This is a genomic window from Acidovorax sp. YS12, assembly GCA_021496925.1.
Classification (GTDB): Bacteria; Pseudomonadota; Gammaproteobacteria; order Burkholderiales; family Burkholderiaceae_C; genus Paenacidovorax.
In genome coordinates, this window is sequence record CP053915.1 from 2,931,915 (window position 1) to 3,046,432 (window position 114,518).

At 68.2% G+C, this 114,518-nt stretch carries 96 protein-coding genes and 1 tRNA gene (2 of these 97 cut by a window edge); 39 read left to right on the forward strand and 58 right to left on the reverse strand.

The features are described 5' to 3' along the window. The 11 genes from mgtA to kdpF all read right to left on the reverse strand — a co-directional run. Positions 1 to 1,298, reverse strand: partial view of a magnesium-translocating P-type ATPase gene (gene mgtA / locus YS110_13320; GenBank protein ID UJB65661.1) — the start only. 1,486 nt of this gene lie to the left of the window's left edge; only the first 1,298 of its 2,784 coding nucleotides appear in the window; its start codon is at positions 1,296 to 1,298; the stop codon falls past the left edge of the window. A gap of 34 nt (positions 1,299 to 1,332) precedes the next feature. Then, positions 1,333 to 2,709 (reverse strand): TolC family protein, encoded by a 1,377-nt coding sequence (locus tag YS110_13325; GenBank protein UJB65662.1) that lies wholly within the window; start codon positions 2,707 to 2,709, stop codon positions 1,333 to 1,335. Positions 2,710 to 2,726: 17 nt separating this feature from the next. Continuing rightward, positions 2,727 to 5,915 carry an efflux RND transporter permease subunit gene (locus YS110_13330; protein ID UJB65663.1) on the reverse strand — a complete coding sequence of 1,063 codons (3,189 nt, stop codon included), beginning with the start codon at positions 5,913 to 5,915 and terminating at the stop codon, positions 2,727 to 2,729. After that, entirely contained in the window at positions 5,908 to 7,059 is a 1,152-nt protein-coding gene (locus YS110_13335; protein UJB65664.1) for an efflux RND transporter periplasmic adaptor subunit, read from the reverse strand. The genes YS110_13330 and YS110_13335 overlap by 8 nt, the downstream gene beginning before the upstream one ends. Positions 7,060 to 7,130: 71 nt before the next feature. Then, a complete protein-coding gene (locus YS110_13340) occupies positions 7,131 to 7,436 on the reverse strand; it encodes a hypothetical protein (GenBank protein ID UJB65665.1) in 306 nt (101 codons plus the stop codon). Between the two features lie 306 nt (positions 7,437 to 7,742). Continuing rightward, on the reverse strand, positions 7,743 to 8,453 hold the full coding sequence (kdpE, locus tag YS110_13345) for a two-component system response regulator KdpE (GenBank protein ID UJB65666.1): 711 nt from the start codon (positions 8,451 to 8,453) through the stop codon (positions 7,743 to 7,745). Between the two features lie 6 nt (positions 8,454 to 8,459). Continuing rightward, a complete protein-coding gene (locus YS110_13350; GenBank protein ID UJB65667.1) occupies positions 8,460 to 11,207 on the reverse strand; it encodes a DUF4118 domain-containing protein in 2,748 nt (915 codons plus the stop codon). Positions 11,208 to 11,241: 34 nt separating this feature from the next. After that, positions 11,242 to 11,835, reverse strand: a complete 594-nt coding sequence (gene kdpC, locus YS110_13355) for a potassium-transporting ATPase subunit KdpC (GenBank protein ID UJB65668.1) — start codon at positions 11,833 to 11,835, stop codon at positions 11,242 to 11,244. 11 nt (positions 11,836 to 11,846) lie between these two features. Then, positions 11,847 to 13,943 (reverse strand): potassium-transporting ATPase subunit KdpB, encoded by a 2,097-nt coding sequence (gene kdpB, locus YS110_13360; GenBank protein UJB65669.1) that lies wholly within the window; start codon positions 13,941 to 13,943, stop codon positions 11,847 to 11,849. Between the two features lie 7 nt (positions 13,944 to 13,950). Continuing rightward, complete coding sequence (gene kdpA / locus YS110_13365) at positions 13,951 to 15,756, reverse strand: potassium-transporting ATPase subunit KdpA (protein ID UJB65670.1); 1,806 nt, start codon at positions 15,754 to 15,756, stop codon at positions 13,951 to 13,953. Positions 15,757 to 15,758: 2 nt separating this feature from the next. Then, positions 15,759 to 15,848 carry a K(+)-transporting ATPase subunit F gene (gene kdpF, locus YS110_13370; GenBank protein UJB67450.1) on the reverse strand — a complete coding sequence of 30 codons (90 nt, stop codon included), beginning with the start codon at positions 15,846 to 15,848 and terminating at the stop codon, positions 15,759 to 15,761. A 314-nt stretch (positions 15,849 to 16,162) separates the two neighbouring features. On the opposite strand from kdpF, the gene tkt reads away from it, so the two are divergent. Next, positions 16,163 to 18,235, forward strand: coding sequence for a transketolase (tkt, locus tag YS110_13375; protein ID UJB65671.1), 2,073 nt, complete (start codon positions 16,163 to 16,165; stop codon positions 18,233 to 18,235). Positions 18,236 to 18,269: 34 nt separating this feature from the next. After that, the gene (gene gap / locus YS110_13380) at positions 18,270 to 19,268 is read left to right on the forward strand and encodes a type I glyceraldehyde-3-phosphate dehydrogenase (protein ID UJB65672.1); all 999 of its coding nucleotides are present in this window, start codon (positions 18,270 to 18,272) and stop codon (positions 19,266 to 19,268) included. Between the two features lie 126 nt (positions 19,269 to 19,394). On the opposite strand, the gene YS110_13385 is transcribed toward gap, so the two are convergent. The 7 genes from YS110_13385 to YS110_13415 form a co-directional block, all read right to left on the reverse strand. Next, positions 19,395 to 19,748, reverse strand: a complete 354-nt coding sequence (locus tag YS110_13385; GenBank protein ID UJB65673.1) for an HPF/RaiA family ribosome-associated protein — start codon at positions 19,746 to 19,748, stop codon at positions 19,395 to 19,397. Positions 19,749 to 19,867: 119 nt separating this feature from the next. Further along, on the reverse strand, positions 19,868 to 20,338 hold the full coding sequence (locus tag YS110_13390; GenBank protein UJB65674.1) for a peptidylprolyl isomerase: 471 nt from the start codon (positions 20,336 to 20,338) through the stop codon (positions 19,868 to 19,870). Positions 20,339 to 20,418: 80 nt separating this feature from the next. Continuing rightward, positions 20,419 to 21,453: a pirin family protein gene (locus tag YS110_13395; GenBank protein ID UJB65675.1), complete on the reverse strand. Its 1,035-nt coding sequence runs from the start codon at positions 21,451 to 21,453 to the stop codon at positions 20,419 to 20,421. Between the two features lie 201 nt (positions 21,454 to 21,654). Then, the gene (locus YS110_13400) at positions 21,655 to 24,066 is read right to left on the reverse strand and encodes a TonB-dependent siderophore receptor (GenBank protein UJB65676.1); all 2,412 of its coding nucleotides are present in this window, start codon (positions 24,064 to 24,066) and stop codon (positions 21,655 to 21,657) included. Between the two features lie 177 nt (positions 24,067 to 24,243). Then, a complete protein-coding gene (locus YS110_13405; protein UJB65677.1) occupies positions 24,244 to 25,314 on the reverse strand; it encodes a FecR domain-containing protein in 1,071 nt (356 codons plus the stop codon). A 22-nt stretch (positions 25,315 to 25,336) separates the two neighbouring features. Continuing rightward, positions 25,337 to 25,891 carry a sigma-70 family RNA polymerase sigma factor gene (locus YS110_13410; protein UJB65678.1) on the reverse strand — a complete coding sequence of 185 codons (555 nt, stop codon included), beginning with the start codon at positions 25,889 to 25,891 and terminating at the stop codon, positions 25,337 to 25,339. 194 nt (positions 25,892 to 26,085) lie between these two features. Beyond that, positions 26,086 to 26,634 (reverse strand): DUF1439 domain-containing protein, encoded by a 549-nt coding sequence (locus YS110_13415; protein ID UJB65679.1) that lies wholly within the window; start codon positions 26,632 to 26,634, stop codon positions 26,086 to 26,088. Positions 26,635 to 26,824: 190 nt separating this feature from the next. On the opposite strand from YS110_13415, the gene YS110_13420 reads away from it, so the two are divergent. Beyond that, entirely contained in the window at positions 26,825 to 28,459 is a 1,635-nt protein-coding gene (locus tag YS110_13420) for a HAMP domain-containing protein (protein UJB65680.1), read from the forward strand. A 22-nt stretch (positions 28,460 to 28,481) separates the two neighbouring features. After that, complete coding sequence (locus YS110_13425) at positions 28,482 to 28,913, forward strand: hemerythrin family protein (GenBank protein ID UJB65681.1); 432 nt, start codon at positions 28,482 to 28,484, stop codon at positions 28,911 to 28,913. A 276-nt stretch (positions 28,914 to 29,189) separates the two neighbouring features. Here the strand turns inward: YS110_13425 and YS110_13430 are convergent, their stop codons facing one another. The 5 genes from YS110_13430 to YS110_13450 form a co-directional block, all read right to left on the reverse strand. Next, on the reverse strand, positions 29,190 to 29,885 hold the full coding sequence (locus tag YS110_13430; GenBank protein UJB65682.1) for a glutathione S-transferase N-terminal domain-containing protein: 696 nt from the start codon (positions 29,883 to 29,885) through the stop codon (positions 29,190 to 29,192). 16 nt (positions 29,886 to 29,901) lie between these two features. Further along, positions 29,902 to 30,663 (reverse strand): 3-oxoacyl-ACP reductase, encoded by a 762-nt coding sequence (locus YS110_13435; GenBank protein ID UJB65683.1) that lies wholly within the window; start codon positions 30,661 to 30,663, stop codon positions 29,902 to 29,904. 170 nt (positions 30,664 to 30,833) lie between these two features. Continuing rightward, positions 30,834 to 31,217, reverse strand: coding sequence for a VOC family protein (locus YS110_13440; protein ID UJB65684.1), 384 nt, complete (start codon positions 31,215 to 31,217; stop codon positions 30,834 to 30,836). Positions 31,218 to 31,337: 120 nt separating this feature from the next. Next, positions 31,338 to 33,056 (reverse strand): EAL domain-containing protein, encoded by a 1,719-nt coding sequence (locus tag YS110_13445; GenBank protein ID UJB65685.1) that lies wholly within the window; start codon positions 33,054 to 33,056, stop codon positions 31,338 to 31,340. A 24-nt stretch (positions 33,057 to 33,080) separates the two neighbouring features. Then, positions 33,081 to 34,673: an MCP four helix bundle domain-containing protein gene (locus tag YS110_13450; GenBank protein ID UJB65686.1), complete on the reverse strand. Its 1,593-nt coding sequence runs from the start codon at positions 34,671 to 34,673 to the stop codon at positions 33,081 to 33,083. A 165-nt stretch (positions 34,674 to 34,838) separates the two neighbouring features. Here YS110_13450 and YS110_13455 point away from each other — a divergent pair, with 165 nt between their 5' ends. Beyond that, positions 34,839 to 35,285: a transcriptional regulator gene (locus tag YS110_13455; GenBank protein ID UJB65687.1), complete on the forward strand. Its 447-nt coding sequence runs from the start codon at positions 34,839 to 34,841 to the stop codon at positions 35,283 to 35,285. Between the two features lie 75 nt (positions 35,286 to 35,360). Here the strand turns inward: YS110_13455 and YS110_13460 are convergent, their stop codons facing one another. From YS110_13460 to YS110_13480, 5 genes are all read right to left on the reverse strand, one after another. Next, the gene (locus YS110_13460) at positions 35,361 to 36,149 is read right to left on the reverse strand and encodes a tyrosine-protein phosphatase (protein ID UJB65688.1); all 789 of its coding nucleotides are present in this window, start codon (positions 36,147 to 36,149) and stop codon (positions 35,361 to 35,363) included. 181 nt (positions 36,150 to 36,330) lie between these two features. Next, positions 36,331 to 36,669 (reverse strand): DUF4124 domain-containing protein, encoded by a 339-nt coding sequence (locus YS110_13465; GenBank protein ID UJB65689.1) that lies wholly within the window; start codon positions 36,667 to 36,669, stop codon positions 36,331 to 36,333. A 58-nt stretch (positions 36,670 to 36,727) separates the two neighbouring features. Further along, positions 36,728 to 37,255 carry a YbhB/YbcL family Raf kinase inhibitor-like protein gene (locus tag YS110_13470; GenBank protein UJB67451.1) on the reverse strand — a complete coding sequence of 176 codons (528 nt, stop codon included), beginning with the start codon at positions 37,253 to 37,255 and terminating at the stop codon, positions 36,728 to 36,730. Positions 37,256 to 37,457: 202 nt separating this feature from the next. Then, positions 37,458 to 38,237: a helix-turn-helix transcriptional regulator gene (locus YS110_13475; GenBank protein UJB65690.1), complete on the reverse strand. Its 780-nt coding sequence runs from the start codon at positions 38,235 to 38,237 to the stop codon at positions 37,458 to 37,460. A 23-nt stretch (positions 38,238 to 38,260) separates the two neighbouring features. Further along, positions 38,261 to 41,185 (reverse strand): DNA topoisomerase III, encoded by a 2,925-nt coding sequence (locus YS110_13480; protein UJB65691.1) that lies wholly within the window; start codon positions 41,183 to 41,185, stop codon positions 38,261 to 38,263. A 102-nt stretch (positions 41,186 to 41,287) separates the two neighbouring features. On the opposite strand from YS110_13480, the gene YS110_13485 reads away from it, so the two are divergent. The 3 genes from YS110_13485 to YS110_13495 are packed head-to-tail and all read left to right on the forward strand — an operon-like array spanning position 41,288 to position 43,288. Continuing rightward, complete coding sequence (locus tag YS110_13485; GenBank protein ID UJB65692.1) at positions 41,288 to 41,794, forward strand: SET domain-containing protein-lysine N-methyltransferase; 507 nt, start codon at positions 41,288 to 41,290, stop codon at positions 41,792 to 41,794. After that, positions 41,791 to 42,585 carry a biotin--[acetyl-CoA-carboxylase] ligase gene (locus tag YS110_13490; GenBank protein ID UJB65693.1) on the forward strand — a complete coding sequence of 265 codons (795 nt, stop codon included), beginning with the start codon at positions 41,791 to 41,793 and terminating at the stop codon, positions 42,583 to 42,585. Before YS110_13485 ends, YS110_13490 begins: the two co-directional genes overlap by 4 nt. 10 nt (positions 42,586 to 42,595) lie before the next feature. After that, positions 42,596 to 43,288 carry an SPOR domain-containing protein gene (locus YS110_13495; GenBank protein ID UJB65694.1) on the forward strand — a complete coding sequence of 231 codons (693 nt, stop codon included), beginning with the start codon at positions 42,596 to 42,598 and terminating at the stop codon, positions 43,286 to 43,288. Between the two features lie 93 nt (positions 43,289 to 43,381). On the opposite strand, the gene YS110_13500 is transcribed toward YS110_13495, so the two are convergent. Next, positions 43,382 to 44,095 (reverse strand): Crp/Fnr family transcriptional regulator, encoded by a 714-nt coding sequence (locus YS110_13500; protein UJB65695.1) that lies wholly within the window; start codon positions 44,093 to 44,095, stop codon positions 43,382 to 43,384. Between the two features lie 170 nt (positions 44,096 to 44,265). Here YS110_13500 and YS110_13505 point away from each other — a divergent pair, with 170 nt between their 5' ends. Further along, positions 44,266 to 44,580, forward strand: a complete 315-nt coding sequence (locus YS110_13505; GenBank protein UJB65696.1) for a hypothetical protein — start codon at positions 44,266 to 44,268, stop codon at positions 44,578 to 44,580. 46 nt (positions 44,581 to 44,626) lie between these two features. Here YS110_13505 and YS110_13510 read toward each other — a convergent pair whose 3' ends face one another. The 3 genes from YS110_13510 to YS110_13520 form a co-directional block, all read right to left on the reverse strand. Further along, complete coding sequence (locus tag YS110_13510) at positions 44,627 to 46,075, reverse strand: sensor histidine kinase N-terminal domain-containing protein (protein ID UJB65697.1); 1,449 nt, start codon at positions 46,073 to 46,075, stop codon at positions 44,627 to 44,629. Positions 46,076 to 46,145: 70 nt separating this feature from the next. Beyond that, entirely contained in the window at positions 46,146 to 46,820 is a 675-nt protein-coding gene (locus tag YS110_13515; protein ID UJB65698.1) for a response regulator transcription factor, read from the reverse strand. Between the two features lie 106 nt (positions 46,821 to 46,926). Then, positions 46,927 to 47,409, reverse strand: a complete 483-nt coding sequence (locus tag YS110_13520; protein UJB65699.1) for a MarR family transcriptional regulator — start codon at positions 47,407 to 47,409, stop codon at positions 46,927 to 46,929. Between the two features lie 156 nt (positions 47,410 to 47,565). Between YS110_13520 and recA the strand changes: the two genes are divergently transcribed. Both recA and recX read left to right on the forward strand, forming a co-directional pair. Beyond that, positions 47,566 to 48,630: a recombinase RecA gene (recA, locus tag YS110_13525; protein UJB65700.1), complete on the forward strand. Its 1,065-nt coding sequence runs from the start codon at positions 47,566 to 47,568 to the stop codon at positions 48,628 to 48,630. 75 nt (positions 48,631 to 48,705) lie between these two features. Beyond that, the gene (gene recX / locus YS110_13530) at positions 48,706 to 49,164 is read left to right on the forward strand and encodes a recombination regulator RecX (protein UJB65701.1); all 459 of its coding nucleotides are present in this window, start codon (positions 48,706 to 48,708) and stop codon (positions 49,162 to 49,164) included. On the opposite strand, the gene YS110_13535 is transcribed toward recX, so the two are convergent. After that, positions 49,158 to 49,625, reverse strand: a complete 468-nt coding sequence (locus YS110_13535; GenBank protein UJB65702.1) for a CZB domain-containing protein — start codon at positions 49,623 to 49,625, stop codon at positions 49,158 to 49,160. The two genes, recX and YS110_13535, sit on opposite strands and share 7 nt — an antisense overlap. 125 nt (positions 49,626 to 49,750) lie before the next feature. After that, positions 49,751 to 50,803, reverse strand: a complete 1,053-nt coding sequence (argC, locus tag YS110_13540; GenBank protein ID UJB67452.1) for an N-acetyl-gamma-glutamyl-phosphate reductase — start codon at positions 50,801 to 50,803, stop codon at positions 49,751 to 49,753. A 50-nt stretch (positions 50,804 to 50,853) separates the two neighbouring features. Here argC and sucC point away from each other — a divergent pair, with 50 nt between their 5' ends. The 12 genes from sucC (at position 50,854) to YS110_13600 (ending at position 62,762) form a co-directional block, all read left to right on the forward strand. Beyond that, entirely contained in the window at positions 50,854 to 52,014 is a 1,161-nt protein-coding gene (gene sucC / locus YS110_13545; protein UJB65703.1) for an ADP-forming succinate--CoA ligase subunit beta, read from the forward strand. 18 nt (positions 52,015 to 52,032) lie between these two features. Next, positions 52,033 to 52,929, forward strand: a complete 897-nt coding sequence (locus YS110_13550; GenBank protein ID UJB65704.1) for a PGL/p-HBAD biosynthesis glycosyltransferase — start codon at positions 52,033 to 52,035, stop codon at positions 52,927 to 52,929. Positions 52,930 to 53,257: 328 nt separating this feature from the next. Continuing rightward, the gene (locus tag YS110_13555) at positions 53,258 to 54,076 is read left to right on the forward strand and encodes a Stp1/IreP family PP2C-type Ser/Thr phosphatase (GenBank protein UJB65705.1); all 819 of its coding nucleotides are present in this window, start codon (positions 53,258 to 53,260) and stop codon (positions 54,074 to 54,076) included. A gap of 38 nt (positions 54,077 to 54,114) precedes the next feature. Further along, complete coding sequence (locus YS110_13560; protein UJB65706.1) at positions 54,115 to 54,756, forward strand: FHA domain-containing protein; 642 nt, start codon at positions 54,115 to 54,117, stop codon at positions 54,754 to 54,756. Positions 54,757 to 54,777: 21 nt separating this feature from the next. Further along, complete coding sequence (locus tag YS110_13565; protein UJB65707.1) at positions 54,778 to 55,566, forward strand: 3',5'-cyclic-nucleotide phosphodiesterase; 789 nt, start codon at positions 54,778 to 54,780, stop codon at positions 55,564 to 55,566. Positions 55,567 to 55,809: 243 nt separating this feature from the next. Then, complete coding sequence (locus YS110_13570; protein UJB65708.1) at positions 55,810 to 56,235, forward strand: pilin; 426 nt, start codon at positions 55,810 to 55,812, stop codon at positions 56,233 to 56,235. A 78-nt stretch (positions 56,236 to 56,313) separates the two neighbouring features. Further along, positions 56,314 to 56,730 carry a pilin gene (locus YS110_13575; GenBank protein ID UJB67453.1) on the forward strand — a complete coding sequence of 139 codons (417 nt, stop codon included), beginning with the start codon at positions 56,314 to 56,316 and terminating at the stop codon, positions 56,728 to 56,730. Between the two features lie 12 nt (positions 56,731 to 56,742). After that, a complete protein-coding gene (locus YS110_13580; protein ID UJB65709.1) occupies positions 56,743 to 58,602 on the forward strand; it encodes a hypothetical protein in 1,860 nt (619 codons plus the stop codon). Positions 58,603 to 58,610: 8 nt separating this feature from the next. Beyond that, complete coding sequence (locus YS110_13585; GenBank protein UJB65710.1) at positions 58,611 to 59,471, forward strand: glycosyltransferase family 2 protein; 861 nt, start codon at positions 58,611 to 58,613, stop codon at positions 59,469 to 59,471. A gap of 46 nt (positions 59,472 to 59,517) precedes the next feature. Then, positions 59,518 to 60,741 carry a lipopolysaccharide biosynthesis protein gene (locus YS110_13590; GenBank protein UJB65711.1) on the forward strand — a complete coding sequence of 408 codons (1,224 nt, stop codon included), beginning with the start codon at positions 59,518 to 59,520 and terminating at the stop codon, positions 60,739 to 60,741. Positions 60,742 to 60,765: 24 nt separating this feature from the next. Next, the gene (locus tag YS110_13595; GenBank protein ID UJB65712.1) at positions 60,766 to 61,638 is read left to right on the forward strand and encodes an FkbM family methyltransferase; all 873 of its coding nucleotides are present in this window, start codon (positions 60,766 to 60,768) and stop codon (positions 61,636 to 61,638) included. Next, entirely contained in the window at positions 61,635 to 62,762 is a 1,128-nt protein-coding gene (locus YS110_13600) for a glycosyltransferase (protein UJB65713.1), read from the forward strand. Before YS110_13595 ends, YS110_13600 begins: the two co-directional genes overlap by 4 nt. A 1-nt stretch (position 62,763) precedes the next feature. On the opposite strand, the gene YS110_13605 is transcribed toward YS110_13600, so the two are convergent. The 7 genes from YS110_13605 to YS110_13635 form a co-directional block, all read right to left on the reverse strand. Then, positions 62,764 to 63,588 (reverse strand): glycosyltransferase, encoded by an 825-nt coding sequence (locus tag YS110_13605; protein ID UJB65714.1) that lies wholly within the window; start codon positions 63,586 to 63,588, stop codon positions 62,764 to 62,766. Next, on the reverse strand, positions 63,585 to 64,550 hold the full coding sequence (locus YS110_13610) for a glycosyltransferase family 4 protein (GenBank protein ID UJB67454.1): 966 nt from the start codon (positions 64,548 to 64,550) through the stop codon (positions 63,585 to 63,587). Before YS110_13610 ends, YS110_13605 begins: the two co-directional genes overlap by 4 nt. Before the next feature lie 82 nt (positions 64,551 to 64,632). After that, positions 64,633 to 65,796 carry a glycosyltransferase family 4 protein gene (locus YS110_13615; protein ID UJB65715.1) on the reverse strand — a complete coding sequence of 388 codons (1,164 nt, stop codon included), beginning with the start codon at positions 65,794 to 65,796 and terminating at the stop codon, positions 64,633 to 64,635. Further along, complete coding sequence (locus tag YS110_13620; protein UJB65716.1) at positions 65,793 to 66,299, reverse strand: ATP-dependent DNA helicase; 507 nt, start codon at positions 66,297 to 66,299, stop codon at positions 65,793 to 65,795. Before YS110_13620 ends, YS110_13615 begins: the two co-directional genes overlap by 4 nt. After that, positions 66,296 to 67,762 carry a putative DNA binding domain-containing protein gene (locus YS110_13625; GenBank protein ID UJB65717.1) on the reverse strand — a complete coding sequence of 489 codons (1,467 nt, stop codon included), beginning with the start codon at positions 67,760 to 67,762 and terminating at the stop codon, positions 66,296 to 66,298. The genes YS110_13620 and YS110_13625 overlap by 4 nt, the downstream gene beginning before the upstream one ends. Beyond that, positions 67,752 to 69,719 carry an acyltransferase gene (locus tag YS110_13630; protein ID UJB65718.1) on the reverse strand — a complete coding sequence of 656 codons (1,968 nt, stop codon included), beginning with the start codon at positions 69,717 to 69,719 and terminating at the stop codon, positions 67,752 to 67,754. Before YS110_13630 ends, YS110_13625 begins: the two co-directional genes overlap by 11 nt. A gap of 5 nt (positions 69,720 to 69,724) precedes the next feature. After that, positions 69,725 to 71,053 carry a nucleotide sugar dehydrogenase gene (locus YS110_13635; protein ID UJB65719.1) on the reverse strand — a complete coding sequence of 443 codons (1,329 nt, stop codon included), beginning with the start codon at positions 71,051 to 71,053 and terminating at the stop codon, positions 69,725 to 69,727. 72 nt (positions 71,054 to 71,125) lie between these two features. On the opposite strand from YS110_13635, the gene YS110_13640 reads away from it, so the two are divergent. After that, positions 71,126 to 71,202 (forward strand) — tRNA-Arg (locus YS110_13640). A gap of 61 nt (positions 71,203 to 71,263) precedes the next feature. On the opposite strand, the gene moaC is transcribed toward YS110_13640, so the two are convergent. After that, positions 71,264 to 71,764 (reverse strand): cyclic pyranopterin monophosphate synthase MoaC, encoded by a 501-nt coding sequence (moaC, locus tag YS110_13645; protein UJB65720.1) that lies wholly within the window; start codon positions 71,762 to 71,764, stop codon positions 71,264 to 71,266. A 107-nt stretch (positions 71,765 to 71,871) separates the two neighbouring features. Here moaC and YS110_13650 point away from each other — a divergent pair, with 107 nt between their 5' ends. Beyond that, entirely contained in the window at positions 71,872 to 73,407 is a 1,536-nt protein-coding gene (locus tag YS110_13650) for a M48 family metalloprotease (protein UJB65721.1), read from the forward strand. Here YS110_13650 and YS110_13655 read toward each other — a convergent pair. From YS110_13655 to YS110_13665, 3 genes are read right to left on the reverse strand one after another with little or no spacing between them, the layout of a single operon-like run. Further along, a complete protein-coding gene (locus YS110_13655) occupies positions 73,375 to 73,728 on the reverse strand; it encodes a phage holin family protein (protein UJB65722.1) in 354 nt (117 codons plus the stop codon). The genes YS110_13650 and YS110_13655 overlap by 33 nt on opposite strands. A 45-nt stretch (positions 73,729 to 73,773) precedes the next feature. Then, on the reverse strand, positions 73,774 to 74,181 hold the full coding sequence (locus tag YS110_13660) for a hypothetical protein (protein UJB65723.1): 408 nt from the start codon (positions 74,179 to 74,181) through the stop codon (positions 73,774 to 73,776). Between the two features lie 28 nt (positions 74,182 to 74,209). Then, on the reverse strand, positions 74,210 to 74,947 hold the full coding sequence (locus YS110_13665; GenBank protein ID UJB65724.1) for a TerC family protein: 738 nt from the start codon (positions 74,945 to 74,947) through the stop codon (positions 74,210 to 74,212). A gap of 597 nt (positions 74,948 to 75,544) precedes the next feature. Here YS110_13665 and YS110_13670 point away from each other — a divergent pair. Further along, positions 75,545 to 76,510 carry a TerC family protein gene (locus tag YS110_13670; protein UJB65725.1) on the forward strand — a complete coding sequence of 322 codons (966 nt, stop codon included), beginning with the start codon at positions 75,545 to 75,547 and terminating at the stop codon, positions 76,508 to 76,510. Positions 76,511 to 76,571: 61 nt separating this feature from the next. Continuing rightward, on the forward strand, positions 76,572 to 76,985 hold the full coding sequence (locus tag YS110_13675; GenBank protein ID UJB65726.1) for a DUF3717 domain-containing protein: 414 nt from the start codon (positions 76,572 to 76,574) through the stop codon (positions 76,983 to 76,985). 33 nt (positions 76,986 to 77,018) lie between these two features. On the opposite strand, the gene YS110_13680 is transcribed toward YS110_13675, so the two are convergent. Together YS110_13680 and purB are read right to left on the reverse strand one after the other, a co-directional pair. Then, positions 77,019 to 77,579 carry a YaeQ family protein gene (locus YS110_13680; protein UJB65727.1) on the reverse strand — a complete coding sequence of 187 codons (561 nt, stop codon included), beginning with the start codon at positions 77,577 to 77,579 and terminating at the stop codon, positions 77,019 to 77,021. Positions 77,580 to 77,699: 120 nt separating this feature from the next. After that, a complete protein-coding gene (gene purB, locus YS110_13685) occupies positions 77,700 to 79,073 on the reverse strand; it encodes an adenylosuccinate lyase (GenBank protein ID UJB65728.1) in 1,374 nt (457 codons plus the stop codon). 81 nt (positions 79,074 to 79,154) lie between these two features. Here purB and YS110_13690 point away from each other — a divergent pair, with 81 nt between their 5' ends. Continuing rightward, positions 79,155 to 79,775, forward strand: coding sequence for a glutathione S-transferase N-terminal domain-containing protein (locus YS110_13690; protein UJB65729.1), 621 nt, complete (start codon positions 79,155 to 79,157; stop codon positions 79,773 to 79,775). A 294-nt stretch (positions 79,776 to 80,069) separates the two neighbouring features. Here the strand turns inward: YS110_13690 and YS110_13695 are convergent, their stop codons facing one another. The 6 genes from YS110_13695 to glnE form a co-directional block, all read right to left on the reverse strand. Then, positions 80,070 to 81,284 carry a phosphohydrolase gene (locus YS110_13695; protein UJB65730.1) on the reverse strand — a complete coding sequence of 405 codons (1,215 nt, stop codon included), beginning with the start codon at positions 81,282 to 81,284 and terminating at the stop codon, positions 80,070 to 80,072. Positions 81,285 to 81,340: 56 nt separating this feature from the next. Continuing rightward, positions 81,341 to 84,430 (reverse strand): efflux RND transporter permease subunit, encoded by a 3,090-nt coding sequence (locus YS110_13700; protein UJB65731.1) that lies wholly within the window; start codon positions 84,428 to 84,430, stop codon positions 81,341 to 81,343. A 12-nt stretch (positions 84,431 to 84,442) separates the two neighbouring features. Continuing rightward, a complete protein-coding gene (locus YS110_13705; protein UJB67455.1) occupies positions 84,443 to 85,612 on the reverse strand; it encodes an efflux RND transporter periplasmic adaptor subunit in 1,170 nt (389 codons plus the stop codon). Positions 85,613 to 85,667: 55 nt separating this feature from the next. Beyond that, positions 85,668 to 87,110, reverse strand: a complete 1,443-nt coding sequence (locus tag YS110_13710) for an efflux transporter outer membrane subunit (protein ID UJB65732.1) — start codon at positions 87,108 to 87,110, stop codon at positions 85,668 to 85,670. Further along, positions 87,107 to 87,832 (reverse strand): CerR family C-terminal domain-containing protein, encoded by a 726-nt coding sequence (locus tag YS110_13715; GenBank protein ID UJB65733.1) that lies wholly within the window; start codon positions 87,830 to 87,832, stop codon positions 87,107 to 87,109. The genes YS110_13710 and YS110_13715 overlap by 4 nt, the downstream gene beginning before the upstream one ends. Positions 87,833 to 87,961: 129 nt before the next feature. Then, entirely contained in the window at positions 87,962 to 90,715 is a 2,754-nt protein-coding gene (glnE, locus tag YS110_13720) for a bifunctional [glutamate--ammonia ligase]-adenylyl-L-tyrosine phosphorylase/[glutamate--ammonia-ligase] adenylyltransferase (protein UJB65734.1), read from the reverse strand. 108 nt (positions 90,716 to 90,823) lie between these two features. On the opposite strand from glnE, the gene YS110_13725 reads away from it, so the two are divergent. The 4 genes from YS110_13725 to YS110_13740 all read left to right on the forward strand — a co-directional run bounded on the left by YS110_13725 (position 90,824) and on the right by YS110_13740 (position 98,403). After that, positions 90,824 to 94,891 carry a TIGR02099 family protein gene (locus YS110_13725; GenBank protein ID UJB65735.1) on the forward strand — a complete coding sequence of 1,356 codons (4,068 nt, stop codon included), beginning with the start codon at positions 90,824 to 90,826 and terminating at the stop codon, positions 94,889 to 94,891. Then, complete coding sequence (locus tag YS110_13730; GenBank protein UJB65736.1) at positions 94,888 to 95,703, forward strand: carbon-nitrogen hydrolase family protein; 816 nt, start codon at positions 94,888 to 94,890, stop codon at positions 95,701 to 95,703. The genes YS110_13725 and YS110_13730 overlap by 4 nt, the downstream gene beginning before the upstream one ends. 74 nt (positions 95,704 to 95,777) lie before the next feature. After that, the gene (locus tag YS110_13735; protein UJB67456.1) at positions 95,778 to 97,736 is read left to right on the forward strand and encodes a PAS domain S-box protein; all 1,959 of its coding nucleotides are present in this window, start codon (positions 95,778 to 95,780) and stop codon (positions 97,734 to 97,736) included. A 7-nt stretch (positions 97,737 to 97,743) separates the two neighbouring features. Next, the gene (locus tag YS110_13740) at positions 97,744 to 98,403 is read left to right on the forward strand and encodes a response regulator transcription factor (GenBank protein ID UJB65737.1); all 660 of its coding nucleotides are present in this window, start codon (positions 97,744 to 97,746) and stop codon (positions 98,401 to 98,403) included. Here the strand turns inward: YS110_13740 and YS110_13745 are convergent. Continuing rightward, the gene (locus tag YS110_13745; GenBank protein UJB65738.1) at positions 98,376 to 99,029 is read right to left on the reverse strand and encodes an OmpA family protein; all 654 of its coding nucleotides are present in this window, start codon (positions 99,027 to 99,029) and stop codon (positions 98,376 to 98,378) included. The two genes, YS110_13740 and YS110_13745, sit on opposite strands and share 28 nt — an antisense overlap. A gap of 111 nt (positions 99,030 to 99,140) precedes the next feature. Then, the gene (locus tag YS110_13750; protein UJB63258.1) at positions 99,141 to 99,284 is read right to left on the reverse strand and encodes a hypothetical protein; all 144 of its coding nucleotides are present in this window, start codon (positions 99,282 to 99,284) and stop codon (positions 99,141 to 99,143) included. Between YS110_13750 and YS110_13755 the strand changes: the two genes are divergently transcribed. After that, the gene (locus YS110_13755; protein ID UJB65739.1) at positions 99,217 to 100,428 is read left to right on the forward strand and encodes an MltA domain-containing protein; all 1,212 of its coding nucleotides are present in this window, start codon (positions 99,217 to 99,219) and stop codon (positions 100,426 to 100,428) included. The genes YS110_13750 and YS110_13755 overlap by 68 nt on opposite strands. Positions 100,429 to 100,491: 63 nt before the next feature. Next, on the forward strand, positions 100,492 to 102,399 hold the full coding sequence (locus YS110_13760; GenBank protein ID UJB65740.1) for a DUF2868 domain-containing protein: 1,908 nt from the start codon (positions 100,492 to 100,494) through the stop codon (positions 102,397 to 102,399). Between the two features lie 55 nt (positions 102,400 to 102,454). On the opposite strand, the gene YS110_13765 is transcribed toward YS110_13760, so the two are convergent. Beyond that, the gene (locus YS110_13765; GenBank protein UJB65741.1) at positions 102,455 to 102,940 is read right to left on the reverse strand and encodes an Lrp/AsnC family transcriptional regulator; all 486 of its coding nucleotides are present in this window, start codon (positions 102,938 to 102,940) and stop codon (positions 102,455 to 102,457) included. A gap of 179 nt (positions 102,941 to 103,119) precedes the next feature. Here YS110_13765 and YS110_13770 point away from each other — a divergent pair, with 179 nt between their 5' ends. The 5 genes from YS110_13770 to YS110_13790 all read left to right on the forward strand — a co-directional run bounded on the left by YS110_13770 (position 103,120) and on the right by YS110_13790 (position 112,622). After that, positions 103,120 to 106,743, forward strand: a complete 3,624-nt coding sequence (locus YS110_13770) for an indolepyruvate ferredoxin oxidoreductase family protein (protein UJB65742.1) — start codon at positions 103,120 to 103,122, stop codon at positions 106,741 to 106,743. A 205-nt stretch (positions 106,744 to 106,948) separates the two neighbouring features. After that, positions 106,949 to 107,284 (forward strand): preprotein translocase subunit YajC, encoded by a 336-nt coding sequence (yajC, locus tag YS110_13775; protein UJB65743.1) that lies wholly within the window; start codon positions 106,949 to 106,951, stop codon positions 107,282 to 107,284. A gap of 81 nt (positions 107,285 to 107,365) precedes the next feature. After that, positions 107,366 to 109,267 (forward strand): protein translocase subunit SecD, encoded by a 1,902-nt coding sequence (gene secD / locus YS110_13780; GenBank protein ID UJB65744.1) that lies wholly within the window; start codon positions 107,366 to 107,368, stop codon positions 109,265 to 109,267. Positions 109,268 to 109,281: 14 nt separating this feature from the next. Beyond that, positions 109,282 to 110,238: a protein translocase subunit SecF gene (gene secF / locus YS110_13785; protein ID UJB65745.1), complete on the forward strand. Its 957-nt coding sequence runs from the start codon at positions 109,282 to 109,284 to the stop codon at positions 110,236 to 110,238. A gap of 26 nt (positions 110,239 to 110,264) precedes the next feature. Then, positions 110,265 to 112,622: a DUF1631 domain-containing protein gene (locus tag YS110_13790; protein ID UJB65746.1), complete on the forward strand. Its 2,358-nt coding sequence runs from the start codon at positions 110,265 to 110,267 to the stop codon at positions 112,620 to 112,622. Here YS110_13790 and dprA read toward each other — a convergent pair. Next, positions 112,615 to 113,745, reverse strand: coding sequence for a DNA-protecting protein DprA (dprA, locus tag YS110_13795; protein ID UJB65747.1), 1,131 nt, complete (start codon positions 113,743 to 113,745; stop codon positions 112,615 to 112,617). The genes YS110_13790 and dprA overlap by 8 nt on opposite strands. 18 nt (positions 113,746 to 113,763) lie before the next feature. Beyond that, positions 113,764 to 114,518 carry the 3' portion of a LysM peptidoglycan-binding domain-containing protein gene (locus YS110_13800; GenBank protein ID UJB65748.1) on the reverse strand. It continues 460 nt past the right edge of the window, so 755 of the gene's 1,215 nt are visible here — the last part of the coding sequence; its start codon lies beyond the right edge, outside the window — the gene reads right to left on this strand; its stop codon occupies positions 113,764 to 113,766.

Here is a 114,518-nt window from a genome sequence, read left to right on the forward strand (position 1 = left end):
TAGCTGTTGAGCCAGGCCAGGTGCAACGCCTCGCGCGACTCGTGGCCGAAGACGTCGGTGTGGCGCTCCAGCACAATGCGGTCCTGCGTCAGCGTGCCGGTCTTGTCGGTGCACAGCACGTCCATGGCGCCGAAGTTCTGGATCGCGTCGAGGCGCTTGACGATGACCTTCTGCCGCGACAGCACCACCGCGCCCTTGGCCAGCGTGGAGGTGACGATCATCGGCAGCATCTCCGGCGTCAGGCCCACGGCCACCGACAGCGCGAACAGGAAGGCCTCCATCCAGTCGCCCTTGGTGAAGCCGTTGAGCAGCAGCACCAGCGGCACCATCACCAGCGCGAAGCGGATCAGCAGCCACGAGACGCTGTTGACCCCCGCCTGGAACGCGGTGGGCGCGCGATCCGTGGCCACGGCGCGGTGCGCGAGCTGACCGAAGTAGGTCTGGTTGCCGGTGGCCACCACCACGGCCGTGGCCACGCCGGAGACCACGTTGGTGCCCATGAACAGCAGGTTGTCCTGCTCCAGCAGGCCCTCGGCGAGCTGCTGGCGCTCGGCGAACTTCTCCACCGGCAGCGATTCGCCGGTCATCGCGGCCTGGGCCACGAACAGGTCCTTGGCGGTGAGCACGCGGCAGTCGGCCGGCACCATGTCGCCGGCGGACAGCAGGATGTGGTCGCCCGGCACCAGCGCGCGCATCGGCACCTCGCGGCGCTGGGCCGGGTGGCGCGAATGCACATGGACGCCAAAGTAGCGCTCCGCCACCTCGGCGGCCTCGGTGCCCAGGTCGCGGCGTATCACCGTGGCGGTGCTGCCCACCATGGCCTTGAGGCGCTCGGCGACACGCAGCGAGCGCCCCTCCTGCACAAAACGGATCAGCGTGGACAGCAGCACCATGGTGCCGATCACGAGGGTGGCCTGCAGGTCTTCGGTCAGGTACGACACCACGGCCAGCAGCGTCAGCAGCACATTGAACGGATTGCGGTAGCACTGCCACAGGTGCTGCCACCAGGGCAGCGGCTTTTCGTGGTCCACCTCGTTCGGGCCGACGCGGCGCAGGCGCTCGGCGGCCTCGCCCTCGCTCAGCCCCTCCTCATGGGACTGCAGCCGCACCAGGGTGCCGGGAATGTCGTCGCAGGCGGCGCGCCACAGCGCGCGCGTGCGCTGCGCGGGCACCGCGCCGGGCGCCACCGGCTTGCCGCCGGGGCCGCGCGCCATGCCCGGCAGCGCGCTGCGGCGGAACAGCCGCAGGTTGTGGCGGCGGCGCAGAAAGCCGCCGAACCAGGACGTTAGAAAGTGCATCTTCTTCTCCCTGCGCGGCGCATGCCCCCGCGCTTCAGAGTGCGGGGCGCTGCCCCACGCTCAATTGCAATTGCACGGTGGCCGTGGCCAGATCGGCACGGGCCTGCAGATAGGCCAGATAGGCATCGTCGGCCGAGCGCTGGGCCACCAACAGCTCCAGCAGCGAGGCGGCACCATGCCGGTAGGACAGGCGCATGCCCTCCAGCACCTTCTGCGCGTCGGCCAAGACGCCGTCCCGGTAGCGCGCCACGTTGTCGCGCGCGGCGACAAAGCGGAACCGGGCGGCTCGCACGTCGGCCTCGGCCCTGTGCCGGGCCTGCTCCAGGCCGAGCATGGCCTGGGTCACCTCGGCCTCGGCCTGCACCAGATCGCCCTTGTCCAGGCGCGACAGCGGCAACGGCACGCTGACCGACACCGCCAGCGTGCGTGAACGGCTGGCTGCGTCATAGGGCTCGCCGTCCCTGCCGGTGCCGGCCGGGTAGCCTGCGGTGTTGGTCACGCCCACGGACAGCGTGGGATTGACCCAGCGGTTGGCCTGGGCCAGCGACGCCTTGTCGCGCGCATTGTTCAGCGTGGCCTCGGCGATCTGGATGTCGTCGCGCGCCTGCATGGCCGCCGGCAGCAGGGCCTGCAGGTCGTCCCCTGCGGTGAAGGGGGCGAAGTCGCAGTCCAGCGGGCCGTCGCCCAGCACCTCGCCGACACGCCGGCCCAGCGGCACCGACAGCGCCACCAGCGCGGCCTGGGCGTCGGCGCGCGCCTGGGTCACATCGGCGGCGAACTGGTCGCGCTCCACGCGCGACTGCAGCAGTTCCACGCCACCCACGTCGCCGGCCTTGCGGCGCACCTCGTTGGCGCGCACCACGTCGTCCAGCGCCTGCAGCGTCTGCTGCTTGCGCGCCAGCACCTCGCGGGTACGGCAGACCTCGGCGAAGGCGCTGGCCGAATCATTGAACAGCCCGTGGCGAAAGCCCTCGACCTGTGCCTCGGCCAGGCGCACATGGCTCGTGGCCTCGCGGATGCGGGCGGCGCGCTTGCCACCGGTTTCCAGCTCCCAGCTGATGGCCGGGTTGTAGCTGGACGGGCGCGGCACGCCGGTCCTGACCTGCTCGCGGCTCCAGCCCAGCGAAAGCTCGGGGTCGGGGCGCAGGCCGGCGATGCCGACGCCGGCCCGGGCCGCCGTGACCGTGGTCTGCTGGGCCTGCAGATCCAGGCTGTGGGCCTCGACGGCCTGCAGGTAGTCGACGAAGCGCAACTGTGGCCGGGCACTGGCCAGCACGGCGGGCACGGCCGGGGCACCGGCTGGCGGCGCGGCCGCGGCGGCCAGTGCGGCCGTCGCACCGGCTACGCCCAGGCCGGCCAACGCCAGCCGCAGCGCCAGGGTTCGGCGGGAAGGGAGAAAGACAAAATGCATGGCGGTTCTCGCGGGCCTCAGTGGCCGGGGCTATGGGGTTGGACTGGCTGGTCCGCGGCGGCCGGCGGCGTGTCCGGCACGTCCCAGTCCAGGTCGCTGTCGCCGCGTGCCGCGGCGCGGGCGGCGCGGCACGCGGCCCGGCGCTCCGCCCAGGCCTCGACCGCGTGGTAGATGGCGGGCAGCAGCAGCAGGGTCAGCGCGGTGGCGCTGATCAGGCCGAAGACCACCACGGAGGCCAGCGGGCGCTGCACGTCGCTGCCCAGGCCGGTGGCCAGCATCGCCGGTATCAGGCCGCAGGCGGCGACAGTGGCCGTCATCAGCACCGGGCGCATGCGGGTGGCCGCGCCTTCGACCACGGCCTCGCGCAGCGAGCGCCCGCCCTCGCGGCGCAGGCGGTTGATCTGCGAGACCATCAGCACCCCGGAGAGCACGGCCACGCCGAACAGCGCGATAAAGCCCACGGCGCTGGAGACATTCAGCGTCATGCCGCGCAAGTGCAGGCCGGCAAGGCCGCCGATCATGGCCAGCGGTACCATGCCCAGCACCATCAGCGGCTGGCGCAGGTTGCCAAAGGCGCCGAACAGCAGCAGCAGCATCAGGCCCAGCGTCAGCGGCAGGATCACCGCCATGCGCGCCTCGGCGCGCTGCAGGTTCTCGAACTGGCCGCCCCACTCCAGGCGGACGTGCTGCGGATCGAACTGGACCTGCCGGGCGATGGCGGCCCGCGCATCCCCTAGGAAACCGGCCAGGTCGCGTCCACGCACATTCAGCTTGACCAGGATGTGGCGTTCGCCGCCTTCGCGCACGATCACGCTCTGGCCCTGTGTGGTGCCGATGCGCGCCACGTCGGCCAGCGGCACCTGGGCGCCGCTGGCCGAGGCCAGGCGCAGCCGGCCGATGGCGTCCACGCTGCCGCGCGCCTCGGGGCCGAAGCGCACGGTCATGTCGTAACTCTTCTCGCCCACATACAACTGGCCGATGGCTGCGCCGCCGATGCCGGTGGCGATCAGCTGCGCCACATCGCTGGCGTTGACGCCCAGGCGGGCGGCGGCGGCGCGATCCAGCGCGATGCGCAGATTGGGCAGCGGCGGCTCCACGTCCACCGCCACATCGGCGGCGCCGGGCACGTTCTTGAGCACGGCCACCACCTGCTCGGCCACGCGGCGATCGTTGTCCAGGTCGTCGCCGAAGACCTTCAGCGTCAGGTCGCTGTGCGCACCGGAGAGTTTGTCCTGCACGCCGTCGATCATGGGCTGCATGAACCCCACGCTATAGCCCGGCATGCGGGCGAAGCGCGCGGCCATGTGGCCGATCAGTTGCTGCTTGGTCCAGCCGGACTTCCAGGTCTTGTACGGATGCAGGCCCACGCTGGCCTCGATGTGCGACGGTGTCCAGTAGTCGGTGCCGTCGTCGTTGCGGCCGGTCTGGGTGACGATGTAGGACACCTCGGGGAACTCGCGCGCGGCGCTGCGCAGCGCATCGGCCATCTGCTGCGCCTTGTCCAGCGTGATGCCCGGCGGCAGTTGCACCTGCAGCCAGATCGAGCCCTCGTCCAGGTAGGGCAGGAAGTCGCGGCCGATGGTCGCACCCAGGCCAACCAGGGCCAGCAGCGCCACGCACAGCGTGGCCAGCCACCAGCGGCCCCTACCCACCGCGCGCTGCAGAAAACGGCCGTAGCGCGTGTCCAGCGCATGCAGTACCGGGTTGTGGAAGACCTTGCGCGGGCGGCGGAAGGCCAGCCAGGCCAAGGCCGGCGTTAGGAACAGCGCCACGGCCAGCGCGCCAGCCAGGGCCGCGCCCACGGCGCTGGCCATCGGGGCGAAGAGCTTGTATTCGATGCGCTCGAAGGCGAACAGCGGCAGGTAGGCGGCGGCGATCACGCACATGCCGAAGAAGATCGGGCGCGCCACCTGCAGCGTGGCGGCCACGGCATCGCGCGGCGTCAGCGGCCGATCCTCGCGCTCTTCGCGCAGACGCAACATGCCTTCGACCACCACCACCGCGCCATCCACCAGGATGCCGAAGTCGATCGCCCCCAGCGACAGCAGATTGGCCGGGATATGAACGTGGTGCATGAAGACGAAGGCCAGCAGCAGCGCCATGGGAATGGTCAGCGCCACGATCAGCGCGGCGCGCGGGCTGCCCAGGAACAGCAGCAGCACCAGCGTGACCACCACCAGGCCCTCGACCAGCGTGTGGCCGACGGTATCCATGGTGCGCGCGATCAGCGTCGTGCGGTCGAGGTAGGGCACGATCCGCACGTCAGGCGGCAGCATGCGGCTGTTGAGTGCATCCACCGCGGCGTGGATGCCTTCCAGTGCCTGCGACGGATTGGTGTCCTTGAGCAGCAGCACGATGCCGCTGACGGCATCGCTGTCACCGTCCTTGCCCAGCACGCCGCGGCGTTCCACGTTGCCGTAGGCCAGACGGCCCAAGTCCCGGACCAGCACCGGCACGCCGGCATTGGTGGTCTTGACCACCGTCTGGCCCATGTCGTCCAGCGATTGCAGCAGGCCGACGCCACGAACCACGTACGAGATCTCGCCACGATCCAGCACGCCGCCGCCACTGCTGGCGTTGTTGGCGTTGATGGCGTCCACCACCTGGGCCAGCGTCACGCCGTACTGCAGCAGGCGCTGCGGATCGACCTCAAGCATGAACTGCGTGGTCAAGCCGCCGAAATTGGTCACGTCCACCACGCCAGCCACCTTTTTCAGATGGGGAATGACGGTCCAGGCCTGCAGTTCCGACAGTTCGCGCAGGCTGCGGGTCCGGCTCTCCAGCGTATAGCGGTAGACCTCCCCGGTGGGCGAGCTGTACGGATCGAGCCCAGGCTTGGCGCCATAGGGCAGGTCGACATCGTTGATGCGTTCCTGTAGGCGCTGGCGTGCCCAGTAGCCGTCCACGCCATCGTCGAAGACCACCGTGATCAGCGACAGCGCGAACAGGCTGCGCGAGCGCAGCACGTGCATGCCCGGCGTCGCCAGCAGCGCGCGCTCCAGCGGCACGGTGATCTGCTGCTCGATTTCCTCGGCGGCCAGGCCCGGCACCTGGGTGACGATCTGCGAGGTGGTGTCGGCGATGTCCGGGTAGGCCTCGATGGGCAACTGCTTCCAGCAGAACACACCGTACAGCGCGGCGAAGGCGAACACCAGCCAGACCAGTCCGCGCCGCTGGAAGCACAGGGTGACGAGGCGGTCAATCATGGATCAACACCCCTCCGTTGACGACCACGCGCTCACCCGCCACCAAGCCGCCGGTGATCTCCACCTGCTGGCCCTGCTGGACGCCGACCTGCACCTCGCGCGGCACGAAGTGGCCGGCCGGCTGCTCCACGAAGACGCGCGTGCCCACGCCGCTTTGCAGCAGCGCCGAAGCGGGCACCATCGTGGCCTGGTGGAGCGGGCCGTCAAGGCGTACCTGGGCGAACATGCCCGGCCGCAGGCGGCCGTCCTTGTTGTCCACGGCCACGCGCACCTTCACGCTGCGCGTCTCGGCGTCCAGCAGTTCACCCACGTAGCGCACCTTGCCCTCCAGCGTCTGGCCGGGATAGGCGGCCAGCGTGATGCGGGCATCCTGGCCCACGGCCACGCTGGCCAGGTCGCGCTCGGCCACATTGGCGCTGAGCCAGACGGTGGACAGATCGGCCACGGTCATCACCGGGGCGTTGATATCGTTCCAATAGGCACCCTGGGCGCCGCTCATTTCCACGACACGGCCGCTGATGGGCGAGCGCAGCACATAGACGCCACGTGCGCCGGCAGAGGCAGGCGCGCCCATCTGGGCCAGGCGGTCGGCCACGGCCGCCGCATCGGCACGGGCCGTGGCCAGCGCCAGTTCCGCCGCCTCGTAGTCCTTGCGCGCAGCAATGTCGGCATCCAGCAGCAGCTTCTGGCGATCGGCCTCGCGCTGGGCCTGGAGCAGCACGGCATGGGCCTTGGCCTGGTCGGCGCGCACGTTGGCCATATCGGCCGAATCCATGGTGAACAGCGGATCGCCCGCGCGCACGGCGTCACCCAGCACGCGGTGGACCTGTACCAGGCGGCCAGCCACCGGCGGCGCCACCTTGACCAGCTTTTCCGGCGCGGCCTCGATGCTGGCCGGTGCGCCAACGGGCGTGGACAACTCCGCCGTGGCCACGGCCTGCACCCGCAGTTGCACCCGCAGCGGCGAATCCTGGGGCACTTCGATCGCATGGCCCTGGCGACGCGATGCCGGGGTATCGTGCGCTGCCTGCACGGTGGGGGCAGTGTCCGTCCCGGAAGCAATGCCCTGGTCGCAGGCGCAGAGCGCAGCACTCAGCAGCAATAAGGCGCCACGCCGCAAGCAGGCAGCCATACAGAAAGTCATGGGAATTCCTTGGTGGGAGGGGAAGAGGCAAACCGTGCGCAACCAGCGCGGCAGGCACGGCCCAGAGGCCGTCAGATACCAGCGTCGCGCCAGGTCAGCAGGCCCCAGCCCAGGCGGCGGGCGGGTTGCGGCGCGGCAGGCACGATGCCCAGCGGACGCAGGCTGTCGCGCACCGGCCGCGGCAGGTGGCGCAGCACGGCATTGCGGTCATCGGGAGGCAGCAGGCTGAGCGCATCGGCGGCGACACGGGGCGAGCAGCCGGCCACGGCGGTGGAAAAAGCGGGCAAGCCGTAGGTCGCCCGCAGGGCGCGGACCTGGTGCACATTGCGCGAGAGCAGGGCCTCGCGCAGCGCAACATGCAGTTGTTGACGGGTCATGGGAGTTCTCCTGAGTGGGGCGGCCCGGGCGGAGACCTCGCATGCGTCAGGCGATGGAGGCCCTCCAGGCCGAGCCGGCCGGGTGGAATGAGCGGGACGGACGGGGAGCGGCGCACAAGCGCCCGTCAGGGTCTGAGTCCATGGCTTTGTCCTCCATCGTGGGGGGGTGAAAGAAACGCGCCGTACAGGCGGCGTGGCATGGCAGCGATTGTCCCGCCCGGGGCCGCCGGCCACCAGAGCCTCTTGGGAAGGCGCGGCGAGACGATGGATCACGCTGGCTATACCAAGGTATAGCCAGCGCAGTGGTCAAAGAACGAGGCGATAGCCCACGGCCGTTTCGGTGAGCAGGTGGCGGGGTTGCGCGGGATCCACCTCCAGCTTGCCGCGCAGATGGCCCATGTAAACGCGCAGGTAGTGGCTCTGGCCGCCGTGCGCCGGCCCCCAGACCTCGCGCAGCAACTGCCGCTGGGTGAGCACGCGGCCCGCGTTGGCCACCAGTACCGCCAGCAGGCGGTACTCGATCGGCGTGAGGTGGACTTCCGCCCCCGCGCGGCGCACCAGGCGCCGCGCGCGGTCGATCTCCACCGCGCCCGCGCCGTCGCCGAAGCGGAACACCGCCTCGGCGGCCTCGCCAGCGGCGGCCCGCGGCCTGCGCAGGTTGGCGCGCACGCGCGCCAGCAGTTCGCCGGTACCGAAGGGCTTGGTGAGATAGTCGTCCGCCCCCGCGTCGAGCGCGGCGATCTTGTCGGCCTCGTCGGCGCGCGCCGAGAGCACGATGATGGGCACGCCGGACCAGCCGCGCACGTCGCGGATCAGTTCCACGCCGTCGCCGTCGGGCAGGCCCAGGTCGAGTACCAGCAAATCCGGCTTGCGCGTGCCTGTGGCCGCCAGTCCATCGCGCCGGGTGGCGGCTTCGTGCACCAGCCAGCCCTCTTCTTCCAATGCGCTGCGCACGAAACGCCGGATCTGCGGCTCGTCCTCGATCACGATGGCGACGCAAGGCGGTGATGAAGTCATGGGGGGCTATTCCGTCAGGGCTGGAGGGTCGCGGCGCGGCAGGGTCACGGTGAATTCTGCCCCCGCGCCCTGGGCATCCGGCAGCGCGTTCGCCGCCACGATCTCGCCCCCGTGGGCCTGCACGATGGCCTTGCAGATGGCCAGGCCCAGCCCCACGCCAGGCATGGCCGACTCGGCCTGGCCCCGGGTGAACTTGTCGAACAGCACCTGCTCGCGGCCCCGCAGGTGGGGCGGCAGACCCGGACCATGGTCGCGCACGGCGATCTGCAGCGCCTGTGGCAAGGCCCGCGCCGTGACCACGACCGGCGGCCCGCCGTAACGGGCGGCGTTTTCCAGCAGGTTGACCAGCACGCGCTCGAGCAGCACCGCGTCGAACTCGACCAGCGGCAGGTCAGGGGGCAGCCCGGTACGCACGGGCAGGCCGCCCAGCGCGGGCTGGGCGGCACGGATGGCGGCCCCCACGGCCTCTTCGACCGACTGCCAGTCACGCCGCAGATGGACAGCCCCGCCGCCCATGCCGCTTTCCAGCCGCGCCATGTCCAGCAGGTTGCCCACCAGGGTGTTCAAGGCCCGCGCCTGGGCCACGATGGCCTGCGCCACGTCGGCTTGCCCGCCGGGCAGCGGCGGCGCCATGGTCCGCAGCGACTCGGCCAGCCCGATCAGCGCCGTGAGCGGCGTGCGCACGTCGTGCGAGATGGCGCCCAGCAGGGCATTGCGCAGGCGCTCCGACTCGATGTCCAGCACGGCCTGCTGCGCCACTTCGACGTAGTGCACGCGCTCCACGGCAATGGCGATCTGGCGGGCCAGGGTTTCAAGCTGCCGCGCCTGTTCGGGAATCACCAGCCAGCGCGGGTCCGCCGGGCGCAGTGCCAGCACCCCGCGCACGCGCATCGGCGCCGTCAGCGGCGCATAGTGCCAGGGCTGGGCCGACAGGGTGGCCGTGGTCAAGCCCGCGCTCTGGCCCTGGCGGAAGGCCCAGTCGGCAACGCTGAAGTCAAACCCTTGCGGCGCCTGGTCCGGCGGCGCGAGCCGGTCCTGCGCATCGGTCAGCAGCACCAGGGCCTCGCCACCGTAGTGGCGCTGCACGGCGGCGGCGCCCAGGGCCTGGATCTGGCTGGCCTGCAGCGCCGCCGACAGGTCGCGCGCCAGCGCGAAGAGCGACTGCGCGCGCTGCTCGCGCCCTGCCGAAACGCTGGCCGCGAAGCGCAGGCCCGCCGTCAGCTGCCCCACCAGCAGCCCGACCCCCAGCATGACGGCGAACGTCAGCAGGTACTGCACATCGCTCACCGCGAACGAGAACGTGGGCAGCACGAAGAAGAAGTCGAAAGCCATGACGTTCAGCGCCGCCGCGCAGGCCGCCGGCCCCCGGCCGAAGCGCCACGCCACCCCCACCACGCCGAGCAGGTAGAGCATGACGATGTTGGTCAGCTCCAGCACGCCCGACAGCAGCGTGGCCAGCAGCGTGATGGCCACGCTGCTGACCGCTGCCCACGCGTAGCCATGCCATGGCGAACCACGCCAGGTTTCCTGCATGTCCCCCCGGGCGGGCGCCAGCCAGGGGCCGTGCGCCAGGCGCCGCGCGCTGCCCGCAGGCGCCACGGAAACGATGTCCAGGGCCGGGGCGATGCGCGCCAGCCGGCGCGCCAGCCCCGGCCACCGGCACCACTGCGCACGCGCATGGCCCCGCCCCAGCACCAGCATCGCGCAGTTCAGGCGCTGCGCCTGCTGGGCCAGCGCCGGTGCCACCTGCTCGTCGCTGAGCACCGCCGTCTCTGCGCCCAGTTCCTGTGCCAGGCGCAGCACCGCCAGGATGCGGTCGCGCTCCGGAGCTGCCAGGCGCGCCAGGCGCGGGGTTTCAACGTACACCGCATGCCAGCGGACACTGAGCTGCCCGGCCAGGCGCGCGGCTGTGCGCACCGTCTGCGCCGCGTCCGGCCCGGGGCCGACCGCCGCCAGAATGGCGCCCGACGTGTTCCACGCGGGGGGCGCGCCGCCTCCCTGCCCAGTGGCGCCCCCGCCCGATTGTTCGACGCGCCAGCCACGCACGTCGTCCTCGACGTGCTCGGCGGTACGGCGCAGGGCGATCTCGCGCAGGGCGATCAGGTTGCCCTTGCGGAAGAAATTCTGCGCGGCACGCTCGGCCTGCTGGGGCAGGTAGACCTTGCCGGCGGCCAATCGCGCCGCCAGTTCATCGGGCGTGGCATCGACCAGGATGACTTCGTCGGCGGCATCGAGCACGCTGTCGGGCACCGTCTCGTGCACGCGGATGCCGGTGATGGCGCCCACCGTGCCATTCAGGCTCTCCAGGTGCTGCACGTTGAGCGCCGTCCATACCTCGATGCCTGCGGCCAGCAGTTCTTCCACGTCCTGCCAGCGCTTGGCATGGCGCGAACCGGGCACGTTGCTGTGCGCCAGTTCGTCCACCAGCAGCACCTGCGGGTGGCGCTGCAGGGCACCATCGAGGTCGAACTCGTGCAGCACCTTGTCCCGGTAGGGCAGCTCCCGGGCCGGCAGCGCTTCCAGGCCGGCGACCAGCGCGGCGGTCTCCCGGCGCCCGTGCGTCTCGACCACGCCGATCACCACGTCGCGCCCGGCCTCGCGTTCGCGCTGGGCCGCGCTGAGCATGGCCCAGGTCTTGCCGACTCCGGCGTTGGCGCCGAAGTAGATGCGCAAGCGCCCACGCGGGGCTCGCTCGGCATCGGCGCGCCACTGCGCGAGCAGGGCGTCCGGGTCAGGGCGGCTGGCTTCAGACATGGCGCGGGCAGGTTAACGCATCGGAGGCGGCCATTCACCGTCCATCGGCCGCCTCCAGGGCCAGGTTGAGCGCCAGCACATTCACCCGGGGCTCGCCAATCCAGCCAAGCCACTGGGGCGCCTCCACATGGCGCTGGACCAGATCAACCACCCGCTCGGGCGCCATTCCCCGCAGGCGCGCGATGCGCGGCACCTGGTACAGCGCGGCAGCAGGGCTGATGTGGGGGTCCAGGCCGCTGGCCGATGCCGTGACCAGATCCGCGGGCACCAGGGCCGTATTCCCGGGGTCGGCCGACTGCAGCATGGCAATGCGGTCCTTGACCGCAGCGGCCAATGCCGGGTTCAAGGGGCCCAGGTTGGAGCCGGAGGAAGCCGAGGCGTTGTACGGCATGGGCGCGGTCGCCGAAGGGCGGCCCCAGAAGTGCCGGGGGTCGCTGAAATGCTGGCCGATCAGGGCCGAGCCCACGGGCTGGCCCGCGCGAAGCACCAGGCTGCCCGCCGCCTGGGCCGGAAAGACGGAACGGGCCACGCCGGTCACCACCAGCGGGTAGACGATGCCTGTCAGCACGCTGAGCAGGACAAAAAGGACCAGGGCCGGACGCGCGGCCGCAAAGAGCTTGGTGTTCATGCCGGACTCCTTCACACCATGCCGCTGGCAGCCAGCAGCAAGTCGATGCATTTGATGCCCACGAAGGGAACGGCCAGCCCCCCGAGGCCATAGACCGCCAGGTTGCGCCGCAGCAGCGCCGCCGCGCCGACAGGCCGGTAGCGCACGCCCTTGAGCGCCAGCGGGATGAGCACGACGATGACCAGGGCATTGAAGATCACCGCGCTCAGGATGGCCGACGACGGGCTGGCCAGCCGCATGACGTTCAGGGCCCCCAGTTGCGGGTACGTGCCCATGAAGATCGCGGGAATGATGGCGAAGTACTTGGCCACGTCGTTGGCGATGGAAAAGGTGGTCAGGGAGCCGCGCGTCATCAGCAAGGCCTTGCCGGTTTCCACCACCTCGAGCAGCTTCGTCGGGTTGGAATCCAGGTCCACCATGTTGCTGGCCTCCTTGGCGGCCTGCGTGCCGCTGCCCATGGCCACCGCCACGTCGGCCTGCGCCAGCGCGGGTGCGTCGTTGGTGCCATCGCCGGTCATCGCCACCAGGCGCCCTTCGGATTGGTACTGCCGGATGAGGCGCAGCTTGTCCTCGGGCGTGGCCTCGGCCAGGAAGTCGTCCACGCCCGCCTCGGCGGCGATGGCTGCGGCCGTGAGCCGGTTGTCGCCAGTGATCATCACGGTGCGTATGCCCATGCGCCGCAGCGCGGCGAAGCGCTCGCGGATACCGGCCTTGACAATGTCCTTCAGCTCGACCACGCCCAGCACGCGTGCGCCGTCGGCCACCGCCAGCGGCGTGCTGCCCCGGCGTGCCACCTCGTCGGCCATGCGCGCCACCTCGCCCGGCATGCTGCCTCCCAGGGCCTCGACATGGCGGCGCAGCGCCTCGACCGCGCCCTTGCGCAGCACGATCCAGCCGCCGCCCTGGCCTTGGGCGGCCGCAGGCACATCCGCGCCGCTCATGCGCGTCTGCGCAGTGAAGGGCACGAACGCCGCGCCATGCACCGGTTCGCTGGAGACCCCTTCGCGCCGCGCCAGCTCGACAATGCTGCGCCCTTCGGGCGTCTCATCGGCCAGCGAAGCCCAGAGCGCGGCCTGCGCCAGCTGCCCCTTGTTGATGCCGGGCGCCGGCAGAAATGCACTGGCTTGCCGGTTGCCGTGGGTGATGGTGCCGGTCTTGTCCAGCAGCAGCACGTCCACGTCGCCTGCGGCCTCCACCGCACGGCCCGAGGTGGCGATGACGTTCGCCTGCATCATGCGGCTCATGCCTGCCACGCCCACGGCGGACAGCAGCCCGCCGATGGTGGTCGGGATCAGGCACACCAGGAGGGCTACAAGTGCCGTCAGGGAAACCACAGTCCCTGCGGCCGATGCCTGCACGCTGAAGATCGAGTACGGCAGCAGCGTCACGGTCACCACCAGGAACACGATCGTCAGCGCCACCAGCAGGATGGTCAAAGCAATCTCGTTGGGTGTCTTGCTGCGCTTGGCCGCTTCCACCATTCCTATCATGCGGTCGAGGAACGATTCGCCCGGGTTGACGCCAATGCGCACCACCAGCCAATCGGACAGCACGCGGGTGCCTCCGGTGACGGCCGAAAAATCGCCCCCGGATTCCCGCACCACCGGCGCGGATTCCCCGGTGATGGCGCTTTCATCGACCGAAGCCACGCCTTCGATCACTTCGCCGTCCAGCGGAATGGCATCGCCAGCCTCGACCAGCACGATGTCGCCCTTGCGCAGCCCGGTGGCCTGCACGGGCAGGAAGCCGCTTGCGCGCTGGGGCGTCTTGAGTTTCTTGGTCCAGGTGTCCTTGCGCAGGCTGCGCAGGGAAGCCGCCTGCGCCTTGCTGCGCCCCTCCGCCAGCGCCTCGGCAAAGTTGGCGAACAGCACGGTGAACCACAGCCAGACCGCCACAGCCAGCACGAAGCCGGCCCCCATGCCCACGTCGCCGGGGGCGCTGAGCGCATGCAGCCACAGCAGCGTGGTGAGAATGCTGCCGACATAGACCACGAACATCACCGGATTGCGCCACTGCGCGCGCGGGCTGAGCTTGGCGAACGCGCCTGCCAGCGCGGGGCGCAGCAACGCGGGGTCCGCGAGCGAGAAAGATTGTTTCATCGAGGTCATGACCGCCTCACTTCCAAAGCATCAGGTGCTCCACGGCCGGCCCCAGGGCCAGCGCCGGCACGTAGTTCAGCAGCCCCACCAACAGCACGGTGCCCACCAGCAACACCACGAACAAGGGGCCGTGGGTGGGCAGGGTGCCCGCCGTCACGGGCAAACGCTGCTTGCCCGCCAGCGCCCCCGCCATGGCCAGCACCGGAACGATGACGGCGAAACGCCCCAGCCACATCGCCACGCCCAGCATGGCGTTGTAGAACGGCGTATTGGCCGACAGCCCGGCAAACGCGCTGCCGTTGTTGTTCGCCGCCGAGGTGAAGGCATAGAGGATTTCCGAAAAGCCATGCGCCCCGGGGTTGGCAATGCCGGCGCGCCCCGGCGCAACGCCCACGGCGACCGCCGTGCCCAGCAGCACCAGCAGGGGCGTGACGAGGATGACGGCCGCCACCAGCTTCATCTCGAACACCTCGATCTTCTTGCCCAGGTACTCGGGCGTGCGGCCGATCATCAAGCCGGCGATGAAGACCGCCAGCACGGCGAACACCAGCATTCCATACAGGCCCGAACCCGCACCGCCGAAGACCACCTCGCCCAGCTGCATCAAGACCAGCGGCACCATGCCTCCCAAGGGGGTGAGCGAGTCGTGCATGGCCACCACGGCGCCGCACGAGGCCGCCGTGGTCACCGCCGTGAACAGGGCCGAGGCCGTGATGCCGAAACGCAGCTCCTTGCCCTCCATGTTGCCCAGGGCCGGGTCCACGCCCAAGGCCGTCAGCAGGGGGTTGCCCGCACGTTCGGCCCAGGTCACGGCCACCACGGCGGCCACGAAGATCAGCACCATGGCCGCCAGGACGGCCCATCCCTGCCGGAGGTCTCCAGCCACCCGCCCGAACGCGAAGCACAGGGCCGTGGAAACCAGGAAGATCGCCAGCATCTGCACCAGGTTGGCGAGGGCCGTGGGGTTTTCATACGGGTGTGCCGAGTTGGCATTGAAGAAGCCGCCACCGTTGGTTCCCAGCAGCTTGATGGCCTCCTGCGACGCCACGGGCCCCATGGCCAGTGTCTGCGTGGCCGTGCGGGCCTCCTGCATCCGTACGCTGCCCGGCGCATCCCGCAGCGGCACGCCATCGGCGCCAGCCATCGGCGCCTGGTAGACCGTCGCCTCCAGGGTCGCCACCTGCCGGTAGCCGTCAAAGTTCTGGATGACGCCTTGCGACACGAAGAAAACGGCGATTACCAAGGCAATCGGCACCAGCACCCACAGCGTGATGCGCGTGAGATCGGCCCAGACATTGCCGATGGCGCCAAAGCGCGCGCCGGGCATGCCCCGGTGTCCGCCGCCCTGTGCCGCAAAGCCACGAACCAGCGCAAAGGCCACGGCAATGCCGGTCGCCGCCGAGAGGAAATTCTGCACCGCCAACCCAAGCATCTGCGTCAGATAGCTCATGGTGCTTTCACCGCCGTACCCCTGCCAGTTGGTGTTGGCCACGAAACTGATGGCCGTGTTGAAGGCCGAGTCCGGCGCCACCGCCGCCATGCCTTCGGGATTGAGCGGCAGCCTGCCCTGCAGGCGCTGCAGGGCATACACGGCCAGGGCGCCCAGCGCGTTGAACGCCAGCAGGGACAGCGCATAGGCACGCCACCCCATCGGCGTTTCCGGGCGCACGCCGGCCAGGCGATACAGCGGCGCCTCCACCCGCTGCATCCAGCGCGGCATGCCGCCAGCGATCAATGCCGCGAGCACACGGCCCAGCGGCCAGGCCAGCAGGCCCAGCAGCGCCAGGAAAAGGGCCAGCAGGCCCCAGGCTGAGGCGTCCATGGTCAGAACTCCTCGGCGCAAACCAGCGCGTACACGAGGTAGGCCATCAGGAGGACCGCGAGCAAGCCCCCCAGGCCATACAAAGCTTCCATAGCCATCACGTCTTCTCCCCGTGCGGCTGGCCCATGCGGTCCAGCCCCACCACCAGTTGCGCCACCGCCAGCCAGAGCAGGCCCAGCGCAGCGATCCATACGATGTCCATACAGCACTCCTGCCGATTGCTTCCAATGGCAGGCAGTCTCCCGAAGGGCATGTCAAAACGGGATAGAAAGGCGCGCAGCCGCTGTAAAAAAAGCATCAACGCCCCAGGGGATGGGGCCTGCCAGGCCGGCCCCGCAGGCGGGTGCGCCGCCTGCCCGGTAAAATTGCGGGTTTCCCCCTTCACGCCCCTTTCGGAGCCGCCCCGATGGCCAACTCTCAAAAAATGGCGAATGCGATCCGCGCACTCGCAATGGATGCCGTTCAACAAGCCAATTCCGGCCACCCCGGCGCCCCGATGGGCATGGCCGACATGGCCGTGGCGCTGTGGGGCCGGCATCTGCAGCACAACCCCGCGAACCCGCACTGGGCCAACCGCGACCGCTTCGTGCTCTCCAACGGCCACGGCTCGATGCTGATCTACGCGCTGCTGCACCTCACCGGCTACGACCTGCCGCTGCAGGAGCTGAAGAACTTCCGCCAGCTGCACAGCAAGACCGCCGGCCACCCCGAAGTGGGCGTGACCCCGGGCGTGGAAACCACCACCGGCCCGCTGGGCCAGGGCATCACCAACGCCGTGGGCATGGCGCTGGCCGAGAAGCTGCTGGCCAGCGAATTCAACCGCAAAGATGGTGATGTCGAGCACGCCATCGTCGACCACCACACCTACACCTTCCTGGGTGACGGCTGCCTGATGGAAGGCATCGGCCAGGAAGCCATCTCGCTGGCCGGCGCCTGGAAGCTGGGCAAGCTGATCGCGCTGTACGACGACAACGGCATCTCCATCGACGGCCAGGTCGCGCCCTGGTTCGCCGACAACACGGCGCTGCGCTTCGTGGCCAGCGGCTGGAACGTCATCGGCCCGATCGACGGCCACGATGCCGAGAAGGTGGCCGCCGCCATCGCCGAGGCCAAAGCGCAGGCCGAGCGCCCCTCGCTCATCATCTGCAAGACCTCCATCGGCAAGGGCAGCCCGAACCGCGCGGGCACGGCCAAGGCGCACGGCGAGCCGCTGGGCGCCGAGGAAATCGCGCTCACGCGCGAAGCCCTGGGCTGGACGCATGGCCCGTTCGAGATTCCCGCCGACGTGTACGCCGGCTGGGACGCCAAGAAGGCCGGTGCCGCGCGCGAGGCCGCTTGGAACAAGCGCTTCGCCGCCTACAAGAAGGCGCACCCGGCGCTGGCCGCCGAATTCACGCGCCGCATGGCGGGCGACCTGCCCGCGCACTTCGCCCAGACCGCCGTGGACACCGTGGTGCAGGCCCATGCCAAGGCCGAGACCGTGGCCAGCCGCAAGGCCAGCCAGCTGGCGCTGGAGGCCTTCACCGCCGCGTTGCCCGAGCTGCTGGGCGGCTCGGCCGACCTGACGGGCTCGAACCTCACCAACACCAAGAGCACGCCCAACCTGCGCTTCGACCTGCAGGGCAACGTGGTGAAAACCGAGGCCGCGAACGGTGAGATGGTCGGCGGCCGCCACATCAACTACGGCGTGCGCGAGTTCGGCATGGCCGCCATCATGAACGGCGTGGCGCTGCACGGCGGCTTCATCCCCTACGGCGGCACCTTCCTCACGTTCAGCGACTACAGCCGCAACGCCATCCGCATGGCGGCGCTGATGAAGCAGCGCGTGGTGCACGTGTTCACGCACGACTCCATCGGCCTGGGCGAGGACGGCCCGACGCACCAGTCGATCGAGCACGCCGCCAGCCTGCGCCTGATCCCCAACCTCGACGTGTGGCGCCCCGCCGACACCGCCGAGACCGCCGTGGCCTGGAGCGTGGCGCTGAGCAACCGCGACAAGCCCACGGCCCTGCTGCTGAGCCGCCAGAACCTGCCCTACGCGCCCAAGAGCGGCAAGGCGCTGGGCGACATCTCGCGCGGCGCCTACGTGCTGTCCGAGCCCAAGGACGTGGGCCTGAAGAACAAGAAGACCCAGGCCGTCATCGTCGCCACCGGCTCCGAGGTGCAGCTCGCGCTGGCCGCGCAGAAGCTGCTGGCCGAGAAGAAGATCGCCGTGCGCGTGGTCTCCATGCCCAGCACCACCGCCTTCGACCGCGAGGACGTGAAGTACAAGAAGGCCGTGCTGCCCACCGACCTGCCGCGCATCGCCGTGGAAATGGGCGTGACCGACTTCTGGTGGAAGTACGGCTGCGCCGCCGTGGTGGGCATCGACACCTACGGCGAGTCGGCCCCGGCGGGCGTGCTGTTCAAGCACTTCGGCTTCACGGCCGAGAACGTGGCCGCCACCGTGCAGGCCGCGCTCAAGCGCAAGAAGCATTGATCGTGTTGTTTTAACTTGGAAGAAAGAGACTGAAATGGCTATCAAGGTTGGCATCAACGGCTTCGGCCGCATCGGCCGCATGGTGTTCCGCGCCGCAGTGCAGAACTTCTCCGACATCGAGATCGTCGGCATCAACGACCTGCTCGAGCCCGACTACCTGGCGTACATGCTCAAGTACGACAGCGTGCACGGCCGCTTCAAGGGCACCGTGTCCGTCGAGGGCAACACGCTGGTGGTCAACGGCAAGAAGATCCGCCTGACGCAGGAGCGCGACCCCGCCAACCTGAAGTGGAACGAGGTCGGTGCCGACGTGGTGATCGAGGCCACCGGCCTGTTCCTGGACAAGGCCAGCGCCGAGAAGCACCTGGCCGCCGGCGCCAAGAAGGTGCTGATGTCGGCCCCATCGAAGGACGACACGCCGATGTTCGTGTTCGGCGTGAACCACGCCAAGTACGCGGGCCAGGCCATCGTCTCCAACGCCTCGTGCACCACCAACTGCCTGGCCCCCGTGGCCAAGGTGCTGAACGACAACTGGGGCATCAAGCGCGGCCTGATGACCACCGTGCACGCCGCCACCGCCACGCAGAAGACCGTGGACGGCCCGAGCAACAAGGACTGGCGCGGTGGCCGCGGCATCCTGGAAAACATCATCCCCAGCTCCACTGGTGCCGCCAAGGCCGTGGGCGTGGTGATTCCCGAGCTGAACAAGAAGCTGACCGGCATGTCCTTCCGCGTGCCCACGTCCGACGTGTCCGTCGTGGACCTGACCGTCGAGCTGGAAAAGGAAGCCGACTACAAGGACATCTGCGCCGCCATGAAGGCCGCCAGCGAAGGCGCCATGAAGGGCGTGCTCGGCTACACCGAGGACAAGGTGGTGGCCACCGACTTCCGCGGCGAGCCCTGCACCTCGGTGTTCGACGCCGAGGCCGGCATCGCGCTGGATAAGACCTTCATCAAGGTCGTGAGCTGGTACGACAACGAGTGGGGCTACTCGAACAAGTGCCTGGAAATGGTGCGCGTGATCGCCAAGTAATCCCTGGGTTTACAGCCGAATCGGCCTCCAGCGCTCGCCAGTCAAGCGCTGGGCGCTATCAAAAAGAAAGCCAGCACCCTCTCGGGTGCTGGCTTTTTGCATAGGGCCGGCGAGAGCGGGGGCGCGTCAGCCCTCCTGCTCCTGCGTGCGGATGGTGTCGCGGCCGTGGCGGTCCTTGGCACGGCCCAGGTCGTGGTCGATGGCGCGCATCAGCTTCTCGATGGCGCCCGTGACGGCGTCGGCCACCTTGTCGGCATCAGCCGTGACGGCCACGGGCTGGCGGCCGGCCGGCCGGGCCTCGATACGGCAACGCTTGTCGTTGGCGCCGGACTTGCCCGCATCGACGTCGGTCAGGAAGACCTCGATGCGCGTCACCAGTTCGCGGTAACGCGCCAGGCGGGTCTGGGCCTCCTGCTGCACCCATTGGGCCAGCGATTCACCGCCATGGATCTTGTCGTCGGTATGGACTTGCACTTGCATCGTGATGACCTCTCCTTGAGCTGCCCCTGGCGGACTGCCGGGGCACGGTGCCATCTTATCGCCCCCACACCGCGCTCCCGGCCAAAACGCCGGGCGCATGGCGCGGGAAAGCCCTGATGTCAGTGATGGTGTCCATGGCCGCCGTGCACGTGGCGGTGGGCGATTTCCTCGGCCGTGGCGGCGCGCACCTCGGTCACCTTGCAGGCGAAGCGCAGCGCCTGGCCCGCGAGGGGGTGGTTGCCGTCCAGGTGCACCTCGGCGCCCTTGATCTTGACGACGTTGAAGGCCTGCGGGCGCCCGTCGGCACCGGGGCCGCGCAGCTGGCCACCCACCTTCACGCCGGGCGGGAACTCGCTCTTGGGAATGGTGCGCACCAGGCTCTCGTCGCGCTCGCCGAAGGCGTCGTCCACGCCCAGGTCCACCGTGGCGGCGAAGCCCGCGGCCTGGCCCTCCAGCGCGGCCTCGACCTTGGGGAAGATGCCCTCGTAGCCACCGTGCAGGTAGGCCAGGTGGCCCTTGTCCAGCGGCTTGCCCTGGGGCGTGGTGAGCTGGTAGCTCAGGGTGACGGCGGTGTCCTTGGTGATGTTCATGCGAAGTCCTCGGCGGGCTGGAACGGGAAAAAACGGTAGCCCGCATTGTCCACGCCCCACGCCCCCGCCGCGCCCAGAAATCACGCCGGCAGTTCGTCGGCCTGCGCTCCAGGATGGCGCGCGAAGCGCCGGGGGGCGCCGCCATGCACCGGGCCGGGCGCGCTCCAGGGCCAGCCGCCGAACTGGGTGCGCCGGTAGTCCTGCAGCGCCTGCATGATCTCGGCCTGCGTGTTCATCACGAACGGGCCGTACTGCGCCACGCTCTCGCCCAGCGGGCGGCCCTGCAGCACCAGGCATTCCACGGCGTCGCCACCGAGGTTGCGCAGTTCCCAGTCCTGCGTGGCGTCCACGTGCAGCGCGGCGTGTTCGCGCACGGCCACGGGGCCGACCTGCAGGCCGCTGCCGGCGAAGAAGTACAGCATGCGCTGCGTGGCGCTGCCGGCGGCGCGTGGCAGCGTCCAGCGCGCGCCGGGCGCGAGCTGCAGCGTCCAAATGGCCACGTCGGCGTCCGGGGCGCTGGCCCACGATTCGGGCGGCGGCGCCAGCGGCGCTCCCGCGCCGGGCAGCGCACCGGCCACCACGCGCACCAGGGTGGCGCGGCCCTCGGCGTCCACGTGCTCCAGGCGCGGGATGCGCTCGTTCCAGAACATGGTGAAGTGCGGCGCCGCCATCTTGCTGCGCGCAGGCAGGTTCAGCCAGACCTGGAACAGCTCCAGCGGGTTGGGCGCGCCGGCGTGCAGCAGCGGGAACATCTCGGCATGCTGGATGCCCCGGCCGGCCGTGAGCCACTGCACGTCGCCGCCGCCGAAGCGCGCGGCCGCGCCCAGCGAGTCGCTGTGGTCGATCAGCCCCCGGCGCACCAGGGTCACGGTCTCGAAGCCGCGGTGCGGGTGCACCGGAAAGCCGGGCACGCGCTCGCCGTGGTACATCGAGAAACCGTCCTGGCGGCTGAAGTCGCTGCCCAGCGCCCGCCCGCCCAGCGCCGCGGCGGGCACGCCCTGCGCGCCGTCGCCGGCGGGATAGGCGTCGTCGTGGTGGGCGCAGAACAGGAACGGATCCATGGTGGGCCACAGCGGGCCCAGCGGCTGGGTGCGGAGGATGGGGGTATCGGTCATGCCGGGAATATGGGCCCGGCCTGCGCGCCTGCCAAGAGGCCATGCGCGCGACAGTGCGGCACGCGCGCAGGACAATCTTTCTTGACTCCTGTTTTGATAGCTGCCAGCGCTTGCCTGTAAAAGAATTGAGGCATTTTTCAATCCAGAATGCTTATGCAGCAAGCGCCAGCAGCTCTCTTTTTTGAAGCTGCGGCGCGCGCCTTACCAGCGGTAGGTGGCCGTCCCTATGACCTTGCGCGGCTCGCCATAGAAGCAGCCGGTGGTGCAACTGCCGACATAGGTCTTGTCGAACAGGTTGGTGATGTTCAGCGCCAGGCGCCACGGGCCCGTGGTGTAGCCGACCATGGCGTCGAACACCGTGAAGGACGGCACGTCGAAGCTGCCGGTGTTGGGCTTGGTCTGGCTCTGGTAGCGCATGCCGGCCCCGGCCTTCAGGCCGGGCATCCCGAAGCGGCCGAAGTCGTAGTCGCCCCAGATGGACAACTGGTGGAAGGGAATGCCGGGGGAGCGCTGGCCCACCTGGGACGGCTGCAGCGGGCTGGCCCGGGTCGTGCGCGCGTCGGTATAGGCATAGGCGGCGATCAGCTGGGCGTTGCGGCCGACGCGCGTGCGCGCCTCCAGTTCGAGGCCCCGGGAGCGCACCTCGCCGATCTGCGCCGAGTAGGCGGGATCGACGGGGTCGTCCACCGCGACGTTCTGGCGCGTGAGCTGGTACACGGAGGCCGATACCAGCGTGTCCGCGCCCTGCGGCTGGTAGCGCACGCCCGCCTCGTACTGCGTGCCGGTCGAGGGGTCGAAGCGCGCCCCCAGGCGGTCCCGGCCCGACGTGGGCTCGAAGGACTGGCTGAAGCTGGCGAAGGGTGCCAGGCCGTTGTCCGCGAGATAGACCAGCCCGGCGCGGCCCGTGAAGGCCGTGCTCTTCTCGTTGTCGATGGACTTCTCGCCCGTGTACAGGTTGCTCTGGTTGTCGCGCACATGGTCGTAGCGGCCGCCGAGCAGCACCACCCACCTGTCCGCGATCTTCATCTGGTCCTGCGCATACAGGCCCAGTTGCCGGGTGTCGGCGTTGTACGACCACCAGTCGTCGCGCACCGGCGCACCCAGGGGGCCGCCGTAGACCGGGTTGTAGTAGTCGATGCTGTCGGCCGTCCGGTCGTAGCGTTCGGACTGGTTCCTGGGGCGGGTGTAGTCGAACCCGGCCAGCACCGTGTGCTGGACGCCGCCATGCGTGCCCCGGTACTGCAGCGAGGTGTCCGCGACCAGCGCCGAGGAACGCTCCCAGCGCAGCGCTCCGCCCCGGTAGGCGGAGGTGCGCTGGTCATCCGCCAGCCCCGAAACCCAGACCAGCGGAAAGTCGCTGTTCGCATGGAAGTAGCGCAGGCTGTTCCTGAACGTGAACTGGTCGTTGAACGCATGCTCGAACAGGTAGCCGATCGAATAGCGCTCCATGTCGAACTTGCTGTACCCGGGCTCGCCGGTGAAGCGGTTGCGCGGGATGGTGCCGTGGACCGTCGGGAAGATGGTGCCCTGCGCGGGCAGCCAGTAGACGTAGTTGGTCTTGTCCTTCTGGTAGTCGGCCAGCAGCGTCAGCGATGTCGCGGCGTTGGGCTGCCACCGCAGCGCCGGGGCGATGAAGGTGCGGTCGTCGCGCACGTGGTCGACGAAGGTGTCGCTGTCGCGCTGGAGGAAGCTCAGCCGGTACGACCACTCGCCGTCCTGGTCCAGGGGGCCGCCGAAGTCGCCCGAGACCTGCTTGCGGCCGAAGCTGCCAAGCTCGAGGCTGAGCTCGTGCAGCGGGGTGGCAGTGGGCCGCTTGCTCACCATGTTGATGATGCCGCCGGGCCCCGCCGCGCCGTAGAGCACCGAGGCAGCGCCCTTGAGCACCTCGATGCGCTCCAGGCCATGGATTTCCTGCTTGCCGTTGAAGGGGTTGACGGTGTATTTCATGCCGTCGCGGTACACGCTGCCCGTGCCGGCCTGCGCCTGGAAGCCGCGCAGGTAGATCGTGTCCTGCACCCGCGACAGGCCCTCGAAGCGGCTGACGCCGGCCACGTAGCCCAGGGCGTCCTGCAGGCTCTGCGACTTGAGGGCGTCGATCTCCTCGGCCCCCACGACGGAGATGGACTGCGGCGTCTCGATCAGCGGCGTGTCGGTCTTGGTGCCCGCCATGCTGCGTTTGGCGACATAGCCGCGCACCGGGCCGTCGCCCACCTCCTGCGCCGCCGGCGCCACCACGGTCACCGGCGCCAGGACGGCCTCGTCCCGGCCCGCGGCGGGCACGGGCTCGATCGACACCAGAGGGCCCTCGAACACGCCGTGCAGCCCGCTGCCCGCCAGCAGGCGCTCCAGTGCCTCGCGCGGGCGCAGGGCGCCGGAGACGGCGGGCGCGGCCTTGCCCGCCACCAGGTGCTGGGGCACGGCCAGCTGCGCGCCGGTCTGGCGCGCCCAGGCGTTCAGCGCATCGCCCAGGGGCTGGGCGGCAATGGCGATCTGGCGCGGCCGGCCATCCTGCCAGGCGCCGGGCGCCGGGGTTTGCGCCCCCAGGCCGGCGCTGCCCAGCGCCAGGGAAACGGCCAGCGCCAGCGGAGCGGGGCGCGGAAGAATGCGGTGCATGTGTTCTCCAGAAACAAGGATTGCGAAGGGTTCTGGGGTGAAGACGCAGCACGCGCGCGTTTGCCGGAGCCGCCGGCGCAAAAATTCTTTCCGCGCCGGCAAAGAATCATGGGAAAAAGTGCCTCCAGCCCTTTCCCATAAAGCGCTGGCAGCTATTAATTCAGAAGCGCACGGCGTTCAGCGCACCGGCCGCACGTGCACCCCCTGCGCGCTGTCCTCCAGCCGGATCGGCAGGGCGCGCGCCAGCAGGCGCCGGGTGGCCTCGGGGTCGCGCGGGTCGAAGGTGCCGCTCAGCCGCAGGCCGGCCACGGCCGGGTCGATGGCGGCGATGCCCAGGCTGGCGTAGCGCTCCATCTCGGCCACGGCCTCGCGCAGCGGCACGTCGCTGAAGCTCAGGGGCATGCTGCGCCACGGCGCCACGCCCGCGGCGGGCACGGCGCCGGGCACCGGGTCGGCGCCGCCGGGCGGCAGCCGCAGCGTCTGGCCCGCGGCCAGCTCGAACGGCTGCGCCGCGCCGCCGCCAGGTTCGCCGCGCGCCACGCGCACGCGGCCTTCCTCCACGGCCACCTCCACACCCTCGCGGCCCGGCACGCCAGGCGTGTAGCGCACCGCGAAGCGCGTGCCCAGCACGGTGACCACGGCCCCGCCCGCCATGACGGAAAAGGGCCGCCGCGCGTCGGCAGCCACCGCGAAGAAGGCCTGCCCCTGCGCCAGGCGCACCTCGCGCCGGCCGCGGAACAGTGCCGCGTGCAGCGTGGTGGCGGTGTCCAGGCGGATGGTGGAGCCGTCGGGCAGCGTGGCCGCGATCTGCTGGCCCTGGCGGGTGCTGAACGCCTGCGCGAACACGGGCTGGGCCTGCAGGTGGCGCCAGCCGAGCCAGCCGCTGCCCAGCACCATGCCCGCCACGCCCGCCAGGGCCAGCCCCTGGCCCAGCCATTGCCTGCGGCCCGGGGCCGGTGGCGCGGCGGCGGCGCGCTGCGCCGCCAGGTCGGCCTCGGCCATGGCGCGCAGGCGGTCGGCGGCGGCAGGTGGCATGGCGTCGATCAGCGCCCAGTCGGCCTGCCAGCGCGCGTAGGCCTGCCGGTTGGCCGGGCTGCCCAGCCATTGCTGGAAGGCCTGCTCGTCCGCGGCGCTCCACGGGGCACTGGCGGGCGCGCCGTGGCGGCGCATGAACCAGCGCACCAACGCCTGGCGCTGGCGCGCGGCGGCGTCACCGGGCGGGGTGGCGGGCGGGGCGGCGGGCATCATGCGGTGGCGAAGGGCGTGGCGTTCATGGGGCGGGGCGAGGCTTCTTGCGCGCAGGCGCAGCGGTGGGGGCAGGCGCGGCGCCGTCGAGCGCCTGCAGCCGCGCCAGGCAGGCCTGCATGGCGACTTCCAGGTGCGTTTCGACGGTCTTGACGCTGATGCCCATTTTCCGCGCGACTTCGGCGCGGCTCAGGCCGTCGAGCTTGTAGAACACGAAGGCCTGGCGCGGGCGCGGCGGCAGCGCGGCCAGCGCCTGCTCGATGGCGGCAAGCCGCTGGCGCCCGGCCAGCAGCGCCTCGGGCTCCAGCGAGGCGGGGCCCAGTCCGCCGCCGGGCGCTTCGGCGCCGTCCGCCGCGCTGCCGACTTCCACCCCGGCGCGCACGCTGGCGCGGCGGTAGTGGTCAATCACGAGGTTGCGCGCGGTGGCGTAGAGCAGCGCCCGGGGCTGCGCCACGCGCTCGCGGCCGGAGGCGGCATAGACGCGGGCATAGCTCTCCTGCGCCAGGTCGGCGGCGACGTCGCGGTCGCCCACCTTGCGCGCGAGAAAGCCCAGCAGCTCGCGGTAGTAACGCTCGAACACGGATTGGCCAATGCGGTGCGGGAAAGGACGGTGCCCGCGCCGCGCGGTCCGGCCCAGGAAGGTTTGGAATAAGGAACGATTCGCATTATCTCCAATGCGGCTGCCGTGCCAGCGCCCGCGCCTGCGGCGACTTCATGGAAAAAACGGCTCCAGCCCAATACCAGCAAGCGCCAGCAGCTACGCAAACAGGAGCATCAAGGCGTGGTGCGCGGCACGAAGTCGATGCGCAGGCCCTGCGGCGTCACCGTGATGGGGCCCGGCTGCATGCCCAGGCCATCGGCCAGGGCCAGGTCCTTGTCGCGCAGGTGGTGCAGCACCACCTCGCCCAGCGCCTGGCCGGCCAGGCCCGCGCCCAGGCCCTGCAGCACGGCAGCCGCGCGCGGCGGCAGGCCGTCGATGCGCAGCACGTTCAGGCGCACGGCGGTGGCGCGCAGGCTGCGGTCGGCCGCCTCGTAGCGCAGGCCGAAATCGACGTCGAGCACGCCCGGGTAGCTGCGCTGCAGCAGCGCCCCGGAGGCCTGCAGCGCCAGCTCGGCGCCGACGCGGTTCTCCTCGGGCAGCAGGCGCAGCCGCGGCGCCTGCAGTTCCAGCTCGGCCAGGCCCGCCACCGGCTGGCGGCGCGGAAACCGCGCCGCCAGCGCCGCCTGCAGTTGTGCGGCGGTGACGGTATAGCTGGGCATGCGGCTGGCGCAGGCCGCGAAAACAGGCAGGGCGCACAGGAAGAGCAAATGGCGGCGTTGCATGGTGTCTACGGAAAAGGGCGATAGTGCCCTATTACCCCCTGTTTCTTGTCAAGGAAACGTCATCTATCCCCATAAATTAATAGACTGCCCGATTCAGGAGACTTGAGTAACCGTAGGTAACAGGCGCAAACTTTGTCGCTCCATCCGGCAAAGGGCCTGCGGTCTACCCCCCTTTAAACACAACGACCCTATGACCACCCAATCCACATCTTCCTGGTCACCGCGCGACTGGCGCATCGGCACACGCCTGGCCCTGGGCTTCGGCGTGCTCATCGCGATGATGCTCGCCATGGTGGTCGTGGGGCTGCTGCAGCTCGGCAGCCTGCTCGAAACCAACCGCCAGATCATCGAGCGCGAGTGGGTGAAAGCCGAGGCGTCGAACACGCTCAGCTCCATCGCCCAGGCGAACGCGCGCCGCACCATCGAAATCTATTTCGCCGAGACCGACGCCCAGCGCGCGCAAAAGCGCGCCGAGATCCTGGCGGGCCGCGAGACCTTCGTGCAGGCCTTCAAGACGCTGCAGGAGCTGGTCTACAAGGACGAGGGCAAGCAGTTCCTGAGCGAGGCCGAGGCCGCGCGCGGCCGCTACGTCACCTCGCAGGCCAAGTTCAACGAGCTGGTGGACGCGGGCCGCAAGGAAGAGGCCTTCGCCGAGCTGCAGGAGCACACGCTGGTGGAGCTGGCGACGGTGCAGGACCGCGTGGACCGCCTGGCCAAGCTGCAGGAGCGGCTGGTGAACGAGGCCGGCGCCCGCGCCAAGGCCGAGGCGCAGTTCGCGCGCATGCTGCTGCTCGGCCTGGGCATCGGCGGCCTGGCCATCGGCCTGCTGCTGGCGGCGTGGATCACGCGCTCCATCACCGCCCCGCTGCGCCAGGCGGTGCGCGTGGCCCAGGCCGTGTCCGAAGGCGACCTGCGCAGCCAGATCGAGGTGCACAGCCGCGACGAGGCGGGCCAGCTGCTCTCGGCGCTGCAGCACATGAACACCAGCCTGACGGACATCGTGCACGAGGTGCGCCACAGCAGCGACACCATCGCCACGGCCACCAGCCAGATCGCGGCGGGCAACCTGGACCTGTCCTCGCGCACCGAGGAGCAGGCCGCCGCGCTGGAGGAAACCACGGCCTCGATGCACGAGCTGGCGGGCACCGTGAAGCAGAACTACGACAGCGGCAAGCACGCCAACGAGCTGGCCGAGTCGGCCTCGCAGGTGGCGGTGCGCGGCGGCGAGGTGGTGGGCCAGGTGGTGCACACCATGGAGTCCATCAACGCCTCGTCGCGCAAGATCGCCGACATCATCAGCGTGATCGACTCCATCGCCTTCCAGACCAACATCCTGGCGCTGAACGCCGCCGTCGAGGCCGCACGCGCCGGCGAGCAGGGCCGGGGCTTCGCCGTGGTGGCAGGCGAGGTGCGCCTGCTCGCGGGCCGCAGCGCCGAGGCGGCCAAGGAGATCAAGGGGCTGATCGAGGCCTCGGTGCGCAACGTCTCCGAGGGCTGCACGCTGGTGGAGAAGGCCGGCAGCACCATGGACGAGATCGTGGTAAGCGTGCGCCGCGTCTCCGACATCATGGGCGAGATCAGCAACGCCAGCGCCGACCAGTCGCACGGCATCGACCAGATCAACGAGGCCATGGGCCAGATGGACCAGGTCACGCAGTCCAACGCCGCGCTGGTGGAGGAATCGGCCGCCGCAGCGCAGTCGCTGGAGCGCCAGGCGCACACGCTGGTGCAGACCGTGAGCGTGTTCCGCCTGCCCGGCAACGGCGCGCCGCAGCACCAGGGCGCGCGGGCCCAGCCGTCCGCCCCGCTGGCGCTGCCCAGCTGAAACCACCGAAAAAGGGAGCGCCATGGCGTACTTTGAATGGGCCGATGACATGGTCATCGACAACGGCCAGATCGACGCGGAGCACCGCAAGCTGGTCGATCTGGTCAACGAGCTGCACACCGCCACCAGCCAGGGCATCGGCCAGAGCGTGGTGGCCGACCTGCTGGAGCGCCTGATCGCCGACACCGCCGAGCACCTGCGCCACGAAGAGATGCAGATGCAGCAGGCGGGGTTTCCCGGCCTGGACAACCACCGCGTCGGCCACGAGCACTTCGTCAACGACCTGCGCGGACTCAAGGAAAAGCTCGACGCGGGCAGCATCACCGTGGCGGCGCAACTCTCCTCGGTGCTGCGCGACTGGCTGTCGCTGCACATCCGGCGCAACGACAAGGAGCTGCGCTTCTTCCTCGAAAACAAGCACCGCAGCGCCCAGCGCGCGCTCAAGAAGCGCTGACACGGCGTGACGCCTCCCGGGCGCCCGCCCGGGCCTGCGAAATTCACAGGATTTTTGGCCTCTAGCCCTTACCAGGCAAGCGCCAGCAGCTATTTAAACGGTAGCAATCTCAGTGCGCCATGGCGCTGCGCCCCACCCTCGGCCCATGCAACTGGCGCGCCCCAAGCGCGGGCAGCCGAGCAAGGGCCGCCCCGCAGCGAGGGCTGCGTCCCCCTCCCACGCGAAGCGTGAGAGAGGGGGAAGGCGCGAAGCGACTCAGGGGGGTGTTGTTTCATCTCAGGCGGTGGGCACCACGAGTCCGCGCTGCACCGCGGGCCGCGCCACGAAAGCCGCCAGCGCGCGCCGCACCTGCGCGAAATCGCCCCAGCCCACCAGGTCGCCCGCGCCGTAGTGCTCGACCAGGTTGCGCACCCAGGGGAAGATGGCCATGTCGGCGATGGTGTACTGGGCGCCCATCACCCAGTCACGGCCCGCCAGGCGCTGCTCCAGCACCCCCAGCAGGCGGCGCGACTCGGCCACGTAGCGGTCGCGCGGGCGCTTGTCCTCGTAGTCCTTGCCGGCGTATTTGTGGAAGAAGCCCAGTTGCCCGAACATCGGGCCGACGCCGCCCATCTGCCACATCAGCCACTGCAGCGTCTCGTAGCGCGCGGCGGCGTCCCGGGGCAGGAACTGGCCGGTCTTTTCCGCCAGGTAGAGGAGGATGGCACCCGACTCGAACAGCACCAGCGGCTGCCCGCCGGGGCCATGGGGGTCGAGGATGGCCGGGATCTTGTTGTTCGGCGCCAGCGCCAGGAACTCGGGCGAGAACTGGTCGTTGGTGCCGAAGCTCACCAGGTGCGCCTCGTAGGGCAGCTGCATTTCCTCCAGCGCGATCGACACTTTCACGCCGTTGGGCGTGGCCAGCGAGTACAGCTGCAGCCGCTCGGGGTGGCGCGCCGGCCACTTGGCGGTGATGGGGTGGGTCCAGGTCATGGGAGGTTCTCCTTGGTCAATCCTTCACCAGGCCGCCGTCCACGACCAGGTTCTGCCCGGTCACGGCGCGCGCCCAGGGCGAGAGAAAAAACAGCACCGCGCCGGCGAACTCGGCCGGCGTGGTTACGCGGCGCAGCGGGGTCAGGCTGGCGATGAGGTCGAACACCGCCTCGGGCGTGGCGCGGCTCGCGTCGGTGGTGCGCAGCAGCCCGCCCGAGACCATGTTCACCGTGATGCCGTCCGGCCCCAGGTCGTTCGCCGCCGTGCGCGTGAGCGACAGCAGCGCCGCCTTGGCCGCCGTGTAGTCGTGGTAGGGCACCACGGGGTTCTGGAACAGGTTGGTGCCCACGTTCACGATGCGCCCGAAGCCCTGGGCGCGCATGCCGGGCAGCGCGGCCTGCATGGTGTTGAGCGCGCCCTTTACGGCGCCCTCGATCTGCTGGCTGAAGCGCTCCCAGGCGATGTCGCCCAGCTTGGGGCGCGCGTCGCCGTCAAAGCTGAACTGCGCCAGCGCGTTGTTCACCACGGCGCTGATGCTGGCGCCCGTGCGCTCCTGCGCTGCGGCAAAGAGGCGCTGCACGGCGGCGGCATCGGTCACGTCGGCCTGCAGCGCGATGGCGCGCGGGCCCAGTTCCTCGGCCAGCGCCTGCGCGGCCGCCGCGCTGCGGTGGTAGTTGATCACGACCCCGGCGCCCTCGCGCGCCAGCGCGCGCGTGATGGCCTGGCCCAGGCCCCGGGCGCCGCCCGTGACCAGCACCCATTGTTCGGACAATTGCATGTGTGAATCTTCCTCTCGTCAGTGATCCATGGCCCATGAAACCAGCGCCCCCCTATGCCAGGGCAGCCGCGCAAGGGCCGCCCCGCCGCGCCGGCTGCGTCCCCCCTCCCGAAGCGCGCAGCGCGTAGAGAGAGGGGGGAAGACGCGAAGCGTCTCAGGGGGGTGTTCCTTCACTTCGGCGGGCGGTGCAGCAGGCACAGCTTGTTGCCGTCGGGGTCGCGCAGGTAGGCCAGGTACAGGCGCATGCCCGCGGCCTCGCGCCAGCCCGGCGGGTCTTCGCACGTCACGCCGCCCGCGGCCACGCCGGCGGCATGGGCCGCATCGGCCTGCTCGGGCGACTCGACTGCGAAGCCGAAGGTGCTGCCGTTGCCGTGGCACGCGGGTTCGCCGTTGATGGGCGCGGTGATGGCGAAGGTGTTGCCCGCGTGGCGCCAGAAGGTGCGGTTCTTCGGGTCGGTGAAGCCGGGCTTGCAGCCTATGGCGCCGAGAAGGGCGTCGTAGAAGCGTTTGGATTTGTCAAGGTCGCTGGCTCCCAGCATGACGTGGCTGAACATGGTCTGTCGGTCTCCTGTAGGGGTTGCTGCCGCCATCCGCGTGGCGCGGCGCACGTATCGTAGCGGCCCATGCCGATGGCCGCAGATCGCCGGGCAGACACCCCGCGCGCGCCCATCCCTCTATGGCGCGCTGGCCGCGCGCCGGCGCGCCGCCTCCTGCGCCGGCAGCGCCGGCGCGAACAGCCAGCCCTGGCAGTGCGGCACCCCGAGCTGCTGCAGCAGGCCGCGCTGCGCCTCGGTCTCCACGCCCTCGGCCACCACGGTCAGCCCGAGCGCGCACGCCAGCGCGGCCATGTAGGACACCATGGCCGCCAGCACCTGGTCGTGCGGCAGGTCGGCGATGAATTCGCGGCTGACCTTGAGCCGGTGCACCGGCAACTGCCGCAGGTGGGCCAGCGAGGCGTGGCCGGTGCCAAAATCGTCGAGCGAGAGCGACACGCCCAGGGCCGCCAGCCGCACGAGCTGGCGCCGCACATGGGCCGGGTCGGCCATGACCTGCGATTCGGTGATCTCCAGGCCCAGCAGGCGCGCGGGCACGCCGTGGCGCTGCAGCGCCTGGTCCACCTGCTCCGGGAAGTCCGCGCTGTGCAACTGCTGCATCGCCACGTTGATCGCCACCGGCAGCGCGATGCCCGCGTCGAGCCACGCGCGCAGTTGGCAGCAGGCCTGTTCGAGCACCCACTGGCCCAGCGGGAGGATCAGTCCCGTCATCTCCGCCACCTGCACCAGCTCGGCCGGCGGCAGGTCGCCATGCTCCGGGTCACGCCAGCGCAGCAGCGCCTCGTAGCCGGTCCAGCGGCCGCTGGCCGTATCGACGATGGGCTGGAAATGCAGCCGTGGGCCGATGGCGTCCTCCACCGGCGCCTCTGCGGCGCCCGCGAGCGCGTGGCGCAGGCGCGCGTGCAGCCGCAGGCGGCTTTCCAGCGCGGGGACGGCCGCCACGTCGTAGAGCATGGCCAGCCCCCGGCCCGCCGCCTTGGCCTGGCACAGCGCCATGCCGGCGAAGCGCAGCAGTTGTTCGGCATTGGCCGCCTGCGCGGGAAACAGCGCGATGCCTGCGCTGCCGCCCAGGAAAACCTCCTGCCCGCCCTCCAGCCGCAGGCCCGGGCGCAGCACGGCGAGCAGGCGCGCGGCCTCCCGCACGGCCTCTTCCGGCTCGCCCAGGTCGGCCAGCAGCAGGCCGAATTCGTCGCCGCCCAGGCGCGCGACCGTGTCGCCGGGGCGCAGCGCGGCCTGCAGCCGGTGCGCCACCTCCCGCAGGACCGCGTCGCCCTGGGTGTGGCCGAAGCTGTCGTTGACCAGCTTGAAGCCATCGAGCCCCAGCACCGCCAGCGCCGCCAGGCCCGGGGCCTGGCCGGCGGGCAGATGGCAAGCGCGCTCCAGCTGCGCGGTGAAACTGCGCCGGTTGGCCAGGCCGGTAAGACCGTCGTGCCGGGCCTCGAACTCCAGTTCCTGCCGCAGGCGCTGCTGCTCGCTGCTGTCGCTGATCACCGCGACCGCACAGCGCTGGCCGTGAACCTGCACATGGCCCAGGCCGACATCCACCGGCACGGCCGTGCCATCGCGCCGCTCCAGCCAGAGCAGGCGCCCGCGCCCCATGGAAGCCAGCCGTACCGGCCCGTCGAAGAACGCCTGTACGCGCGCCTCATGGCACGCGCGCAGCCGGGGCGGCAGCAGCACGCTCATCTGCCGCCCCACCAGCCACGCGGGCGGGTGGCCGGAGATTTCCTCCATCGCCGCGTTGGCGTGCAGGATGACGCCATCGCGGCCCACCAGCACGATGCCGGCGGGGGACGCGTCGATCATGGCCTGTGCCAGGGCGTCCATTGCGGCGGGCATGGCGGGGTGCGGTGGGCCCGGGCGTCACGCGGAGGGCAGGGCCAGCGCAGCGCCCCGCCGCGCCGGCAGCGCGGTGGCGCCGGCCAGCCGGAACACGGACACCGCCGCCGCCAGTTGCCCGGCCTGCGCCTTGAGCGCGCCCGTGGCCGCGGCGGATTCTTCTACCAGCGCGGCGTTCTGCTGCGTCACCTGGTCCATCTGGCCGATGGCCTGGTTCACCTGCTCGATGCCCTGGCTCTGCTCGGCGCTGGCGGCGCTGATCTCGCCCAGGATGTCGGCCACGCGCTGGCTGCTCTGCGCGATGGCTTCCACCTGGCGCCCGGCCTCGGCAACCTGCGCGCTGCCCTGCTCGACCTTGGCGACCGAGTCCTCGATCAGCGCCTTGATGTCCTTGGCCGCCGCCGCGCTGCGCCCGGCCAGGGCACGCACCTCGGAGGCGACCACGGCGAAGCCGCGCCCCTGCTCGCCCGCGCGCGCCGCCTCCACGGCCGCGTTCAGCGCCAGGATGTTGGTCTGGAACGCGATCGCGTCGATCACGCCGATGATGTCGGCGATCTTGTGCGACGCCGCGTCGATCTCGCCCATCGTGCGGATCACCCCCTCGCCCGCGCGGCTGCCCTCGGCGGCGGCCTGGGCCGCGCGCACGGCGAGCTGGTTGGCGGTGCGCGCGTTGTCGGCGTTGTGGCGCACAGCGCTGGCCAGTTCCTCGATGGAGGCGGCGGTCTGCTGCAGCGCGCTGGCCTGCTCTTCGGTGCGGCTCGACAGGTCCTGGTTGCCGGCGTCGATCTGGCCGGACGCCGTGGCGATGCCCTCGGCGCCGCCGCGCACCTGGCCCACGACCTGGGCGAGGCTGTCGTTCATGCGCCGCAGCGCGGCGAGCAGTTGGCCCGTTTCGTCGCGCGCATCGGCGGTGATGGTGCTCGTGAGGTCGTTGCCGGCGACGGTGTTCGCCACCTGCACCGCGTGCTCCAGCGGGCGCACGATGCCGCGCGTGAGCCGCCATGCGATCAACGCGCCCAGCGCCACCGCGAGCGCGCCCGTGGCGATGGTCGAGAAGCGGGCGCTCTCGGACTCCTCGTGGGCGCTGCGGGCGTCGGCGTCGATGGCGGCGCGCTCCAGGTCGAGCAGCGCCTGCACCACCGCCGTCATGCGCCGGGCGGCAGGCTCGTAGCTCTGGGCGAGCAGGCGCTCGGCCTCCTCGGCGCGGCCCTCGATCCGGGCCGCCACCGCCGCATCGCGCGCGACGATGAAGGCGTCAATGGCGGCCTGGTACTGGTTCCAGATGTCCTTTTCTTCCGCGCTCTCCAGCAGCGCCGTGATGCGCTCGGCCAGTTCCCGGGCCTCGCCCGTGGTGGCCTTGGTGTCTTCGGCGAAGTAGGTGCCGAGCGAGGGGTCGCTGCTCTTGACGATGGCCGTGGTGCGCCGCACGGACACGTTCACGAGCCGGTTGATGTCGCTGGCGGCGCGCTCCTTGGCCAGCGCGCGCTGGGTGATGCGCTGGGTGGCGGCATCCTGCGCGGCCAGGCCCTGCACGTTCCGCCAGGCGATGAGCACCAGCAGTGCCAGCACAAGCGCAAAACCCACGGCGAGCCGGGTGCCGATCTTCCAGTTTTTCATGCTTCTTCCTTTGGCGCTGCCGCCAGCCTCCCGAAGACAAACCGGGCCCATGGCTCTGGAAAACCCGTATTCATACCGAGGTATAGCGTATTAGTTTACCAAAGTAAAAATATTGACATACCGCAGTTACATCACGCTTTTACTGGCGGTGATAGTTTTCACCCTATGACCCCCACGCAAGAGCCCGACGGAGCAAGTGGTTTCGCGCAGCGCCTGCACCAGGCGCTGCAGAGCCAAGGCAAGCGCGCGAGTCCCGCCGCACTGGAACGGGAGTTCAACCTGCGCTACCTTGGAAAACCCGTGACCAGCCATGCCGTGCGCAAATGGCTGCTGGGCCAGTCGCTGCCCACCCAGGACAAGTTGCAGGTGCTGGCGCGCTGGCTGGACGTGGATGAAAGCTGGCTGCGCTGGGGCTACGGCACCAACGGGGCGTACGCGGCGCACCAGGCGCCGGGCAGCGCCCGCCCGTCCTTTCGCAACGCCCCGGCGCTGACGCTGGAAGACGCCTCGCTGCTGCAGGACTGGAGCCTGCTGGAGCCGCCCCACCGCCGGGTGGTCCGCGCCGTGATCGAAACCCTGCTGGTGCACCAGCGCGATTCGGCCGCGGGCTGACGGGTACCGGGTTTTGAATGAAAAACGGCCCTGGCGCTTGCCAGGCAAGCGCCAGCAGCTATCAAAACAGGAGTTTCAGGGCTGGAGGTAGCGCGCCGCCAGCTCGCGCTGGGCAGCGGCGTCCACGCCCAGCACGTCGGCCAGGTAGGTGTCCATGCCGCCGTACTCGCCGTCCACCAGGTGCAGGGCGGCTTCGAGGAAGTCCTCCTGCACGCGCCAGAGCACGGCCAGCACTTCGTCGGGGGCGTGGCCGCCCAAGCCCGCGGGGCGGCGGTACAGCGTGTTGGTGAGCAGGTAGTCGTGCATCACCACCGCGCGCGGCACGCCCAGCGCCTGCAGGATCAGCGCCGCCGCGAAGCCGGTGCGGTCCTTGCCGGCCGTGCAGTGGAAGACCAGGGGCGCGTCCTGCCCGTCCAGCAGCAGGCGGAACAGCTCGGCGAAGCGCGGCGCGCTCTCGCGCACGAAGCCCCGGTAGGTGTCCTGCATCAGCGCCACGGCGTCCTGCGCCGTCAGGTGCTGGCCGGTGCGCTGCAGCTCCAGCGCGCGCTGGATCACCGTGGGCTCGATGACGAGGTGGCGGTAATCCACCCCGGGCAGCCGGTAGGCATGGGCCGCGCTCTCGGCCTGCCCGCGAAAGTCGATGCTGCGCGCCACGCCCAGGCGGGCCAGCAGGTCCTGGTCCTGCGGCGTGAGCGCCGCCAGGTGGTCGGAACGGAACAGGCGCCGCCACTTCACCGTGCGCCCATCCCGGCCCAGATACCCCCCGAGATCGCGGAAATTGCTGGCCCCGGCCAACGGCACGGAGCGGGCAGGCGCGGCGGAGTCGGCAAGGTCTGCAAGCGGGGTCAACGGGGTGTGGGGCATGGGCGGGGCGGTGGCAGTGGAAGGAACGGCCGAGCTTAGTCGAAGCGCGTGACGCCCGGTGTCACGGGGTTACCGGGGCCCGCACGGAACGGCGGCCTGCCGGACACACCAGCGAAGGCATGCAAAAAGGCCTCCAGCGCTTTCCAGGCAAGCGCCACCAGCTATCAATCGAATAGCGCACTCACCGGGGCAGCACCGTGACTACCCCGTCCACGCCGTGCTCGCGCGTACCGCCAGGGCAGGGCTGGTCGGTGTAGGTCGTGCGGCCTTGCGCATCCACGCATTTGCGCGGCGGTGCCGGAGGCGGCGAGGCGGCCGTGCCCGCCGCGGGCGCGGCCTGGCCCGGGGCGCCCGCGGGCAAGGTGCCGGGACCGGGGCGGGTGAGGCGGCGCAGCGCCTGCTCCGCCCAGGGCTGGGCCTGGGGGAGCCATTGGTCGGCCGTCCACCACGCCAGGGCGGCAGCGGCCGCCGCCGCCAGGGCGAGGAAGAACCAGAGGGCTTTTTCTGTGCGGCTGCGCATGGCGTGGGCGGGGTGAACCGGGCGGATGGAGCGGCCCCGAGCTTACGCCATGGCCGCTTCAGCGGACTGGCGCGGCCGGGCGGCCGTAGCGCCCGGTCAGCGTGGCGCGGCCCAGGCTGTTGGCGTGGATCATGTAGCCCGCCAGGGCGGCGGTGGCATCGGCCGGCAGGTCGAGCCGGGGCACCTTGAGCGCATGCACCGTGAACACGTAGCGGTGCGGCGCATCCCCCGGCGGCGGGCACAGGCCGCCCCAGGCCGCCACGCCAAAATCGGTGCGCACGTGGCTGGCGCCCCCGGGCAGGCGCGCGCCCCCGGCCGCGCCGGCGTTGGCGGGCAGCGCCGTGACGCTGGCGGGGAGGTTCACCACCGTCCAGTGCCACCAGCCGGAGCCGGTGGGGGCGTCGGGGTCGTACATGGTGACGGCGTAGCTTTGCGTGCCTGCGGGGGCGCCGCTCCATTGCAGCGGGGGCGACTGGTTTTCGCCCGCGCAGCCGAAGCCGTCGAACTCCATGGGCTGGGGCAGCGTGCTGCCTTCGGCGAAGGCCGGGCTGGTGAGGGTGAACGGTGGCGCGGCATGCGCCGCCATGGCCGTGCCCGCCGCGAGCAGGCAGGCAAGCGCCCAGCGTGCGGGACGGCGGGCGGCGGTAGCGAGGGTGTGTGGCACGGAGGGACTCCTTGGCTTGGTGAAGAACAAGGCCCCATGGTGGCGCGCCCGCGCCCGGTACGCTGGCCCTGGCGCCGCAATGGCTGTGCGCAATGCGGCACGCGCCTGCGGGGCGGACGATGGTTCAGGGCCGCAACTGCGAGGGCGGGAAGCCGAAGCGCGCGCGGAATGCCGCGCTGAAGCGGCTGTGCGAGGCGTAGCCGCAGCGCGCAGCGATGTCCGACACCTGCAGCGTGGTGCTTTGCAGCAGCGCCAGCGCGGTCTCCAGGCGCACGTCGCGCAGGCACTGGCGCACGGTTTCGCCTTCGTCGGCCAGGCGGCGCTGCAGCGTGCTGGCGCTGGTGGCGAAGGCGGCGGCGATGCGCTCCACCGTCCAGTCCGCATGGGGCATGGGGCCGATGAGGCGGCGCACGCGCTCGGCCCAGCCGAGCTCGCCCGGTGCGGCGAAGACGATGCCGGACTCGGCCAGCAGCAGGAGCACTTCGAGCGCGCGGTGGGCGCGCAGGGCGGGCGAGCTGGCGGCGTCCTCCAGCGCGGCCAGGGCGTGCATGTAGCTGGACTGGAAGGCGGCGTCGGCTGGCAGGCGCGCGCAGCCGCTCACGGGCGCCAGCCCCGCGAACTGGCCGAAGCGCTGGTGGAACTGGGCCACCAGCTCGGGCGCGAAGCACAGCAGGCGCGCCACATAGCGGCCGTGCGGCGCGGGGTCGTTCACCACCTCCCACTGCGCGCCGCGCGGCAGCACGAAGACCTGGCCGCTGGGGTAGCGGTGGGTGCCGCCCGAGGCCACAAGCTGCTTGGTGCCCGAGACGACCCAGCCCACGGCATCCATGCGCACCGTGACGGTGTGGATGCGGTGGTGCACCGCCGTGGCGATCTGCAGCGACAGGGCCGGGGGCTCAGCCATGGTGCCCCTCCAGGGCAGTCACCTCACCCCAGGTGTGCGCCCAGCAGGCCGGTCAGCTCGAACATGCCGGCGCTGTCCTTGCCGAACACGGCGCGCAGCTTGTCGTCGGCGCGGATGGTGCGCTTGTCCTTCGGGTCCTGCAGGTTGTGGGCCTTGATGTAGTCCCACAGCTTCTTCACGGCCTCGGGGCGCGCCACGGGCTCGCTGCCGATGACGGCGGCCAGCGCGGCGCTGGGCTGCTTGCCGCTGGCGGCGCTGGCCTTGCGCGGGGCCTTGGCGGCGGTGGTTGCGGCGGTTTTTGCTGCGGGTTTGGTGGCTTTTTTGGCCGCAGCGCCCGTGCGGCTTGCGCTGGCAGCTCCTGTTTTCGCAGCAGCGGTCTTGCGCGCGGGGTATTTGCTGTCGCGCTGCTCGAACTCGAAGTTGACCTTGCCGGCCTCCTTGTCCCACACCAGGAAGGCCTTGAACGGGCGGCGCGTGCGGTTGGAGATGAACTTCTCCAGCAGGCCGGTCTTGCCCTCCTGCAGCAGCCGGGTCATCTGCGCGCGCTCGATGGGCTGCTGCAGGATGATCTGGCCGCTCTTGAAGGTGCACGAAGGCGCGGGCTGCTGCGCCGTGGGCACGGCGCGCGCGCACACGTAGTTGGCGCCATGCTCGTACACGGGCGCGCCGCACACGGGGCAGGGGCCCAGGCTTTCCTGGGCGCTGAAATCGACCAGCTCGCCGGATTCGTCCTCCTTGTCGTCGCCGAAGTCGAATTCGAGCTTGTAGTTGCCCGCCTCCTCGTCGCGCACGATGGCGACTTCGGCGGTGAAGGGCCAGCCCGCCTTGGAACGGAAGCCCTCCAGCGGGCCGATGCGGCGCTCGCGCAGCAGTTGGTCGGCCTCGGCGGTCTCGAAGGTGCGGCCAGCGGGCGACTTGCCGAACGAGAAGCCGCAGCCCTCGCCATGGCCGCCCGTGCCCGTGCAGGCGTAGCGGCGGTAGTTCTCCTTGACCACGCCGCCGCAGTTCGGGCAGGGCGCGGCAAGCGTCGCGTAGTCGCCGGGGATGGTGTCGCGGTCGTATTCCTTGGCCTTCTTCACCATGCGCTCGGTCATGGCGGCGATCTGCTGCATGAAGGCTTCGCGGCTGAGCTGCCCCTTTTCCATCTGCGCCAGCTTGTATTCCCACTCGCCGGTGAGTTCGGCGCGGCACAGCTCTTCCACCTGCAGGCCGCGCAGCAGCGTCATGAGCTGGAACGCCTTGGCCGTGGGAATCATCTCGCGGCCTTCGCGCAGCATGTACTTTTCGGTCAGCAGCCCTTCGATGATGGCGGCGCGCGTGGCCGGGGTGCCCAGGCCCTTTTCCTGCATGGCTTCACGCAGCTCGTCGTCGTCGATCTGCTTGCCCGCGCTCTCCATGGCGCCGAGCAGCGTGGCTTCGCTGTAGCGCGCGGGCGGCTTGGTTTTCAGGCCCTTGGCGGTGGCGTGCGCGGCCAGCGGCTGCTCGCCGGGCTGCACCGCCACCAGGGGCTGGCCCTTGTCGCCGTCCTTGCCGCCCTCCACTTCGTTGGCGGCTTCCTTGCCGTAGATGGCGAGCCAGCCGGGCTTGACCAGCACCTTGCCCTCGGTCTTGAAGCTGTGCTGCGCCACCTTGCTGATGCGTGTCGTCACCTGGTATTCGGCGCTGGGGAAGAACACCGCCATGAAGCGGCGCACCACCAGGTCGTAGAGCTTCTGCTCGGCTTCGCTCAAGCCGCTGGGCGCTTGCAGGGTGGGGATGATGGCGAAGTGGTCGCTTACCTTGCTGTTGTCGAACACGCGCTTCGTCGGGCGCACGTAGTTGTCCTGCAGCGCCTGGCGCGCGAACGGCGCCAGGTGGCCCATGGGCGAGCCGGCGAGCATCTCGAAGGTCTGGCGCGCCACGGGCAGGTAGTCCTCGGGCAGCGCGCGCGAGTCGGTACGCGGGTAGGTCAGGGCCTTGTGGCGCTCGTACAGGCTTTGCGCCAGCGCCAGCGTGGTCTTGGCGGAAAAGCCGAACTTGCCGTTGGCCTCACGCTGCAGGCTGGTCAGGTCGAACAGCAGCGGGCTGGCCTGGGTGGTGGGCTTGGCCTCCTCGGTGACCACTGCGGGTTTGCCGCGCACGGCGTCGGCGATGGCCTGGGCGTCCTGCGCGTTCCACAGGCGATCGGCGCGGGCCTCGGGGTCGTCGCTCTTCTTCCACTGCGGGTCGAACCACTTGCCCAGGTACTCGCCCGCCTGGGCGGCGAAGCCGGCGTGGATTTCCCAGTAGTCGCGGCTGATGAACTTGCGGATCTTTTCCTCGCGCTCCACCACCAGCGAGAGCGTGGGCGTCTGCACCCGGCCCACGGTGGTGAGGAAGAAGCCGCCGTCGCGCGAGTTGAAGGCCGTCATGGCGCGCGTGCCGTTGATGCCCACGAGCCAGTCGGCCTCGCTGCGGCTGCGCGCGGCGGCGGCCAGGCCCTGCATCTGCTGGTCGCTGCGCAGGTGGTCGAAGCCGTCGCGGATGGCCTGCGGCGTCATGCTCTGCAGCCACAGGCGCGAGACGGGCTTGCCCAAACCGCCCTTGGCGCCGCCCGCGTACTGCTCGATCAGGCGGAAGATCAGCTCGCCCTCGCGGCCCGCGTCGCAGGCGTTCACCAGGGCCGTGACGTCCTTGCGCTTGGCCTGCTTGACCACGGCGGCCAGGCGGCTCTTGGTCTTGTCCACGGGCTTCAAGTCGAAGCGCGGCGGAATCACCGGCAGGTGGGCGAAGCTCCACTTGCCGCGCTTGACGTCGAATTCCTCGGGCGCCTGGATTTCCACCAGGTGGCCGACGGCGCTGGTGACCACGTAGTGCGCGCTCTCGAAGTGGTCTTCGTACTTGTCGAACTTGCCCGCCACGGGCGTGAGGGCGCGCACGATGTCTTGCGCGACCGAGGGTTTTTCTGCGATGACCAGTGTCTTGCTCATGGGTGTTTCGTTCCGCCCGCCAGGGCGCTTCTACAATGCGTCGCTTCACGCGTGCACGCGCACGCGCATGTGTGTGCCTATACAAAGTAGCAGAGTTTTCGCATGCCCCGCAGCGCTCCCCCTTCTTCCCCCGGCCGGCGTATCCAGACCCGGCGCTCGGGCGTCCATGGCAAGGGCGTTTTCGCGCTGCAGGACATCGCCGAGGGCGAAGTCCTCATCGAGTACACCGGCGAAGTCATCAGTTGGCAGGAGGCGCAGGACCGCCACCCGCACGACCCGAGCCAGCCGAACCACACGTTCTACTTCCACGTCGACGAAGACCGCGTGATCGACGCCAACCACGGCGGCAACTCGGCGCGCTGGATCAACCACAGCTGCGCGCCCAACTGCTACGCCGACGAGCAGGACGGGCGCATCTTCATCACCGCGCTGCGCAACATCGCCGCGGGCGAGGAGCTGAACTACGACTACGGCCTCATCATCGAGGAGCGCTACACGAAGAAGCTCAAGGCCGAGTACCCCTGCTGGTGCGGCAGCGCGCAGTGCCGGGGCACGCTGCTGGCGCCCAAGCGCGGCTGGAATCCGCCCGGCCCCGGGGAGCGGGCATGAGCGCCGCCCCGCTGCGCTGGCCCGCCGAGGCCCTCTGGGAGGCGCTGCACCCGCTGCTGCCGGGCTTCAGCGTGGAGGTGCTGCCCGAGATCGACTCCACCAACAGCGAGCTGACGCGCCGCGCCCGCGCCGGGCAGTGCGACCCGGTGCTGCTGGTGGCCGAGCGCCAGAACGCCGGGCGCGGCCGCCTGGGCAAGCCCTGGCACAGCGGCACGGGCGACGCGCTGACCTTCTCGCTCGGCCTGCCGCTGGCGCCGCGCGACTGGTCGGGCCTGTCGCTGGCCGTGGGCCTGTCGCTGGCCGAGAGCCTGCACCCGCGCGTGGCCATCAAATGGCCCAACGACCTGTGGCTGGACGGCACGCGCAAGCTCTGCGGCATCCTGATCGAGACGGCGGGCAGCGTGGGCGCGGGCGGCGCGGCGGGCCAGCGCTACTGCGTCATCGGCGCGGGGCTGAACATCCGCCCCCGCGCCACCGACGGGCTGGCCACGCCGCCCGCCTGGCTGCAGGAGCTGGACCCGGCGCTGGACGCACCGGCCGCGCTGGCGCGCGTGGCCGTGCCGCTGGTGCAGGCCGTACTCGGCTTCGCGCGCACGGGCTTCGCGCCGCTGCAGCCACGCTACGCCGCGCGCGACCTGCTGCGCGGGCGCGAGGTGACGCTGAGCGACGGCCGCCACGGCCAGTGCGAGGGCGTGGCGGCGGACGGCGCGCTCATCGTGCACACAGCGCAGGGGCGGCAGGCCATCACCAGCGCCGAGGTGAGCGTACGCCCCGTCCCTGCCGCTTCCTGAAAGAGCCCCCATGCTGCGTCTTGCCGTCCTGATCCTGCTGCTGGCCAACGCCGGCTACTACGCCTGGAGCCAGGGCCTGCTGCGCGCCTGGGGCCTGGCGCCCGCCACGCAGTCCGAGCCCGAGCGCCTGGAGCGGCAACTGAACCCCGACGCGCTGAAGCTGCTGCCCGCCCAGGGCCAGGCGCCAGCCTCCACGGACGAACCGGAGCCCGCCGAGGCGGCTGCGGCGGCCCCTGCCGCACAGCCCGCGCCATCGTCCACGCAATGCCTGCAGGCCGGCAGCTTCGACGAACGCCAGGCCGCCGCGCTGCGCCAGGCCGCCGCCGCGCTGCCCCCGGGCAGTTGGACGCTGGACGCCGTGGTGGTGCCCGGGCGCTGGATGGTCTACATGGGCCGCTTCCCCGACGCGGAAACCGTGGACAAGAAACGCACCGAACTGCGCGCCCTGGGCATTGCCTACGACCGGCCCGGCGCGGCGCTGGAGCCGGGGCTGTCGCTGGGCCGCTTTTCCAGCGAGGAGCGGGCGCAGGTGGCCCTGCGCGACCTGGCGCGCCAGGGCGTGCGCACCGCGCGCGTGGTGGTGGAGCGCGCCGAGGCCAAGGCCTACACCCTGCGCCTGCCCGCGGTGGACGCGCCGTTGCGCCCGCGGCTCGATGCGCTGCAGGGCGCGCTGGCGGGCAGGCCGCTGGCCGCCTGCAATTGAGCGGTACGCGCCACTCGCTCCTTTTTCAATAGCTTCTCACGCTTGCCTAGCGGGCGTTTGATGCCGATTTGGCCTTTACTCCCGTACCGATCGTCAGGCGCCGCGCATGGCCGCCACCAGCGCATCCAGGCACTGCACATCCGTCACCACCAGGGCATGCGCGCCGTCCTTGCGCAGCAGGCCGCTCCTGGCCAACTGGCCCATTTCGCGCGTGACCTGCTCGCGGCTGGTGCTGATCAGGCTGGCCAGCAGGGCATGCGCGGGCGCGGGGTCGAGCCGCGCCTGGTTGTCCTGCACGCCGGCCTGGCACGCCAGGCGCAACAGCTCGGCATGCAGGCGCGTCTGCACGCCCAGGGTGGACAGGTCGATCACACGCTGCGCCAGCCCGCGCACCATGAGGGTGAGTTCGCCGATCACGCGCAGGGCGATGGCTGGCTCGCGCTCCAGCAGCGCGCGGAACGCCTGGTGCGGCAGGCAGGCCACGACCGAGGGCGTGAGGGCCATGACGTCGGCCATGCGCGGCGTGTTGTCCAGCGCCGCGAGTTCGCCGAAGTGGGCGCCGGCCTCGTAGTCGCGGAACGACACCTCGCGTCCCTGCAGCGAATAGCTGGTGATGCGCGCGCTGCCCGAAACCAGGAAGAACACCTCGGTGCCCACGGCGTTGCGCATGCAAATCGGCCGGCGCGCGCCGATGCTGCGCCAGTCGCACTCGGCGGCCAGGCGCTGCAGGCAGGCTTCTTCGAGGCCCTGGAGCAAGTGGATACGGCGCAGCGCGAGGCTGGAACGCGCGGGGGTGGAAGCAGGCATGCGGGGACGTGAGGAACCGGGGGCCGATTATCCCGCCCGTGCCGGCGGCGCGCCCTGGCGCGACTTGCCGAAAGCTGTGCGCTAGCGCACATACGCGGCGGCGGCGCGCACGGACACTGCCTTCCAGCAGAACGCATTCGCGCTGCACTCGCTCAGAAAGGCAAACGACCATGCAAAAAACCACCCTCCTGCTCGCCGCCGCCACCCTCGCCTTCGCGGGCGCCGCCTCGGCCCAGTCCACCGATGCCGGCGCACCGCGCGGCCCGAGCCAGGCCGAGGTGCGGGCCGACCTGAACCTGTGGAACCGCGCCGGCCTGGGCCACAGCGCGCTGAGCGGCTCCGACCCGGCCAGCAGCTTCGACTACGAGCGGCGCGTGGCCACCTACCAGCGCCTGCGCAGCGGCCCCGAGTACGCTGCCGAGGTGGCGCGCCAGCAGTCCGGCGCGCAGGTGGCGGGCGGCACGGCCCCGGCCGTGGCCCAGTGACCCGGGCACGTCATCCGGCCCATCCCTGGGCACATCCCTCTGCGCCTCACTCGGGCGCGGCGCGCCGCTCGGGAAAGCGCACGTTGAAGCGCGCACCCGGCGGGTTGTGGCCCGGGTGCACGTCCTCGACCAGCACCTCGGCCCCGTGCTGGCGCGCGATCTCCTGCACGATGGGCAGGCCCAGGCCCGAGCCGTCGGCGTCGGTGCCCAGCGCGCGGTAGAAGGGCTGGAACACCAGCTCGCGCTCGCTCTCCGGCACGCCGGGGCCGGAATCCTCGACCTGCAGCAGCACCACGTGGCTGAAGCGGTCGGCCAGCACCCGCGCGGTGATGACGCCGGGGCGCGCGTCGCTCGACGGCGTGTAGTTGATGGCGTTGTCCAGCAGGTTGCGCGCCAGCTCCTTGAGCAGCGTGGGGTTGCCGTCCACCCACACGCCTTCGGCGCCGGGCTCGGCGCCGTCGTAGCCCAGGTCGATGCGCTTGTCGAGCGCGCGCGGCACCGAGTCCTGCACCACCTCGATCACCAGGCGCGCCAGGTCGCACGGCTGGTGCGCCAGCACCATGGCGCCGCCCTCGGCGCGCGCCAGCGCCAGCAGCTGGTTCACGGTGTGCGTGGCGCGCATGCTGGCGCGGCCGATCTGCTGCAGCGACTGCTTCAGCTCCTCGGTGCTGGTGCCTTCGCGCTGCGCCAGGTCGGCCTGCATGCGCAGGCCGGCCAGCGGCGTCTTGAGCTGGTGCGCGGCGTCGGCCAGGAAGCGCTTCTGCGTGGCCATGGAGTCGCCCAGGCGGCGCAGCAGATCGTTCACCGAATCGACCAGCGGCGCCACCTCCAGCGGCACGGCCTTGTGGTCGAGCGGCGAGAGGTCGTCGGGGTTGCGCGCGCGGATGCGTTCCTCCAGCTGGTTCAGCGGCTGGATGCCGCGCGCCAGCGCCAGCCACACCAGCAGCACCGCCAGCGGCAGGATGACGAACTGCGGCAGCATCACGCCTTTGATGATCTCGGTGGCCAGCATGCTGCGCTTCTCGCGCGTCTCGGCCACCTGCACCAGCGCCATCGGCTCGCCCGGCAGCGGCAGGCGCACCCAGATGTAGGCCATGCGCAGGTCCACGCCGCGCAGTTCGGCATCGCGCAGCCGCACCTCGCCGGTCTGCGGCACCTCGTCCTCGGGCGGCTGGGGCAGGTCGCGCTCGCCCGAGAGAAAGCGCCCCGAGGGCGCGAGCACCTGGTAGTACACGGTGTCGGACTCGTCGGCGCGCAGGATTTCGCTGGCCGACTGCGGCAGGTTGAACTGCACCCGGCCGCGCTGCACCGTGACGAGCTGGGCCAGCGCGTGCGCGTTGTACTCCAGCGCGCGGTCGAACGGCTTGTTGGCCAGGCCCTGCGCCACCAGCCAGGTCAACGCCAGGCTCACCGGCCACAGCAGCAGCAGCGGCGTGAGCATCCAGTCGAGGATTTCGCCGAACAGGGAGCGCTGCTCGCGCTGGAAGATTTTCAAGGTTTCTGGCCTCTAGCGCTTATGTGGAAAGCGCTGACAGCTATTCATTCAATAGCAGCAAACATCACGGTCAGTGCGGGATCTTTTCCAGGCAGTAGCCCAGCCCGCGCACCGTGGCGATGCGGATCGGCCCGCGCTCGATCTTCTTGCGCAGGCGGTGGATGTAGACCTCGATGGCGTTGTTGCTCACCTCTTCGCCCCACTCGCACAGGCGTTCGACGAGCTGGTCCTTGCTCACCAGGCGGCCGGCGCGCTGCAGCAGCACTTCGAGCAGGCCCAGCTCGCGCGCCGAGAGCTCGACCATCTTGCCGTCGATGGTGGCCACGCGCCCGGCCTGGTCGTACACCAGCGGGCCGTGCTTGATGGTGGCGCTGGTGGCGCCCATGCCGCGGCGCGTGAGGGCGCGCACGCGCGCTTCCAGCTCCTGCAAGCTGAACGGCTTGGCCATGTAGTCGTCGGCGCCGAAGTCGAGGCCCTTGACGCGCTCCTCCACGCTGTCGGCCGCGGTGAGGATGAGCACCGGCAGCGCCGAGCCCCGGCCGCGCAGCTTCTTGAGCACTTCCAGGCCGTGCATCTTGGGCAGGCCCAGGTCGAGGATCAGCAGGTCGAACTCGCTGGTCGTCATCAGGGCCGTATCGGCTTCGGTACCGCTGGCCACGTGGTCCACCACGGCGCCCGAGGCGCGCAGCGTGCGCAGCAGGCCGTCGGCGAGCACCTGGTCGTCTTCGGCGATGAGAATGCGCATGGGGTATGTCTCCTGGTAGGCGGGCGTGAAAAGGCAACGAAACGTTGCACGCCCCCGCTGGGAAGATTCTAGAGGGCCATGTCCACGGCACGGCACTGGTCAGGCATTAGGCGAACCCGCCCGCATAGGCCTCCAGCCCCAGCGCCACCACCGTGGCCACCTCGGCCCCGACCTCGGCGCGGAACTCGGCCTCGGCCTGCGCCACGGCGCGGCGGAAGGCCTGCAGCCAATCGAGCCCCAGGGGCGTGAAGCGCACGATGCGCGCGCGCGCATCGCGCGGGTCGCTCTCACGCGCCACCAGCCCCCAGGCCGCGCACTGGTCCACCAGCGCCGCCATGGACTGCTTGGCCATGCCCGCACGCTGCGCCAGGTCCGTCAGCCGGTCGCCGCGCAGCGACAGGTGGCGCGTGATGTGCACATGCGCCGCGCCCACCTGGTCGCGCGCAGCCAGGTTCGACAAGGCCAGCGGCACCAGGGCATCGCGCGCCATGAGTTCGAGCACGCGCGCGTCGAAGCGGCGCATGGCATGGCCCAGCAGGCGCCCCAGGTGGGCCTGGCGCCAATCGGGGGGCAAATTCGTCGTGTCCATCGGAGGATTCATCGTGCACGCAATTGTCAGGCAAACTGACCAAAATTTCATTTGCGATAAGATGAGAAGCTCCTAAACTACTGTTCAAGCATACAGACTGTTTTTCAAGACAGTTCTTTACTGAAAGCACCAATGGCCACCAAGAGGAGCAACACCATGGACACCCCCGTCAAGACCGCCGCCGACCAGAGCGAAAAAGCCAAGGCCCTGCAGGCCGCGCTGGCCCAGATCGAGAAGCAGTTCGGCAAGGGCACCATCATGCGGCTGGGCGAGGGCGAGGCGATCGAGGACATCCAGGTCGTCTCCACCGGCTCGCTGGGCCTGGACATCGCGCTGGGCGTGGGCGGCCTGCCGCGCGGCCGCGTGATCGAGATCTACGGCCCGGAAAGCTCGGGCAAGACCACGCTGACGCTGCAGGTCATCGCCGAGATGCAGAAGCTCGGCGGCACCTGCGCCTTCGTCGATGCCGAGCACGCGCTCGACGTGCAGTACGCCAGCAAGCTCGGCGTTCAGCTCCACGACCTGCTCATCAGCCAGCCCGACACCGGCGAGCAGGCGCTGGAGATCGTCGACAGCCTGGTGCGCTCGGGCGCCGTGGACCTGATCGTGGTCGACTCGGTGGCCGCGCTCACGCCCAAGGCCGAAATCGAAGGCGACATGGGCGACCAGCTCCCCGGCCTGCAGGCGCGCCTGATGAGCCAGGCGCTGCGCAAGCTCACGGCTACCATCAAGAAGACCAACTGCACGGTCATCTTCATCAACCAGATCCGCATGAAGATCGGCGTGATGTTCGGCAGCCCCGAGACCACCACGGGCGGCAACGCGCTGAAGTTCTACGCCTCGGTGCGCCTGGACATCCGCCGCACCGGCACCATCAAGAAGGGCGAGGAAGCCATCGGCAACGAGACCAAGGTGAAGGTGGTGAAGAACAAGGTCAGCCCGCCCTTCAAGACGGCCGAGTTCGACATCCTGTTCGGCGAGGGCATCTCGCGCGAGGGCGAGATCATCGACATGGGCGTGAACGCGCGCATCATCGAAAAGAGCGGCGCCTGGTACGCCTACGGCGGCGAGAAGATCGGCCAGGGCCGCGACAACGCGCGCGAATTCCTGCGCGAGAACCCCGACCTGGCGCGGGAAATCGAAAACCGCGTGCGCGAGCAACTGGGCATTGCCCAACTGCCGCCCGCAGCGGCAGCGGCAGCCGAAGCAGAGGGCGCCTGAGCCAGGGCGGGAGTTTCAAGGGAAAATGCCCGCAAGGCGCTCCCATCAAGCGCCAGCAGCTAGTAAAGCAATAGCATGGCATTCCAGAAGCTCTCCCTCAAGGGCCGTGCGCTGCGCCTGCTGGCGCAGCGCGAGCATTCGCGTGCCGAACTGGCCAGCAAGCTCGCGCGCCACGTGGAGGAAGACGACGACCTTGAAGCGGTGCTGCACGACCTGCAGGCCAAGGGCTTCATCGACGAAGCGCGCGTGGCCGAGTCGCTCGTGCACCGGCGCGCGGCCCGGCTTGGCACCCAGCGCCTGGTGCAGGAACTGCGCGGCAAGGGGCTGAGCGAAGACCTGGTGCGCGCCCAGGCCGCGCAACTGCGCGAAACGGAAGAGGAACGCGCGCGCGCCGTGTGGCGCCAGCGCTTTGGCACGCCTGCGGCGACGCCGCAGGAGCGTGCGCGGCAGATGCGCTTTCTGGCCGCGCGGGGCTTCAGCGGCGACACCGTGCGCCGCGTGCTGCGCGGCGCGCCGGACGGCGATGGTCAGTGACGTGTATCGAGTTTGCCTTCGCTCGCCAGCACGTTCAGCATTTTCAGGTCGCGCATGACCTCGTTCGAATGCTGGGCGAACTGCACGTCCAGCATCTTGCGGGCCTCGTCGGTCTTGCCCGCCTGGGCCAGCGCCACCACGTTCGATGCGGCGTAGTGAAACATCTTGTGGTGCCCCTGCAAGGCAGTGAAGCCGGGGAAGGCGCCGAGCTTGGCCCGCCCTGCCGTGTGTATCCACTTGCCGAGGTCGCAGCGGTCGTCGAAACAGATTTCCTCGGCCACGAAGTGCTCGGTGGAGCGACCTTCAAGGAAAGCCTGGAGCCGTAGCTTCCAGTTTTCATGGGCGGCGATGGCCATTTCAAAGTCCACGTTCACCGCCGCACGCGCCACTTCGTCGGCCAGCTCTTTTTTGGGCGCAGCGCCAATGCCAAAAAAATTCTTCAGAACACTGTCAAGAAACATGAATACACCTGTAATGACGAACAGATCCCAGTCGATCTGACTTGGGACAATTTGACCATACTATGACAGTGGGCAAATAACCGACGTCAACTCCGGGCAGCCCTGGAGGCGGGGCTCGGGCCTGCTTACAAGCCCAGCATCAACTGCAGGTTCTGCACGGCAGCGCCGCTGGCACCCTTGCCCAGGTTGTCCAGCCGCGCAATGGCCACGGCCTGGCGATGCGCGTCGCTGGCGAAAACGCGAATCTCCAGCAGGTTGGTGTTCTCCAGTGCCGTGGCATCGAGCTTGCCGTCTTCGGTGGGCGGCAACACCTTGACGAACTGGGCCGGCGTGTTGCTCTTGGCGTAGTGCGCCACATAGGCGGCGTGCAAATCGGCGGCCTGCGGGCGGCCAGGCAACTGGTCGAGGTGCAGAGGCAGGTTCACCAACATGCCTTGGCGGAAGTTACCCACCGAGGGGATGAACAGCGGACGCGCCGTCAGCCCCGTGCAGTGCATGATTTCCGGAATGTGTTTGTGCTGCAGGCCCAAGGCGTAGGTTTCAAACAAGGGCGCCTGGCCGGCCTCGTAGGCCTCGATCATGGGGCGCCCGCCGCCGGAATAGCCGCTGACCGAAGGCAGCGACAGGGGCATATCGGCCGCCAGCAACCCAGCGTCGATCAGCGGGCGCACCAGGGCGATGGCACCCGTGGCATAGCAGCCCGGATTGGCCACGCGCTCGGCCGCCGCCACGGCCTGCGCCTGGCCGGCCTGCAGTTCCGCAAAGCCATAGACCCAGCCGGGCGCCGTGCGGTGCGCGGTGGAGGCGTCGATGATGCGGGGCTTGCGGCCCGGCAGGCCGTCGATCAACGCGACGGACTCGCGCGCTGCGTCGTCGTGCAGGCACAGAATCACCAGATCCACCGCGCCCATCAACGCCTGCTTGGCCTGCGCGTCTTTGCGCAGCGCTGGGTCGATACTGACCAGCTCCACCTGCGCCATGTCCTTCAGGCGTTCACGGATTTGCAGGCCCGTGGTTCCGGCTTCGCCGTCGATGAAAACTTTGAACATGGGGGGCTCCTGGTCCAAGAAATAAGAGACCCTCGATTGCGCCGGGGTCTGTAAGTTCCGCAACAGGTATGGTGCGTCGCAACATGATACATTCGTTGATTGCCATGTCCCGAGCCCGCGGCCAGACATACCAATCATGGCAAACGGGTTAGTACCACCCTTCCCTGAGAGAGACCCTCATGAAGATTCACGAATACCAAGGCAAGGAAATCTTGCGCAATTTTGGTGTGCCCGTTCCGCGCGGCATTCCTGCATTCACGGTGCAAGAGGCTGTGGAAGCGGCCCAGAAACTCGGCGGCCCGGTCTGGGTCGTGAAAGCGCAGATCCATGCAGGTGGCCGCGGCAAGGGCGGCGGCGTGAAGGTGGCCAAGAGCATTGACGACGTCAAGAAGCTGGCCGAGCAGATCCTGGGCATGCAGCTGGTCACGCACCAGACCGGCCCCGAAGGCCAGAAGGTTCGCCGCCTCTACATCGAAGATGGCGCCGACATCCAGAAGGAATACTACGTGTCCCTCGTGACCGACCGCGCCAGCCAGAAGGTGGCCGTGATCGCGTCCAGCGAAGGCGGCATGGACATTGAAGAAGTGGCGCACAGCACGCCCGAGAAGATCGTCACTGAACTGGTCGACCCGCTGGCCGGCCTGGGCAAGGAACAAGCCCTGAAGATCGCCCAGGCTGTGGGCCTGACCGGCGGCGCCGCTGACCAGGCAGCCGACGTGTTCCAGAAGCTCTACAAGTGCTACATGGACACCGATGCATCGCTGGTGGAAATCAACCCGCTGAACTGCGACAGCAAGGGCAACATCATCGCCCTGGACGCCAAGTTCAACTTCGACTCCAACGCCCTGTTCCGCCACCCCGAGATCGTGGCCCTGCGCGACCTGGACGAAGAAGATCCGGCGGAAGTCGAGGCCTCCAAGTTCGACCTGGCTTACATCAGCCTGGACGGCAACATTGGCTGCCTGGTGAACGGCGCTGGCCTGGCCATGGCCACCATGGACACCATCAAGCTGTTTGGCGGCGAGCCTGCCAACTTCCTGGACGTGGGCGGTGGCGCTACCCCCGAGAAGGTCACCGAAGCCTTCAAGATCATGCTCAAGAACCCCAAGGTCAAGGGCATTTTGGTCAACATCTTCGGCGGCATCATGAAGTGCGACACCATCGCCACCGGCGTGATCACGGCCTGCAAGGCCGTGAACCTGAACGTGCCGCTGGTCGTGCGCATGAAGGGCACTAACGAAGAACTGGGCAAGAAGATGCTGGCCGAATCCGGTCTCCCCATCATCGCCGCCGACACCATGGCCGAAGCCGCCACCAAGATCGTGGCCGAAGTCAAGTAAGAAGCCCGGAGAACACACATGTCGATCTACATCAACAAAGACACCAAGGTCATCACCCAGGGCATCACGGGCAAGACTGGCCAGTTCCACACCGAGAAGTGCCAGGAATACGCCAACGGCAAGAACTGCTTTGTCGCCGGCGTGAACCCCAAGAAGGCCGGTGAGTCGATCTTCAACATCCCAATCTACTCCACCGTCAAGGAAGCCGCCCAGCAAACCGGCGCCACCGTGTCGGTGATCTACGTGCCCCCAGCAGGCGCAGCCGCTGCCATCTGGGAAGCCGTGGAAGCTGATCTGGACCTGGCGATCTGCATCACCGAAGGCATTCCCGTGCGTGACATGCTGGAAGTGCGCAACAAGATGAAGGCCAAGGAAGCTGCTGGCGGCAAGAAGACCCTGCTGCTGGGCCCCAACTGCCCTGGCCTGATCACGCCCGACGAGATCAAGATCGGCATCATGCCCGGTCACATCCACCGCAAGGGCCGCATTGGTGTGGTGAGCCGCTCGGGCACGCTGACCTACGAAGCTGTGGCCATGCTGACCGAAGTGGGTCTGGGCCAGTCCAGCGCCGTCGGTATCGGTGGTGACCCGATCAACGGTCTGAAGCACATCGACGTGATGAAGGCGTTCAACGACGATCCAGACACCGACGCCGTGATCATGATCGGCGAAATCGGCGGCCCCGACGAAGCCGAAGCCGCCCAGTGGTGCAAGGCCAACATGAAGAAGCCTGTGGTGGGCTTCATCGCTGGCGTGACAGCCCCTCCCGGCAAGCGCATGGGCCACGCTGGCGCGCTGATCTCCGGCGGCGCCGACACGGCCGACGCCAAGCTGGCCATCATGGAAGAGTGTGGTTTCGTGGTCACACGCAACCCCTCTGAACTGGGCAAGCTGCTCAAGGCCCAGCTGAAATAAGCGCGCGCGTTCCTCCGCGCACCGCGCCCGCAACCGAACAAGTTGCGGGCGTTTTTTTTTGATCCATCACAAGCTCTGGCGCACCGACAGCCAACGCCTCAAAGCAAAACGTAACTGAGACACACTTCTGGTTACAATCATGCTCTCTGCCTTTTGGAAGGGCCACGTACCCTGCGTCAACAAAAATCCGTTCTACAAAAAATACCCTCGTCTATGATGCATGACGCAACGCAACAGGGCATGACATGGCGGATTTTCATCAAGTGGTAACCCAGCAGGCGCACACCCTCCAGAATGCAGCGAGCCAAGGCAGCGGGAAGATGGCCGCATGACACCCCATTCCCGCATGGAATATCTCTTTTATGCCCGGACCGATTGCGGCCGCGTGCGCAAGAACAATGAGGACGCCGTTGCCACGGCGCCCGAGATTGGCTTGGCATTGCTGGCCGACGGCATGGGGGGCTACAACGCAGGCGAGGTGGCTAGCAATATGGCCATCTCCATCACGCAACACGCGATGGCGCGCTGGTTCGCCCACGCTGGCACCACCCCTACCACCAGCGATGTGCGCAAGGCCCTACAAGAAAGCGTTCAGGAAGCCAACTTGGCCGTGTTGAATACCGCCCTGCAACAACCTCAGTGTGCGGGTATGGGTACAACGCTGGTGGCAGCCGTGTTTGTGCAAGACCGGCTGGTGCTGGGTCATATGGGTGATTCACGTTGCTATCGGCTGCGCGACGGCCAGCTGCAGCAGATCACCCGGGATCATTCCTGGCTGCAAGAGCAGATGGATGCCGGGCTGATGACCCCCGAGGAAGCGGCGCAATCTGGCAACGGCAACCTTGTCACCCGCGCACTGGGGGTTGAGGAAAGCACACCCATGGAGATCAATGAGTTCCAGGTGCTGCCGCAGGACTTATTCTTGCTTTGTTCTGATGGTCTTACCGACATGATGGATGACCACGAACTGCTCATGCTTGCCAGCACCCCTGTTTCCCTCGAAGAAAAAGCCAACCTGCTCATTGATACCGCCAACACATTTGGCGGTCGCGACAATATCAGTGTCGTACTGGTACAAGCGCAAGCAGAAAATCGCAAACGGGGATTCATTTCCCGCTTTTTGCACAAGAGCAGCCCACGTGTCTGATTTTTTCTCCCACTACAAATAAAAGCCAGGAGTTGACCATGCCCAAATTGATCGTCTCGATCGACGGGGTTGTCATCAAGGAAGTCCCGCTGACCAAGGAGCGTACCTCCCTGGGGCGGCGCCCTTACAACGATATCGTCATCGACAACCTTGCCGTCAGCGGCGAGCACGCCGTCGTCCACCTTCGCGGCGACCATGTCGAAATCGAGGATCTGGGAAGCACCAACGGCACCTACATCAATGGCCAAGCCGTTAAGCACCACACATTGCACACGGGCGACATCATTGACATTGGGAAGTACAAGATCCGCTTCCTGAACGAAGCCCAGCACCCGGACTTCGAAAAGACCATGATCTTCAAGCCGGGCCAACTCCCCCCCGCCCCGGTTCCTCGGCCAGCAGCGGCTTCCGCCCCCGCGATGAGTGCCTATATCAAGGTACTGTCTGGTGCGGCATCAGGGCGCGAAGTTGATCTTGTCAAAATTGTCACCACGATTGGCAAACCTGGCGTTGCTGTTGCCTCGATCACCAAACGGCCCCATGGCTACGTGCTGACCCACGTTGACGGAGAACAACCCCCGACCCTCAATGGGCAACCCATCGGCACCGATCCGATTCCACTGCACAGCGGTGACGTACTGGATCTAGCCGGTACGCAAATGCAGTTCATGCAACGCTGACGCTACGCGCACAGACACGCCATGAAAGTCCGCGTGCTCGGCTGCTCTGGCGCCATCGCCCGCGACTGCCGAACCACGGCCTTCTTGGTGGACGAGCACATTCTCGTCGATGCCGGGACGGGAGTCGGTGACCTCACGGTCGATGAGATGCTGGCTATCGACCACGTGCTGCTGACCCACTGCCATCTGGATCACATTGCGGCCCTGCCGCTGATGCTAGATGCGGTGGGCACGCGCCGCAGCAAACCTTTAACCCTGCACGCCCTACCTGAAACCATCTCGGCCCTGCAGCAGCACATCTTCAACGGCGTCATTTGGCCAGACTTCAGCTGCCTGCCCAGCAGCCATGCCCCCTTCATTCGCTATGCGCCAATAAACACTGGCCAGCAACTTGAAGCAGCTGGCATCGCCGTGGAAGTACTGCCTGCCGTACACACAGTGCCCGCCGTCGGCTACGCGCTGCGCGGCAGTGAAGGATGGTGGGCCTTCAGCGGCGATACCGGCCCCAACCCAGCTCTGTGGCAACGCCTGAACCACATGGATATTGCCATGCTGGTCATCGAAACCGCCTTCAGTGGCCAAGAGCAAGAACTCGCCCAGCGCAGCCAGCACTTGGCGCCATCCACGTTGATGGAAGAACTGGCGCAATGGAAACCGCGGCGCCCCTGTCCGGTGTACATCACGCATGCCAAACCGCTGGAAACTGATCGCATCATGGATGAAATCTATGGCTTGGGCGCCGACCGTGCTGCGCTCACGGTTCACCATGACATTCGCTGGCTACAAGCAGGGCAAGAGTTTGCAATTTGATGACAGTGCGACAGTTCTGCTCGCACCCCCAACCCTTCACCCTCGACAATGCAAGGCAAAGAGACAAAATCGTCACCCCATGCTCCCCAAAAGCCGTTCTGCACGGCCAGAGTGTGAAAAATCATACAAAGATGCAACAAGTCTTTGCAGAAGTAGGCTGGCATGGAACCTGCTGAATCCCTTGCCGAAGCCAGGAGAAATTCCTCTCCGGCTTTCATTGCAACTGCTTTGAGGAGAAGTGTTATGAACCGTACGATGCGTTCCGTGCAAAAGGGTTTCACCCTGATTGAATTGATGATCGTTGTGGCGATCATTGGTATTTTGGCGGCTATCGCACTGCCCGCTTACCAAGACTACATGGCGAAGTCTCAGGTTACTGCCGGCTTGGCTGAAATTCGTGGTGGTGTCACTGCCTTCGAAGAAGGCATTCAATCCGGAAAGAGTGGAACTCCCGCTGCTGGTGACATTGGTCTGCAAGGTAGCACTGCTCGTTGCACCATTACATCCACTGGTGCATATACGGCTGCCAGCGGTCAGGCCATTAAATGCGCCTTGAAGGGCAACCCGAAAGTGACCACCAAGCATGTTACCTTGACACGTAACGGTTCTGGTGCCTGGGTCTGCACTTCTGATGCCGATGCTAAATACAAGCCAGTCGGCTGCTCCTAAAATCGCCATGATTTGATGGCAAAAAAACCCCGCTTTGGCGGGGTTTTTTTATATACTCAATTCCACGGAGTTTTTGTTATGCCTCACACCTCTTCCGTGCGTGGTTTTACCCTTATTGAGTTAATGATTGTTTTGGCGGTTATCGGAATTTTGTCAGCCATTGCCTTGCCTGCTTACAAAGATTACGTAGCTAAATCCCAGATCGCTGCTGGATTGGCTGAAATACGTGGTGGAAAAATTGCTTTTGAAAACCATGTATTAGCTGAAAGCGTGAACACTTTTAACTTGGGTGATATTGGATTGCCTTCAGAAACCACCCGTTGCATTTTGAGTATGGCACCTGGAGCTAGTGGATTTATTCGTTGCACCCTGAAAGGCAATCCAGTAGTTGTTAATAAAACCATAGAATTAGTTCGCAATACCTCTAATGAGTGGGAGTGCAAAGTAGATGCTTCCGTGCCTTCGGGGCTGCTGCCTGTGGGTTGCAGCCATTAAATCCTTTGATTTATGTCTATTTTAAAATCACAGCCAAGCCATAATATCGCTTCGATTTTTCTGTCTTTGTGTTTGTTTGTTGTTGGTGCGGCTGTATTTTGGCCTGGTGTCTCGGGCGGTTTTTTGTTTGATGATTATCATAATATTGTTACCAATGCCCATGTGCAGATTAAAGAGCTGACGCCAGAAACACTGTGGCGTGCGGCCAATGCCTACTCTGAAAATACGCGGCAATTAGTGATGGTTAGTTTCGCCTTGAATGCTTATTGGGCTGGGCTAGACCCGTGGGCTTACAAGGTAACGGGTTTGTTGATACATGCCGTCAATTCCGTATTAGTGTTTTGGCTAGTGTTGCGTATTTTTTCTTTTGGTTTGGTTATTGCACCTAGAAATCAAATTTTGGCTGCTGCTGCAGTGGGATTTTTGTGGGGGCTTCATCCTATACAAGTCTCTTCAGCTTTGTATATTGTGCAGCGCATGGAAACGCTCTGCTTTACATTTTTATTTATTGCGTTATTGCTGTATTTGTATGCGCGCCAGCAACAAATAACCAAGGGTCATAGCCATTTGGGCTGGTGGCTGGGTTTGATGTTGGCCTGGGGATTGGCCTGGTTGTGCAAAGAAAATGCAGTGTTGCTGCCATTGTTCTTTTTGGGGCTGGAGGTTACTGTGTTGCAGAGCGCAGCTGCTGTACGCCCTGAGCAGCAGCAGTTTTGGCAAAAAATATATACAGTTGTCAGTGTGCTGGGATTGCTTGTGTTTGCATTATGGGTGTGGCCACATTACTACACAGCACAGCCTTATTCTGGGCGCGATTTTAATACTACAGAACGCCTATTAACCCAGACCCGTGTGCTGTGGTTATATGTGCAGCAAATTGTACTACCCGCACCTGGCAATCTTTATTTTTACTACGACAATTTCCCGCTCTCCAAATCTTGGTTGCAGCCAGTTAGCACCTTAGCGGCATGTTTGGCTTGGTTATTCACGTTCGTTTTGGCTGTACTGGTGCGGCATCGACTTCCGCTGGTGTCCCTGGGGGTTTTTTGGTTTTTGTCTGCCCACTTTTTAACCAGTAATATTATTGGCTTAGAGATGGTGTTTGAGCACCGAAATTATTTCGCCTTGCTGGGGGTTTTGCTGATTTTTACTGAAGCCATCTCACGTCTGCCAGTGCGTGATGGGCCAGGGATCAAATATTTTGCAGTATCTGTATTGGTCGTAGGAATTGGGTTTTTGGGCGGTGTTCGCGCAGCCATGTGGGGCAATACCCTACTACTGGCTGCGGATATGGTGGCAAAAAATCCTCAATCTGCCCGCGCCGCCATGGATTTGGGCGTTATTTACTATGAAATATCAAGTGGGGAAGAGAACTCCCCATTTTATCAATTTGCTGCGCGAACATTCAATCAGGCTGCCAGCTTGCCAAATGCCAGTACGCAAGCAGACGTTAATTTAATTTTAATGTCAGCGGGAAATAAATTGCCAGAGGATGTACTAAATATTGAATTTATTTGGAAAAGATATTTGGAAAAATTGCAATCGTTGCATTTGGGTGTGGAAACGCGAACTTCGGTATGGTCTCTGCTACAAGAGAGGGTCAAAGGCAAAGATTTGGATGACGTGAACTTGCAAAAGGCCTTGAACATTATCATTGACCGGGAAGATCAGCCTGATTACAGAATGGCTCAGGTTGCAAATTATTATTTGATAATTCTTCGTGAAGAAGAAAATGCAAAAAAATATTATGAAATGGCCATTCAAAAGGCACATAAAGTGAAAAACCAAAAATTGGCAGATGCCATCATCGCAAGCGTTATGCAAGAAGGTTACCCCTCGTTAGCTGCACATTTGGTTTTGATAAATAAATAAATTTATTTATGTATTTTTCGGTTGTTCTTCCCGCCAAAAACGAGTCTGCTGCCATAGGTGCCACGGTGGCCGGTATTCGCCAGCACTACCCGGATGCCGCTGCAGTAGAAGTGCTGGTAGTCAACGACGGCTCCATCGACGACACCGCCGCCGTGGCCCAAGCCGCTGGGGCACGCGTGGTGCACCACCCTTACAGCAAAGGCAATGGCGCGGCCATCAAAACCGGGGCACGTGCAGCACAAGGGGAAGTGCTGGTGTTTATGGATGCCGATGGCCAGCACGACCCTGCAGACATTCCGCGCCTGCTGGATCAGCTAAACCAGGGGAATGACATGGTGGTGGGCGCGCGCCAAAAGGGCTCGCAAGCCAGCGTGGGGCGCGGGCTGGCTAATGGGTTGTACAACCGGCTGGCCAGCTGGATGACCGGGCACAAGGTGGAAGACCTGACCAGCGGCTTTCGCGCCGTGCGGGCGGACAAGTTCCGCGAGTTTCTCTATCTGCTGCCCAATGGCTTTTCTTACCCTACCACCAGCACTATGGCATTTTTCCGGGCCGGGTATTCGGTGGCTTACGTGCCGATCCACGCAGCCAAGCGCATTGGTAAAAGCCATATCCGCCTGCTGCGTGATGGCACACGATTTTTACTCATCATTTTCAAAATTGGTACGCTGTTTTCACCGCTGAAAATCTTTGCGCCGGTGGCACTACTGATGTTTTTATTGGCCAGCGGCTGGTATGGCTGGACATTTGTCACCATGCACAAATTCACCAATATGAGCGCCCTGCTTTATACCGGCAGCGTGATTACCTTCATGATGGGGCTAATCTCTGAGCAAATTACGGCGCTGATGTACCGTGGCACCGAGTAATGCCGCAGCCATCGCTTGTCACTGCTTGGTTTGACCCGCGCTGGGCATGAGCAGGCTTTCCATCCGCTGGCGCCCCGGTGGCCTGGCCCGTAACGGCCTGGTTTTGCTGGGCTGGATGCTGCTGCGGGCTGCCACGCAAGCCGCCACGGTGGTGTGGCTGGCGCGGCAGCTGGGCGCACAACCTTATGGGCAGTTTGTGGCAGTGGTGGCTGTCTCCTCTTTTTTTACCCCTTTTGTAGGTTTGGGTCTATCACACATGCTGCTGCGCAATGCGGCACGCGACCCAGCGCACGCCGGCAACTATCTGGCGCGTGCGCTGCGTTGGTGGCTCCGCACGCTCCTGCCGTGCCTGGCTGCGTCCGTGGTGGTGACCCTGTGGTTGCTGCCTGAGCGTATCGCACTGCTTGCTCTGGTGGTGGTGGCTGCAGCCGAACTATCCGCAACCTCGTTGACCGAGTTGTGCGCCCGCCACCTGCAGGCGCAACAGCGCACCCATGCCTTTGGCGCCGTCAACGCGGGCTTGCCGGGCGCGCGGCTGGTGGCATTGGGCCTGCTGTGGGCAGGCACGGGGGATCCAGGTGTCACCGCCGTGCTGTGGACTTACGCGGCCAGCGGGCTGATCTATGCCGCGCTGTTATGGCTGCCTTTGCGCGCGGCGGCCAAAGCGCCTGATGCGGTGCTGCCGGAGCCCATGACGGCGCGCAGCGGGCTGCCATTCAGCTTGGCCGTTTTTGCCACCAAATTGCAAGGCGAGTTCAACAAGCCCATGCTGGCACAAGCGGGGTTTGGCCTGGCAGGCACCTACAACGTGGCCCAGCGGGTGGTGGACATGGCCAGCCTCCCTGTGCTGGCGTTGCAAGAAGCGTTATGGCCGCGCCTGTATGCCCACGCTAACCCGGCACGGCAGCTGCGCCGCTCCGGTGCCGCGCTGATGCTTCTGGCGTTGGCCGTGGGTGGTGTCCTGTGGCTAGTGGCCCCGCTGCTGCCCGTAGTTTTTGGTGCCGATTTTGCAGATGCGGTGGCGGTTTTGCGCCTGCTGGCCTGGTTGCCCATGCTGCAGGTATTGCGGGTGCTGCTCAATTACCACGCCATCCATCATGGCCGAACGCAGCAGATTGGTTGGGCCTACGCCATCGGCGGGGTGGTGAGCGTGGTGAGCGTGGCAGTATTCGCTCCTGCTTATGGGCTGACTGGGGCGGTGTGGGCTGGCTACGTAGCAGAGACCGTGATGATTGTTTTTTTGCTTCAGGGCGCGCTACGCATCCGCTGATAACCCGTTTGATGAAAGCTACGCATGTCTTTGCCTGACCCCATACGCAACTCCCAGGTGCTGCGTCGCCCCTTGCTGGCCGCTAGCCGGGCTTTATTTTTGCTGTTGAAGTCCGGGCCTGCGCTGCTGCGTCGCGCTGTCTACGACGCCATGCCGGTACCGTATTTAGTGACCGGGCGTCCTGAACATTTCGTGGTGGCGACTGCGGACAAAGTGATTGGCCGCGAATTATTCCTGCATGGCGAGTTTGACTTTGCCAAACTGCAAACGGCCTTGGCGATCATTGAGCGAGAGGGCCTGCCCCGTCCCCAGCACTTGATCGATGTCGGCGCCAATATCGGCACCATCGTTATTCCGGCACTGGCACGCGGACTAATGCAATCGGCCACTGCCATCGAGCCGCACCCGACCAATCTTCGACTGTTGCGCGCCAACCTGGCACTGAACGGCTTGTCGGAGCGTGTGCGCGTGCTGGCACAGGCGGTAGGAACAGAGTCCCATGCTTCGTTATTCCTCACGGAGTCCTCAACCAACAGTGGCAACCATTCGATTGGGCGCACGGGCCTGCCTGTCGCTTCCACGCGTCTCGACGATGTGGATTGCCCGCATGATGGTGCGCTGCTATGGATGGATATCGAGGGTTATGAAGGCCATGCACTGCGCGGTGCGCCAAACCTGCTGGCCACAGGCATCCCCGTTGTCTGCGAATTCAACACCGGCTACCTTGAAAACTCTGGTGGAATGAATTGGTTTCGGGAGGCACTGGCGGGGCGGCGGATTTTTGATTTGAAGCAGGGCGAGAAGGCTGTGGAGATCACGCTGGATCAATTGGCTGTGATGTATCCGGCAGGGCATGAATTTACAGATGTCTTGGCATTAAAAATGGGTGATCTTTGAAAATCATTTTTTTTACCCCTAGACTTTTGGCGGGAGGAGCAGAGCAAGTTGCTTATTTGCTGGCCTCTGCGCTAGTAAAAAATGGGCATGAAATAATCGTTGCCACGCCATTAGCGGTTGGTGAATTTGCTGAAAAATTCAGAAAAAAATGCCAAATCGTTGACTTCAAGACGGGCAAGCCGATTAAATCAATACAAAATCTTGCGCAAATTGTGCGGCAATTCAAATCCGATGCAGTGATTTGTTTTGGCGTCACTACGGGAATAGCGGCCTCACTATCGAAATTATTTTATCGATGGAAGCCACCAATTTTCATTCGCAACGAGAACAATCTTCATCTTGATTGGCAGCAGGCAAGCTTCGTTAACCGCCTCATTGGCCCGGTGCTCTCGCGTTGGGCGGCGCAGCACTCCCATGTAATTGCCGTTTCGCGGGCGCTGGCTTCAGCAACTGCCAATTACCTGCTTATTGATTCATCGCATGTCACAACCATTCTGAATCCAGTCATTGACGATGCCGCAGTGCCAGTTGAAACAGAGTCGGCAAAGTTGCACCCTTGGCTTGAAGATGCTTCTGTTCCTGTTTTTGTTGCCATGGGGCGATTGGAAAATCAAAAGGGTTTTGATGTTTTGATCGACGCCTTTTCGGGCATCAGAGAAAAAACCAATGCGCGCCTGGTGATTTTTGGAAGCGGTTCTTTGCGTGATGTATTGCAAGCGCAAATTGATTCGTTAAATATGGAGGGAGCTATTGTTCTGGCTGGGCATACAGATTGTCCAATCGCACAAATGCGGAGGGCATGTGCTTTTGTTCTTAGCTCCAGATTTGAAGGTTTTGGGCTGGTGCTTGTAGAGGCGCTGTGGGCGGGCACGCAAGTGATTTCTACCGACTGTGATTACGGCCCAGCCGAGGTCTTGGAGGGCGGCCGGTATGGCACCTTGGTCCCTGTTGAGGATCGTGATGCCCTTGCCAACGCCATGTTGGATGTGTTGCAGCAACCACGCTCTATTCAACGCCCACCTGATGCATGGTTTGAAAAATTCACAGCAACAGAAGCTGCGCGTCAGCATGTGGCTCTGATCGAATCCGTAGAGAGATGCCAGAAAGCTCGCTTTGCCAATTGATTCAGACAAAAAGTCTGGAAACTGCCCGCAATGGCACCCATGACCGATACCGCCACGACCGCAGGCACGCACGTGCCAGCAGGGATGGAATACGCAACACACGCATCAATGTTGCAGAAAAAGCGTGGGACGCTAGTTTTCCCGCCAGCAGCCAGTGGGACTGCACCAAATACTGCTCATAAGCAGCACTGGCATGGCCGCTGCTGCCCAATCCGTCATGCTGCAGATAACTGCGGTCCAGCAGCACCAATTGCCCGCCTTGGCGGCGTATGCGCCAAGACAGTTCCACGTCTTCGCCGTACATGAAGAAGGTTTCGTCAAACAAAGGCTGTGTGTTGTCGGGCCGCTGCACCAGCAGGCAACAGCCACTCAGGTACGCAAAGCTGCCCCAAACGGGTCGCTTGGTCACCAACGCCAGCCATGGTTGGTAGTACAGCCAGCCTTGTTCTTGGCCATCCTGCATCAGGCGCGGTGCAATCAGCATGGGGGTGTTGGAGTGCGTCAGTCGCGCTTCTAACGCGAAGCGCATCCCCGGTTGCACCTGGGCATCGTTGTTGACCAGCAGCACCGGCCCGGTGTAGCCATAGCGCCCCAGGGCTGCCAGCGCGGCGTTCATGCCTTTGCCAAAACCCAGGTTGCGGGGGTTGGCAACCAGCACTACGCGGGGCTCTGCCGCATACCGGGTTTGCAGGTGTTGCAAGCTGGCCCCTGCGTCTTCCGAGTTGTCCCAAACCAGAATGGGTGACCAGCCATCGGCCAACAGGCTGTCAATACACGCACTGGTGAGCCTGGGTTTTTTGAAGTGGATGGTGATGGCGGCGGTCACAGGGCACCTTTGGCACCGGTCGTGATGCAGTGGTACAGGTGCAGGTATGCGTCGATCATGGAGGCTTCTGAAAAACGCTCCACTGCCTGCAGCCGCGCGGCTTGCGCCAGGCTGGCGTAACGTGCCTTATCAGCAGCCAGGCTGCGCGTGGCAGTCACAAACGCCGCAACATCATTTTGTGGGCACAGCAGGCCGGTTTGACCGTCAGTAACCGCTTCAGAGACGGACGACCCGTGCATTCCAATAATGGGCAAGCCACAGGCCATGGCTTCTACCGCCACTAGGGGGTGGCCTTCGCTGCGCGATGGAAACAGCAGCGCGTCTGCATTCTGCATGGCAGCCACCACGGCAGCATCGCCTTGCAGGCGGCCCATGTCGATCATGTTGGGCGGCATGTGGGCTTTGTCTTTTTGTGCCGCCGGGCCGCCGGTGTAGTGCAGCACAAAGCCCTCGCCCAGTTGGCGCAGGATGGGGGCCAACAAGTCCACGCCCTTGCGCGCCATCCAACTGCCCACAAACAGCAGCTTGAAGGGCTCGCCGGGCTGGCGCTGGCGCGTGCCGGGGCAAAAGCGCTCGGTATCCACGCCGTTGTAGATGACCTGCATGGGCACGTCCAGCAGACTGTGCAGGGTGCTGTTGGCCACAAACTGGCTGACAGCCACCACACGCTGGGCATGGCGCAGCACGCGGCGTTCGTTGGGCGCTATCCACCAGCGGTGGTAGGCAGCGCGCAGAGGGCCTTTGTAGGCGCTGGCATCTGGGTGGTGCACGGCGTGGTGGATGGTAGCTACCACGGGCAGGCCGCGGGGAATGAAGCGCGTGTGCAGCCAGGTATTGACGTGCGCCACTGTGGCCCACGCGGGCGGCAGGGGTATGGGCACTGTCCAGGGCGCATATTCGGCGCGCAGCGGTAGCCAGGTAATCTCGGCACGCACCCCGCGCTTGCACAGATCGGCCACCAGCCGCTGGGTGAATACGTCGGTGCCCGTGTTTGTGCGCACGGTGGGGAACCAGATGGCGGGGGCTGCAGTGTTCATACGTATCTCAACTCTTAGCCTCTGGGTGTTTGCCCGCTTGCAGTATGTCCCGCAGTTTTTTCCCCATCACTGGCCATGCAAACTGCGCCGCAAAGGTGCTGGTGCGTGTCTGCCATGCGCCGGGGTCATCGGCCAGGATTTGCAACGCGGCTTGGGTTAGGGCCGGGTAGTCGCCGGGTGGCACCAGGTGGCCTGACTGGCCCGGTGCCACGGCATCCACAATCCCCCCTGTCGCAAACGCCACCGTGGGCAGGCCATGCGCTGCTGCTTCAATCGCCACCATGCCAAAACCTTCTGGGTCGCCGGGCAGATGGCGCACGGGAAAGATGTGCAAAGTGGCACTTTCGTAGGCGCAGGCCAGTTCTTGCGGGTCGGTGATCACACCCAGAAAGCGCAAATGTTGCCCAATGCCCGCTGCATCGGCCACCGCTTGGATGCTGGCGCGGGTCTGCACGCTGGCGTGCAGCGAGTGGGCTGGGGCATCTCCCACGACGGCCAGCAGGGTATCGGGTGCTGCCTGAACAATAGCGGGCAAGGCTTGCTGCACAAATTCGCGCAAGCCTTTGCGGGTGGTCAGGCGGCCCACGGACAGCAGCAAGCGCTTATTTCCAAGTTGGTGGCGTTGCCGAAAATCCTGCAACGCGGCGGGGCTTTGTGGTGCGGTGGGCAGTGTGACCCCTGGATGCACGATGCGGATTTTTTCGGCTGCTACGCCCAGGTTGCGTGCCAGCTCGGCGGTGGGCTGGCTGTTGGCAATCACGCCATCCATGCGCCGGATGGCCGGGTGCCACACTGCGCGGTAAGCGGGGTGTTGCACAGCGGCATCCAGCCCATGCAAATACACATGGGCACGGGCGCCGCTGGCGCGGGCAGCCAGCCAGGCGGCAGGGGCCGTCAAGCCGCTTCCTGCCAGCACGATGTGTGGCTGAAAGCGCCGCGCCACGGCCACAGCCTGCCATGCGGATGCCAGCAAAAAACGAGGCAACGGGCGCAGTGGCACTTCGGTCACTGGTACGGCAACAGGGCGCTGCGCTGCAGAGCCGCTGGGGCCAATCAATTGCACTTGCGCATAACGCGATAGTTCATCGGCAATGTGCCAGTTCAAGCGCTCCATGCCGCCTACCAGCGGCGGCAGGTTGCGCGTGATGTGCAGGATGCGGGGCTGGTTCATGGGCGCTCCTGCTGCAACAGCGCTTGCCCCGCTTCGGTCAGCCGATAGCGCTGCAGGCGGCTGGTGGGTTTGTCGGGGAGGGTCATTTCGATGTGCCCTGAGTCCAGCAGGCGGCGAATTTGCTTGTGCAACTCGCCCGATACGGTGGTATGGCCCAGTGCCTTGGCCAGATCGGCTTTGCCCATGGGCTGGGTGGTCAGGTGCATGAGTACCTTGGCTGCCAGTTTTGACTCTAGCCGCGACTCTAGCCGCGACTCTAGCCGTTGCAGGATGGAGGTGTCATCCGCAGGTGCAGGCGTTTGTCCTGCCGCGTGGGGCTGTGCCAGCCAGATACGCAACCGAATACCGGTGGCTATTTCCTCAATCAGGGGTTCGGGCAGGCCTTGTTGTGCGGCGGATTCAAAGATGCGCTTGATGCCGCTGCCCCATTGTTCGGTCAAGCCCAGCTCGCGGAATACGCGGGCAATCACTGGGTTGCGGATACGCGAGATGCCGCTCTTCATGGGTTGTGGCCCTGCTGTGGTGGCACCAGCTTTTGCCCTGCCTCAGTCAGCTGGTAGCGCTGCAGGCGACTGCGGGGTTTGTCGGGAATAGTCATTTCTATCAACCCTAATGCCATGGCTGCTTGCTGGTAGTGCTGGCGAAAGTGCTTTTCATCTTTCAGGCCCAGTGCCCGCATCAATTCTTGGCGGCTCATGGCACCCTGCAAGACTGGCATCAATCGCATGACTTCGGGGGTGACTTCGGGGGTGACTTCGGGGGTGACTGGTGGGTTGCCCCCCTCAGTGCCTATGCCTGCGGGTGCAATCACTTGCGTGGCGGGCTTGGGCCGCGCCACCACGGCCCTAAATTCATTGCCGCTGCGGTGGTCTTGCAACGCAATTTGCGGCCAGGCTTGCCGTGCTCGGTGAATGCCACTGCCCAGCCCCCGGTAGGGCAGCAGGTGGGCGGCGTGTTCGCTCAAGATGGGGTTGCGGCGCTTGGTTTTGCCGTGCTGGATGTCTTCGGTGCTCAGGTTGCCAGGCAGGTGGCCGGGGCTGATGATTTCAATGCGGTCACGAAACACCAGGATGCGAATGGAGGCGCTGTCAAAGTAATCGCGGTGCATCAGGGCGTTGACCAGCAGCTCTTCCAACGCGATGGGCGGCACTTCCAGCTCGCCCAGGGTGTTGAAGCCTCTGCCGTTTTGCACGTGGTGCAGGTTACGTTTGATAAAGGCAAAACTGCGCTGAAACTGCGCGCTCAGGGTGCCGTCAATGTCTTCGCTGTCTTGGTACTGGGTATCGCCAATCGAGTTGCCATAGAACGCCACGGCTTTGACCATGCACACGGGCAACCAGCGCTGGGGCTGCAGGCCAAACAGCAGCACTCCGGCCAAGGTCAGTTGCTGGTTTTTGAGCAGGCCCAGGCTGGTAAGGCTGGCGGTGTGCTCGGCTTCGGGGCAGGGTTGGCCAAAGCGTTTGCGGTAGTAAGCGTCAAAAGCGGCCCAATCCATATCGGCCATGCTGGTGCCCGGCACGGGCAGGGTGTCGGCCTGGATCAACCCGGCGTTCAAGAACATGCGCTGCATTTCTTCGCGCGAGGTGACGTGGCGCTTGTCTGCCCCGTTCTTGACCCACACGCGGCCCTGCGCGTCCATGTAGGGCTGGTTCAGGCCTGCAGCCACCGTCACCACGATGACGACACCTTGTTCGGTAGCGATGTTCTGCGTGCTGGGGTGGATGGGCGGACGCACATTGTTGCTGGCGGTGTTGCTGAGCAGCTGGTTCAAGGTGCGCACCTGCTGCGGGCTCAAGCCGCTGATGCGGCCATCGTCTGCCACGCCGATGAAAATGCGCCCACCGCCGCTGTTGGACAGGGCCACCAGTTCGGCGGCCAAGCTGTCTGGGTGGGTGATTTCGCGCTTGAACTGGTGCTGGCTGTCTTCACCACCGGCCAGGATGCGCTGGAGTTCTTCAAGGTGCATGGCGGTCTTGATGTGGCTGGGTACCGATGCCATGCGCCCCTTCTATCTGCCGCGAAAAATGCTCTGCGGCCTGGGCCACAAAACTGGCCGTCAGATGCTGGCTGTCGCGGAACACGACGGTTTCTTGGCCATGGATATTTCGCAGTGCCTGGCATTGGTCATTGGGGCAGACAAAACTGCTGGTCTCCAGCCAATGCGCCTTAGGTTGCAGCGCGATGGCTTGTTGCACATAGCGGGCAACTTCTGGATAGCGCGGGTGGCTGGCAGGGGGGCTTTGGCATTCTGCAGAAGAGCGTTGGCGCAGGCAGCTTGGGCCATCAAACCCTAAGGTGGGGTTGGCTTCAATCACATAAATGGCTTCCGTATGCGGCGCCAATTGATCCAGGATGCGTCTGGTGCCTTGCGTCCATTGCTCTGCTGTGAAATCAGGGGAGGCTGTGCCACCTATAAAAATACGCTGCACCGGGTTGTGCTGAATCCAGTCAATCGCACGATGGCGCCACGTACTGCACTCGGTGTAGTCGCGGCCTATGCGTTGATAGAAAAATGGCTCGTCCACCATGGGGCAGGACGACTTGGTCAGCACCACGATGCGCCATTGCTGCGAGTCCAGCATGGCGGTCAGCGTCGGAAACCATTGGGCACCGATGCTGTCGCCCAGCAGCAGTGCGGTTTTGGGGGCGCTCTCTTTGCCGTAACTGCAGGGTTTGAGTACATCGCTGTGGTACCAGTCGTCGCAGCCGTGCTGGTAAATCACTGGCATATCGACTACAGCACGGGCTACGGCAGTGTTACTGCTGCGGGCCAAGGTATCGCGGGCTTCGGTATTCCAGCGCACCATTTGTGAATTCAGCAACACCATCAGGCACAGTGCCAACCCCATTTGCCAGCGATGTCGCAGTTGGGCAGGGCGACCAAATCGGATGGGGTTTTCAACCCAATGGTGGGTGGCGATGGCGGCCAGCAGCGACAGGCCGAGTGCCAACACGGTATTGCCCAGATGCCCGTGGATGGGGAGCATCTGCTGACCCATCACCAAAACTGGCCAGTGCCAGAGGTACCAGGCGTAGGAAAGGCGGCCAATGGCCTGCATGGGCGCAGAGCAGAGGGGCTTGATTGCAGCAGGGAGAGTGTCTGTGCTGCCTGCCCACAACAAGGCCATGCTGGCCATGGTGGGAAGCAGTGCCCACATGCTGGGATAGAGCGTGCTGGCGTCAATCGCGATCAGACTGAGCACCAAGAGCCCCAAGCCCAGCCAGCTTGCGCTTTTTGCCTGCGCCGGGCTGGGGCGCAGTTGCTGTGCCAGCAGCCAAGCCAGTGCCCCAGCGGCAAACTGCCAGGCACGTGTAGGCATCAGGTAAAACGCCAGCATGGCTTGGGATTGCACCAACCATAAACAGGCTAGCAGCGATAGGAGTGCAACCAGCAGCCAGAACCAGCCAAAACGCCTGGGTTGCCCCTGAGCCCAGGGCGCTATCAGCAGGATGAGCAGTGGCCAGACTAAGTAAAACTGCTCCTCTACGCCCAGTGACCAGGTGTGCAAAAAGGCGTTGCTGGCGGTCTCCGTAGCAAAATAATCCAAATCGGCAAAGGCGAAAAATACATTGCTCGCCCATACGCTCGCCAGGGCGCCAGCTTGGCTGTGCGCGGGGTGTTGGGTAACCGGTAGCAACCACCCAATCAGCAAAGCGCTAACGCCCAGCATCGTTGCCAGTGCGGGCAGCAAGCGGCGCAGACGGTTGGCATAGAAGCGTAGCAAGGCGATACGCCCAGTGGCTTGGTGCTCTCGCACCAAAAGGCCAGTAATCAGATAGCCCGAAATGACGAAAAAAATATCAACGCCAATGAAGCCCCCTGAAAACCCTGGAATGGCGTAATGCGCCGCAATCACCAGCAGCACGGCGATGGCACGCAAGCCCTCAATATCCGGGCGGAAAAAAGCACTGAATGTCGACATGGCCTTTACGCCGCCGCCACATTGGCTTGGCCCACCCCCAGCCGTCCACGTGTATCCACGATCAAGCGGGCGTGCTGCTGCAGCTGCGGGTAGTCAAATCCATCGTGGTCGGTAGCCAGCACCAGGCAGTCGTAGCTGGCGATGCTCTCGGGCGTCAGGGTCACCGATTGCAGGTCAAAGTGGTAATCGCGCTTGCGCGGAAACACGGGCACATGCGGGTCGCTGTAATCGATGTGCGCGCCTTTGGCTTGCAGCAAGTCCATGATTTCCACAGCGGGCGATTCGCGCGTGTCATCAATGTTTTTCTTGTAGGCCAAGCCCAGCACCAAAATGCGGCTGCCTTTGATGGCCTTGCTGCGCTCGTTCAGGGCATCGGTGATTTTTTCTACCACCCAGTGCGGCATGTAGTGGTTGATTTCGCCCGCCAGTTCTATGAAGCGGGTATTCACGCCGTATTCACGCGCCTTCCAGGTCAGGTAGAACGGGTCGATGGGGATGCAGTGCCCGCCCAGGCCTGGGCCGGGTTTGTAGGGTACGAAGCCAAAGGGCTTGGTCGCGGCCGCATCAATCACCTCATGGATGTTGATGCCCATTTTGTCGGCCACGATTTTCATCTCGTTCACCAGACCTATGTTCACGCTGCGATGGATGTTTTCCAGCAGCTTGGTCATCTCTGCCGCGCGGGTGGAGCTGACGGGCACCATCGTTTTGATCGCATGCTGGTACAGCGCTATGCCCAGCGCCAGACAGCGGGGTGTGCTGCCGCCAATGACCTTCGGAATGTCCTTGGTCCCGTAATCCGGATTGCCGGGGTCCTCGCGCTCGGGTGAAAAGACCAGCGCACAGTGGACACCGGGCACCAGACCCCGGGCCCGCAAACGCGGAGCCAGCACCTCTTCGGTGGTGCCGGGCCATGTGGTGCTTTCCAGGCTCACCAACTGGCCTGGGCGCATGAAGGGCAAGCCGGCTTCGATAGTGCTGACGATGAAACTCAGATCCGGCTCGCGGTGTGCATCCAGCGGCGTGGGCACGCAGATGATGAGCGCATCCACCTCTGCCGTGCGAGCGAAATCTGACGTGGCCTCAAAGCCCTGCGCCTGCGCACGCTGGATGGTGCTGGGTGTAATGCGCTCGATATAGCTGCGGCCGGCATTCAGCTGCTGGATTTTGTCCTCATCAATATCGAAGCCGACGACTTTCAGGCCGACTTCGGCAAAACGCAATGCCAAAGGCAGGCCTACATAGCCCAGACCGTATATGCCTACGCACGCCTGCGCTTGGGCAATACGTGTCTGCAAAGTGTCGAGTAGGGATGGTTGGGAGGCGTCAGACATAGGGGGTACTCAAAGAATTTCACGGATACAAGCAAGCAGTATGATGCGCACCTTCTCGTGCGCACCATTCGTCTGCCCGTAGCTCAACTGGATAGAGCAATTGCCTTCTAAGCAATAGGTCGGGGGTTCGAGTCCCTCCGGGCAGGCCAGCCTCAGCACTTCCAAAAACATAGCTGCCAGCGCTTGCTGTGATTGGCTTTACACCCAAAATCACCCCGCACCTCCAGGGGTATGGACGAAGCTCCCCGACTTTCCCCCGTGCTTTTCCAGTACCTGCACGCCAGTGATCACCATGCGCTTATCAGCCGCCTTGCACATGTCGTAAACCGTCAGCAGCGCTACCTGCACCGCCGTCAAAGCCTCCATCTCCACCCCTGTGGGGCCCACGGTTTCCACCGTGGCGGAGCACTGCACGGCGCTGTCTTCGGGGTGCAGCACGAAGTCCACCGCCACCCGCGTCAGTGCCAGGGGGTGGCACAGGGGGATCAGGTCGCTGGTTTTCTTCGCGGCCATGATGCCGGCAATGCGGGCCACGCCCAGTACGTCGCCCTTTTTGGCGCTGCCGCTTTCAATCAGCGCCAACGTAGCAGGCTGCATGGTGATGCGCCCGGTGGCAATGGCCGTGCGGCGGGTGGCAGGCTTGGCGCCCACGTCCACCATGTGGGCCTGGCCCTGGGCGTCGAAATGGGTGAGGGGGGAAGTGCTGGACATGGCGGGTTGCATAGGTCTGCGGAACATGGGGCGCGGCAAGGCATCATACGGCCATGTACCCGGGCTGCCGCTGGTAGTCCGCCCCGCCAGCGGAGCAAGGGATCGTCGTGAAAGACTTCAAGCCAAAATGGCCTTCAAGGCTTACTGGTAAAGCGCTAACAGCTTCTCTTTTAATAGCATTCGGTGTACTCCAGGCACCTGGTATCCACGCACAGCCAGCGCTGCCCACGCTGGGCGACGGGCTGGAGCTGACGACCAGTGCCGAGCGGCGCATTGGCGACAGCATCATCCGCGAGCTGTACCGCGACCCGGACTACGTGGATGACCCCGTGCTGCAGGAGTACGTGCAGGGCATTTTCCAGTCCCTGGTGGTGGCCGCGCGTGCGCGCGGCGAGCTCTCACCCGAGCTGGAGGAGCGCTTTGCCTGGGAGATTTTGCTGGGCCGCGACCGCACCGTGAACGCCTTCGCCCTGCCCGGCGGCTACATGGGCGTGCACCTGGGCCTGATCGGCGTGGTGGCCAGCCGCGACGAGCTGGCCTCGGTCATGGCGCATGAGCTTAGCCACGTCACCCAGCGCCACATCGCGCGCCTGATGGCGCAGCAGCAGCGCACCACGCCGCTGATGATCGGCGCCATGGTGCTGGGCGCCCTGGCAGCCAGCAAAAGTCCGAACGCCGGGCAAGCCCTGATGGTGGGCGGGCAGGCGCTGGCGGTGCAGAACCAGCTCAACTTCTCGCGCGACATGGAGCGCGAAGCCGACCGCATGGGCTACGGCCTGATGGCCCCGGCAGGCTTCGCGCCCGAGGGCTTCGTCAGCATGTTCGACAAGCTGCAGCAGGCCAACCGCCTTAACGACAACGGCAGCTGGCCCTATCTGCGCAGCCACCCGCTGACCACGGAGCGCATGGCCGACATGCACGCGCGCTTGCCCGCCGGGCAGGCCAGCATGCCGTTGCCCATGGCCACGCTGGAGCACGCCATGCTGGCAGCGCGGGCACGCGTGCTGTCGCGCCCCGGGATTGATCTGCTGCGCCAGTGGGCCGCCGAGCCGGCCAGCACGGGCTTTGCCGCCCAGCCCCTGCCCAAGCGCGTGGCGGCCTGGTACGCCGCTGCGCTGAGCCAGGCGCAGCTGCGCGATTGGGCAGGCGCGCGGCGCATGCTGGAGCCGCTGCGCCAGGCCGTGCAGGGCGACGCCAGCGCGCTGCGCCAAGCACGGCTGCTGGCCGCCGAAGTTGAACTACAGGCGGGCCAGCCCGAGGCCGCCTTGCAGCTCCTGCCCGCTGCGGGCGGCACGCGGCCCGAGTTGGCCCTGCGCAGCCAGACGCTGGTGCGCCTGGGCCGCGGCAGCGATGCCACCAGCGCATTGGAAACCTGGCTGGCAACGCACCCGCAAGACGCCACGCTGTGGCAGCTGCTGGCCAGTGCCTGGCAGCAGCAGGGACAGCCGCTACGCGCCCTGCGCGCCGAGGCCGAGGCGCGTGCGGCGCATTACGACTACGCGGCGGCGGTAGACCGTTTCAAGGCGGGGCAAGAGTTGGCACGCAAGCGCAATGGGCCGAACGACTACATCGAGGCGTCGATCATCGACACCCGGCTGCGCACCGTGGCCTCACGCCTTCGGGAACAGGCCGCCGAGCGCTGACTCGATCAGCAGGCCGAGCGCGGAGTACATCAGCGAGCCCAGCAGCGCGGCACCAAAACCGCGCACGTGAAAGCCCTCCAGCACGCCCGCTGCGGCCCAGAACATGAGCGCGTTGATAACGAACAGGAACAGCCCTACGGTGACCACCGTCACCGGCAACGTCAGCACCACCAGCACGGGGCGCAGCACCACGTTGAACAGGCCAATGACGAACGCAGCCACCAACGCAGCGCCAAAGCTGCGCACCTCTACACCGCTGTAGAGGTAGGCCACGAGGAGCAGGGCGGCGGCGCTGAGCAGCCATTTGAGCAGCAGTTTCATGCGGGCCAGCATAGCACCGGGGCGCCGCGCGGCGCTACCGCAGGCTCAGTCGGCCAGGGCCAGCACGAACAGGGCGCCAAGGCTGGCCAGGAACGAAGAGCGCGGCGCCGGCACGGCCTTGGGGCGGCGCGCGTCCACCACCTGGGCCACGCCATGCGCGGCCTGCAGCTGTTCCGCCAATTCGGCCAGCGGCCCCTTGGCCAGCACGGTGGTCACGTCCGCGCTGCCCCGGCCCAGCCAGGGCAGCACCTGGGCGAACAGCTTGTCGGCCCACTTGGCGCGCCAGTTCTCGCGCGCACTGTGGCTCACCCACTTGCTGATGCGGTGGGTCATGCGCGGCGCGCAGGCCACCACGATCCAGCGGCACGGCGCGGCGCCCGCGCGCGCTACCAGGGGCGAGAGCACGGCACGGGCATGGTCGGCATCGTCGATGTACACGATCACGGATTGCATGGCTTGTCCTTTGTCGTCGGAAGAGAGGTCAGTGGAGTCCGGCGTCGGGCAGGGCCGCCTTGCGGCGCGCCTGCAGCCACTTGCCGATGAGCAGCACCAGCACGGCGCCCGCCACGCTGGCGCCGTGCTTGACGGCGTCGGACTGCGTCAGCTTCGGCACCCATTGCCACTGCTCGGGGCGGGCGAATACGGGGTCGGTCACGGCCATGCTGCCGGCGATCCAGCCCAGCAGCATGCCGCCGAGCACGATGACGACCGGGAAGCGCTCCATGAGCTTGATGACGATCTGGCTGCCCCAGACGATGATGGGGATGGAGATCATCAGGCCCAGCACGACGAGCAGCAGATGGTGCTCGCCCGGTGCGGAATGGGCGGCCCCGGCGATGGCGATGACGTTGTCCACGCTCATCACCAAGTCGGCCACGATGATGGTCTGGATCGCCGCCAGCAGCTTGTCGCTGCTTTGCACGTTGCCATGCTCGTCTTCGTCAGGCGCGATCAGCTTCACGCCGATCCACAGCAGCAGCAAGGCCCCCAGCACCTTGATGAACGACAGCGACAGCAGCGTCATGGCGAAGGCGATCAGCACCACCCGCAGCAGGATCGCGCCCGCAGTGCCCCACAGGATGCCCTTGGTGCGCAACTGGGGCGGCAGCTTGCGGCAGGCCAGCGCGATGACCACCGCGTTGTCGCCGCCCAGCAGGATGTCGATGAGGATGATTTGCCCGAGCGCGACCCAGAACGCGGGCGAAGTCAAAAAGTCCATAGCTTCCCAATCACCAATAACCGAGGGACGGACGGCGCCATCAGGCACCACTCCGCCCACACCAACGGGCTGCCATGGGCTGTCAGGGATTCGCTCCCACCGCGTGCGCAGTGCGTCGAGAGGAGGCCATCCTTGATCAGCCCCTGGCAAGCGCACGGCCCCGCCCGGCGTCACCCGCCGGGCCAACCATGCGCTCCAAGAGCCATCAAAGGTCTTGCTCGATCCGGGCGTGCGCACCACGCGGCGGATCCGGGCTGCCGGAAGCATGCGCTTCGTACTGACGACAGGACCGACAAGCCCGCGCACCGGTCGAGGCCGGGCGCGGGGCCATGGGAGCTACTCCCCTTCGAGACCCCGATTGGAACACCCAAAGGCTTCTGGAACAACCCCGGATCGCACACGGGAATTGCGCGCATCCGCATAATCCGCGCTCTTCTGAAAGGGGAGTAGCGAACCGGTCTGTACCAACGCAGCCGGTGCGGATGTTCCGTCAGCACGTGGCCTTGCGCCACCGGAACCCGCAGAGACAAAAACCCCTACACCCTCCCGCAAGACCTTTCAGACGGCAAGTAGCTTCACTTCCGAAAGGTCTTCGTCATGCATACCGTTGCGCCCCTGTGGCTGTGGGCGGCGTTCGCCGCCGTCGTCGTCGTTTCCCTGTTCATCGATTTCGTCGTCCTGCGCAAGCAGGGCGCGCACGAGATCGGCGTCAAGGAAGCCCTGCACTGGTCCCTGGTCTGGGTCGCCCTGAGCCTCGCCTTCAACGCCCTGCTGTGGTGGGCCGTGCGCGATGCCACGGGCTCCCCGGAAACGGCCAACACCCGTGCGCTGGAATTCCTCACCGGCTACCTGATCGAGAAGTCGCTGGCGGTGGACAACATTTTTGTCTTCCTGCTGATCTTCAGCTACTTCGCCGTGCCGGCGGCCTACCAGAAGCGCGTGCTCATGATCGGCATCATCGGCGCCATCGTGCTGCGCACCATCATGATCCTGGTGGGCGGCTGGCTGCTGCAGCAGTTCCACTGGATCCTGTACCTGTTCGGCGCCTTCCTGATCCTCACCGGCGTGAAGATGTGGTGGGCTGCGGGCGAGGAGCCCAGCCTGGACGGCAACCCCGCGCTGCGCCTGCTGCGCCGCGTCATGCCCGTGAGCCATGGCTACGACGGCGAGAAATTCTGGACCGTGGAGAACGGCGCGCGCATCGCCACCCCGCTGCTCATGGTGATCTGCCTGGTGGCGCTGACCGACGTGATCTTCGCGGTGGACTCCATCCCGGCCATCTTCGCCGTCACCAGCGACCCGTTCATCGTGCTGACCAGCAACGTGTTCGCCATCCTGGGCCTGCGCGCCATGTACTTCCTGCTGGCGGCCGTGGCCAACAAGTTCCACCTGCTGAACTATGGCCTGGCGGTGGTCCTGGTGTTCATCGGCACCAAGATGTGCCTGATCGATGTTTTCAAGATCCCGGTCGGCGTCTCGCTGGGCGTGGTCATCGCCATCCTGGCCGTGACCATGTGGCTGAGCCTGCGCACCGCCCCCGGCAAGGAGCATGTGGGGCATTGACGCCGCCGCCATGGGGGCATGCGGTTCAGGGCTATCATCCACGCCCCCATCGCTGCACCCCATGGCTGGAATCCACATCACCGACATCGAGGCCGCCATCAACCACTGGCGTGCCAAGGCACCGTCGCCCGACGGCGTGAGCGTCGCGCCCGCCTGGCGCGCGCTGGCCGAGGTATACGCGCTGATGGTGTTCCACCGCACGGCGGAAGTGGACGAGGCGCGCCTGCCGCCCGCGGCCCTGTCCGCCTGGCTCGACTGGTACGCCACCACGCCCGACACGCCGTGCATCGCCATCTGCTCCACCAGCCAGGGCGACGCCACCTGCAAGGGCTGCGGGCGCAGCTTCGAGGAAGTGCAGCTGTGGACCGCCATGACGCCCGTGCAGAAACGCGCCGTCTGGCGCCGCATCACGGCCGAGGGCGATTCTTGGCGTTTCACGCGCTATGCCGAGCGCGCCACGGAGCGCACCGCCTGAGCCTGCGCCTGGCCCACGGCCGTCAGGTTGCGCTTACTTCCAGCGCAGCGGCTCCACGAACACCGTGCCCAGGTTGCTGCTGAGCGTTAGCGCGCCTTCCTGGATGGTGGCCTGCAACTGCATGCTGCGCTCGGCCAGCGCGGCCAGGGCCTGGGCGGTGTCCGACGGCAGGCGCCACACCTGCAGCTTGTCCTGGCGCGCGAGCTTGCCCTCGATGCCTTTCCACCAGACTTCGGCGGCATGGTGGAAAGGGTAGAGCACCACGGCGTCGGCCTTGCCGCAGGCCTTGGCGATGGGCTTTTCCTCTGGCTGGCCGACTTCGATCCACAGGCGCTTCTGCCCGGTGAAGTCGGTCAGCGACACGTCGGGGTCGTCGGGGTCGGACAGGCCGGCGCCGAAGGCCAGCGTGCCGTCGCCGTTGCACATGTCGTTCAACTGGTGGGCGTTGAGCGCCAGGGCCACGAGGCGCACCATCATGCGCTCGTCGGTCTCGCTCGGGTGGCGCGCCAACGTCAGCGCGTGGTCGGCGTAGTAGCCGTGGTCGATGTCGGCAATGGCGACGTTCGCCTTGAAGATGGTGGATTTGAGGGCCATGGTGCTCCAAAAACAAGAGCTGCCAGCGCAAGCCCCTGCTTGCTTTGGCAGCCCTGAAAGCCGTAAATGCCCGCCAGTCAAGCGCGGGCAGCTATGATTTTTACACCGCCTGAGAGGCGATCAGACGCGCCGCGCCAGCTCGGCGGCCTTGCCGGTGTAGGAACCGGGCGTCATGGCCAGCAGGCGGTCCTTCTCGGCCTGGGGGATTTCCAGCGACTGGATCAGCCCGTGCAGCGCCTCGGCCGTCACGGTCTTGCCGCGCGTGACTTCCTTGAGCTTCTCGTAGGCACCCGGCACGCCGAAGCGGCGCATCACCGTCTGGATGGGCTCGGCCAGCACTTCCCACGAGGCATCCAGGTCGGCCTGCAGCGCCTCTTCGTTCAGCTCCAGCTTGTTCAGGCCGGTGAGCAGCGATGTGTAGGCCAGCGTGGCATAGCCCAGCGCCACGCCGATGTTGCGCAGCACGGTGGAGTCGGTCAGGTCGCGCTGCCAGCGGCTGATGGGCAGCTTCTCCGACAGGTGGCGCAGCAGCGCGTTGGCCAGGCCCAGGTTGCCCTCGGCGTTCTCGAAGTCGATGGGGTTGACCTTGTGCGGCATGGTGGACGAGCCGATCTCGCCCGCCTTGAGCTTTTGCTTGAAGTAGCCCAGGCTGACGTAGCCCCAGATGTCGCGCGAGAGGTCGACCAGGATGGTGTTGGCGCGCGCCACGGCGTCGAACAGCTCGGCCATGTAGTCGTGCGGCTCGATCTGGATCGAGTAGGGCTGGAAGGTCAGGCCCAGGCCCTCGGGCTCGTGCTTCTCGACCACGCGGCGCGAGAACGCCTCCCAGTCGAAATCGGGCCAGGCCGCCAGGTGGGCGTTGTAGTTGCCCACGGCGCCGTTCATCTTGCCCATGATCTTCACGGCCGAGATGCGCTCGACCGCGCCCTGCAGGCGCGCCACCACGTTGGCCAGCTCCTTGCCCACGGTGGTGGGGCTGGCGGTCTGGCCGTGCGTGCGGCTGAGCATGGGCACGTCGGCGTACAGGCTGGCCATGTCGCGCAGCTTGAGCACGATGCGGTCCAGGCTGGGCAGCACCACCTGGTCGCGCCCGGCGCGCAGCTGCAGCGCGTGGCTGGTGTTGTTGATGTCCTCGCTGGTGCAAGCGAAGTGCACGAACTCTGCGGCGCGCTCCAGTTCGGGCCGCGCCTCGAACCTGCTCTTGATCCAGTACTCCACGGCCTTCACGTCGTGGTTGGTGGTCTTCTCGATGTCCTTGATGGCGGCCGAGTCGGCCTCGGAGAAGTTCTTCACCAGGCCCAGCAGGTAGGCGCGTGCGCCCACGCTCAGCGGCTTGAACTCGGGAAAGCCGGCATCCGACAGCGCGATGAACCAGGCCACCTCCACCTGCACGCGGCGCTGCATGTAGCCGTGCTCGCTCATGATGGGGCGCAGGGTGGAGAGTTTGGCGGCGTAGCGGCCGTCCAGCGGGGACAGGGCGGTGATGGTGGACATAGCCTTCCATTGTAGGTGGCCCCTGCTCCGCAGGGCCGGCCCCGATAGAATCGGCAGCCCCGCAGCGCCAGAGCCAGCACCATGAAACTGATCGGATCGACCACCAGCCCCTACGTGCGCAAAGTGCGCGTGGTGATGGCGGAAAAAAAGCTCGACTACCAGTTCGTCCTCGACAACGTCTGGGCCGCCGACACGCAGATCGCCCACACCAACCCCCTGGGCAAGGTGCCCTGCCTGGTGATGGAGGGCGGCGGCACCCTGTACGACTCGCGCGTCATCGTGGACTACCTGGACACGCTCTCCCCCGTGGGCCGCCTGCTGCCCGCGCCGGGGCGCGAGCGCGCCGAGGTCAAGACCTGGGAGGCCCTGGCCGACGGCGTGCTGGACGCCGCCATCCTGGTGCGGCTGGAGAACACCTTCGACGGCCGCCTGGAAAGCCAGCGCAGCCCCGCCTGGATCGACCGGCAGATGGGCAAGGTGCACGCGGGGCTGCAGTCCATGTCGCAAGGCCTGGGCGACAAGCCCTTTTGCTGCGGCGGCATCCACCTGAGCCTGGCCGACATCGCCGTGAGCTGTGCGCTGGGCTGGCTGGAATTCCGCTTTCCGCAGCTCGGCTGGCGCGCCGAGCACCCCAACCTGGGCCGCCTGCTCGACAAGCTGCAGCAGCGCCCGAGCTTCGCCGACACCCGGCCCGTGGCCTGAGAACAGGTTGGCGGCGTGGTGCCGCAGCAGCAAAAAAGCCACCTTGCGGTGGCTTTTTTGTGGGTGTAAAAAAAGTTGCGAAGCGTCCCGAAACGAAGAAAGAGAGGGAGGGAGGAGAAGCGTTCCAGGGTTGCAGTCGAACAAATACCGAAAGGCTTCGCAACGTCAAAATGGGTGGTGAGTTCCTCATGAACGATCACATGCTCTCTAGAGTGGGGCCATCAAACCAAAGTTCCAGACCCTACATGCAAGCAAATGTAACGCATTCGGCGAATCCCTTGCAGGCCCCCGGGGTTACACCAGCGCCAGGATGCGCTCCAGCGGCCAGGTCACGCGCACGTCCTTGTAGGCGACGGGGCCGGTGATCTTCCAGCTCGGCAGGGTCGTGTCGCGCGGAATCATCTCGCCCGTGGGCATGCCGGTGCGCGAGATCACCACGGCCACGCGCGGCGTCGTGGCCGTCGCGCCGCGGCGCAGCACCACGGCGACCTCCTGGCTGGCCAGGCGTACCAGGGCGCCGGGCGGATAGATGCCCAGCGTCTTGACGAGCGCCGCGCCGGCCTCGTCCACCTGGCGCGTCTCGTCGTAGTAGCTGCCCTGCATGGCCGCCGTGACCGGCATGGGCTGGCGCGATGCGCGCGGCGCGATGCGGGCGCCGAACACGTCGGCGCGCTGGATCAGCCGCGCCAGTTGCTCGGCCTCGCTCTTTTGCGCCAGCGGCCCGGGCGTGCGCTCGTGGTGGCGCCGCACGGCTTCGAGCCAGACCGGATCGGCCACGCCCAACTGGCGCAGCAGCGCCTCGGACTGCATGGCGTGGTTCTCGATGGCCATGATCTGCGGCCACGACAGCGGGTCGGTCTGCAGCGCCAGGTGGTCCTGCAGCGCCGTCATGGAAATATTCATGGAAAGCGCAGCCCGGCCAACCTGGAGCACGCGCGCCTCGGGCCAGCGCAGCGTCTCACGCGCGGTGACCATGCAGGCCACCGACACCAGCATGGCGTGGGTGGCGCTGTACATCTGCGTTTCCTGCGCCGACAGCAGCACCAGCGCCAGCAGCGTGGCGTCGGGCGCCTGGGCGCAGTGGCGCGCCAGTTCCTCGTGCAGCACATGGAAGCGCGGGCCGAACTCCTGCCCCTGCGGCGTGCGCAGCAGCTGCGTGGCGCGCACCTGCAGCTCCAGCCAGGCGGGCGGGCCGAAGGTCTCGCGCTCGCGTTCGCGCGGCGGCGCGGCACCGGGGCTGGCGCTGATCTTCATCACCGCGATCTGCCCGAGCTGGGTGTCGGACTGCAGCATCTGGTGCAGCTGCGCCAGGTAGCTGCGGTGGCTGTCGCCCGACTCGTCGGTGTCCACGCACAGGCTGACGCCGCGCGCCAGCAGCACCTCCAGCTCCGCACGGTTGCGGATGACGTAGCCTTTGTGCGCCAGCAGCACGCCCTGCGCGCCGCGCAGGGCGAAGGGCAACGGCTGGCCCAGGGGAATGGTGTCGATGTTCAGCGCGACGAGGTTCATGGTTGCGCGCCATTATCCCGCCCCGCCAGAGGGCGAAAGCCCTCCAGGCCCCGGGCTCACCCTGCGGTTTCCCCCACACGGGTGCCCTGGGGGCCGCGGCGCAGCACCTTGCGGTGGAACCACTGCGCCAGGTCGTCGATGTAGGTGAACACCGCCGGCACCACGAGCAGGCTCAGCACCGTGGAGGTGATGAGCCCGCCGATCACCGCCACGGCCATGGGCGAGCGGAAGCTCATGTCCGCCCCGCCCCAGGCCAGCGCGATGGGCAGCATGCCCGCGCCCATGGCCAGCGTGGTCATGATGATGGGGCGGGCGCGCTTGTGGCAGGCGTCCAGCAACGCGTCCAGGCGGCCCATGCCATGGTCGCGCCGCGCCACGATGGCGTATTCCACGAGCAGAATGGAGTTCTTGGTGGCGATGCCCATGAGCATGATGAGCCCGATGAGCGAGGGCATCGAGAAGCTCTTGCCCGCCAGCAGCAGCCCCACGAAGGCGCCGCCCAGCGACAGCGGCAGCGCCGCCAGGATGGTCACGGGCTGCAGGAAGTCCTTGAACAGCAGCACCAGCACCAGGTAGATGCACAGCACGCCGGTGAGCATGGCCAGGCCGAAGCTGGTGAACAGCTCGCCCATCATCTCGGCATCACCCACGTCGATGGGGCGCACGCTGGGCGGCAGGCCGGCCATGGCGGGCAGTTGGCGCACGGCCTCGGTGACTTCGCCCAGGCCGCGCTCGCCCAGCTCGATCTCGAAGTTGACGTTGCGCGCGCGGTCGTAGCGGCCAATCACGGCCGGCCCGCCCGCCAGCTCCAGCGAGGCGACCTCGCCCAGGCGCACCGGGCCACGGCTGCCCGGCACCGCCAGGCGCGCCAGCACCGACAGGTCCTCGCGCGCGGCGTCGGGCAGGCGCACGACGATGGGCACCTGGCGCTGCGCCAGGTTCAGCTTGGGCAGGTACTGCTCGTAGTCGCCCACGGTGGCCACGCGCAGCGTCTCGGCGATGGCGCTGGTGGTCACGCCCAGGTCGGCGGCGCGCGCGAAGTCGGGGCGCACGGCGATCTCGGGCCGCACCAGGCTGGCGCTGGAGCCGACGTTGCCGATGCCGGGGATGGTGCGCAGGTCGCGCTCCACGGCGCGCGCGGCGTCAGCCAGGGCCTGCGGGTCCTCGCTCGCCAGGGCGAGCACGTACTTGTCGTTCGATCCGCCCAGGCCGATCTTCACGCGCACGCCCGGCAGGTCGGCGAGTTCGGCGCGCAGGCGCCGCTCGATCTCCTGCTTGAGCGGGCGCTGGCCGCGCGGCGCCATGCGCAGCGTGAGCGTGGCCTTGCGCGGATCGGCCGCGCCGCTGCCCGCGAACGGGTCGGCGCCCGCCGAGCCGCCGCCGATGGCCGTGTAGATGCTCTGCACATACCCCACGCGCGCCACGCGCTCGCTGGCCTGGGCCACGGCGGCGCGCGTGTCGGCCAGCAGGCTGCCGGGCGGCAGCTCCAGCGTGACCTGGGTCTGCTGGTTGTCGTCCGCCGGGATGAAGCCCGAGGGCAGCAGCGGAATCAGCGCCAGCGAGCCGGCGAAGAACAGCAGGGCGCCGAGCAGCGTGCGCAGCCGGTGGCGCAGGCACCAGCCCGAGGCGCGCATGTACAGGGCCAGCCAGCGCGGCTCCTTCTCTGCCGCCACCAGGGGCTTCATGATGTAGGCCGCCATCATGGGCGTGAGCAGGCGCGCCACCACCAGCGAGGCGAACACCGCCAGCGCCGCCGTCCAGCCGAACTGCTTGAAGAAGCGCCCCGGAATGCCCGCCATGAAGGCCGTGGGCAGGAACACCGCGATCAGCGTGAAGGTGGTGGCGATGACGGCCAGGCCGATCTCGTCGGCCGCCTCCATGGCGGCCTGGTAGGGCGTCTTGCCCATGCGCAGGTGGCGCACGATGTTCTCCACCTCGACGATGGCGTCGTCCACCAGGATGCCGACCACCAGCGACAGCGCCAGCAGCGTGATGATGTTGACCGAGAAGCCCAGCCAGTGCATGCCGATGAAGGCCGGAATCACCGACAGCGGCAGCGCCACGGCCGAGACGATGGTTGCCCGCCAGTCGCGCAGGAACAGCCACACCACCACCACGGCGAGCAGGCCGCCCTCGTAGAGCAGCTTCATGGAGCTGTCGTACTCGTCCTGCGCGATGTCCACGAAGTCCACCGTGCGCGTGAGCTGGAGGTGCGGAAAGTCGGCCTGCAACTGCGCGAGCGCGCGCTGCACGCCCGCGCCCACCTCGACCTCGCTCGCGCCACGGCTGCGCGAGACCTCGAAGCCGATCACGCTGCGGCCGTCGAGCAGCGCCGCCGAGCGCGGCTCGGCGATGGTGTCGGTCACGGTGGCCACCTGGTCGAGCCGCACGCGGCGGCCGTCGGACAGGGCGATGTCCATGGCCGCGAGTTCCTGCGCCGTCTGCACCGTGGCGATGGTGCGCACGGGCTGCTCGGCCCCGCCCAGGTCGACGCGGCCGCCCGCACTCTCGAGCTGCACCTGGCGCAGCTGGCGCGAGACATCGGCGGCCGTGGCGTTCAGCGCCTGCAGGCGCAGCGGATCGAGCGCCACCTGCACCTGCCGCGTGACACCGCCCACGCGCCCCACGCCCCCCACGCCCGGCACCGCCAGCAGGCGGCGCGTGAGCGTGTCGTCCACGAACCAGGACAGCGCCTCGTCGTCCCAGCGGTCCGACGCGATGGCATACGCCTGCACCGGCTGCGACGACAGCTCCAGCTTGGCCACGATGGGGTCGCGCAGGTCGGCCGGCAGGTCGGCGCGCACCCGCGACACGGCGGAGCGCACGTCGTCCACTGCCTCCTGCACCGGCTTTTCGAGCCGGTACTCGGCGGCGATGGTGGCCGAGCCATCGACCAGCGTGGAGGTGATGTGCTTGAGCCCCTGCGTGGTGGCGATGGCGTTCTCGATCTTGCGCACCACGTCGCTTTCGAGCTGCCCCGGCGCGGCGCCGGGCAGCACGGCCGTCACCATGACCACCGGCAGGTCCATGTCGGGAAAGTTCTGCACCTTCATGGCGCGGAACGACAGCAGCCCGGCGAACGTGAGCAGCACGAACAGCATGGCCGCAGGGATCGGGTTGCGGATCGACCAGGCGGACAGATTCATGGCATACGCTCCTTATTTGGTAGCTGCTTGCGCTTGACCAGAGGGCGCTGGAGGCTGTTTTGGCTTGGAATCCGGTTCCACGCGCACCAGGTCGCCATCGTTCAGGAAGGCGCCGCCGCGCGCCACCACGGCGGCGCCCTCGGCCAGGCCCGACAGCACCTCGACGCGCGCGCCTGCACGCTCGCCGGTCTGCACGCGGCGCATGGCCACGCGGCTGCCCTCGACCACCTCGAACACGTGGCTGAAGCCGTCGCGCACCACCAGGGCCGACTGCGGCACGGTGAGCGCGCTGCGCTCGCCCAGCAGGAATTCGCCGCGCGCGAACATGCCCGCGCGGATGTCGGCATGCGCCGGCAGGTCCACATAGACCAGCGCGTTGCGCGTGGCCGGGTCCACCGTGGGCGCCACCATGCGCACCTTGCCCGCCACCTCGGCCCCGCTGGCGGCGGTGACGCGCGCCCCGGCCCCGGCGCGGATGCGCGGCAGGTCGCTCGACGTGACTTCGGCGCGCCACTCCAGGCGGCCCTTGCGCACCATGCGGAACAGCTCCGTGCCCGCCCCCAGCACGGCGCCCACGGTGGCCGTGCGCGCCGAGATCACGCCGTCGTCGGGCGCCAGCACGCGCGTGTGCGCCAGGCGCAGTTGCTGCACGCGCAGTTGCGCCTGCGCCGCCTCGACGCGCGCCTGCGCCGTCTGGCCCGCCGTGGCGTACTGCTGGATCTGCTGCGCGCTCAGGGCGCCCGTGGCCTGCAGCGTGCGTGCGCGCTCGTCGTTGGCGGCGGCTTCGGCGGCGCTGCTGCGCGCTTCCATGAGGCTGGCGCGGGCCTGGGCCACGTCGGCCTGCACGGTGTCGTCGGCGAAGGTGGCGAGCAGCTGGCCCTTGCGCACCACGTCGCCCACGTTCACGCGCACGTCGGTCAGGCGCAGACCGTTGCTTTCGGCGCCGATGCTGGCCTCCTGCCACGCGGCCACGCTGCCGTTGGCCGCGAGCCGCAGCGCCAGGGTGGCGCGCTCGGGCGCCACGGTGTTCACCGCCAGCGCGGGCCGGGGCTTGCCGGCCTGCGCCTCGTCGGCAGCGCGCGACGCGCCGGCGGGCAGCAGCCAGGCGCCCAGGGCCAGCATGCCCGCCGCCGCCAGGGCCCAGGCCAGGGAAGAAGGAGACAGTCGCTGCAGATGCTGCATGGAAGATCCATTCATGGGTTCGGGTGCGGAAAAGCCGCTGTTAATCAGGACGTAGTCAGGGCATGGCCCGCGCGGCCACGGGGAGCGGGGCCGCATCGGGCCCGGGCGCGCCTGCGTCCCAGCCGCCGCCCGCGGCGCGGTACAGGGCCACCCAGGCGGCCATGCGCTCCTGGCGCAGGTTCATCACGGCGGTTTGCGCGGCCAGCGCGCTGCGGCGCACCTCTTCGAGTTCCATCAGGCTCGCCAGCCCGCCGCGCCAGCGCGCCTCGGCCGCGAGGTAGGCGGTGTGGTAGCCCTGGGCGGCGCGCGCGGCGTCGGCGCTGCGCTCGGCGGCGCCCTGCAGGCGCACCAGGGCCTGCTCGACCTCGCTCACGGCCTGGCGCACGCGGGCCCGGTACAGCGCCACGGCTTCGTCATAGCGCGCCTGCGCCGCGTCCACCTGGGCGGCCCGGCGGCCGCCGTCGAACAGCGGCAGGCTCAGCGTGGCGGGGCCCAGCGCCCAGGCATTGGCCCCCTGCTGCTGCCCGCCCATGCTCAGCCAGCCCGCGCCCACCGTGCCGCTGAGCACCAGGCGCGGATAGCGTTGGGCCCGGGCGCTGCCCACCTCGGCGCTGGCGGCGGCCACTTCGCGCTCGGCGCTGTAGAGGTCGGGCCGCTGCGCCAGCACCTGGGCCGGCAGCGCGCTGACCGCGAACAGTGCATCGGGCGCCTCCTGCGCCGGCAGGGCGGACAGGCGCTCGCGCAGCACCGGCTCGTCCCAGCCGGTGAGCGCCACCAGCCCCTTCAGGGCCACCTCGCACTGCAGGCGCTGCTGCACGGCGCGCGCCTGGCCCTCGGCCTGGCTGGCCTGGGCCAGCGCCGCCGTGGCGGGGGCGGTGAAGCCGGCCTGCTCGGACAGGCGCGCCAGCCGCGCGGTCTCGCTGCGCGACTGCGCATCGGCCTGCGCCACCGCCTGCAGCTGCCTGCACTGGCGCCATTCGCTGGTGGCCAGCGCCACCTCGGCGGCGACCGAGACGCGCGCCTCGTGCCATTGCGCCCGCGCCCCGGCCAGGCGCTGCGCGGTGGCCTCGCCCTGGGCCGCGTTGCCGCCGAAAAGATCGACCTCCCAGCTCGCCTGCAGCGTGCCCTGGGCCACGGTGTTCAGCCCGCCTTGCTGCGTGTCCAGCCCCCTGCGGGCGGTGGCCTGGGCGTCCAGCGCCGGCCACAGGGCCGCGCGGGCCGCCACCTGGCTGGCGCGCGCCTGCGCCAGGCGTGAACGGGCCTGGGCCATGGACGGGCTGACCTCCTGCGCCGCGGCGATCAGTTCCACCAGCAGCGGATCGCCCATGCGCTGCCACCAGTGCGCCAGGTCGGCCACGCTGGCGCCATGGGGCAGCGGCGCCTGCCACCCCGCGGGCACCGCGGCCGGCACGCTGGGCGGCGGCGCGCCGGCCGCGCAGGCCGCCAGTGCCAGAGGGGCGGCCGCCAGTGCCAGGCGGCCGAGCATGGAGAGGGTCATGGTGCGGTCTTCTTTCTGCGCGGCGCGCGCGCGGCGGAGGCGGGTGCGGCGCCGCGCAGCGCCTGCTCGGCGGCCACGATGGCCAGGGCGTAGGCGGCCATGCGCTCGATCCAGGCATCGACGGCCTCGGGCGTGGCCAGCAACTGGGGGCGCACGGTCTCCACCACCTCGCGGTGGCTCCAGAGCTGGAAGGCCAGGCCCGCGAGGGTCAGGGCCAGGCGGTGCATGCCGTCGTCCGCCCGGGCCACGCCCATGTGGCGGCACAGCAGGCCGACGAGCGCCTGGTGGGGCTGGCGCACATCCTTGTCCATCTCGCGCTCCCACTGCCCGGTGGGCTCCAGCATTTCGCGGATGTGCAGGCGCACGCACTGGCGCATGAGCTCGCCCTGCTTGAGCGGCGCCAGCGCCCCGCGGAAGTAGCACTGCAGCGCCTCGCGCAGCGGCACGTCGGGGTGGGTGAAATCGGGGATGAGCGAGTGCATGTCGCCCAGCGGCTCGGAGAAAACGGCGGCGTAGAGCGCGGCCTTGTCGCCGAAGTAGTAGCTCACCGCCGCCACGTTGGCCTGGGCGGCGGCGGCAATGGCGCGGATGGAGGTCTTGGCGTAGCCCTGTTCGGAAAAGAGCTTGAGCGCGGCCAGCAGCAGGCGCGTGCGCGCGGGCGCCTCGCCCTCGGGGGCCGGGGGCGCGGGAGCGGCGGTGGAATCAGGGCGTGCGCGGGTCATCGCGCCGCATTACACCACAATAAATCAAACGTTTGTTTAAACCCAGGACACCCACGATAGCTACTGTATTGATAGCTGCTCGCGCTTGTCCCTATTGGCCTGGAGCCCGAAAAGGCTTGGAATGCAGGTTCAGCCAAAAACGGCCGCCCACAGCGCGAGCACGGCGTCGCGCTGGGCGCGCACCTGGTCGAGCGGGGTCGGGGCAGTGTCCTCGTTGAGCCGCGCGCGGTGCTGCACGCGGCGCAGTTCGCGGTAGGCGTCGGCCGCGGCGCGGCCCACGTCCGCGGGCAGCAGGCCCACAGCCTCGGCGCGCTGCAGCAGCGCGATGTTGCCCACGTTGCCAACGAGCTCCGGGTGCGCGCCGGACTGCGACAGCACCAGGTACTGCACGGCGAATTCCGCATCCACCATGCCGCCGGGGCTGTGCTTCACGTCGAAGCCCTCGCCGCGCACGGGGTGGGCGGCGCGCACGCGCTCGCGCATGGCGGTGATCTCGGCACGCAACAGCGCGGCATCGCGCGGCGCGGTGATGACGGCCTCGCGCACGGCGTCGAAGCGCGCGCGCAGGTCCTCGCTGCCGAGCACGAAGCGCGCGCGCGTCATGGCCTGGTGCTCCCAGGTCCAGGCGGTGTTGCTGCCGCGCTGCTGCTGGTAGTCGGCATAGGCGGTGAAGCTGGTCACCAGCAGGCCGGAGTTGCCGTTGGGGCGCAGCGCGGTGTCGATCTCGAACAGGTCGCCCTCGCCGGTTTTCACCGTGAGCCAGTTGATGAGCTTGCGCACGTAGGCGGAATAGATCTCGGGGGCGCGCTCGTCGTCGTCGTCGAAGACGAACACGATGTCCAGGTCGCTGCCGTAGCCCAGTTCCTTGCCGCCGAGCTTGCCGTAGCCAATGATGGCGAACTGCGGCACCTCGCGGTGGCGCGTCTTCAGGCGCTCCCAGCACCACCGGGCGGTCACGCGCAGCACGCTGTCGGCCAGCAGCGACAGGTCGTCGGCCACCTGCTCCACGCGCATGCGGCCTTCCACGTCGCGCGCCAGGGTGCGGAAGACCTCGGCATGGTGGGCGCGGCGCAGCAGGTCGAGCAGGTTCTCGTCGTCGTCCTCGCCGGTGGAGCGCAGCGCGGTGCGGCGCAGCTCCAGCTCGTGCTCGAAATCCGGGGCCACGAAGCGCTCGGCCAGCAGGGCCTCGCCCGCCAGCTCGTCGATCACGCCCGGATGCTGCAGCAGGTAGCGCGCCGGCCAGCGCGCCGCGCCCAGCAGGTGCAGCAGGCGCTCGTGCACGAAGGGGCGCTCCAGCAGCAGCGCCAGGTAGCTCTCGCGGCGCAGCAGCGGCTCCAGCCAGTCCACCAGGCGCACGGCGGCCTGCTCGCTCACGCTGCCCTCGCGCAGCCACTGGGCGGTGCGCTGCACCAGGCGCAGCAGGCGCGCGCGCGCCTCGTCGCGCAGCGCCTGCACGCGCGGGTGCGTGCGCCACTGGGCCACGCGCTCCTGGAAGCCGCCCGAGAGCTGCTCCAGCAGGCTGTCGAGTTCGGGCGCGGCGTCGCCTTGCGCGCGCGGCCCGCCGCAGCCCCCGCTGCTGCACTGCTTCTTGCCAGCGCCGCCCAGCAGGGTGTCGAACTCCTGGGCCACGAACTCGCGGTGCGCATCGAGCTGGTGCAGGAAGGTGCGGGTGTCCAGGCCCAGGGTCCGGGCGATCCAGCCCAGGTCGTCGTCGCGCGTGGGCAGCACATGGGTCTGCTGGTCGTCCAGGTACTGGATGCGGTGCTCGACGCGGCGCAGGAAGACATAGGCGGCGGCCAGTTGCGCGGCCGTCTCCTGCGGCATCAGGCCGGCGCGCGCCAGGCGCTGCAGGGCCTCCAGCGTGGGGCGGCAGCGCAGCTCGGGGAACTGGCCGCCGCGCACCACCTGCAGCAGCTGCACGGTGAACTCGATCTCGCGGATGCCGCCGCGCGAGAGCTTGACGTCGTTGGCGCGCTCGGGCCGGCCAGCGCTGCGCTGCATGGCGTGGTCGCGGATCTGGCGGTGCAGCCCGCGCAGCGCGTCGAACACGCTGTAGTCGAGGTAGCGGCGAAAGACGAAGGGCAGCACCGCGCCGCGCAGGCCCTGCACCTCGGGGCCCTTGACGCTCTCCAGGGGCGCCACCACGCGGCTCTTGAGCCAGGCGAAACGCTCCCACTCGCGGCCCTGCACCTGCAGGTATTCCTCCAGCGCCTGCAGCGAGACGGCCGGGGGGCCCGAGTTGCCGTGCGGGCGCAGCGCCAGATCGACGCGGAACACGAAGCCGTGCTCCGTGGTGTCGCCGATCAGGCCGTAGATGGCCTTCACCGCCCGGGCGAAGTATTCGTGGTGCGAGAGCTTGCCGCGCCCATCGGGCTGGCCGGCGGTCTCGCCGTCTTGCTCGTAGACGTAGATCAGGTCGATGTCGCTCGACACGTTGAGCTCGCGCGCGCCCAGCTTGCCCATGCCCACGATCCACAGCGGCACGCCGCGCCCACCCGGGCCCTGCGGCGCGCCATGGCGCTCGTCGAGGTCGGCGCGCACCTGCTGGCAGGCGCGGTCCAGCGCCAGTTCGGCCAGCGCGGTCACGGCGTGCGTGATCTGCTCCAGCGGCGCCTGGCCGTCGCAGTCGAGCACGATCAGGCGCTCCATGACGATCTGGCGCAGGATGCGCAGCGCCGCGCCCAGGCCCGCCGCCCCGCCCGGGCCGCGTGCCATGAGCACCGCCAGCGCCGCCTCCATGGCCGCGCGCGTCGGCGGCCCCGGCGGCAGCAGCGCCAGCTCCTCGGCGTAGCGCCGGTGCAGGCGCTGGAAGAAGCGGGAGTGCGCGGCCTGCACGGGAGCGGGCGCTGGCGCGGCGGGGGAGGAGAGATCGGCGGACTGCATGCGTTCTTAAAGGCGAGGCAACGAAAGGAAACGACCTGTCAACAAGGGGGAACGCACGAAAACGGCGCGGGGCCGCGGGTGATAATTCCCGCCACATTCCCGCGCGCCATGACCGAATCGATCACCCACCCACCCCGTTTGCTGCGATGGGTCGCCGGCTTCGCGCGCTGGGCCCTGGGTTTGCTGCTGGGCATGTGGCTGCTGCTGGCCGTGGCGTGGGGGCTGCTGCACGGCCTGATTGTGCCGCGTGTGGGCGAATTCCGCCCGCAGCTCGAAGCCTACGCCGCGCGCGCCTTGGGGGTACCCGTGCGCATCGGCGCCCTGCACGCGCGCACCGAGGTGCTGGTGCCATCGTTCGAGCTGGAAGACGTGGCGCTGCTCGACGCCGATGGGCGCGCCGCGCTGCAGCTGCCGCGCGTGGTGGTGGCGCTGTCGCCGCGCTCGCTGCTGCGCATGGGGTTCGAGCAGCTGTACATCGAACGGCCCGCGCTCGATGTCCGGCGCGCCGCAGACGGCCGGCTGTTCATCGCCGGCCTGCCCTTCACCCCCGGGGGCGCCAGCGACGGCGGGGCGGCCGACTGGCTTTTCTCCCAGGGCGAAGTGGTGGTGCGCGGCGGCACGGTGCGCTGGAGCGACGCCCTGCACACGGCCCCACCGCTGGCCCTAGAGGCGGTGGACATCGTGCTGCGCAACCGCGGCTGGCGCCACAGCCTGCGCCTCGACGCCACGCCGCCGCCCGACTGGGGCGAGCGCTTCACCCTGATGGGGCAGCTGCGCGAGCCCTTGCTGTCCGCCCATGCCGGGGCCTGGGAACGCTGGAGCGGGCAGTTGTACGCCCTGTTTCCGCGCGTGGACGTGGCGCAACTGCGCCAGCATGCCGACCTGGGGGACATCACGCTGGCGCGCGGCCACGGCGCGGTGCGGGCCTGGATCGACGTGCAGCGCGGCCAGGCCACCGGCGGCACGGTGGACATGCGCCTGGCGGACGTGCACGCCACCCTGGGCGCGCAGCTGGCGCCCCTGGCCTTGCGCGGCGTCGCCGGGCGCGTCAGCGCCAGCCATTGGAACGAAGGGTTCGAGCTGGCCACGCAATCGCTGCAGTTCGCCACCGAAGACGGCCTGGTCTGGCCCGGCGGCAACCTGACACTGCGCCAGACGCAGGCCGACGGCAGCCACCCGGCGCAAGGCGAGCTGCGCGCCGACCGGCTCGACCTGGCGGCGCTGGCCCAGATCGCCAGCGCATTGCCTCTGGGCGACGAGGCCCACGGCGCGCTGCGCCGCTATGCGCCGCGGGGGCTGGTGCAGGACATCGACGCGCGCTGGCGGGGCCCATGGCCCCATCTGCAGCAGTACCAGATCAAGGGCCGCGCCACGGACCTGGCCCTGGCCGCGCCGCCGGCCGATGCCGCGCCCGGCTACCAGCCGCAGGACTTCGGCCTGCGCGGCGCCAGCGTGAGCTTCGATCTGAACCAGGGCGGCGGCAAGGCGCAACTGGCCATCGCCCAAGGGGCGCTGGCGCTGCCGGGCGTGTTCGAGGAAGCGGTGGTGCCGCTGCAGCGCCTGTCCGCCACGGTGCGCTGGAGCCTCCAGGGCGAGCAGATCGCGGTACAGGCCTCCGATCTGCGTTTCGCGAATGCCGACGCGCAAGGCCAGGCGCAGATCAACTGGCGCACCAGCGACCCGGCCCGCTCGCCCGGCAAATCGCGCTTTCCCGGAATCCTGGACCTGCAAGGCCAGTTGCAGCGCGCCGACGGCACGCGCGTGCACCGCTACCTGCCCCTGTCCATCGACGCCGAGGTGCGCCACTACGTGCGCGACGCGGTGCAGGCGGGCACGTCCAGCCAGGTGCGCTTCAAGGTGCGCGGCGACCTGCACGACCTGCCTTTCGAGCGGCCGGAGCAGGGGGAATTCCACATCGCGGCGAAGATCCAGAACGCCACCTACGCCTACGTGCCGCCACGCCTGCAGGGCGCGGGCGAGCCGCCCTGGCCCGCGTTGACGCAGCTCTCGGGCGAGCTGGTGTTCGACCGCTACAGCATGGCGGTACGCAAGGCCAGCGCCAGTTTCCAGGGCACGCCGCAACTGCGCATGGGGCAGATCGAGGCGCAGATTCCCAACCTGATGCACACCGAGGTCGCCGTCCAGGCACAGGGGCGCGGCCCGCTGGCGGACATGCTGTCGGTGGTGGCGCACTCCCCCATCGCGGCCCTCACCACGCATGCCCTCGACCAGGCCAAGGGCAGCGGCCAGGCCGAGGTGCAGCTGAAGCTGGCGTTGCCGGTCAGCCAGATCCACGCTTCGCGCGTGCAGGGCAACGTGGCCTTCTCGGGCAGCAACGAGGTGCAGATCACGCCCGACGCGCCGGTGCTGTCGCGCGTGCGCGGCGCCGTGCAGTTCAGCGACACCGGCTTCGCCCTGGCCGGGGTGCGCGCGCAGGCGCTGGGCGGGGAGGTGCGCCTGGAAGGGGGCATGCGCGGCGCCGACGCCCCCGTGCAGGTGCGGGCCCAGGGCCTCGCCACGGCCGAAGGGCTGCGCCAGGCGCACGAACTGGGCCTGCTGGCCCGCCTGGCACAGCATGCCAACGGCAGCACGCCCTACCAGTTCGCGCTGGCCGTGCGCCGCGGCGTTCCCGAGCTGCAGGTGACGACGGCGCTGCAGGGCATGGCGCTGGCGCTGCCCGCGCCGCTGAACAAGGCGGCCGAGGCCAGCCAGCCCCTGCGCTTCGACAGGCAGCTCACGCGCGAAGCCGCGGCCCCCGGCGGCAAGGCGCCGCTGCAGGACCTGCTGACGCTGGACCTGGGCGCCCTGGGCAAGGCGCAGTACCTGCGCGACCTCGGCGGCGCGCAGCCGCAGGTGCTGGGCGGCAGCATCGGCGTGGGCACGGGCGACGCGCCCGGCCTGCCTGCGGCCGGGGTGGCGGCCAACGCCCGGCTGGGCCACCTCGACGTGGACGCCTGGCAGAACCTGGCCGAGGAGCTGGCGGGCAACACCCGGGGCTTGCAGGGCACGCAAGCGCCCGCCATGCAGGACTACCTGCCGACCCGCCTGGCCTTGCGGGCGGACCAGGTGACCCTGGACGGACGCACGCTGCACGACCTGGTCGTGGGGGCAACACAGGACGGCGGCGCCTGGCAGGCCAGCCTGGACGCGCGCGAGCTCTCCGGCCACGTGCAATACCACCCGGGCTCGGCGCGCGACCCGGCGGGCCGCCTTCATGCGCGCCTGGCACGCCTGGCGCTGCCGCAGAGCTCAGCCACGGCCGTGGACACGCTGCTCGACGAGCAGCCCGGCACGCTGCCGGCACTGGACATCGTGGTGCAGGACTTCGAGCTGGGCGGACGCCGCCTGGGCCAGTTGGAGATCGAGGCGCAGAACCGCGGCGGCGGCGACCACGCGCCGCGCGAATGGCGCCTGGCCAAGTTCAACCTGCGCACGCCCGAGGCCCAATTCACCGGCAGCGGCAACTGGGCCCTGCTGGCGGGCGAGGGCGCGCGCCATGCGCCCGAACGCCGCACGGTGATGAACATGCGCCTGGACATCAACGACGCGGGCGAGCTGCTGGGACGCCTGGGCATGCCGGGCGTGGTGCGCAAGGGCAAGGGCCGTCTGGAAGGGCAGGTGGCCTGGGTCGGCTCGCCCATCAACCCCGACTACCGCTCCATGACCGGGCAGCTGCATGTCGATATGGAAAGCGGCCAGTTCCTCAAGGCCGATCCAGGGCTGGCCAAGCTGCTGGGCGTGCTCAGCCTGCAATCGCTGCCGCGGCGCCTCACGCTGGACTTCCGCGACGTGTTCAGCGAGGGTTTCGCCTTCGACTTCGTGCGCGGCGACGTGCGCATCGAGCGCGGCGTGGCCCTCACCAACAACCTGCAGATGAAAGGCGTGAATGCCGCCGTGCTCATGGAGGGCCAGGCCGACATCCAGCACGAGACGCAGAATCTGCACGTGGTCGTGGTGCCCGAGATCAACGCCATGACGGCCTCGCTCGTGGCCACGGCCATCAATCCGGTGATCGGCCTGGGCAGCTTCCTGGCGCAGGTGTTCCTGCGCGGCCCCCTGATTTCCGCCGCCACGCAGGAATTCCGCATCGAAGGCAGCTGGGACGACCCGCGCGTGGTGCGCCTGCAGCGGCGCAAGGATGCGCCGGGCAGCCCCGGCAAAGGAGAGAACGAATGAAAATCGCCGCAGTGCAAATGGTCTCGGGCGCCAGCCTCGCAGCCAACCTGGCGCAGACGCGCGGCCTGCTCGCGCAGGCGCGCGATGCCGGCGCGGAACTGGCCGTGCTGCCCGAGTACTTCGCCGCCATGGGCCACGGCGACCAGGACAAGCTGGCCCAGGCCGAGCCGCTGGGCAGCGGGCCGGTGCAGGACTTCCTGGCCGATGCGGCGCGCACGCTGGGGCTGTGGATCGTGGGCGGCACGCTGCCGCTGCGCACCGGCGACGCCACACGGGTCACCAACAGCAGCCTGGCGTTCGCCCCCACGGGCGAGCGGGTGGCGCGCTACGACAAGATCCACCTGTTCCAGTTCGAGAACGGGCGCGAGCGCTACGAAGAGGCCCGCGTCGTCGCCGCGGGGCGCCAGCCCGTCACGCTGGACATCGGCGCGCGCGACGGCAGCCTCTGGCGCGTGGGTCTTTCCGTGTGCTACGACCTGCGCTTTCCCGAGCTGTACCGCGCGCTGTCGCAGGCCGGGGCCGACCTGCTGCTCGTGCCCAGCGCCTTCACCTACACCACGGGGCAGGCGCACTGGGAGCTGCTGCTGCGCGCGCGCGCCATCGAGAACCTGGCATACGTGCTGGCCCCGGCGCAAGGCGGCCAGCATGAGAACGGCCGCCGCACCTGGGGCCACAGCATGTGCATCGACCCCTGGGGCCAGGTGCAGGCGCAGCAGGCGCAGGGCCCGGGCGTGGTGCTGGGCACGCTGGAGCGCCCGCGCATGCAGGCCTGGCGCCAGCAGTTGCCCGCGCGGGAGCACCGCATCCTGTGAGCGCGCGGCGCACAGCCCTGCCGTCATGGCACCGCTGGTCGCTGTGGGCCGCGCTGGTGCTGCTGCTGGCCTGCATGCTGGCCACGCTGGTATGGCTGGCCGGGCGCCACGAGGCCGGGCAGATCCAGGAGCGCCTGGCAAGGGACGCGGCCACCGCCATCGCTGACATCCGTTTCGCCCTGGCGCGAAACCAGCAAAGCCTGGCGGTGCTGGGCACCGGCGCGGCGCCGAACGCAGCCTGGCAGGAGCAGGCCGCAGCGCTGCTGCAGGCCCAGCGCGAGCTGGTGCGCATCGAGTGGCGCGGCGCGGATCTGCACTCGCTGGCCCAGGCCCAGTCGCCCTACCACCCCATCGACTGGAGCGCCGCCACCCGCGAAGACCCGCACGGCAGCGCCGCCATGGCCTGCGCCAACGCCCGCCGCCTGGCCACGCCGGCATACGCGGGCAGCTATTTCCAGCCCTACAGCGACGGCCTGGGGGCCGAGCTGCTGGAGCTGTGCCTGCCCCTGGCGGCGGCGAACGGCCGCATGGAAGGCTTCATCGTCGCCACCTATGCCCTTCAGGACCTCCTTTCGGCCACCACCAGCCACAACCTCGCGGGCAACCAGGAGGTCTCCTTCACCGACCCCGACGGCACCCGCCTGGCGCTGATCGGCGCGACGCAGCGCAGCGCGCGCCTGTTCACCACGCAGCAACTGCTGAACCTCAACGGCACGGCGCTGGTGCTGCGCATGGACGGCTGGCACAGCGAACCCCACCTGTTTCCCTCCCTGGTCACGGCCCTGGTGGCCGCGATGGCCGTGGCCCTGGCCGGCGTGGTGGCCATGCTGGTGCGCGACAACCGGCGGCGCCTGCATGCGGAACGCGAGCTGGGCGAGGCGCTGGCGTTTCGCCAGGCCATGGAGGAATCGCTGGTCGCGGGGCTGCGCGCACGCGATCTGGGCGGCCGGGTGACTTACGTGAACCAGGCCTTTTGCGCCATGGTCGGCTTTTCCGCCCAGGAGTTGCTGGGGCGCGGCATGCCCGCGCCCTACTGGCCCCCCGAGCTGGCCGCGATGTACCAGCAGAGCCTGCACAGGCGCTCGCCGCAAACGGCGCACGAGGGCCTGGAGGCGCAATACCAGCGCAAGGACGGCACGCGCCTGGACGTGCTCATTTTCGAGACCCCGCTGCTCGACGCGCAAGGCCAGCACCAGGGCTGGATGAGCGCGGTGCTGGACGTGAGCGAGCAGCGGCGCGTCGAGGCGCAGTCGCGCGCCGCGCAGGAGCGGCTGGAGGCGACGGCCCACCTCGCCACGGTGGGGGAAATGGCCTCGCTCCTGAGCCATGAGATCAACCAGCCCCTGGCCGCGATATCGAGCTACGCCACCGGCGCGCTCAACCTGCTGGCCCCTGGCGGCGCCAGCGACGGCGGCGACGCTGGTACGCGCAGTGCACCGCTGCAGGACCTGCGCAGCGCCGTGCAGCACATCGCGGACCAGGCCGCACGCGCGGGCCGCGTGGTGCAGGGCGTGCACAACCTGGTGCGCCGGCGCGGCCAGGCGCGCGAGCCCGTGGCCGCCGAGGCGCTGCTGGGCGCCGTGCTGCCGCTGATCCACCTGCAGGCGCGCGCCAACGGCGTGCGCCTGGTCAGCAGCGTGGAGCCGGGGCTGCCCCCGGCGCTGTGCGAGCGCACCATGGTCGAGCAGGTGCTGCTCAACCTGGCGCGCAACGCCATCCAGGCCATGGAAGATACGCCCCCCGACACGCGGGTGCTGGAGCTGCAGGTGCGCGCCGCGCTGCCCGGCGCGCAGAGCGCATGGCTGGAATTCGTGGTCGTCGATGGCGGCAAGGGCATCGCCCCCGAGGTGGCGGCCCAGCTGTTCACGCCGTTCTTCACCACGCGCGCGCAAGGCACCGGCCTGGGCCTGAACCTGTGCCGCACGGTGGTCGAGCAGCATGGCGGCGTGATACGGTTCGCGGCGAACGCGCCGCGCGGCATGGTCTTTCTCTTCACGCTGCCCGCCGGGCAGTCCCGCAACCTACCCGAATGAGCCCGCCATGGAGCCCCTGAACACCGCCTGCGTCTTCATCGTGGACGATGACGCCGCCGTCCGCGAGGCGCTGGCCTGGCTGCTGCGCTCGCGCCGCCTGCACAGCGAGTCCTTCGACAGCGCCGAAGCCTTCGCGGCGGCGCTGCAGGCGCGCGCGCCGCTGCGCCACAGCGCCTGCCTGCTGCTGGACATCCGCATGGGCGCCCTGAGCGGGCTGGCGCTGTTCGAGCAGTTGCTCGCCCAGGGCGCGCTGGCCACGCTGCCGGTCATCTTCCTGACCGGCCATGCCGACGTGCGCACGGCCGTGGACGCGGTGCAGCGCGGCGCCTTCGGTTTCTACGAGAAACCCTTTTCCGACAACGCCCTGGTGGACCGCATCGAGCAGGCCCTGCGCGCCTCCGGTGCCCAGCTCGCGGCCCAGCGCGCGCAGGCCGCGCTGGCCGCGCGCCTGACCGAGCTGACCGAGCGCGAGCGCGACGTGATGCAGCTGGTGGCGCAGGGGCTGCCCAACAAGCTCATCGCCGACCAGTTGGGCATCAGCGTGCGCACGGTGGAAGTGCACCGTGCGCGCGTTTTCGACAAGATGCAGGTCAAGTCGGCCGTGGAACTGGCCAACGTCCTGCGCCAAGATGGCGGCGATCAGCCGCGCGGACGCTCGCCCACGTAGATCTCGACGCGGCGGTTGCGCGCGCGGCCGTCCAGGGTGTCGTTGCTGGCGACCGGCTGGTGCGAACCACGGCCTTCGACCTGGATGCGCGCGCCGCTGACGCCGCGCAGGGTGAGGAAGTTGCGCGCGCTCTCGGCGCGCGCCAGCGACAGCGGGTTGTTGATGGCGTCGCTGCCCGTGCTGTCGGTGTGGCCGACGATGCGCACCTCGGCGTTGGGGTTGTTGCGCAGGCCGTCGGCGAAGCGCTCGAGGATGGGGGCGAAGTTGGCCTTGATGTCGGAGCGGCCGGTGTCGAACGAGATGTCGCTCGGAATATCGAGCTTGAGCTGGTTGTCGGCCGTCTGCACCACGCCCACGCCAGTGCCCTGTGTGGCCTGCTCCATGTCGCGCCGCTGCTGCTCCATGTGCTGCGACCAGATGTAGGTGCCCAGGGCGCCCACGCCCGCGCCGAGCACCGCGCCCGTGCCCACGCTGCCCCCCGTGGCCGCGCCCACCACGGCACCCGCCACGGCGCCCACGCCCGCGCCGGTGGCCGTGCGGCGCTGGGTATCGGACATGTTGGCACAGCCGCTGAGCAGCACGACGGCCGCGGCGACACCCAGAAGGGAACGATGAGAAGTACGCATGAGGCTTCCTTTGCAAAAGTGAAGAGGAACGCCCCATTATCGGCAGCGCCCGCGCACTCTGCACGCAGGGCGCAGCATTGTTTGCAATGGCGCAGGGGCGTGGCCGCCGCTTCACGGTCCGTCCGGTCCGTCCTTCGGCCCGTCCTCCGGCGCGCGCGGCGGCTCGCCCCGGCGCCGTCCCGCGAACATGGTCCACCACACGATGCCCAGCAGCAGCGCCAGCGCCAGCAAGGCTTCAAGCACAATCCAGCCCATGATTTCCCGACCCCTGCGCGTTGTCCTGACGACGCTGATTGTAGGAACGCTGGCGGCCTGCTCCACCCCGCCGCCGCCCGCGCCCCAGCAGCCCCCGGCCGGCATGCCCGCGCCCGTGGCGCCCGTGCCCGGCGACACCGGGCCGCTGCCGCCGCCGCTGGCCCAGGGCAAGAGCCGCTGGGTGCCGGTGCACTGGTCGGAACTGCCCGGCTTCGACAGCGACGCGCTGCACGAGGCCTGGAATGCCTGGATCAAGGGCTGCGAGCGCCCCGCGCCCGCGTTCGCACCGCTGTGCGCCGAGGTGCGGCGCCTGTCCATCGCCAGCGCCGAGGAGCAGCGCGCCTGGATGGTGGCGCGGCTGCAGCCCTACCGCATCGAGTCCTTCGACGGCCGCGCCGACGGGCTACTCACCGGCTACTACGAGCCGCTGATGGACGCCGCGCGCCTGCCCGGCAACGGCTTCAACGTGCCGCTGTACCGGCTGCCGGCCAGCTTCGAGCGCAAGCCCTGGTACACGCGCCAGCAGATCGAGACGCAGCCCGAGGCCCAGGCCGCGCTCGCCGGGCGCGCCATCGCCTGGCTGCGCGACCCGGTGGACGCGCTGGTGCTGCACATCCAGGGCTCGGGCCGGCTGCGCGTGACCGAGCCCGACGGCAGCCAGCGCCTGGTGCGCCTGGCTTTCGCCGGCACCAACGACCACCCCTACCAGAGCGTGGGCCGCTGGCTGCTCGACCAGGGCGCCACGCGCGATGCCACCTGGCCCGGCATCAAGGCCTGGCTCGCCGCCAACCCGCAGCGCGTGAACGAGCTGCTGTGGAGCAACCCGCGCTACGTGTTCTTCCGCGAGGAACCGCTCGACGGCCTGGACGCCGCCTTCGGCCCCAAGGGAGCGCAGGGCGTGGCGCTGACCCCCGGGCGCTCCATCGCCGTGGACCGGCAGAGCATTCCCTACGGCACGCCGGTGTGGCTGGCCTCCAGCGGCCCGCAGGTGCAGCTGGCGCGCCTGGTGATGGCGCAGGACACGGGCAGCGCCATCGTGGGCGCGGTGCGGGCGGACTTCTTCACCGGCTGGGGCCCCGAGGCCGGCGACGTGGCCGGGCGGCTCAAGCAGGGGCTGCGCCTGTGGGCGCTGTGGCCTAAATAATGGCCAAATCGGCCTCCAGCGCTTATGCAGCAAGCGCCAAAAGCTACTGAATCAGGAGCATTCATGCGCGTGACCGGGCCCCAGCTGCGCACCGTGCTGCTCGCCCAGGCCATCGAGCACACGGACAGCGGGCGCACCCTGGTCAGCCAGCCCGCGCTGGAGGAGGCCACGCGCAGCGCCGTGGCCGCCGCCCGTGCGCGCGGCGTGCAGCGCGTGGGCGTGGGCGATGTGGTGCTGCAGCGCGCCGCCGCCATCGCCGAACACGCCAGCGCCCGCGACGCCACCGTGGCCGCGCTGCGCCAGCCCGGCGCGCGCTGGCGCTGGCTGGCGCGCGGCCTGCCGCTGGCGGCGCTGCTGCTGGGGCTGGCCATCGACCGCATCGCCAACGCGCACCGGGTGGATCTGCTCTCGCCGCCGCTGCTCCTCGTGCTGGCGTGGAACATGGCCGTGTACCTGCTGGTCGCGTGGCAGGCATGGCGCCCGCCCCGGCCCCAGCCCTGTGCGTGGCTGCAGGGGCTTGGCCACATCGGCCGCCCCGGCGGCCCGCGCGGGCTGGCGGCGCGCATCGCGGCGGACTTCCACGCCCGCTGGCTCGCGCACGCGGCCGGCGCGCTGCGGCAGCGCACCGCCTGCGTGCTGCACCTGTGCGCCGCCGCCTGGGGCGCGGGCATCGCGCTGTCGCTGCTGTTGCGCGGGCTGGTGGTGCGCTACCAGTTCGGGTGGGAGAGCACGTTTCTCGACGCCACGCAGGTGCACGCCATCGCCGCCGTGCTGTTCTGGCCGCTCACCGCGCTGTTCGGCTTGGCGCCGTTCACGCTGCCGGAGATCGCGGCCGCGCAGAACTTCGCGGGCGAGGGCACGGCGGGCAGCCGCTGGGTGTGGATGTACGTGGGCTTGCTGCTGCTCGCCGTGGTGCTGCCGCGCCTGGCCCTGGCGGCCTGGGCGCACTGGCGCGGGGCACACTGGCAGGGCCGCATCGACCTGGAGAGCGCCGCCTTCGACGCCCTGCGCGCCAGCCTGCCGGGCGATTGGGTGATCGGCCTGCAGGGCCCGCAGGCCCAGGTCCTGCAGGACGTGCAGAGCGCGCACGGCGACCGCCTGCGGTTCACCTGCGCCAGCGAGCCGGTGGACGCCGTGCTGGCCTGGGGCGGCGGCGCGCCCCCGCCCGCATGGCAGGCCGCGCCCCGGCTTGCGCTGCGCTGGGAGGATTTTGGCGCCAGCTGGGTGCTGGAGCCCGCCCTGTTCGACCGGCTGGACGCCGCCCTGCCCGCGCACCGCCCCGCCCTGGCGCGCCTGCGCGCGGCCTGGGTGGAGCGCAATGCGCGGCGCTTCGACCAGTCCGTGCAGGCGCTTGCGCAGCACCTGCGCGCCTGCGCCAGCCTGCCCCCCGGCGACGCGGCCGCCCCGTATGCGCAGCAGGTGCAGGCGCTCGACGCCGCGCTGCGCGCCCTGCACGGCCTGGCGCCCGCAGCGCCGGTGGCGGGGCACGCGCCACTGCCCGCGCCCCGCCACGCCGACGGCACGGCCCTGGCCCTGGGCACGTCGGCGGGCGCCGCCGCCGGCGCGGCCGCGGGGGCCAAGGCGGGCGCGCTGATCGACCTGGGCACGGGCGGCCTGACGCTGGGCGCGGGCACGGCCCTGGGCGCGCTGCTGGGCGGCACCACGGCATGGGCCGTGCGCGCGTTCCAGAAGAAGGACGAGGGGCGGCAGGCGCTGCTGCGCCACGCGGCCGAGGCGGCCTGCGCGCACTACCTGGCCATCGCCCACCAGGCCCGCGTGCCCGCGCACGAGGCCCCCGGGCTGGCCCGCCGCTGGCAGGCCGAGGTCACCGGCACAGTGGCCGCGCACGAGGCCGGTCTGGCGGCGGCGCTGCAGGCGCCCGCCGCCGATACGGCCCTGCCGGCGCTGCTGCGCGCCATGCTGCTGGGGATCCTGCAGCGCAGCTTTGCCGGCGCCGCGGAATTTGAGTGAAATCGGCCCCCAGCGCTTATGCAGCAAGCGCTGGAAGCTATTCAATCCATAGCAATCAGGATTTGGCAGACGCCAGGTGCTTGAGCGGCAGCGCGCCGCCGGCCTTGACCTCGCCCAGGGAAAAGCTGGTGTGCATGTCCTGCACATGGGGCAGGTTGAGCAGCACGTTGCGGGCGAACTGCGAAAAGCTGTCCAGGTCGCGCGCCACCACCTGCAGCTCGAACGTGCCGGTGCCGCTGATGTAGTGGCACGACACCACTTCGGGGATCTGGCGGATGGCCTCCTCCATCTCGCGCGCCAGGCTGGCGTGGTTGCGCGTGGCGTCCAGGCGCACGAAGGCCAGCACGCCCAGGCCGATCCGGTGGCGGTCGATCTCGGCGTGGTAGCCCTTGATGAAGCCGGCCTCCTCCAGCGCGCGCACGCGCCGCCAGCACGGTGCGGCCGACAGGCCCACGCGCTGGGCCAGTTCGGCGTTGGTGAGGCGCGCATCGGCCTGCAGCTCGTGCAGGATGGCGACGTCGAATTTGTCGAGTGTGTTCAATTAAGGACCATTTAAGGAAAGATTCTTTCCGAAGATAGCCCAAAGTACGCAAAGAAAGCAAAGACATATCTGCACGGCGGGCCTACACTCCACGGCGTGCGCCACGCTACCCGCGGGGCGCGCCCTGCAGGGCCGCCGCCACAAGAAGCGGCCTTTTCGACCACGATGGAGACAAAACCATGAATGCCCCGCTGCCCGAGCACGTCCGCCGCGCGCTCGAAACCGTCACGCTCGACGACAAGTACACACTTTCCGAAGGCCGTGCCTTCATGAGCGGCGTGCAGGCCCTGGTGCGCCTGCCCATGCTGCAGCGCGAGCGCGATGCCGCCGCGGGGCTGAACACCGGCGGCTTCATCAGTGGCTACCGCGGCTCTCCCCTGGGCACCTACGACCAGGCTCTGTGGAGCGCGCGCAAGCACCTGGCCGAGCACCACATCGTCTTCCAGCCCGGCGTGAACGAGGAGCTGGGCGCCACCGCCGTGTGGGGCACGCAGCAGCTCGACCTGTACCCCGACCAGAAGAAGTACGACGGCGTGTTCGGCATCTGGTACGGCAAAGGGCCGGGCGTGGACCGCTGCTCGGACGTGTTCAAGCACGCCAACATGGCCGGCACGGCCCAGCATGGCGGGGTGATCGCGGTGGCGGGCGACGACCACATCAGCAAGAGCAGCACGGCGGCGCACCAGAGCGACCACATCTTCAAGGCCTGCGGCCTGCCGGTGTTCTTCCCGTCGAGCGTGCAGGACATCCTGGACATGGGGCTGCACGCCTTCGCCATGAGCCGCTTCTCGGGCCTGTGGTCGGGGCTCAAGACGATCCAGGAGGTGGTCGAGTCCTCCAGCAGCGTCGCCATCGACCCGCACCGCGTGAAGATCCTGCTGCCCGAGGACTTCCAGATGCCGCCGGGCGGCCTGCACATCCGCTGGCCCGACGTGCCGCTGGAGCAGGAAGCGCGCCTGATGGACTACAAGTGGTACGCGGCGCTGGCCTACGTGCGTGCCAACCGGCTCAACTACAACGTCATCCAGGGCCAGAACGACCGCTTCGGCATCATCGCCAGCGGCAAGGCCTACAACGACATGCGCCAGGCGCTGGTGGACCTGGGCCTGGATGACGACACCTGCCGCCAGCTCGGCATCCGCGTGCACAAGGTGAACGTAGTGTGGCCGCTGGAGGCCACCATCACGCGCGACTTCGCGCAAGGGCTGCAGGAAATCCTGGTGGTGGAGGAAAAGCGCCAGGTCATCGAGTACCAGCTCAAGGAGGAGCTGTACAACTGGCGCGCCGACGTGCGCCCCAACGTGCTGGGCAAGTTCGACGAGCAGGAGGGCGACAACTCGGGCGGCGAATGGAGCATGCCCAACCCGAGCCAGAACTGGCTGCTGCGCCCCAAGGCCGACCTGACGCCGGCCATCATCGCCCAGGCCATCGCCAAGCGGCTGAAGAAGCTGGGCGTGCCGCAGGACATCGTGGCGCGCATGGACCAGCGCCTGGCCGTGATCGCCGCGCGCGAGCAGGCCCTGCAGGCCACCCCGGCCGCCGCCACGGGCGACCGCCAGCCGTGGTTCTGCAGCGGCTGCCCGCACAACACCAGCACGCGCGTGCCCGAGGGCTCGCGCGCCGTGGCCGGCATTGGCTGCCACTACATGACCACGTGGATGCCCGACCGCAGCACCAGCACCTTCACGCAGATGGGCGGCGAGGGCGTGACCTGGGTGGGGCAGGCGCCGTTTTCCAAGACCGCGCACGTGTTCGCCAACCTGGGCGACGGCACCTACTTCCACAGCGGGCTGCTGGCGATCCGCCAGAGCATCGCCTCGGGCGCCAACATCACCTACAAGATCCTCTACAACGACGCCGTGGCCATGACCGGCGGCCAGACCGTGGGCGAGCGCCCCGAGGGCCACTCGGTGGCGCAGATCGCGCACAGCCTGCGCGCCGAGGGCGTGGTCAAGCTGGTGGTGGTGACCGACGAGCCAGCCAAGTACCAGGGCCGCACCCACCCGGCCAACAGCGCGCGCGCGGGCCACCCGGAGCTGCTGAACGACCTGCCGCCGGGCATCGAGGTGTTCCACCGCAGCGAGCTGGACCGCATCCAGCGCGCATTCCGCGAGATCAAGGGCTGCAGCGCCATCATCTACGACCAGACCTGCGCCACCGAGAAGCGCCGCCGCCGCAAGCGCGGCAGCCTGGCCACGCCCGACAAGACCGTGGTCATCAACGAGCTGGTGTGCGAGGGCTGCGGCGATTGTTCGGTGCAGTCCAACTGCCTGTCGGTGGAGCCGGTGGAGACCGAGTTCGGCCGCAAGCGCCGCATCAACCAGAACAGCTGCAACAAGGACTTCTCCTGCGTCAACGGCTTCTGCCCGAGCTTCGTCACCGTCGAAGGCGGCACGCTGAAGAAGCCCGCCAGGCAGAAGAAGGGCGACCTGTCGGCGCTGCCCGGCATCCCCGAGCCGACGCTGCCGCTGGCCGAGCAAGCCTGGGGCATCGTCGTGGCCGGCGTGGGCGGCACGGGCGTCATCACCATCGGCTCGCTGCTGGGCATGGCCGCGCACCTGGAAGGCAAGGGCGTCATCACGCAAGACGCCGCCGGCCTGGCCCAGAAGGGCGGCGCCACCTGGAGCCACATCCAGATCGCCAACCGCCCCGAGGCCATCCACACCACCAAGGTGGACACGGCCAAGGCCGACCTGGTGATCGGCTGCGACGTCATCGTCGCCGCGCACAAGACCACCCAGGCCGCCATGCGCGCGGGCCGCACCTTCGTGGCGCTGAACACGCATGGCACGCCCACGGCGGCCTTCGTGACCAACCCGGACTGGCAGTTCCCCGGCGGCCACTGCGAAAACGCCATCGCCTCGGCCGTGGGCGCCGGGCTGGTGGGCGCGTTCGACGCCGAGCAGGCCGCCGTGCACCTGCTGGGCGACAGCATCTACACCAACCCGCTGCTGCTGGGCTACGCGTGGCAGAAGGGCCGCATCCCGCTGGGCCGCGCCGCGCTGATGCGCGCCATGGAGCTCAACGGCGTGCAGGTGGAGAACAACCAGGCCGCGTTCGAGTGGGGCCGCCGCTGCGCGCACGACCTCGCGGCCGTGCAGGCGCTTTTTTCGTCAGCCCAGCAGGCCGCGCAGGTCATCCAGTTCGTCAAGAAGCCGGGGCTGGCCGAAATGGTGGCCAAGCGCGTGGAATTCCTCACGGGCTACCAGGACGGCGCCTACGCCGCGCAGTACAAGGCCTTCGTGGACCAGGTGCAGGCCGCCGAGGCCCGCCTGGACAGCGGCACCCGCCTGAGCGAGGCCGTGGCGCGCTACCTGTTCAAGCTCATGGCCTACAAGGATGAATACGAAGTGGCGCGCCTGCACACCGACCCCGCCTTCACGCAGAAGCTGGCCGGCATGTTCGAGGGCGACTACCGCGTGGTGCACCACATGGCGCCGCCCCTGACCGCCAAGCGCAACGACAAGGGCGAGCTGGTCAAGCAGCCCTACGGCCCCTGGATGCGCACCGCCTTCACCTGGCTGGCGCGCATGAAGGGCCTGCGCGGCGGCGCGCTGGACATCTTCGGCAAGACCGAGGAGCGGCGCACCGAGCGCGCGCTGATCGCCGAGTACCGCGCCTGCATCGAGGAGCTGCTGGCCGGCCTGAACGCCGGCAACCTGGCGCTGGCGGTACAGATCGCCCGCATTCCCGAAGACATCCGCGGCTTTGGCCACGTGAAGGAGCGCCACCTGAAGGCCGCGCGCGCCCAATGGGAGCGCCTGATGCAGCAATGGCGCCAGGGCGCGCGCGCTTCGGCCTGACCATTTGCTATCGAATAAAGAGCTGCCAGCGCTTGCCAGACAGGCGCTGGCAGCTCTTTTTGCTTGAAACGGGAAATCCCCCGAAGTTGCGCCAGGGCGCCGGGGCCGGGGAACTGGTGCCGCATACAATGCTCTGTTACCCTGCCCCGCCCATGGCCTGGGGCAAGCCCTTTTTGTCTTACACATCCGTTGTGGAGTTATTCCCGTGTTTATTTCCTCTGCCTTTGCACAGACCGCGCCCGCAGCCGCTTCCGGCGGCGGCGACATGATGTCCCAGCTCACGGGCATGCTGCCGCTGGTGCTGATGTTCGTGGTGCTGTACTTCGTCATGATCCGTCCGCAGATGAAGCGCCAGAAGGAACACCGCAGCATGATCGACGCCCTCTCCAAGGGCGACGAAGTGGCCACGGCCGGCGGCATCCTGGGCACGGTGACGCGCCTGTCCGAGGGCGTGCTGTACATCCAGATCGCCCAGGGCGTGGAAGTGCAGATCCAGCGCAGCGCCGTGGCGCAGGTGCTGCCCAAGGGCACGATCAAGTAAATCGCCGTTTTGTTGACCCCGGGGGCGGCGCTCAGGCGGCCGCTTCCTCCACACTGTCTCCAGTGAGCTAAGAGCGCCATCATGAACCGTTACCCGGTCTGGAAGTACGCGATCCTGGTCATCGCGCTGCTGGTGGGTGCGCTGTACACCCTGCCCAATTTCTTCGGCGAGGCACCTGCCGTGCAGGTCTCGTCGGCCAAGGCCACCATCAAGGTCGATACCGCCGTCCAGGCCCGCGTGGAAGAGGCGCTCAAGGCGGCGGGCGTGACGCCCGACAGCGTGGGCTTCGACGGCAACTCGGTGCGCGCGCGCTTCGACACGCCCGACACCCAGCTCAAGGCCAAGGACGTGCTGCAGAAGGCCCTGGTGCCCGACGCCAGCGACCCGCCCTACATCATCGCGCTGGGCCTGGTCTCGCGCTCGCCCGCCTGGCTCAAGGCCCTGCACGCGCAGCCCATGTTCCTGGGCCTGGATCTGCGCGGCGGCGTGCACTTCATGCTGCAGGTGGACATGCAGGCGGCGCTGACCAAGAAGGCCGAATCCTTCGCCGGTGACCTGCGCACCAGCCTGCGCGAAAAGAACATCCGCCACGGCGGCATCGGCCGCGACGGCCAGGCCGTGGAGATCAAGGTGCGCGACGAGGCCACGCTGACGGCCGCGCGCAACCTGGTGGCCGACCAGTTCCCCGACCTGGTGGCCACCACGGGCCCGGACGGCGACGGCTTCAAGCTGCGCGCCACCATCAAGCCCGAGGCCCTGCGCAAGGTGCAGGAGCAGGCGCTGAAGCAGAACATGGTCACGCTGCACAACCGGATCAACGAGCTGGGCGTGGCCGAGCCGGTGATCCAGCAGCAGGGGCTGGACCGCATCGTGGTGCAGTTGCCCGGCGTGCAGGATACGGCCAAGGCCAAGGACATCCTGGGCCGCACGGCCACGCTGGAAGTGCGCATGGTGGACGAATCCACCGAGGCGCGCGCCGCCGAGCTGGGCAGCGGCCCGGTGCCGTTCGGCGACGAAAAATACCTCGACCGCAACGGCATGGCCGTGATCGTGAAGAAGCAGGTGGTGCTGACGGGCGAGAACCTCACCGATGCCCAGCCCGGGTTCGACGGCCAGACGCAGGAGCCCACCGTGAACCTGGTGCTCGACGCCAAGGGTTCGCGCATCTTCAAGGACATCACGCGCGAGAACGTCGGCAAGCGCATGGCCATCGTGCTGTTCGAGAAGGGCAAGGGCGAAGTCGTCACGGCGCCCGTGATCCGTTCCGAGATCGGCGGCGGCCGCGTGCAGATCTCCGGCCGCATGACGACCGTGGAAGCCAACGACACCTCGCTGCTGCTGCGCGCCGGCTCGCTCGCCGCGCCGATGGAGATCATCGAGGAATACACCATCGGCCCGAGCCTGGGCGCCGACAACATCGCGCGCGGCATCAACTCCGTGGTCTGGGGCTTGGTGGCGATCGCCGCCTTCATGTGCGTGTACTACATGCTGTTCGGCGTGTTCTCCACCATCGCGCTGTCGGTCAACGTGCTGATGCTGATCGCCATCCTGTCGATGCTGCAGGCCACGCTGACGCTGCCCGGCATCGCCGCCATGGCGCTGGCGCTGGGCGTGGCCATCGACTCGAACGTGCTCATCAACGAGCGCATCCGCGAGGAGCTGCGCGCCGGCGTGACGCCGCAGGCGGCGATTGCCGCGGGCTACGAGCGCGCCTGGGCCACCATCCTGGACTCGAACGTGACCACGCTGATCGCCGGCCTGGCGCTGCTGGCCTTCGGCTCCGGTCCGGTGCGCGGCTTCGCCGTGGTGCACTGCATCGGCATCCTCACCAGCATGTTCTCGGCCGTGTTCTTCTCGCGCGGGCTGGTCAACCTCTGGTACGGCCGCCGCAAGAAGCTCAAGAGCGTGGCGATCGGCCAGGTGTGGAAGCCCGACGACGCCTCCGAGATGCGCTCCGTGGCCGCGCGCGGCAGCAATAACTGAAGAAGGGGAAGACCATGGAATTCTTCCGCATCAAAAAAGACATCCCGTTCATGAAGTACGCGTTGGTGCTCAACGCGGTGTCCTTCATCACCTTCGCGCTGGCGGTGTTCTTCCTCGTCACGCGCGGGCTGCACCTGTCGGTGGAGTTCACGGGCGGCACCGTGATGGAAGTGGCCTACACGCAGACCGCCGACGTCGCCAAGGTGCGCGAGACGGTGGCCGGGCTGGGCTACTCCGACGTGGTGGTGCAGAACTTCGGCACCTCGCGCGACGTGATGATCCGCCTGCCGGTGCAGAAGGGCGTGACCTCGGCCCAGCAGAGCGAGCAGGTGCTGGCCGCCCTCAAGGGGCAGGACGACAGCGTGCAGCTGCGCCGCACCGAATTCGTCGGCCCGCAGGTGGGCGAGGAACTGGTGCACGGCGGCCTGATGGCGCTGGGCATGGTGGTGCTGGGCATCGTGATCTACCTGGCGCTGCGCTTCGAGTGGAAGTTCGGCGTCGCGGCCATCATCGCCAACCTGCACGACGTAGTCATCATCCTGGGCTTCTTCGCGTTCTTCCAGTGGGAGTTCTCGCTCTCGGTGCTGGCGGGCGTGCTGGCGGTGCTGGGCTATTCGGTGAACGAGTCGGTGGTGATCTTCGACCGTATCCGCGAGGCATTCCGCAAGTTCCGCAAGCTCAGCACGGCCGAGGTGATCGACCACGCCATCACCTCCACCATGAGCCGCACCATCATCACCCACGCCTCGACCGAGGCAATGGTGCTCTCGATGTTCTTCTTCGGCGGCCCGAGCCTGCACTACTTCGCGCTGGCGCTGACCATCGGCATCCTGTTCGGCATCTACTCCTCGGTGTTCGTGGCCGCGGCCATCGCCATGTGGCTGGGCGTCAAGCGCGAAGACCTGGTGAAGACCGGCAAGAAGGAAGAGGGCGGCGACCCCAACGATCCGAACGCAGGTGCCGTCGTCTGATGCACTAGCCGCCAGGATCACCGGCCATGCCGCTCCCCCCGAACGCCCCCTCGCACCCGCTGGCCACGTTGGCGCGCCAGCGTTTTGTCCAGGGGCTGTGCGGCGGGATTCCCCAGCTCGACAAAAGCCTGCAGGAATTCCTCAACGCGCTCATCGCCCAGACCGGCACGACGCGCGAGATGCAGGACCGGCGCGATACCTGGCAGCGCTACCGCGACCAGCGCCAGGCCTGGGCCCGCGCTGTGGTCGGTGCCTGGCAGAAGGCGCTGAATACGCCCGCCGCCCCCGTGGCGCAAGCGCCGGCTGGCGGCCTGGAACTGGCCCTGGCCTTGGTGGACGACGACGTGGTGGAGAACAAGATCGTTGCCTCTCGCCTGGCCCTCACCGTGATGGATGCCGTGGGCAGCGTTTTCGATCCGGTGCGCCAGCGCACCCAGCAGCTCGAAGGCCAGGAGCTCTCCAGCCAGGACATCCTGCGCCCGGAGTCCTGCTGCCAGCTGCTGGTCGAGCAATGGGTGGAAGCCAAGCTGCCGCGCGCCGACCTGCAGACCATGATCGACCCGCTGCAGCGGGCCTTGGCCGAGCTGCTGCAATCCCAGTACCAGGCGCTCAACACGCTGTACGACGAGCGGGGCGTGGTGGTGCAGACCGACCTGCGCGCCCGGGTGCGCCGGGCGGCCTCGCCCCCCGGCGCCGGCCCATCCACGGGCGGCAGCATGGCGGGCGGCCTGGAAACGGGCCAGGGCGGCATGGGCGGCGCCACCGGCATGACGGCCCAGGCGCTCGCGCACGCGGGTGCCGCACCGCACCTGCGCCACCTGGCGCACGCGCCCCCGGGCTACGCCCCGCAGGGCCCGGGTATGCCCATGGCGGGCATGGGCGCAGCGCCGCTGGTACGCGCACGCCAGCGCGCCCAGAGCGTGATGACCCAACTGCGCCGCCTGCTGGTCCAGCCCGCCACTGGCTACGACATGGCGCAGGCCCCGCCCGCCACGCAGGCGCTGACCCAGGCGCTGGCCGCCCAGCGCGTGCAGGCCAGCACCTTCTACAGCAGCCTGGGCGCGATGGCCCCGGATGCCGGCCCGGTGGCCGTGGTCCAGCTCGTGGGCCAGGTGCGCGAGCAATCGACCGAGCTCAAGAAGAAGGCTGCCACGGCGAGCGAGAAAGCCATCATCGAGGTGGTGGCGCTGATGTTCCAGAGCATCCTGACGGAAGACCGGATTCCTTCCGCCGTGCGCGTCTGGTTCGCGCGCCTGCAGGTGCCGGTGCTGCGCGTGGCGCTGGCCGAGCCCGAGTTCTTCAGCAACCTCGACCACCCGGCCCGGCGCCTCATCGACCGCATGGGCGCCTGCGTGATGGGGTTCGATGCCTCTTCCATCAACGGCAATGCGCTCGAAGCCGAGGTGCGGCGCATCGTGCAGGTGATCGAGCAGTACCCGGAAACCGGGCGGCGCGTGTTCCAGCTCGTCTATGACGAATTCGAGAAATTCCTGGCCAAGTTCCTGACCGAGGGACAGGCCACGGCGAAACTGGTCAGCGTGGCGCAGCAGGTGGAGCAGCGCGAGACGCTGGCGATCCAGTACACCATCGAGCTGCGCACCCTGCTGAAGGACATGCCGGTGCGCGACGAGATCCGCGAGTTCCTCTTCAAGACCTGGGCCGAGGTGCTGGCCCTGTCCGCCGTACGCGACGGCGCGCAGCACGCCGACACGCTGGCCTACAAGCACACCGCCGCCGACCTGGTGTGGGCGGCCAGCGCCAAGCCCCACCGCAGCGACCGCGCCCAGGTGATCCAGAGCCTGCCGGGCCTGCTGCAGCGCCTGCGCCAGGGGCTGGCGCTGCTCGGCGTCGAAGGCGACGCGCAGGACGCCCAGGTCAAGGCGCTGACCGACACGCTGGCCGAGGCCTTCCTGGCCAAGACCGCGGCCATTCCGCAAGCGCACATCGACGCCATGGCCAAGCGCCTGGCCAACCTGGAGGACTTCATTGGCGACGCCACGCTGGGCGACATGCCGCTGTCGAGCGACAACATCGAGATGATGCTGGGCATCGACGCGTCGGCCATCCAGGTGATCGCCGATACCGGCGCCCCGGTCCAGGAGGACATGGTGGCCTGGGCCCAGGAGCTGCCCCTGGGCACCTGGTACCAGCTGGACCACAACGGGGCTTCCGCCCAGGTGCAATACGCCTGGCGCAGCGAGCGCAGGCAGCTGCACCTGTTCGCCGCCATCGATGGTTCCTGCTACCTGATCCAGCTGCGCCGCCTGGGCGCCTATCTGCAGGCCGGCCTGCTGGTGCCGCAGGACGAGGAAGGCCTGACGGTGCGCGCCACGCGCGACGCGCTGGCCAAGATCGACGCCAACCCCGAGCGGCTGCTCAACTGAGCGCCATGCGCTGAAAGCTGCCCCCGGGCAGGCGCGCCACCCGGCCCGCGAGTTCGTGCTCCAGCAATGCCACCTGCAAGGCGGCAGCGTCCATGCCGGTACGGGCGATCAGCGCGTCCAGGCCGGTCGGATCCCAGCCCATGGCGGACAGCAGCGCGTCGCCGTCCTCCTGCGTCCTCTCGGCGGGCTGTGTCTGAACGGCCGGCACCGGCAGCCGCAGCTCCTCCAGCACATCCTGGGTCGTCTCGACCAGCTTGGCTCCCTGGCGTATCAGCGCGTGGCAGCCGCGCGCCTGCGGCGACTGGATCGACCCGGGAATGGCGAACACCTCGCGCCCCTGCTCGGCCGCCAGGCGGGCGGTGATGAGGGAGCCCGACTGCAGCGCCGCCTCGACGACCAGCGTGCCCTGCGACAGCCCGGCGATGATGCGGTTGCGCTTGGGAAAGTTCTGCGCCAGCGGCGGCGTGCCCAGGGGGTACTCGCTGACCAGCAGGCCCTGGCGCGCGATGCGGTGCGCCAAGGCGCGGTGGCGGCTGGGATAGACCCGGTCCAGCCCGGTGCCCACGACCGCGATGGTCGCCAGGCAGCCTTCGGGGGCGTCTTCCAGTGCGCCTTCGTGCGCCGCGGCATCCACCCCCAGGGCCATGCCGGACACGATGCACAGCCCCGCCGCGCGCAAGGCCTTGGCAAACTGGCGCGCATGCAGGGCCCCCTGGGCCGTGGGGTTGCGGCTGCCGACCACCGCCAGGCACGGGGCGGGGAAAAACGATGGTCCGCCCAGCACGTGCTCCGGCCCCATCACGTACAGCAGCGGCGGCGGGTCTTCGGTGGCCAGCAGCGGCGCGGGGTACGCTGCATCCGCCAGGGTGAGCACCCTGCGCCCCACGCCATCGGCTGCGCCGTGCAGCCATTGCCAGGTGGCCTCGGCCAGGGCCGCCAGCCCTTCGGGCTCCATGGACAGCGCCCGCGCCTGGGCCGCAGTCACATGGCCGTGCCACAGCGCGGGCAGCTGGAACACCTGCCCGGGCAGCCCGCACAGCGCGAGCAAGCGGCGCACCGTGTGGTTGCCCACTCCCGGGGTGAGCGTCAGGCGCAGCCAGGCGGCCAGTTCGCTGCGCTCCATGGCCAGCGCCCGGAAAGATCAGTTCGGGTTGATGAGCCGGTCGCCGACGCGCACGCCGCTCCCGAGCTGCAGCAGCAGCACGTACGAGACACGGTCGAAGGTGCGGAACACCATCGCCAGGCCATTGCGCTCGCTGGGCAGCTTGATCGTGGCACGGTCGGGGTCGGTCTGATCGAGGATGCGATCCCCCTGGGTCACGATCTGCAACACGTGGCCCGGCTCGATGCCATCGGCCGTTCCCTTGTTGATGGTCACCACCTGGTTCTGGGCGGCATAGCGCACCTGGGTGCTGCCGTAGATCGACACCACGCGCGCATCCACCTCCGTTTGCGGCGCATGCGGCACATAGCTGGCGAAGGTGCGCTCCGGCGCGGGCAGCAGCCGGTCACCGGCGCGCACGTCCTCCTTGGTGCTGGACAGCATCACGGTGGCCGGCACGTATTCCGCGACGGTATGTCCCCGGCCATCGGAGGATTCTTCCAGCCCCTCGCCCTTGATCAGCTCGGCCTTGCCCAGGTACTGCCCCTCGTAGCCCAGGATGGCGCCGGTCAGCGGGTCCTTGAGCGCCACCGCATCGCGGTAGACCTGGAAGCGGCGCGGCTCCCCAGGCTCGCGCAGCAGCGGCTTGCCGGACTCGCCCCGCACATAGGCCCGGTCGCCGCTGGCCATGAGCACGCGCTCGTCCGTGGTGGCCACGATGCGCGGCGCGCGGGCGAAGGTGTCGTCGTCCACCACGATGGGCTCGACCAGGAAAGGCTCGATCAGATGCGGCT

Bases quoted from the DNA above. Each gene is read 5' to 3' on its own strand.
- YS110_13340 (UJB65665.1), bottom strand. From the start codon at position 7,436: ATGACCCGTCAACAACTGCATGTTGCGCTGCGCGAGGCCCTGCTCTCG.
- kdpF (UJB67450.1), bottom strand. From the start codon at position 15,848: ATGGAAGCTTTGTATGGCCTGGGGGGCTTGCTCGCGGTCCTCCTGATG.
- secF (UJB65745.1), top strand. From the start codon at position 109,282: ATGGAATTCTTCCGCATCAAAAAAGACATCCCGTTCATGAAGTACGCG.
- YS110_13675 (UJB65726.1), top strand. From the start codon at position 76,572: ATGGCTGGAATCCACATCACCGACATCGAGGCCGCCATCAACCACTGG.
- YS110_13680 (UJB65727.1), bottom strand. From the start codon at position 77,579: ATGGCCCTCAAATCCACCATCTTCAAGGCGAACGTCGCCATTGCCGAC.
- YS110_13335 (UJB65664.1), bottom strand. From the start codon at position 7,059: ATGACTTTCTGTATGGCTGCCTGCTTGCGGCGTGGCGCCTTATTGCTG.
- YS110_13415 (UJB65679.1), bottom strand. From the start codon at position 26,634: ATGCAACGCCGCCATTTGCTCTTCCTGTGCGCCCTGCCTGTTTTCGCG.
- YS110_13590 (UJB65711.1), top strand. From the start codon at position 59,518: ATGAGCAGGCTTTCCATCCGCTGGCGCCCCGGTGGCCTGGCCCGTAAC.
- YS110_13495 (UJB65694.1), top strand. From the start codon at position 42,596: ATGCTGCGTCTTGCCGTCCTGATCCTGCTGCTGGCCAACGCCGGCTAC.
- YS110_13585 (UJB65710.1), top strand. From the start codon at position 58,611: ATGTATTTTTCGGTTGTTCTTCCCGCCAAAAACGAGTCTGCTGCCATA.
- YS110_13395 (UJB65675.1), bottom strand. From the start codon at position 21,453: ATGACCGATACCCCCATCCTCCGCACCCAGCCGCTGGGCCCGCTGTGG.
- glnE (UJB65734.1), bottom strand. From the start codon at position 90,715: ATGCAGTCCGCCGATCTCTCCTCCCCCGCCGCGCCAGCGCCCGCTCCC.
- YS110_13620 (UJB65716.1), bottom strand. From the start codon at position 66,299: ATGAAGAGCGGCATCTCGCGTATCCGCAACCCAGTGATTGCCCGCGTA.
- YS110_13515 (UJB65698.1), bottom strand. From the start codon at position 46,820: ATGCGCATTCTCATCGCCGAAGACGACCAGGTGCTCGCCGACGGCCTG.
- YS110_13505 (UJB65696.1), top strand. From the start codon at position 44,266: ATGCAAAAAACCACCCTCCTGCTCGCCGCCGCCACCCTCGCCTTCGCG.
- YS110_13710 (UJB65732.1), bottom strand. From the start codon at position 87,110: ATGACCCTCTCCATGCTCGGCCGCCTGGCACTGGCGGCCGCCCCTCTG.
- YS110_13740 (UJB65737.1), top strand. From the start codon at position 97,744: ATGGAGCCCCTGAACACCGCCTGCGTCTTCATCGTGGACGATGACGCC.
- YS110_13460 (UJB65688.1), bottom strand. From the start codon at position 36,149: ATGCCCCACACCCCGTTGACCCCGCTTGCAGACCTTGCCGACTCCGCC.
- YS110_13570 (UJB65708.1), top strand. From the start codon at position 55,810: ATGAACCGTACGATGCGTTCCGTGCAAAAGGGTTTCACCCTGATTGAA.
- YS110_13555 (UJB65705.1), top strand. From the start codon at position 53,258: ATGACACCCCATTCCCGCATGGAATATCTCTTTTATGCCCGGACCGAT.
- YS110_13550 (UJB65704.1), top strand. From the start codon at position 52,033: ATGTCGATCTACATCAACAAAGACACCAAGGTCATCACCCAGGGCATC.
- YS110_13385 (UJB65673.1), bottom strand. From the start codon at position 19,748: ATGCAAGTGCAAGTCCATACCGACGACAAGATCCATGGCGGTGAATCG.
- YS110_13390 (UJB65674.1), bottom strand. From the start codon at position 20,338: ATGAACATCACCAAGGACACCGCCGTCACCCTGAGCTACCAGCTCACC.
- YS110_13750 (UJB63258.1), bottom strand. From the start codon at position 99,284: ATGGGCTGGATTGTGCTTGAAGCCTTGCTGGCGCTGGCGCTGCTGCTG.
- YS110_13520 (UJB65699.1), bottom strand. From the start codon at position 47,409: ATGGACACGACGAATTTGCCCCCCGATTGGCGCCAGGCCCACCTGGGG.
- YS110_13575 (UJB67453.1), top strand. From the start codon at position 56,314: ATGCCTCACACCTCTTCCGTGCGTGGTTTTACCCTTATTGAGTTAATG.
- moaC (UJB65720.1), bottom strand. From the start codon at position 71,764: ATGTCCAGCACTTCCCCCCTCACCCATTTCGACGCCCAGGGCCAGGCC.
- YS110_13735 (UJB67456.1), top strand. From the start codon at position 95,778: ATGCTGGCCACGCTGGTATGGCTGGCCGGGCGCCACGAGGCCGGGCAG.
- gap (UJB65672.1), top strand. From the start codon at position 18,270: ATGGCTATCAAGGTTGGCATCAACGGCTTCGGCCGCATCGGCCGCATG.
- YS110_13745 (UJB65738.1), bottom strand. From the start codon at position 99,029: ATGCGTACTTCTCATCGTTCCCTTCTGGGTGTCGCCGCGGCCGTCGTG.
- YS110_13430 (UJB65682.1), bottom strand. From the start codon at position 29,885: ATGACCTGGACCCACCCCATCACCGCCAAGTGGCCGGCGCGCCACCCC.
- YS110_13705 (UJB67455.1), bottom strand. From the start codon at position 85,612: ATGCAGCATCTGCAGCGACTGTCTCCTTCTTCCCTGGCCTGGGCCCTG.
- YS110_13330 (UJB65663.1), bottom strand. From the start codon at position 5,915: ATGATTGACCGCCTCGTCACCCTGTGCTTCCAGCGGCGCGGACTGGTC.
- YS110_13615 (UJB65715.1), bottom strand. From the start codon at position 65,796: ATGAACCAGCCCCGCATCCTGCACATCACGCGCAACCTGCCGCCGCTG.
- recX (UJB65701.1), top strand. From the start codon at position 48,706: ATGGCATTCCAGAAGCTCTCCCTCAAGGGCCGTGCGCTGCGCCTGCTG.
- YS110_13405 (UJB65677.1), bottom strand. From the start codon at position 25,314: ATGATGCCCGCCGCCCCGCCCGCCACCCCGCCCGGTGACGCCGCCGCG.
- YS110_13660 (UJB65723.1), bottom strand. From the start codon at position 74,181: ATGCAATCCGTGATCGTGTACATCGACGATGCCGACCATGCCCGTGCC.
- YS110_13475 (UJB65690.1), bottom strand. From the start codon at position 38,237: ATGGCTGAGCCCCCGGCCCTGTCGCTGCAGATCGCCACGGCGGTGCAC.
- YS110_13425 (UJB65681.1), top strand. From the start codon at position 28,482: ATGGCGTACTTTGAATGGGCCGATGACATGGTCATCGACAACGGCCAG.
- YS110_13435 (UJB65683.1), bottom strand. From the start codon at position 30,663: ATGCAATTGTCCGAACAATGGGTGCTGGTCACGGGCGGCGCCCGGGGC.
- kdpB (UJB65669.1), bottom strand. From the start codon at position 13,943: ATGACCTCGATGAAACAATCTTTCTCGCTCGCGGACCCCGCGTTGCTG.
- kdpC (UJB65668.1), bottom strand. From the start codon at position 11,835: ATGAACACCAAGCTCTTTGCGGCCGCGCGTCCGGCCCTGGTCCTTTTT.
- YS110_13655 (UJB65722.1), bottom strand. From the start codon at position 73,728: ATGAAACTGCTGCTCAAATGGCTGCTCAGCGCCGCCGCCCTGCTCCTC.
- kdpA (UJB65670.1), bottom strand. From the start codon at position 15,756: ATGGACGCCTCAGCCTGGGGCCTGCTGGCCCTTTTCCTGGCGCTGCTG.
- YS110_13730 (UJB65736.1), top strand. From the start codon at position 94,888: ATGAAAATCGCCGCAGTGCAAATGGTCTCGGGCGCCAGCCTCGCAGCC.
- YS110_13580 (UJB65709.1), top strand. From the start codon at position 56,743: ATGTCTATTTTAAAATCACAGCCAAGCCATAATATCGCTTCGATTTTT.
- sucC (UJB65703.1), top strand. From the start codon at position 50,854: ATGAAGATTCACGAATACCAAGGCAAGGAAATCTTGCGCAATTTTGGT.
- YS110_13535 (UJB65702.1), bottom strand. From the start codon at position 49,625: ATGTTTCTTGACAGTGTTCTGAAGAATTTTTTTGGCATTGGCGCTGCG.
- YS110_13630 (UJB65718.1), bottom strand. From the start codon at position 69,719: ATGTCGACATTCAGTGCTTTTTTCCGCCCGGATATTGAGGGCTTGCGT.
- secD (UJB65744.1), top strand. From the start codon at position 107,366: ATGAACCGTTACCCGGTCTGGAAGTACGCGATCCTGGTCATCGCGCTG.
- YS110_13665 (UJB65724.1), bottom strand. From the start codon at position 74,947: ATGGACTTTTTGACTTCGCCCGCGTTCTGGGTCGCGCTCGGGCAAATC.
- YS110_13420 (UJB65680.1), top strand. From the start codon at position 26,825: ATGACCACCCAATCCACATCTTCCTGGTCACCGCGCGACTGGCGCATC.
- YS110_13465 (UJB65689.1), bottom strand. From the start codon at position 36,669: ATGCGCAGCCGCACAGAAAAAGCCCTCTGGTTCTTCCTCGCCCTGGCG.
- YS110_13450 (UJB65686.1), bottom strand. From the start codon at position 34,673: ATGAAAAACTGGAAGATCGGCACCCGGCTCGCCGTGGGTTTTGCGCTT.
- YS110_13400 (UJB65676.1), bottom strand. From the start codon at position 24,066: ATGCACCGCATTCTTCCGCGCCCCGCTCCGCTGGCGCTGGCCGTTTCC.
- YS110_13455 (UJB65687.1), top strand. From the start codon at position 34,839: ATGACCCCCACGCAAGAGCCCGACGGAGCAAGTGGTTTCGCGCAGCGC.
- YS110_13440 (UJB65684.1), bottom strand. From the start codon at position 31,217: ATGTTCAGCCACGTCATGCTGGGAGCCAGCGACCTTGACAAATCCAAA.
- tkt (UJB65671.1), top strand. From the start codon at position 16,163: ATGGCCAACTCTCAAAAAATGGCGAATGCGATCCGCGCACTCGCAATG.
- YS110_13695 (UJB65730.1), bottom strand. From the start codon at position 81,284: ATGAACCTCGTCGCGCTGAACATCGACACCATTCCCCTGGGCCAGCCG.
- YS110_13490 (UJB65693.1), top strand. From the start codon at position 41,791: ATGAGCGCCGCCCCGCTGCGCTGGCCCGCCGAGGCCCTCTGGGAGGCG.
- YS110_13790 (UJB65746.1), top strand. From the start codon at position 110,265: ATGCCGCTCCCCCCGAACGCCCCCTCGCACCCGCTGGCCACGTTGGCG.
- YS110_13500 (UJB65695.1), bottom strand. From the start codon at position 44,095: ATGCCTGCTTCCACCCCCGCGCGTTCCAGCCTCGCGCTGCGCCGTATC.
- YS110_13715 (UJB65733.1), bottom strand. From the start codon at position 87,832: ATGACCCGCGCACGCCCTGATTCCACCGCCGCTCCCGCGCCCCCGGCC.
- YS110_13755 (UJB65739.1), top strand. From the start codon at position 99,217: ATGGTCCACCACACGATGCCCAGCAGCAGCGCCAGCGCCAGCAAGGCT.
- purB (UJB65728.1), bottom strand. From the start codon at position 79,073: ATGTCCACCATCACCGCCCTGTCCCCGCTGGACGGCCGCTACGCCGCC.
- YS110_13595 (UJB65712.1), top strand. From the start codon at position 60,766: ATGTCTTTGCCTGACCCCATACGCAACTCCCAGGTGCTGCGTCGCCCC.
- kdpE (UJB65666.1), bottom strand. From the start codon at position 8,453: ATGACTTCATCACCGCCTTGCGTCGCCATCGTGATCGAGGACGAGCCG.
- argC (UJB67452.1), bottom strand. From the start codon at position 50,803: ATGTCTGGCCGCGGGCTCGGGACATGGCAATCAACGAATGTATCATGT.
- YS110_13725 (UJB65735.1), top strand. From the start codon at position 90,824: ATGACCGAATCGATCACCCACCCACCCCGTTTGCTGCGATGGGTCGCC.
- YS110_13485 (UJB65692.1), top strand. From the start codon at position 41,288: ATGCCCCGCAGCGCTCCCCCTTCTTCCCCCGGCCGGCGTATCCAGACC.
- YS110_13760 (UJB65740.1), top strand. From the start codon at position 100,492: ATGCGCGTGACCGGGCCCCAGCTGCGCACCGTGCTGCTCGCCCAGGCC.
- YS110_13445 (UJB65685.1), bottom strand. From the start codon at position 33,056: ATGCCCGCCGCAATGGACGCCCTGGCACAGGCCATGATCGACGCGTCC.
- recA (UJB65700.1), top strand. From the start codon at position 47,566: ATGGACACCCCCGTCAAGACCGCCGCCGACCAGAGCGAAAAAGCCAAG.
- YS110_13350 (UJB65667.1), bottom strand. From the start codon at position 11,207: ATGTCTGAAGCCAGCCGCCCTGACCCGGACGCCCTGCTCGCGCAGTGG.
- YS110_13635 (UJB65719.1), bottom strand. From the start codon at position 71,053: ATGTCTGACGCCTCCCAACCATCCCTACTCGACACTTTGCAGACACGT.
- YS110_13470 (UJB67451.1), bottom strand. From the start codon at position 37,255: ATGGCGGCGCATGCCGCGCCACCGTTCACCCTCACCAGCCCGGCCTTC.
- YS110_13480 (UJB65691.1), bottom strand. From the start codon at position 41,185: ATGAGCAAGACACTGGTCATCGCAGAAAAACCCTCGGTCGCGCAAGAC.
- YS110_13625 (UJB65717.1), bottom strand. From the start codon at position 67,762: ATGCACCTTGAAGAACTCCAGCGCATCCTGGCCGGTGGTGAAGACAGC.
- YS110_13325 (UJB65662.1), bottom strand. From the start codon at position 2,709: ATGCATTTTGTCTTTCTCCCTTCCCGCCGAACCCTGGCGCTGCGGCTG.
- YS110_13700 (UJB65731.1), bottom strand. From the start codon at position 84,430: ATGAATCTGTCCGCCTGGTCGATCCGCAACCCGATCCCTGCGGCCATG.
- dprA (UJB65747.1), bottom strand. From the start codon at position 113,745: ATGGAGCGCAGCGAACTGGCCGCCTGGCTGCGCCTGACGCTCACCCCG.
- YS110_13565 (UJB65707.1), top strand. From the start codon at position 54,778: ATGAAAGTCCGCGTGCTCGGCTGCTCTGGCGCCATCGCCCGCGACTGC.
- YS110_13770 (UJB65742.1), top strand. From the start codon at position 103,120: ATGAATGCCCCGCTGCCCGAGCACGTCCGCCGCGCGCTCGAAACCGTC.
- YS110_13690 (UJB65729.1), top strand. From the start codon at position 79,155: ATGAAACTGATCGGATCGACCACCAGCCCCTACGTGCGCAAAGTGCGC.
- YS110_13560 (UJB65706.1), top strand. From the start codon at position 54,115: ATGCCCAAATTGATCGTCTCGATCGACGGGGTTGTCATCAAGGAAGTC.
- YS110_13670 (UJB65725.1), top strand. From the start codon at position 75,545: ATGCATACCGTTGCGCCCCTGTGGCTGTGGGCGGCGTTCGCCGCCGTC.